Genomic DNA, 115,343 nt, shown 5'->3' on the forward strand with positions numbered 1-115,343 from the left:
TGCTGCAGGCTGGTGACCGTCAGGCTGGCCTGGATCCGCAGGGTGATAAGCGGATATTTCGCCCGAAAACGAGCCAGACGCGGTAATAACCAGTGGCATCCAAATGACGGCACCATCGCCAGCGTCAGCTCCTGCTTTCTCGGCTTCACCTGTACGAGTCGGGTGGCATCCGCAATATGGTTCAACGCCTCGCGTACCTGTAAGGCATAGAGCCGCCCTTCTTCGTTGATCTGCACTCCTCGCCCCTGACGGATAAAGAGCTTAACGCCCACCATCTCCTCCAGCGTTTTGATCTGCTGGCTGATAGCGGAATGGGTAACGTGGAGTTCTTTCGCCGCCAGCGTCACGCTGCCGAGACGGGCGACGGCTTCAAAGCTTCGCAAACTGGCAATGGGTGGAAAATCCGACATGAAAGCACTTCCTTATCTGCGCTGGATATACAGCGGCAACCTGACCATATGTCAGTAATACTAACCCTTACGGTAAGATACTGAAGATATTCGCTATGCAAATTGTATTGTAATGTCTGGTCATCCTCTTCAATGACGCGTTATTTCACAGAGACAGGAAAACGGGAACGATGATTAAGCTTGTTGGCATGATGGATTCACCTTATGTACGGCGCGTGGCGATCTCCCTTGAGCTTTATGGCGTTGAGTTTGAAAGCCAGCCGCTGTCAGTCTTTAGCACCTTCGACGCGTTCTCCCGGATCAACCCCGCGGTAAAAGCCCCGACGCTGGTTCTGGATAACGGAATACGGCTGATGGACTCCTCGCTGATACTGAATTATTTTGAGGCTCAGGCTGCCCCCGAGCGGAAACTCCTGCCCGTCGCGCCGGATGCGCTGACAAAGGATCTTCAGACGCTGGGCTTTATCCTCGCCGCCGCTGAAAAAGCGGTGCAAAATGTGTATGAACACAACCAGCGTCCGGCGGAAAAGCAGCACGCTTTATGGGTCGAACGCATTACAATTCAGCTGCTGGCGGCCTGCAGGGTATGGAATGCCTTACTGGAGACACGTCCGGCGACTGCAACTCCCGATCAGGTTGCCGTCACGAGCACGGTTGTCTGGACGTTTATTCAGTCGATGATCCCGCACGTCGTTAACGCAGCGGATTTTAGAGAGATTCAGGCGTTTGCCGAATCATTCGAATCACAGGCGGTCTTCAGAAAATACCCTTTCAGCTAAGTGATGAGCCCGGTAAGCACTCGCCACCGGGCAAGCCAACACTTAAATCTGATAATCAATCGCCACTTCTTCCGGCTCCATCACCTGGCGTTTAATCTCATCCACCGACAGCCCGGCATTGCACAGCTCGATAAAGCGCCACACATAGTTGCGCTGCAGCTGCCCGCGCTTCAGGCCAAGCCATACGGTATTGGCGTCAAATAAATGACGCGTATCAAGACGCACCAGGTTCCCGTCCTCGCGTTCTCCGCTGGACTGTTCCGCCACCAGGCCAATGCCCAGACCCAGCTCGACGTAGGTTTTAATCACATCAGAATCCTGCGCGCTCAGCACCACGTCCGGCGTTAGCCCTTTGCGGTTGAAGGCCTCGTCTATGCGCGAACGTCCGGTTATGCCCTGGCGGTATGTGATCAACGGCCATTTGGCAACGTCTTCCAGCGTCAGGGGAGAGACCTGATTCAGCGGATGATCGACCGGAAGTAATAAGCTGTGGTACCAGCGGAACCAGGGGAACGCCACCAGCAGCGGGTCGTTGCTCAGGCGTTCGCTGGCGATGCCAATATCCGCCCCACCGTTTTGCAGCAGCACTTCGATTTCCTGCGGTGTGCCCTGGATGAGCTCCAGACGGACGTCAGGGAAAAGTTCGCGGAACGCTTTGATCACCGGCGGCAGGCTGTAGCGCGCCTGGGTGTGGGTGGTGGCGATGGTGAGTACGCCTGAGGCGTCATTGGTGAAGAGATCCGCCAGACGACGCACGTTGCTGGCCTCGTTGAGGATCCGCTCTGCAATGGTGAGCAAAGCCTTACCCGGCTCCGTCATGCCGAGCAGCCGCTTGCCGCGACGGATAAAGATCTCTATACCCAGTTCCTCTTCCAGCTCGCGGATATGGCGGCTGACGCCGGACTGAGAGGTATAAAGCATATTGGCGACCTCGGTCAGGTTGTAGTCCCGCCTGGCCGCCTCACGGATAATTTTAAGTTGCTGGAAATTCACGATTCACTCCGGCGCATCTGACATAGCTCTATTGTTAGAGTCAGCCGAGCTGCAGAACAAATAATAAAAACCAGCATCTTATGCTTTTATGGAATATCAGCTCACGAGCTGGAGTTCACGGTTCTCAAGCGATGGCTTGCTGACCAGCGACATCAAAATCTCTTTTACCGCCTGCGCCTGTGGCGACAGCGAACCGCGTGCGGACATGTTCAGCGATAGCGGCAGGCTCATCGAAGGCGTGGTGATCCGCGCCATCCAGCCGTTTGCCGCACTGCACAGCGAGCGGGCTGCGGATTCCGGCAGAACGGTCACCCCCATGCCGCTGGCAATAGCTGCGGTCAGCGTGGAGATCGAGTCGATTTCGCCGATGATTTTGGCCGTCAGGCGGCGCAGGGAGAACGCTTCGTCCACGCGCACGCGCACGGCGCTGTAGTCGCGCGGCAGATAGAGGTTCATCTCTGCCACGGCGGCAAGGTCGACGCTCTGGCCCGGGCAGTCGCGGGTGCCCACGAGGTAGAGATCTTCTTTCAGCAGCGGCTGGCTGGTGATGCCGGCGACCGGGGAGCGATCGTAAAGGACCGCCATATCCAGCTGGCCGCTGAGCAGTTTGTCATTCAGTACGGAACCGCTGTTTTCATGCAGGTATACCAGCACTTCAGGCAGCTCAGCGCGAACGGCCTGCAGCAACGGCATGGTAATTGAGGACGCGGCCGTTCCCGGCGCCAGGCCGATAGAAACGTGCCCGCTCAGGGTCTGACCCACGTTATTCACCGCCAGCTGCGCCTGTTCACACTGGCGAAGAATGGTGCGCGCATGGGTATAGAGGATCTTACCGGCTTCCGTTGGCGTGACGCCGCGTTTGGTGCGGATCAACAATTGCTGATCCATCTCGCCTTCCAGAGTAGCCACCTGCTGGCTCAGCGCAGGCTGCGCGATATGCAGCACTTCTGCCGCTTGAGTCAGGCTGCCGATATCGACGATTTTTACGAAGTATTTCAGTCGTCTTAAGTTCATTTTGCCCCCTGTTCGAAATGCTGTGCCGGAACCGGCTGTCGTTGTTGAACAGGTTTTGCAATATGAATGCCACTTTTACCAGACGGTCTGAATTGGGCGCTAAGCGCCTGAAAATAAGGAAACCTAATCATGGAGGGGGGTTTTATTACCGAAACAGCAGTTTATGATCTGCCCCATTAGAGGTATACCCGCACCAAAGCGGTGCATTCCGCTGCCAAAAACATCACTTTGCCGATTTTGTCAGCAAACGATCGAAAGGCGGCGATCCACCCTTTGACAAGGTGAACGCAGGTCGATAATATGCGCCCCGTTCACACGATTCCTCTGTAGTTCAGTCGGTAGAACGGCGGACTGTTAATCCGTATGTCACTGGTTCGAGTCCAGTCAGAGGAGCCAAATTAAAAAAGCCTGCTTTTAAAGCAGGCTTTTTGCTTTTCTGCACAAGGTAAATGCAAAACGGCAACCTTGTTGCCGTTTTTAGTGTGTGCACCCTCTCCCGTGGGAGAGGGCACCAGCCCGCACAATCCCCTTACATGCCTACCTTAACCGGCATCCCTGACCGCCGTTCCAGTTCGGCTCCCGCCCCCTCGTTTATCAACTGCGTCCGCTGCGCGGCTGACATTGGCAGAGGCACTTTCCGGGTCGATTCAAACTCCGCGCGGTTACGTGATAATGGCTCGTGAACTTCCACCCAGCGGCTGCCGTCCGGCTCCGTGGTGACTTTAACGGGCCGATCGATAAGCTGCACGCGGGTTCCGACGGGAACATGATCGAAAAGGTATTTGATGTCGTTATTACGCAGGCGAATACAGCCCTGGCTCACCCGCAGCCCGATGCCAAAATTCGAGTTTGTGCCGTGAATGGCATAGAGCCTGCCGATATAAATGGCATACAGCCCCATCGGGTTATCCGGCCCGGCGGGCACGAATGCCGGGAGCGTTTTCCCTTCTGCCGCATAGGCACGGCGCGTATTCGGCGTCGGAGACCAGGTTGGCCCCACCTGCTTACGCTCAACGGCCGTCACCCAGTTACGCGGGGTTTCGCGCCCGGCCTGGCCGATGCCAATGGGCAGCACTTCAACGGTATTGCTGCCGGATGGATAATAGTAGAGGCGCATTTCCGCCACGTTAACGACAATCCCCTCGCGAACGGTGTCGGGCAAAATGAGCTGCTGGGGGATCACCAGCCGGGTACCGGATTTGGGTAAAAAAGGATCCACCCCCGGGTTCGCTTCCAGCATATTGCTTAGCCCCTGCCCGTATTTCGCGGCAAAGGCCTCAAGCGGTAATGTATTATGATCCGGCACGATAATGACCTGCGAACTCCCTACCAGACGGCTGCCCGCCGGCGGTAAAGGATAGCTCACCGCCTGCACGCTCTGACTGATAAGTAATGCAGCAAGACAGCCCAACGCCTCTTTACGACACATCTTCCCTTCCTCAGTCGCTTCGCTCTTTATTAAGCATAGCGTAGCCGTTTTGCATTACCCATCAGGAAATAAAATCAGTTTGCACAGGCCCCCTGTCGCGGTAGTCTCATAGATTCCGTTTATATGACGGGCGCAATGTGAGTGACCTTTTCTTATACCAATAATTAAAAATAAGTGCAGACAGGACAACTATGGACTCCACCCTCATCTCCGATCGTCCCAACGAGGAGACCCCTTCGCTCAATCGTGCCCGCCGCGCCGCACTCGGCAGCTTCGCGGGTGCCGTCGTCGACTGGTATGATTTTCTGCTTTACGGCATTACCGCCGCGCTGGTGTTCAACCGCGAGTTTTTTCCCCAGGTCAGCCCCGCGATGGGCACGCTCGCCGCGTTTGCCACCTTCGGCGTCGGCTTTCTGTTTCGCCCGCTGGGCGGGGTGATCTTCGGCCACTTCGGCGACCGTCTTGGCCGCAAGCGCATGCTGATGCTCACCGTCTGGATGATGGGGATCGCCACCGCGCTGATTGGCATACTCCCTTCTTTTTCCGCCATTGGCTGGTGGGCCCCAGTGTTGCTGGTGACATTACGCGCCATTCAGGGCTTCGCCGTGGGTGGCGAATGGGGCGGCGCGGCGCTGTTATCCGTTGAGAGCGCGCCAAAAAATAAGAAAGCGTTTTACAGCAGCGGCGTGCAGGTCGGGTACGGCGTAGGGCTGCTGCTTTCCACAGGGCTGGTATCGTTAATCAGCCAGCTCACCACCGACGAGCAGTTCCTGAGCTGGGGCTGGCGCATTCCGTTCATCTTCAGCATCGTGCTGGTTATCGCCGCACTGTGGATCCGTAACGGAATGGAGGAGTCGGCAGAGTTCGAAAAGCAGCAGGAAAAACCGGCCGTCAAAAAGCGGCTGCCGGTGATGGAAGCCCTGATTCGGCACCCAGGCGCTTTTCTGAAAATTATCGCCCTGCGCCTGTGCGAGCTGCTGACGATGTATATCGTCACCGCCTTTGCCCTGAACTACTCGACGCAGAATCTCGGCCTGCCGCGCGAGCTGTTCCTGAATATCGGCCTGCTGGTCGGCGGGATCAGCTGCCTGACGATACCCTGCTTCGCCTGGCTGGCGGACCGGTTTGGCCGCCGTCGCGTCTACATCACCGGCGCGCTGATTGGGTGCCTCAGCGCCTGGCCATTCTTTATGGCGCTGGAGGCGCAGTCGATCTTCTGGATTGTCTTCTTTGCTATCATGCTCGCGAACATCGCTCACGATATGGTGGTCTGCGTACAGCAGCCGATGTTTACCGAACTGTTCGGCGCCAGCTACCGCTACAGCGGCGCGGGCGTGGGTTACCAGGTCGCAAGCGTGGTCGGCGGCGGGTTTACGCCGTTTATTGCCGCCGCGCTGGTGACCTTCTCGGGCGGCAACTGGCACAGCGTGGCGATTTATCTGCTGGCCGGCTGCCTGCTGTCGGCGGCAACGGCGCTACTGATGAAAGAGACGAGCCACCGCTGATCTCACTTTTGTTTCACAGGCGTGTGACATACTATCGGGTAGAGTCGCACACCTGTGGAACAAGGAGACAGAGATGAATAATAAGGGCTCCAGCCTGACCCCGGCTCAGGCGCTGGAAAAACTCGACGCGCTGTACGAACAGTCCGTCAACGCGCTGCGCAGCGCCATCAGCGAATATATTGAAACAGGGAAACTTCCCGACGAAAAGGCCAGAACCGAGGGCCTTTTTGTTTATCCATCGCTCTCTGTGACCTGGGACGGCAGCGCCAGCACGACACCGAAAACCCGCGCCTACGCCCGTTTTACCCACTCCGGCTGCTACAGTACCACCGTTACCCGCCCGGCACTGTTCCGCCCGTACCTCGAAGAACAACTTACGCTGCTGTATCAGGATTACGGCGCGCACATTCACGTTGAACCCTCGCAGCATGAAATCCCTTATCCGTACGTGATAGACGGCTCGGCGCTAACGCTGGATCGCTCAATGAGCGCGGGGCTGACCCGCCACTTCCCGACGACGGAGCTTTCACAGATTGGCGATGAGACGGCCGATGGGATCTATCACCCGGCAGAATTTTCTCCCCTGTCGCACTTTGATGCCCGCCGGGTCGATTTCTCCCTGGCGCGACTGCGCCACTACACCGGCACGCCCGTCGAACATTTCCAGCCGTTCGTCCTCTTTACCAACTACACCCGCTACGTTGACGAGTTTGTCCGCTGGGGCTGCAGCCAGATCCTCGACCCGGAAAGCCCGTATATCGCGCTGTCCTGCGCGGGCGGGATCTGGATCACTGCGGAGACCGAAGCGCCAGAGCAAGCCATTTCCGACCTTGCGTGGAAAAAGCACCAGATGCCCGCCTGGCACCTGATCACCGCCGACGGTCAGGGCATCACGCTGATTAACATTGGCGTAGGCCCGTCAAATGCCAAGACCATCTGCGACCATCTGGCGGTGCTGCGTCCGGACGTGTGGCTGATGATCGGCCACTGCGGCGGCCTGCGTGAAAGCCAGCTGATTGGCGACTACGTGCTGGCCCACGCCTATCTGCGTGATGACCACGTGCTGGATGCGGTGCTGCCGCCGGATATCCCAATCCCGAGCATCGCCGAAGTGCAGCGTGCGCTGTATGACGCGACCAAAGAGGTCAGCGGCATGCCGGGTGAAGAAGTTAAGCAGCGCCTGCGCACCGGTACGGTCGTCACGACGGATGACCGGAACTGGGAGCTGCGTTACTCCGCCTCCGCGCTGCGGTTCAACCTGAGCCGCGCGGTGGCCATTGATATGGAGAGCGCCACCATCGCCGCACAGGGGTATCGCTTCCGCGTTCCCTACGGCACCCTGCTGTGCGTCTCCGATAAGCCGCTGCACGGCGAAATTAAGCTGCCGGGGCAGGCCAACCGCTTCTATGAGGGGGCTATCTCAGAGCATCTGCAGATTGGTATTCGCGCCATTGACCTGCTGCGGGCGGAAGGTGACAGGCTCCATTCCCGCAAGCTGCGCACCTTCAACGAGCCGCCGTTCCGCTAATAACGATAAGGAAAAACAATGTCCAGCACATCTCCGCTCTCTGCCCTGCGCCACTGGCTCGAGGCCAGCCATCTCGACGGGATGATCGTCCCGCGTGCGGATGCCTGGCAGAGCGAATACTGCGCGCCATACGACGAAAAGCTGGCCTGGCTGACGGGCTTTGACGGTTCGGCCGGCATGGCGCTGGTGCTGAAAAACAAAGCGCTGCTGTTCGTCGACGGGCGCTATCAGGTTCAGGCTCGCGTTCAGGTCAATACGGATGAGGTTGAGATCCACCACCTGCACAACGAGCCGCTGGCAGAATGGCTGGCGGAAAACGTGGAGGCCGGGACGCGCATCGGTTTTGATCCGCTGCTGATGACCAACTCGGAGTTTGAGCAACTGTCTGCCACGCCGTGCGAGCTGGTTCCTCTGAAGGCCTCGCCGTTTGACGCCCTATGGACTGACCGCCCTGCCGCACCGGCGGGGCTTATCCGGGAAATGCCGGTTGAACACAGCGGCGAACGCAGCGCGGACAAACGTCTGCGCGTCGCCGCCGTGCTGGCCGCAAACAATGCTGATTATCTCGCCGTTACGCTGCCGGATAACATTGCCTGGCTGCTGAACGTGCGTGGCGCGGATATCCCTTACAGCCCGGTACCGCTCTCCTTTGCTCTTCTGGGCCGTGACGGTCACGTTGAGTGGTTTGTTAACGACAATAAGCTCAGCGCCCTGCCTGAAGAGGTGCGCAATGCGTTTACCATTGCGCCGCAGGACGCTTTTATCGAACGCTGTCAGCAGATTGCTGCGGGCAAACGGGTGATGATTGATGCCGATTCCGCGCCGGTGGCTCTGCGCTTCGCCATTGAGCCACGGGGAGAAATTGTCTGGCGGACTGACCCCATCACCCTGATAAAGGCCACCAAAAACCCGGTTGAGCTCGCAGGTTATCGCGAGTGTCATCACCAGGACGGTGCCGCCTGGGTCAACTTCCTGGCCTGGCTGAGCCGTGAAGTGCCGCTGCGCGAGGCGGCAGGGAATCCGCTAACAGAGCTGGAGGTTCAGGCGCAGCAGCTTGCGTTCCGTCAACAGCAGCCTGGGTTCATCGAGCAGAGTTTTGCAACCATCTCCGCCTCTTCGAGCAATGCGGCGATGTGTCATTACCATTCGAGCGAGGCCAGCAATAAGCCCATCGGCCATAACCATTTTTACCTGAACGATTCTGGCGGCCAGTATGTGAATGGCACCACCGACGCCACGCGCACGCTGGCATGGGGTAAGGTCGATCCGCAGCAGCGACTGCACTACACCGCCGTGCTGAGAGGCTTCCTGTCGCTGATTACCCTGCAGTTCCCTTCCGGGACTCAGGGGCATCAGCTGGATGCGTTTGCGCGTCGCCCGCTGTGGGAGATGGGGCTGGATTACGATCACGGCACGGGACATGGCGTCGGTCATCAGCTTCTTATCCATGAGAACCCACATCGCATCGCCAAAAAGGTCAACCCGTGGCCGCTGGTGGCGGGCAATATCATGACGATTGAACCGGGCTACTATCTGGGCGACAGCCACGGTATTCGTATTGAAAACCAGGTGGAGATCGTGGAGAGCCGTCCGGGGTTCTGTAGATTTGCCTCGCTGACGCTGATCCCGATCGACTTAAGTCAGGTTGAGCTGCATTTGCTGAGCGAGCAGGAAAAGCAGTGGCTGGATGCGTATCACCAGCAGGTACGCGAGGCGCTGTCACCGCTGGTAAACAGCGATGCGCGTCCGTGGCTGATTGAGGCGACGGCGCCGATTAGTTTGTAATTTCGTGCGGTCTGGTGCCCTCACCCCAACCCTCTCCCACGGGAGAGGGTGCACACACTAAAAACGGCAACAAGGTTGCCGTTTTGCATTTACCTTGCGCAGAAAAGCAAAAAGCCTGCTTTAAAAGCAGGCTTTTCAAATTTGGCTCCTCTGACTGGACTCGAACCAGTGACATACGGATTAACAGTCCGCCGTTCTACCGACTGAACTACAGAGGAATCGTGTGAACGGGGCGCATATTATCGATGCCTCCCCGGGATGTCAAAGGCAGAATGCATATTTCCGATCGTTTGCCGAATTATTCTCCACTTCGCGCAATTGTCAGGCATTTTTTCGCGGATATTTCCACAGCCAGCGCCCGCTGACCATCCGCCAGTAGAACAGCGCGCCCCGCACGGCCCAGTCGAGGAACATCCCCAGCCAGACGCCGACCACTCCCCATCCGAGCATCACCCCGAGCGTATACCCCGCCACGACGCGACATCCCCACATGCCTAGCATCGACACCCACATCGCAAAGCGGGCGTCGCGCGCGCCCTTTAGCCCGGCGGGCAATACCCATGAGGCCGCCCAGATGGGCATAAAGGCCGCATTGAGCCAGATGAGGATCTTAACGACCTCTTTAACGTCGTCTTCGTGGGTATAGAACGAGGCCATCAGCCCGGCAAACGGGGCGGTTCCCCAGGCAATCACGGTCAGTCCAATGGTCGACAGCCAGAAGACGTGCCGCAGCTGTCGCTCCGCCTGGCCTATCTGCCCTTTCCCGAGCCGTTTCCCGGTGATGATGGTTGATGCAGAGCCCAGCGCGTTACCCGGCAGGTTAATCAGTGAGGCAATGGAGAAGGCGATGAAGTTACCGGCAATCACGTCGGTGCCCATGCCGGCGACAAACATCTGCGTCAGCAATTTCCCGCCGTTAAACAACACCGACTCAATGCTTGCAGGAATGCCGATCCCCATCACTTCCCAGATAATGGCGAAATTAAAGGGGCGAAAATAACTTTTCAGCGTCAGACGTAGCGAGGGAGTGATCCCCGCCATCAGCACCCCGATGATGGCAGCCGCACCGATATAGCGTGAAATGGTCAGCCCCAGTCCGGCGCCGACGAAACCCAGCCCGTCCCACGAGAACACACCGTAAATCAGCACGCTGCTGATAATGATATTCAGGATATTCATTCCGCCGTTGATCAGCAGCGGAATTTTGGTGTTGCCCGCCCCGCGCAGCGCACCGCTACCAATCAGCGCAATGGCCGCCGCCGGATAGCTGATGACGGTCATTTCCAGGTAGGTCAGCGCCAGGTCTTTAACCTCATTCGTGGCCTCCCCGGCGACAAAGTCGATAATCTCTTTGCCGAAATAGTGGATCACCGCCGCCAGAACAATTGAAAAAATGGTCATGATCATCAGCGACTGGCGGGCCGCCTCGCGTGCACGTTTGGGGTCCAGCTTGCCGAGGCTAAAGGCCACCACCACCGTCGTCCCAAGGTCAATGGCGGCAAAGAACGAAATCACCACCATGTTAAAGCTGTCCGCCAGCCCCACCCCGGCCATCGCCTCTTTCCCCAGCCAGCTCACCAGGAAGGTACTCAGGACTCCCATCAGCAAAACGCAGGTATTTTCCAGGAAGATAGGCACGGCAAGAGGGGTGATTTCACGCCAGAAGAGAACCCGATAGCTTTTACGTTTTGCATACCATGGCGTGCGCACGATCGCCTGGCGTAAGGAGGCAGTAACGTTCAAAATGGACCTTAGCGAGAAAAGTTGAAACTCCATTTCAAATGATGGGGGAGAAATGCTCATCCTGCAAAGTATTTTCCGGAAAAAGATGTGTGGATTTACAACAAACTGACGACAGAATCAGCAATCAGTCGATTTTCCCTAAGATCAGGTTTGACAAAACTTTTTTCGCCGCTAAGATAAGCCTCCACAACGATTCCTCTGTAGTTCAGTCGGTAGAACGGCGGACTGTTAATCCGTATGTCACTGGTTCGAGTCCAGTCAGAGGAGCCAAATTTAAAAAGCCTGCTTTTAAAGCAGGCTTTTTGCTTTGCGGATGAGGGAAAATGAACGCTCTGTTTGTCTACGGCACGCTGCGCCCGGGCCACTCAAATGCGCATATTCTTGAAAAGATTGGCGGCCAATGGCTGGCCGGTTCCGTATCCGGTACGTTTTACGAACGCGGCTGGGGCGCTGCGGCGGACTTCCCGGGGATCGTGCTCCACCCCGATGGTCCCCGCGTCGAAGGCTATCTGTTTATCTCTGATAGCCTTGCCGCACACTGGCCAATGCTGGATGAGTTTGAAGACGGCTACGATCGGGTTGAGGTCACGGTGACCACCTCTGAAGGCGAGCAGGTTCAAGCCTGGATTTACCAGCTACAGCCGCGTTCTGAACCATAAAAAAAGGCTCTCTGTCACCAGAGAGCCTTTTTCACTATTCGCTGCGATTACTCGCTTTTTGCTTCGCCGTTTTTGATTTCGCCCATCACTTTCAGCTTTTTAGAGATGTCACGACGCTCTTTGGACAGCTCAGCATTTTTGATGATGTAGTCATCAACACGGTCTTCATAGTCGCTCTTCATGCTGGCGATGATGCCCTGAATAGCTTCAACGCTCATGCCTGGCTTGATGTAGTCGCTAAGGTTGTCGAGCAGCAGAACACGTTTCTGGTTGTCACGGATCTTCTTCTCAACGTCCTGGATTTCACGCTGCAGTTTGTTTTTGCGGCGGAACAGGCGGACGAATTCCAGAACATCCTGGAACGAAGGCTTGGTAGTTTCCATTTTTACACCCCTGATAATGTGAGATTCGGATTCGTTAAGGCAACCGTTGTAACAATAACCTTACTGACAGCGGCTGCGAATGACAATGAGTATATCGTTTAAAGCTATCATAACCCCAATTGCTGCTGAATCGAAGCAGCAGCCGTCACATACGCCTTTTATTTGCGCAGCGCCCGGCAAATCAGGTGCGATAACAGCTCAAGCTGCCGCGCCAGTTCCATGCTCAGCCAGACGTAGCCATGAATAGGCGTTTCCGCCACGTTATCGCTCTGGCGTTCATTGATTAACTGCTTCAGCTCCGCGACGATCTCGTTCAGTCGCTCGCTGTTGGCCAGAATCGGCTGCGGGTTCCCTTCATAGAGCGCATGAGCGATGGTCAACAGTGTTTGCTGCGTCATCTGCTGGGTCTCTTTGAGGGTCTGCGCGTTAAGCATCAACAGATGACTTGGGCGCGTGGCCCAGTGGGCGTTGATTTGCAGCTCAAGCATGCAGACCAGATTGCGGCTTACCGTCTGGATGGCTTCAAAAATCGATTTCTGAATATGGGTTTCTTTGCTGGCAGGCGTGATCAGGCCGCGCATTTTGACCACATCGTTAAGGATAGTCTGCAGGTGCTTTTCCAGGCGCGGGCGCTCAACCAGATTAGGGGAAAAACCGGCCTGATAGACGCGGTTAAACGCGGTGACGTAGCTGGCCATCTGAATACGCCAGTGCAGAAAAGCACGCTGCGGCCAGATACCGGTGAAGAGCATCGCCAGCAGTGAACCCAGGATGACATCCCCGCTTCGCCACAGCGCCGTGGTCATATCCCCGGCGGGCGCACCGACCACCACCGCGAGCGTAATACCGATCAGCAGCGCCTGATACGGCTTTTTACCCAACGCCAGCCAGCCGCACAGGAACATGGCGGCACCGCACCATGCCAGCATCACCGGAAACGAGATAAGCTCCAGCTTGAGGGCGATAAGCCCCAGAGCCGAACCTAACACGGTCCCGCCAATGCGCTCCAGGGCGCGCGGAACAACGTTCCCCCAAAACGAGATGGGCCCCATCACCACCACCAGCGTGATCAGCGGCCACGTCCCTTCCGGAACATCCAATAAACGCACCAGTACAAACGTCAGCACGAAAGCCAGCGCGATGCGGCATCCATGCACCACGCGGTAGTGTTTGTACAACCGAATTTCAAAAGGGGTTAATGATTTGTCGGGACGCACACCCGCTCTCCAGCTACACGGCAAATCACAATTGTACTGTGTTTTCAGCCGGGCGGATCGCTCCCGGCTGAAAAACCCTTCACTTAGCAGGCTTAAACCGTTTTATGCTCTACCGCGATATACATTTCGATATCCCAGTAGCCGTCCGCATTGCCGTCATTGAGATAGCGCTCGAAGCAGGGTTTGAGCGCCATCTGGTACTTATTGTCCTGCAGCAGGGAATTGAAGAACTGATACCACGGCGTGGCGAAGTCGTAGTTTTCCACGCGCGCCGTCGCCACGGCATAATCCCCGGCCGCGATTTCCGTCATCATAACGCCTTCGCTGTTTTCCGGGATAACGAAATCATCCGGTACCGTAACGGCCGTATCACAGCGCAGTTTTTCTGGCGGGACTTCATCCGGGTTATCGTAGTAGACCGCCACCCACTCCAGCGGCTCAATGTGACGCCCGTCGACCCACATCACCAGCTGTTCAAAGCCCTGTTTTACCGTTTGTTCCCACGGTCCGACCAAATGAAAACCGGCAATCTTACGTTTCTGTTGCTGCTTAATGCTGTAGTCCATGCTGCCTCCGCTTATTACTGTATATTTATACACTATAAAACCGGATTACTATTATCAGCAAACGAGGAGTGTTTATTATGTGAGCAGACTCGCAACCCTGCCAGTCTGCTCATCTGCCGTTAGAGCGTGTGGTGCAGATAATCGCTCAGGCGAGAGAACAGGCCGCCTTTATCAACGGCTTCCAGCGTCACCAGCGGCCAGTGCGCCACCACTTTGTCGCGGTCGTAGAGCTGGATCTCCCCAACCCGCTGGTGCGCGGCAATCGGCGCTTCCAGCTCTTTTTTATCCAGTACGTATTTGGCTTTGATGTTGGGCACTTCCGCTTTCGGCAGGGCCAACCAGAAGTCCTGGTCGGTACCCAGTTTCACCTGCTCCTTATCGCCGTACCAGATACGCTCTGTCCCCACTTTTTTACCGCTATGCAGGATCTGCACCGTATCGAAATTCTGCTGACCCCAGTGCAGCAGTTTCCGGGCCTGGTCTTCGCGCCCTTTCGGGCTGTCCGCCCCCATCACTACCGCGATTAACCGGCGCTGGCCGTCAACGGCGGACGCAATCAGGTTAAAACCCGCCCCCGAGGTATGCCCTGTTTTCAGCCCGTCCACGTTCATGGTTTTATCCCACAGCAGGCCGTTACGGTTTTGCTGGGTGATCCCGTTCCAGGTCAGGCTCTTTTCGCTGTACATATGATAAAACTCGGGCTCACCGTGGATGATGGCGCGGGAGAGTACGGCCAGGTCATAGGCCGAGCTGTGCTGGCCCGGCGCATCCAGCCCGTGGACGGTTTCAAAATGCGTATCGCGCAGGTTCAGCTTCTGCACGTAGTCGTTCATCATCTTCACAAACTGCGGCTGACCGCCCGCCACGTGATCGGCCAGCGCCACGCAGGCGTCGTTGCCAGAGTCGACAATCAGGCCGCGGCTTAAGTCGCGCACGGAGACGCGATCGCCTTCTTTCAGGAACATCAGCGATGAACCGTCAAACACCGGGTTCCCTTTTGCCCAGGCATCGCGTCCTACGGTGACAATATCGTCCGGGGTAATGCGGTGGCTATCAATGGCCCGATCAACCACATACCCCGTCATCAGCTTGGTCAGGCTCGCCGGATTGCGTTGTTGATGTTCGTTGCCCGCCGTTAAGATCTGACCAGTCGTGTAATCCATCAGCACCCAGGAGCCAGCCTGAATGGCCGGAGGCTGCGGCGAAAAATCCAGTGGTTCGGCCGCAAAAGCAGATGAGACACTCGAAGCGAGTAAAGAAACAGCAATAAACAGACGGCGTTTCAACGGTATATCCTCAGGTCATTAAAAATCGATGACCTTTTTACGGGAGTTCTGATGTCGTTACCTGGCTTAATTGCAAAAAAATGTGACAGAACGCAGATTTTTCTCTGAAGCTGGCGCGCAAATCTGCAACGCGGAGGTGCTTTTTATTCGGTCTCGACCGCACGATCGTTTACCATAGTGACGTCATTTTTTAACAGGATGGTATTACTGGTGTCTGACTCTGCCGCTCGCCCGACTTTTTTATTTCATGACTATGAAACCTTTGGCACTCACCCGGCGCTGGACCGACCGGCGCAGTTTGCCGCCATCCGTACCGACGACGAATTTAACATCATTGGCGAGCCAGAGGTCTTTTACTGCAAGCCTGCGGATGACTACCTGCCGCAGCCCGGCGCGGTGATGGTCACCGGGATCACTCCTCAGGAAGCGCGGGAAAAAGGCGTTAACGAGGCAGAATTCGCCCGACGCATCCACGACCTGTTTACCGTCCCCAATACCTGCGTGGTCGGTTACAACAACATCCGCTTCGATGACGAAGTGACGCGCAATATCTTCTATCGTAACTTCTACGATCCCTATGCCTGGAGCTGGCAGAACCGCAATTCGCGCTGGGATTTGCTCGACATCATGCGCGCCTGCTACGCCCTGCGTCCCGAAGGCATTAACTGGCCGGAAAATGAGGAAGGGCTGACCAGCTTCCGGCTGGAACACCTGACCCGCGCCAACGGTATTGAGCACAGCAATGCCCACGACGCGATGGCGGACGTCTATGCCACCATTGCCATGGCGAAGCTGGTGAAAAGCGCGCAGCCACGACTGTTCGAGTATCTGCTGAGCCACCGCAGTAAACAGAAGTTGACCACGCTGATTGATGTGCCGCAGATGAAGCCACTGGTGCATATTTCCGGCATGTTTGGCGCCTGGCGCGGTAATACCAGCTGGGTCGCCCCGCTGGCCTGGCATCCGGACAACCGCAATGCGGTGATTATGGTGGATTTGGCCGGCGATATTTCGCCGCTGCTGGAGCTCGACAGCGATACCCTGCGCGAACGGCTGTACACGCCGAAGAATGAACTCGGCGATCTGCCTGCGGTGCCGGTCAAACTGGTGCATATCAATAAATGTCCGGTCCTGGCGCAGGCCAATACGCTGCGCCCGGAAGATGCAGACAGGCTGGGCATTAACCGGCAGCACTGCCTCGATAACCTGAAAGTGCTGCGCGAAAACCCGCAGGTGCGCGAGAAGGTGGTCGCCATTTTTGCCGAAGCCGAGCCGTTCGTACCGTCAGAAAACGTGGATGCCCAGCTCTATAATGGTTTCTTCAGCGATGCCGATCGCGCTGCAATGAATATCGTTCTGCAAACCGAGCCGCGTAACTTACCGGCGCTGGATATCACCTTCGCCGATAAACGCATTGAAAAGTTGATGTTTAATTACCGCGCGCGTAACTACCCGGGAACCCTGGATGAAGCAGAGCAGGAACGCTGGCTGCAGCACCGTCGCAACGTCTTTACGCCAGAGTATCTGCACAGCTACGCACAGGAGCTGGAAATGCTTTATGGCCAATATGAAGGGAATGCAGAGAAACAGGCGCTGCTGAAATCCCTGTTCCAGTACGCGCAAGAGATAGTTTGATCGATGGGTATAAAAAAGCCGGAGGCGATGTCTCCGGCTTTTTTTTTGCCCGGTGGCGCTTCGCTTACGCGGGCCTAAGGGAGTGTTGTTTTGTAGGCCGGGTAAGCGCTAGCGCCACCCGGCGAGTCATTACGCGACGTCTTCGTACTGCGGAACCGGGTTACGGAAGCTCTTCGTGACGCAGGCCAGGTAAACCAGGCCGATACCCGCCCAAATCAGGCCAAGCACCATCGAGCTCTCTTCCAGGTTAACCCACAGCGCACCTACGGTCAGGGCACCACACATCGGCAGGAACAGATACTGGAAGTGATCTTTCAGCGTCTTGTTACGCTTTTCACGGATCCAGAACTGAGAGATAACCGACAGGTTAACAAAGGTAAACGCCACAAGCGCACCGAAGTTAATCAGCGCCGTTGCCATCACCAGGTCAAAGTTAATCGCCAGAAGCGCGATCGCACCGACCAGGATAATGTTCATCGCCGGGGTACGCCATGTTGGATGCACGTAGCCGAAGAAGCTTTTCGGGAATACGCCATCGCGGCCCATTACGTACATCAGACGCGCAACGCCTGCATGCGCGGCCATACCGGACGCCAGTACGGTGATGGTGGAGAAGATCAGCGCGCCGACCTGGAACGCTTTACCCGCCACATAGAGCATGATTTCCGGCTGAGACGCATCCGGATCCTTGAAGCGAGAGATATCCGGGAAGTACAGCTGCAGGAAATAGGTCGAGAAAATAAAGATCAGACCGCCAATCAGCGCCGTCAGGAAGATGGCGCGCGGGATCACGCGCTCTGCATCTTTGGTTTCTTCAGACAGGTTGCTGATCCCGTCAAAACCGGTAAAGGAGAAGCACAGAATGGTTGCCCCGGTAATCATCGGGATCACATGCGCATCACCAGACCAGAACGGTTTGCTGCTCGCCAGCGTGCCAGCGCCTTCACCGTGGAACACGCCATAGATCACCATGCCAAGAATAACGGCAATCAGGACAACCTGAAGCACAACGATAACGGAGTTAAAGTTGGCAACGGACTTGATGCTGCGCAGGTTAAAGGCCGTCATAAAGGCCACCAGCGCCACGACGAACATCCAGGATGGAATCGACGGCACCAGCGCTTCAAAATAGATTTTTGCCAGCAGAATGTTGATCATCGGCGCGAACAGGTAGTCGAGCAGCGAAGACCAGCCCACCATAAAGCCAACCGTCGGGCTGATGGATTTCTGGGCATAGGTGTAGGCAGAACCGGCAGACGGATAGCGACGCACCAGCTTACCGTAGCTCAGCGCGGTAAAGAGGATCGCAATCAGCGCGAAGCCATAAGCCGTCGGCACATGACCGTCGGTGAGGCCCGATACGATACCGAATGTATCGAACAGCGTCATTGGTTGCATATAGGCCAGGCCCATCATAACAACCGGAATCAACGTAAGCGTTTTACGTAATTCCACGCGAGAGGTGTTTGGAGTTGCGTTATGCGACATAGTTATTCTCCTTTACGGTAATAACCGCCACGTAAGCGAAAAATTGCCCCATTTCTTTCTTCCTCAGCGACAACAACTGTCGGATTTTAGTAAATATCTATCCGGTACGAAGCCCGGCCTCTTGGTTTTTAGTTTCGTTTCGTACATGCAAAAAAAAATAACCGACGCCTTTTATATCGTCGATTATTCATTTGGTTGCAGCGGCGGCATTTTGCCCCACATCGGATACAAAAGGCAATACTTTGCAACGCAGCGGGTAATTTTCTTTTTCCTAACTGGCTGATTTCTCGACACTGCCCTGAGCATATACAGCGGCGATAGCACTATTTGCTAAAATTTCGTCCCGCCACCAGGCGCTGGCCAGCCCGGAGGTCTGTTCATTCCAGCCCACCCATACCGATTCATGGCTGTTTTGAGCAAGTACCTGTTTTTCAACAAGCGCACCGCTGTCAATGTACCGCTGTGCCAGATAGCGGGGTAAATAGCCGCAACCCAGGCCGCTGATTTGCAGCTCCAGCTTGGTTTTAAAGTCGAAAACGGTGATAGCCTCCTGCTCGTCAAGCAGCTGCGAGGAAACCGCACATTCCGGACGAGAGCTGTCCCCCACCACAATCGCGCGGTAGCCTTTAATCACGCGGCGGTTAAGCGGCTCAGGCTCCTGAGCCAGCGGATGATGGGGCGCCACGGCGAACACCTGCTCCAGCACGCCCAGACGCGCAAAACCAAACTCGCTCAACTGGGGAGGCTCGTGGAGTGCACCGACAAAAATATCCGCCCTACCCTGAGTTAAGGCATCCCAGGAGCCTCCCAGCACGCCGTTTATAAAAATGAGTCGGGTCACGCTGTGGTGTTGATAAAAGGCTTCAATCAGCGGCGTCAGGAGAGAAAAGGGAAAGGTATCATCCACGCCAATCACCAGCTCGTTTTCCCAGCCCTGGTGGAGTTTTACGGCCTGTTTTTCGAGTTCACGAACGGTATGGAGGACTTCGCGTCCCTTTTCCAGCAGCATTTGCCCGGTACGGGTAAACCGCGCGCGGTGCCCAGAGCGATCGAGGATCTGGATATTGAGATCGCTTTCCAGTTTTTGAACGGTATAGCTCAACGCAGATGGGGTTTTGTAGAGCTTTGCCGACGCAGCGGCAAAGCTCCCCTCTTTTTCCAGTGCATCCAGAATAATAAGAACATCCAGCAGCGGTTTCATGCTCGCCCCCTTCTGGTGTGCGATCGTCTCCGCTGCGGGACTTATTCCATGGGCATCACCAGCGGATCGGGATACTGATACTCAAACCCCAGCTCATGACAAATGCGATTGCCATCAACAATTTTGCCTTTACTGTCATCCTTTGCCTCACCAAAGACCGGCGGCGCCAGGCCCAGCTGACGTGCCATCAGCGGGTAAAACGTGCTGCGCGCCGGATGAGACGGTGCACATATATTATAGATGTGTCCACCTTTCGGAGCCTGTAAGAGTAGCTCAATCGCGGCAACAACATCGTCAAGATGCACAAGATTGACAACATGCTGGCCATCTGGCGCAGACTTCCCGGCGAAAAAGCGTCCCGGATGACGGCCAGGGCCCACCAGCCCCGCCAGACGTACGATATCAACCTGCGTGCCGGGAAGATTATGCAGCCAGTCTTCCAGCTCTTTCAGAACCTGACCGCTGGCCGTAACGGGACGGCGCTCGGAATTTTCTTTCACCACGCCCTCAACCTCACCATAGACCGAGGTCGAGCTGGTAAAAATGATGCGGGGAACATGGTGCGCCAGCGCGCTGTCGACAATCTCCTGCATCGCCTGCAGATAAAACGACTCGCCCGGGCCACTGCGCCGTGCGGGGAGAGTGATCACCAGCGCATCGACGTTCATCAGCGTGTCCAGGTCGTCAGCATCACACACCAGTTCCGGTTCAAGACGCAGTTCAACGCCATCAATACCGCACATGCGCGCTGCCTCTACCCCATCCGCCGTGGTTTTGCTCCCGGTCACCTGCCAGCCTTTCGCGGCTAATGACATCGCCAGCGGCATTCCCAGCCATCCTAAACCGACAATCGCGACCTTTTTCATGCGAATTCTCCTGACTCTCACTCGTCTTTTATAAGGCTACGCCAGCCCGGCAGAACACACAATTCATAGCATCAATATGAAATGAATTAATGATCAAAAAAAGCCCTTGCAATATGTCGTACAACTGGTTTACGTTAAAAGACATCAAATGAATAAGCATTCATCGAGAATTTATATGACACGCGTTCAATTTAAACACCACCATCATCACCATCATCCTGACTAGTCTTTCAGGCGATGTGTGCTGGAAGACGTTTGGATCTTCCAGTGGTGCATGAACGCATGAGAAAGCCCCCGGAAGATCTTCTTCCGGGGGCTTTTTTTTGGACCGAATTCAGACAGGTTAAAACAGGTTAACGAGGAATAAAGAATGTTAGATAACTCACGTTTACGCATAGCTATTCAAAAATCAGGCCGTTTGAGTGACGATTCACGCGAATTGCTGGCCCGCTGCGGGATTAAAATTAACCTGCACACCCAGCGCCTGATTGCTCTGGCTGAAAACATGCCCATCGACATTCTACGCGTGCGTGATGACGATATTCCCGGCCTGGTCATGGATGGCGTCGTTGACCTCGGCATCATCGGGGAAAACGTGCTGGAAGAAGAGCTGCTGACCCGCCGCGCGCAGGGCGAAGACCCACGTTACTTCACCCTGCGTCGTCTGGACTTCGGCGGCTGCCGCCTGTCGCTGGCGACGCCGGTTGATGAAGCCTGGGACGGTCCGGCCGCGCTGAACGGCAAACGTATCGCCACCTCCTACCCTCACCTGTTAAAGCGTTATCTGGATCAGAAAGGCGTGCAGTTTAAATCCTGTCTGCTGAACGGCTCTGTTGAAGTGGCCCCGCGTGCGGGTCTGGCGGATGCCATCTGTGACCTCGTCTCTACCGGCGCGACGCTGGAAGCGAACGGTCTGCGCGAAGTGGAAGTGATCTACCGCTCCAAAGCGTGCCTGATTCAGCGTGACGGCGAGATGGCCGACGCTAAGCAGCAGCTGATCGACAAACTGCTGACCCGTATTCAGGGCGTGATTCAGGCGCGTGAGTCCAAGTACATCATGATGCACGCCCCGACCGAGCGTCTGGATGAAGTGATTGCCCTGCTGCCTGGCGCCGAGCGTCCAACCATCCTGCCGCTGGCGGGCGATCAGCAGCGCGTGGCGATGCACATGGTGAGCAGCGAAACCCTGTTCTGGGAAACCATGGAAAAACTGAAGGCGCTGGGCGCAAGCTCCATCCTGGTGCTGCCGATTGAGAAGATGATGGAGTAATGGCCATGAGCTTTAACACAATCATCGACTGGAATACCTGTAGCGACGCACAGCAGCGCGAGCTGCTGATGCGCCCGGCAATTTCCGCCTCTGAAAGCATCTCGCGCACCGTTGCGGAGATCCTGGATAACGTCAAAGCCCGCGGCGATGACGCGCTGCGGGAATACAGCGCAAAGTTTGATAAGACGGAAGTTGGCGCATTACGGGTAACCGAGCAGGAAATCATTGATGCCAGCGATCGTCTGGGCGACGACATCAAGCAGGCGATGGCCGTTGCGGTGAAAAACATTGATACTTTCCACACCGCGCAAAAGCTGCAGACCGTAGATGTGGAAACTCTGCCCGGCGTACGTTGCCAGCAGGTAACCCGCCCGGTTGCCTCCGTCGGTCTCTATATTCCCGGCGGCTCTGCCCCGCTTTTCTCCACCGTACTGATGCTGGCGACTCCCGCACGCATTGCCGGGTGTCAGAAAGTGGTGCTTTGCTCGCCGCCACCGATTGCCGACGAGATCCTGTACGCGGCGAAGCTGTGCGGCGTGCAGGCGGTCTATAAAGTGGGCGGCGCGCAGGCGATTTCAGCCCTGGCGTTCGGCACAGAATCCATTCCCAAGGTCGACAAAATCTTTGGCCCGGGAAATGCGTACGTGACCGAAGCTAAGCGCCAGGTCAGCCAGCGTCTGGACGGTGCGGCCATCGATATGCCCGCCGGTCCGTCTGAAGTGCTGGTGATTGCCGACAGCGGCGCCACGCCGGACTTCGTGGCGTCCGACCTGCTTTCCCAGGCGGAACACGGCCCGGACTCGCAGGTCATCCTGCTTACGCCGGATGCCGATATGGCAAAACGCGTAGGCGAAGCCGTGGAGCGTCAGCTTGCCGACCTGCCCCGCGCCGACACGGCACGCCAGGCGTTAGCGGCCAGCCGCCTGATTGTGGCGCGCGACCTGGACCAGTGCATTGCCATTTCTAACCAGTACGGCCCGGAGCACCTGATTATTCAGACCCGCAACGCGCGCGATCTGGTCGACAGCATTACCAGCGCGGGCTCGGTGTTCCTCGGCGACTGGTCACCGGAGTCTGCGGGCGATTACGCCTCCGGCACCAACCACGTGCTGCCAACGTATGGCTATACCTCAACCTGTTCCAGCCTGGGCCTGGCGGATTTCCAGAAACGCATGACCGTGCAGGAACTCTCCCGCGAAGGGTTTGCCTCACTGGCGTCTACTATTGAAACCCTGGCCGCCGCCGAGCGCCTGACCGCCCACAAAAATGCCGTTACGCTGCGCGTTGCAGCCCTGAAGGAGCAAGCATGAACATTGAAGAATTAGCCCGCGAAAATGTCCGTCGCCTGACGCCCTATCAATCTGCGCGTCGTCTGGGCGGTAAAGGGGATGTCTGGCTGAACGCCAACGAATATCCAACGGCGGTGCAGTTTGAGCTGTCGCAGCAAACGCTGAACCGCTATCCGGAGTGTCAGCCAAAAGCGGTGATTGAAAACTACGCGCAGTACGCGGGCGTGAAGCCGGAGCAGGTGCTGGTCAGCCGCGGCGCGGATGAGGGCATTGAACTGCTGATCCGCGCCTTCTGCGAGCCGGGCAAAGATGCGGTGATGTACTGCCAGCCGACCTACGGCATGTACAGCGTCAGCGCGGAAACCTTCGGGGTGGCGTGCCGCAACGTACTTTCTCTGGAGAACTGGCAGCTGGATCTGCAGGGCATTGCCGACAATCTTGACGGCGTAAAGGTCGTGTTTGTCTGTAGCCCGAACAACCCCACCGGACAGATTATTAACCCACAGGATATCCGCACCCTGCTGGAGATGACGCGCGGTAAAGCCCTGGTTGTGGCCGACGAAGCCTACATCGAGTTCTGCCCGCAGGCGACGCTGGCAGGCTGGATTGAAGAGTATCCGCACCTGGTGGTGCTGCGTACGCTGTCGAAGGCTTTCGCCCTCGCAGGCCTGCGCTGCGGCTTTACGCTGGCCAATAAAGAGGTCATCGACCTGCTGCTGAAGGTGATCGCTCCGTACCCCCTCTCCACGCCGGTTGCCGACATTGCCGCACAGGCGCTGGCGCCGCAGGGCATCAACGCCATGCGTGAACGCGTGGCGCAAATTCTGGAAGAGCGTCAGTACCTGGTGACGGCCCTGAAAGATATCCCGTGCGTGGAGCAGGTGTTCGACTCGGAAACCAACTACATCCTGGTGCGCTTTACCGCTTCCAGCGCCGTATTTAAATCTTTATGGGATCAGGGCATTATCTTACGAGACCAGAATAAACAACCTTCTCTGAGCGGATGCCTGCGCATTACCGTAGGCACCCGTGCAGAGAGCCAGCGCGTGATTGACGCCCTGAAAGCGGAGAAAGTATGACCCAGAAGATCCTTTTCATCGATCGTGATGGCACCCTTATTTCGGAACCACCAGCTGATTTTCAGGTCGACCGATTCGACAAGCTGGCGTTCGAACCCGACGTGATCCCGGTGCTGCTTAAGCTGCAAAAAGCCGGATACAAGCTGGTGATGATCACCAACCAGGACGGTCTGGGTACCGAAAGCTTCCCGCAGGCAGACTTTGACGGCCCGCATAATTTAATGATGCAGGTGCTGACCTCTCAGGGCGTGGTGTTTGATGAAGTGCTGATTTGCCCGCACATGCCAGCCGACGAGTGCGACTGCCGTAAGCCAAAGGTGAAGCTTGTCGAGCGCTATCTGGCAGAGGATGTGCTGGATAAGGCCAACAGCTATGTCATCGGCGATCGCATCACTGATATTACGCTCGCGGAAAACATGGGCATCGTGGGGCTTCGCTACGACCGTAACAACCTTAACTGGGCGATGATTGGCGAACAGCTGACAAAACGTGACCGCTACTCGCACGTTGAACGTAACACCAAAGAGACGCAGATTGATGTGAAGGTCTGGCTGGACCGCGAAGGCGGCAGCAAGATCCACACTGGCGTGGGTTTCTTCGACCACATGCTGGACCAGATTGCCACCCACGGCGGTTTCCGCATGGAGATCACGGTAAAAGGCGATCTTTATATTGACGATCACCACACCGTGGAAGATACCGGCCTGGCGCTGGGTGAAGCCCTCAAGCTGGCGCTCGGTGATAAACGCGGCATCAACCGTTTTGGCTTTGTCCTGCCGATGGACGAGTGTCTGGCGCGCTGTGCGATGGATATCTCCGGTCGCCCGCACCTGGAATATAAAGCAGACTTCAATTACCAGCGCGTGGGCGATCTGAGCACCGAAATGGTGGAGCACTTCTTCCGTTCATTGTCCTACACCATGGGCCTGACGCTACACCTGAAGACCAAAGGCAAGAACGACCACCACCGCGTAGAGAGTCTGTTCAAGGCCTTCGGCCGAACGCTGCGCCAGGCAATCCGCGTGGAAGGCGATGCCCTGCCCTCATCAAAAGGAGTCCTGTAATGAACGTGGTGATTCTGGATACCGGATGCGCCAACCTGAACTCCGTAAAGTCGGCGATTGCGCGCCACGGCTACGAGCCGGTGGTCAGCCGTGACCCGGACGTGGTGCTGCGTGCAGACAAACTCTTTTTACCGGGCGTGGGAACCGCGCAGGCCGCGATGGATCAGATTCGCGAACGCGAGCTGGTCGATCTGATCAAAGCCTGTACCCAGCCGGTGCTGGGGATTTGCCTGGGCATGCAGATCCTGGGCCGCCGCAGCGAAGAGAGCAACGGCGTTGACCTGCTGGGCATTATCGACGAAGACGTGCCGAAAATGACCGATCACGGCCTGCCTCTGCCGCATATGGGCTGGAACCGCGTGTACGCCAAAGCGGGCGACAGGCTTTTTCGCGGCATTGAAGACGGTGCGTATTTTTACTTCGTGCACAGCTACGCCATGCCGGTGAACGTGAATACGATCGCCCAGTGCACCTACGGCGAGGCGTTTACCGCGGCCGTACAGAAAGACAATTTCTTCGGCGTGCAGTTTCACCCGGAGCGCTCTGGCGCCGCAGGCGCGCAGCTGCTGAAAAACTTCCTGGAGATGTGATGATTATTCCCGCTTTAGATTTAATTGACGGCACGGTTGTTCGTCTCCACCAGGGCGATTATGGCCAGCAGCGCGACTACGGAAACGACCCGCTGCCGCGTCTGCAGGATTATGCCGCCCAGGGTGCTCAGGTGCTGCATCTGGTGGATTTGACGGGCGCGAAAGACCCGGCGAAGCGACAGATCCCCCTGCTGAAAAATCTGGTCGCCGGTGTTGATGTGCCGGTACAGGTCGGCGGCGGCGTGCGTACGGAAGATGACGTTGCGGCGCTGCTGGACGCGGGCGTAGCACGCGTGGTGGTCGGTTCAACCGCCGTGAAAGAGCCTGAGATCGTAAAAGGCTGGTTCCGCCGCTTTGGCGCCGACGCGCTGGTACTGGCGCTGGACGTGCGCATTGATGAACAGGGTAATAAGCAGGTGGCAGTCAGCGGCTGGCAGGAAAACTCCGGCGTGACGCTGGAAGCGCTGGTCGAGATGTATCTCCCCGTTGGCCTGAAGCACGTGTTATGCACGGACATCTCTCGCGACGGCACGCTGGCGGGCTCCAACGTCTCGCTGTATGAAGAGGTCTGTGCGCGTTATCCGCAGGTAGCCTTCCAGTCTTCGGGCGGAATTGGTGATTTAAACGATATTGCCGCGCTGCGCGGAACGGGCGTACAGGGCGTGATTGTAGGCCGAGCCCTGCTGGAAGGTAAATTTACTGTGACGGAGGCGATTCAATGCTGGCAAAACGGATAATCCCTTGCCTGGACGTACGTGACGGCCAGGTCGTGAAAGGCGTGCAGTTCCGCAACCACGAGATCATTGGCGACATCGTTCCGCTGGCAAAACGCTATGCTGATGAAGGCGCAGACGAGCTGGTGTTCTACGATATTACCGCGTCCAGCGATGGCCGCGTAGTCGACAAAAGCTGGGTAGCTCGCGTGGCGGAAGTGATCGATATTCCGTTCTGCGTGGCGGGCGGGATTAAATCCGCTGACGATGCGGCCCAAATTCTCTCGTTTGGTGCCGACAAGATTTCCATCAATTCCCCTGCCCTGGCCGACCCGGAGCTGATCACCCGCCTTGCCGATCGTTTTGGCGTGCAGTGTATTGTGGTTGGGATCGACACCTGGTATGACGCCGCAACGGGCAAGTACCACGTCAATCAGTATACGGGAGATGAAAGCCGCACCCGCGTGACGCAGTGGGAAACGCTCGACTGGGTGCAGGAAGTGCAGAAGCGTGGCGCGGGCGAGATTGTCCTCAACATGATGAACCAGGATGGCGTGCGTAACGGGTATGATCTCGAGCAGCTGAAAAAAGTCCGTGCGGTTTGCCACGTTCCGCTGATCGCCTCCGGCGGCGCGGGCACCATGGAGCACTTCCTCGAAGCCTTCCGCGATGCCAACGTGGACGGTGCGCTGGCCGCGTCCGTGTTCCACAAACAGATTATTAATATTGGTGAGCTAAAAACGTACCTGGCCGACCAGGGCGTGGAGATCAGGGTATGTTAACAGAGCAACAACAGGCGCAGCTGGACTGGAAAAAAACGGACGGATTACTGCCGGTAGTTGTCCAGCATGCCGTCTCAGGCGAAGTGCTGATGCTGGGGTATATGAACCAGGACGCGCTGGAAAAAACGATCGACAGCGGCAAAGTGACGTTTTTCTCGCGCACGAAACAGCGTCTGTGGACCAAAGGGGAAACCTCGGGTCATTTCCTGAATGTGGTCAGCATAACGCCTGACTGCGATAACGACACCCTGCTGGTGCTGGTCAATCCGATCGGGCCGACCTGCCACAAGGGCACCAGCAGCTGCTTCGGTGAGACGAGCCACCAGTGGTTGTTCCTGTATCAACTGGAACAGCTGCTGGCAGAGCGTAAAACGGCGGATCCGGAGAGTTCTTATACCGCGAAGCTGTACGCCAGCGGAACCAAGCGTATCGCACAGAAGGTAGGAGAAGAAGGCGTTGAGACCGCGCTGGCCGCGACGGTGCATGACCGCGAGGAACTGACGAATGAAGCGTCTGATTTGATGTATCACCTGCTGGTGCTGCTGCAGGATCAGGAGCTGGATTTGACGGCGGTGATAGAGAATCTTCGTAAGCGTCACAAATAAAAAAACCGGGGTATATCCCCGGTTTTTTTTAATCTGCAAATCAGGCTTTTGGTTTGTAGTTGCGTAAGGCGTTACGGCCAAGCACGAAACCTGAACCGATAATACCACCCAGCAGCACGGCAAGAATCAGAACAACCGCTTTTTTCGGACTGTCACGATGTACTGGGAGTTCCGGCTTCATGACATACCGGTAAACGTGGATCGTGTCAGGGTTTACATTCAGATTCTGGATGTCCAACAGATTTCGCTTGGTCTGGTAATAGGCCGTTGGGAAGACCAGCGGACGAGAAGCCTCATTGTCAATCATCGATTTCAGCCCCTCGCTACCCAGCAGGAACAATGTTTCCTGAGTCACTTCTTGGGTTTGCTGGACCTGCGGCGAGGTTATTTTCGCTGCTTCAGCGTTCTTGAGTGCCTCAGCAATCTGTTTGATACGCAGATCTTTTTGCTCCTGAGCAACCTTCTCCTGGTTTTGCAGGGAGTCATTCAGGGTTTTTATCTGTTCCTTGATGTTGTCCTTAAGGTCAACGGCAAGTTCTTTCGCCGTTTGCTCATCGACCTGCTGGATATACTGCGCCAATTGCTTTTGTGCGGCTTCTGCGGATGTACTGGTATAGGAGACGCTTAATGGTAACGGCTGTCCTTTAACCGTGGGCTCAATGGTAAGTTTTTCAGGCACTGACTGATTTTCCAGCGCCTGCGACAACGCGGAGAATGAGGAGTTAAAACGACCAATAGCACGTGTTTGATTATCAAGCATTGAAGGTGCTGCGGTACCGTAGAGGATATTCAATGCATTAGAATAGCTGGCTATCTGAGCAGCATCAGGTTGTGCAATAATTGCACTTGACGTCCATTTTTCCTTTACAATAGATAAAAAACCAATAGCAAGGGCAATAAAAACAACAACAAAGACTGCTATCGTCCACTTTCCACGCCACAGTTGCAGTACTAAATCAAATAAATCAATTTGCTCAGGGTCATTGCTTCGGCTGACCTGGCTATTGTTGTTTTGTGTCATACAATCCCTAACAGATGAAAAAGGGCAAACATAATGTTGTTCGCATAGTTTATCTATTGCTGGCAATTTTTCTATAAGAATCCGATGAGTAATATCGGAAAGATCGGTTATGTAACTTACCTCCCTTCGCGGTATCATAGAGGCCATGTGATGCGCTATGGCATCTGTAAGAATATAGGCTATGAGGGAAGAGATGAAATTTCTGGTAACGGGTGCAGCTGGTTTTATCGGTGCAAATGTCAGTAAACGCCTCCTTGAGGCCGGTCATCAGGTTGTCGGTATTGATAACCTTAATGAATACTACGATGTCAACCTGAAGCTGGCACGCCTGGAACTGTTAAAATCTGAGAGTTTCACCTTTCACAAGCTGGACTTAGCTGACCGGGAAGGTATGGTCACGCTTTTCGCCAGTGAGAAGTTTGATCGTGTGATTCATCTTGCCGCGCAGGCTGGCGTACGCTACTCCCTTGAAAACCCACATGTGTATGCTGATGCCAACATTATTGGTCATCTCAACGTGCTGGAAGGCTGCCGCCATAACAACGTTCAGCATCTGCTTTATGCCTCATCCAGCTCCGTATATGGCCTCAACCGCAAGATGCCCTTCTCGACTGACGATTCCGTGGATCACCCGGTTTCGCTTTATGCCGCGACCAAAAAAGCCAATGAGCTGATGTCGCACACCTATTCGCATCTCTACAACCTGCCGACAACTGGGCTGCGCTTCTTTACCGTATACGGTCCGTGGGGACGCCCTGACATGGCACTGTTTAAGTTTACCAAGGCGATGATTGAAGGCAAAAGCATCGATGTCTATAACTACGGTAAGATGAAGCGCGACTTCACGTACATTGATGATATCGCTGAAGCCATTATTCGCCTTCAGGATGTTATTCCTCGGTCAGACCCAAACTGGACCGTTGAGGCCGGCTCACCTGCGACCAGCTCAGCGCCTTATCGGGTTTATAACATCGGCAACAGTTCACCAGTAGAGCTGATGGACTACATCACCGCTCTGGAAGAGGCCCTGGGTAAAAAAGCGGAAAAAAATATGATGCCACTCCAGGCCGGGGATGTTCTGGAAACCAGCGCCGATACCCAGCCACTTTATGACGCGATCGGATTTAAACCGCAAACCTCGGTTAAAGATGGGGTGAAGAACTTTGTAGACTGGTACAAACGTTTCTATAAAATTTGAATACATTCAATATGTCTACGCAAAAAGGAACTGCTATGTCTATTCCAGTAATTCACCAGACAGATCTTATCGTAGGTCGCTCTGTTAAACTTCGAAATGTAAAAATCGATGACGCAGCTTTCATTGTTGCGCTGAGAACGAATGAGAAAAAGGGTCGATTTATAAGCACGACCTCTGATGATACTAAGGCACAAGAAAAATGGATCGAAGGTTATCTGAAAAGTGAGGGTCAAGCCTACTTTATCATTACCGATCTCGAAGATATACCTTTTGGTACGGTAAGAATTTATGATCAGCAACAAGATTCTTTCTGCTGGGGATCATGGGTCATTCATGAGGATGCACCTTCACATTTCGCAATTGAGTCGGCGCTTTTAGTCTACTACTACGCGTTGAAATTAGGTTTTACCCGCGCCCACTTCGATGTCCGTAAAGGTAATCTTTCTGTCATTAGGTTCCACGAGCGTTTCGGTGCTGTTCGTCAAAAAGAAACAGAAGATGATATTCTTTTCACTATTTCGAAAGACAGTATTCAGGACTCAATGAATAAATTTAAGAAATACCTTCCTCAGCATATTTTAATTAAATAAAAGACATTTTCCTCAATTAACATCAAATATAAAAAAGGACAGACCATTACGGTCTGTCCTTTTAAAGAACATTTTTTATTAATCACTACCAAACAGATCGCGGGTATACACTTTATCCGCCACGTCAGCCAACTCTTCCGCCATGCGGTTTGAAATGATGACATCGGCTTCTTTCTTAAATGCGTCCAGATCGCGGATCACCCGTGAATTGAAGAACTGATCCTCCGGCATGGCTGGCTCATAGATAACAACCTCAACCCCTTTCGCCTTAATGCGCTTCATGATCCCCTGAATAGAAGAAGCGCGGAAGTTATCGGAGCCACTCTTCATGATCAGACGGTATACGCCGACGACTTTCGGTTGACGCGCAAGGATGGAATCGGAGATAAAATCTTTACGTGTACGGTTAGCATCAACAATCGCCGATATCAGGTTGTTTGGCACAGCCTGGTAGTTTGCCAGCAGTTGCTTGGTGTCTTTTGGCAGACAGTAGCCACCGTAGCCAAATGAAGGGTTGTTGTAGTGATTACCAATGCGCGGATCGAGACACACCCCTTCAATAATCTGACGGGTGTTCAGTCCAAGACTCTCTGCGTAACTGTCGAGCTCATTGAAATAAGCCACTCGCATTGCCAGATAGGTATTCGCGAAGAGCTTAATCGCCTCAGCTTCAGTGGAGTCGGTAAACAACACCTGAATATCTTTCTTAAGCGCCCCTTCCTGAAGCAGCGCGGCAAAGCGCTCAGCACGCTCAGAGCGTTCGCCAATAACAATACGCGAAGGATGCAGGTTATCGTAAAGTGCTCTCCCCTCGCGCAGGAACTCCGGCGAGAAGAAGATGTTATCAATCCCAAACTTCTCTTTGATGGATTTAGTGAAACCAACAGGAATCGTTGACTTAATGACCATCACCGCACGAGGGTTGATCGCGATAACGTCTTTGATCACCGCTTCGACGGTTGAGGTGTTGAAGTAGTTGGTTTTGGGATCGTAGTCAGTAGGCGTCGCAATGATGACGTAATCCGCATCGCGATATGCATCTTCTTTGTCAGTCGTGGCGCGGAAATTCAGCGGCTTATTGCTGAGATAGTCCTGGATTTCTTTATCGACAATCGGCGATTTTTTCTGATTGAGCATGTCCACTTTGGCCTGCACGATATCCAGTGCAACCACTTCGTGGTTTTGAGCAATCAGAATGCCGTTAGAGAGACCGACATACCCTGTTCCGGAAATTGTTATTTTCATTCGCTAATGACTTCTATGAGTTAATTGTACTGATGGTCACCTGACCATCGCGATAAACATAACTGTTGGGCTTTGTACCTCCTGGCAAACAGAACTGTCAAGGCAAACCAGGAGTAATCACTTCGAGTGGGATGAGATTCAGACTACTTCGAATATAAGGCAGCAGTTTTTGCATAAAAAAACCCGGAGACGAGCTCCGGGTTGCGATGACAGCGAGTGCGTTAACTCATTCCATCCACTCGGTATGGAATACGCCATCTTTATCAGTGCGCTTGTAGGTATGCGCGCCAAAGTAGTCACGCTGGGCCTGAATCAGGTTAGCAGGCAGAACGGCCGCACGGTAGCTGTCGTAGTAGGCTACTGCAGCAGAGAAGGTTGGAACCGGAATACCGTTCTGAACAGCGTAGGCAACCACGTCACGCAGCGCCTGCTGGTATTCGTCCGCAATCTTCTTGAAGTACGGTGCCAGAAGCAGATTGGCGATACCGGCATTTTCAGCATAGGCATCGGTGATTTTCTGCAGGAACTGGGCACGAATGATACAGCCCGCACGGAAGATCTTCGCAATCTCACCGTAATTCAGGTCCCAGTTGTTCTCGTCTGATGCCGCACGCAGCTGAGAGAAACCCTGCGCGTAAGAAACGATTTTACCCAGGTAAAGTGCACGACGCACTTTTTCAACGAATTCTGCTTTATCGCCTGCTGGTTTAGCCTGTGGGCCAGACAGCACTTTAGACGCCGCGACGCGCTGCTCTTTCAGGGAAGAAATGTAACGCGCGAAGACAGATTCGGTGATCAGAGACAGCGGTTCGCCCAGATCCAGAGAGCTCTGGCTGGTCCATTTACCGGTACCTTTGTTCGCTGCTTCATCCAGAATCACATCAACCAGGTATTTACCCTCTTCATCTTTTTTCGTGAAGATATCTTTGGTGATGTCAATCAGGTAGCTGTTAAGCTCGCCTTTGTTCCACTCGGTAAAGGTTTCAGCCAGCTCTTCGTTAGAGAGGTTCAGACCGCCTTTCAGCAGGGAATAAGCTTCAGCGATCAGCTGCATGTCGCCGTATTCGATACCGTTGTGCACCATTTTCACATAGTGACCTGCACCGTCCGCACCGATATAGGTTACGCAAGGCTCACCATCTTCAGCCACGGCTGCGATTTTGGTCAGGATAGGTGCAACCAGTTCGTATGCGTCTTTCTGGCCGCCAGGCATGATGGATGGGCCTTTCAGCGCGCCCTCTTCACCACCGGAAACACCGGTACCGATGAAGTTGAAGCCTTCTGCGGACAGTTCACGGTTACGACGAATGGTGTCCTGGAAGAAGGTGTTACCGCCATCAATGATGATGTCACCTTTTTCGAGGTAAGGCTTCAGGGAGTCAATCGCTGCATCGGTACCTGCGCCCGCTTTCACCATTAACAGGATACGACGAGGCGTTTCCAGAGACTCAACGAACTCTTTCACCGTATAGAAAGGAACCAGTTTCTTGCCTGGATTCTCGGCAATCACTTCTTCGGTCTTATCACGGGAGCGGTTGAAAACGGAGACGGTATAACCACGGCTTTCGATGTTGAGCGCCAGGTTGCGCCCCATCACTGCCATACCGACAACGCCGATCTGTTGCTTGGACATTACATACTCCTGTCAGGTGTGAATAGTTGTAATTTCTAAATATGAGATATGGTGATTATACAGTTAAGATGTGAGTTTGGGAACAAAGTATAGCGATGACACTAAACCCTTATTTTTTGTATCTGAATTTTAACCATCGATTTCGCAGTGCTTTATTAACAGGAACCTCGAATAATTTAAATATAATAACAGATCCTAAAACAGACAAAATAAATGCAGTTAAAGCCGTCAACATTATAGCTAAGATATCATCAGCATGATTGTCATTTGTTATTTTAAAAATAACCCTTATGACAATTAAATGAATCATATAAAAAGAGAATGATGCCTCTCCTAAAAGAACAAAACAACGATGCGATAATAATTTAGAAATGACCCCGCCGTCATAAGAAAAAACAAACACCATAAATGCCATTGCGGGTATAAATAGCAAATCATAGCGTAAATTCATATCAGAAATAAAATTAGTAGAAAGATACAACGTCAACCCTAACAAAATAACTGATAATATCTCCATGAAACTAAACATACTTTCAGACAATACAGGCATTTTTGAAACATGCATGCGACATAAAAGCATACCAATAATGAATCCATTAATTCTAAAGAAAGGGTTTATGTAGAACAGCCAGTGATCAGATACTAGGTCTTGTGGGTGAATCAAGAAATAAAATTGAAGCACTAGTATCATTGCTAACAAAATTAGTAAAAAACGAGTTTTTAACACTACTAAAAACACAAAGCCACAATAAAAGAAAAGTTCGCAAGAAAGACTCCAACTCACTGGATTAAATGAAAAATAAACATCTTCCAATGGAATAAATGCATGCAGCAAAAAAAAGTTAAAAATAAGAGCAATGATGTGCAAAAAGTCAAAATTAGAGAAATGGCTAAAAACAAAAAAAGAAAACAACAATGTTAACCAATGGACAGGAAATATCCTAACGACTCTAAAGAAAATAAAATCCTTAGAATCAAAATACCCATCCGCTTTATGTTTCCTGAAGCTATACGATATTATAAAACCGGACAATATGTAAAAAAAAGTAACTCCAGCATAGCCAGAAAAAAAATATCTTGCGAAAGATTTTATTATTGGATTGTCAACTGAATTAAGAACGCCTAGATGATGCAGAAATACGCCAACTGCTGCAAAAAAACGTAGTGATGTTAAACTAAAGATATGTTTATTTAACATTAAAAAATAACCTATGAATTTTCATTGCTTCCGCATGACTGAATATATTTTTCTAAATAGGGTTATTGGCAACAATCTTGGAAGAGAGCGCAACAACAAGATGCACGAAGCGGATAAACAATTTTGAAAACCAAGTTTATGTTTAAGTCTCGCCAGTATTAACTCGCTGTGGATATAAGACAAACCACGACGACGGTTTAACATAGCATTTCCAGTTCTTGCGTAGACTAATATATCAGCTATATTACCTACAGTTTTCCCTTTTGATAAAACTCTTAGCCATAAATTATAGTCCTCCATAAAATGGTGATGCATATAACCACCAACGCTCATAATTTCATCTTTTTTGAACATAACCGTCATATGATTAAAGGGGTTTTTTAAAACTGCATATTTCAAAATATCCACATGCGTTTCAGGTACTTTTCGAACGCCGGTAGAAATATTAATGTCGTTTTCAAATTCGCTGATTGCCCCTCCTAAAATACAAAGTTCAGGGGATTCACTAAACTTTCTTATCTGAAGCTCAAAGCGATTTGGCACACAAATATCATCGGTATCCATTCTCGCAATTAGAGCATGATTACAACTCTTCATTCCAATATTAAGCGCATTGCCTAAACCAACATTATTTGGTAGTGGAACAATATGTAGTGGTAAAATCTCCGCCCACTTATTTATGACGGAGTGTAATTGTTCGTTTATCGGCCCATCCAGCACTACAATAATTTCGTTAGCTTGATAGGTTTGATTAAAAAGACTTTCAAAGCATTGCTCCAAATTACCAGGGGTCTCTTTAGTATATAAGGACATTAGAACACTAAAATCGATCATTTCTTTATTAAATCCCTATAGCAAGCACGGTATTTTGATGCAACGACTGACATGTCATAATTTTGACTAACCATATTATATAAAGACGAAATCAATTCTTCATTGCAAGTATCCATGGAGTTAACTACTTTAACGAAATCTGAAACAGTACCATCAAAGAAACAGATATTGTCATTTTCCAGGAGTTCTCTATAAACTGGCAAATCACGACATATAATTGGAAGCTTAGCAATTATGGCTTCAAATAAACTTAGCCCAAAGGATTCACTTGAACTTGGCATTGCATAAATATCAAATGTCTTAAGATAAGGGAGTGGGTTTGCTCTAAACCCAGTAAATATGCAACGATCATAAACCTTCAAACTAATGGCTAGATCTATTAACTCTTTTTCCCTGGCACCACCGCCGACAAAAATAGCGGCATGATTCGGTAAAAAAGGTAGGGCATGGACGATGGTATCCAGATGCTTCCCTGATGTAATAATAGAAGTTGAACCAATAATTTTCAGATTTCGTTTTACTAAAGAGGCGGCGGCTTCAATATATTCATCTTCAAGAACTGAGCTTTCCTCAATTTTACTTTCAACTGCTAACACATCGATTCCACTGCTAACAATATAAACATCTCCATTTGAAAAAGAACTGTAATAATTTTTCGCTATCGATGTGAATACAAATTTATTAGGGATAAATGAGAGAACAAGCTTCCATAAAAAGACAGATATTCTTGCTTTCATTGGTTTATATCTTGAAAATATATCCTCTTTAAGAAAGTTATGCATTGTTGTTACAAATGCTGCTCTAACTCCAGAGCAGCGCAGCAATACAAGTAATAAATCAGGAAAAAAACCATGGCTGTGAACAATATCGAACCCACGAAATTTATTAATGGTACCTAAAGAAAAATCCACCCTATTTTTCTTTATCCCAACAAAATTGAGTTTGTTCTTTGTGTTTTCACGCAAATAAAATATTTCTACATAACAACCCTGTGCTGTAAGCAGTTTGCACAAAGCTTCCACTTGAATCCCAGGACCACTTTTTGCAAGGCTAGGTAATATCATTGCTATTTTCATAGGTATCATTACTTATCCGATATGAGCTCGCTTGTCACCAGAGCATTTTTGAAATAGGTTTCATATACTAATGAATCATAGTTGACATCATTTAATACAAACGGGATGAAATTAAATGTTAAGTTATCAAAGGAAATAGGAGCTATATCGTTTTTGAAATATGAAGCCATACTAAATAAGCTATAAAACAAAACCAACACAAACTTCAACACAACTTTCCTACCTATCTGAAAATATTTAAAGTAGTTATTAATCGCGACATCATAAAATAAAAATATAATAAAAAAAGTCGACATTCGTGACATGAAAGGTATAAAAATACCGACCAAGAAGACCAAGCCTCCAAAGAAAAGCTGTCTTTTTAAGAATACAACTGAATAATCTCCAGTATATTTTAGCTCTCCAATGTTTTTAAATTGATATAATAAGTAAATAATTGAGAAAATAAGAGAAGGCCCAACATGTAATGTTAAATCTGTGATTTCACGATAAACTTTAATCTTGAGAAAAATAACAGGCAGTAACTGCACACCTATATTCACCAGAGAGTCACTGGTCAGCAACAGCAAAAGAAAGGAGGCTATAGAGAGAGAAATAAATATAAAAGCTTTAGAATTCTTTATGCTCGCCAAAAGAAATGCACATCCGACAATAACTGCTGATGCATGAAATGCTATTGCAAGCAAAAGATAGAAATTAGACTTTTTTTTGTTTAAATTTAATCTAGTAGTTAATGCACATAGTGCTAATATTGCGGAAACAAACTGTCTTAACTGCTCTAAAATTAATGTATTACCAAAACAAATAATAAGCAATAGTAAAAAAAATGGTAAATTACAGTCTTTATTATCAAGGACAAACTTAGTAAGTATAGCAAATGACAACAGGAAAAACAGGAGCGTTGTGATGCCAAAGTTATAATGAGACAAGAATGACAAGCATGAATACAATAAATAAAATCCAGGCTCAAACCATGCAGTTCCTTCACGAGTGAAAAAGTTTACATAATAATTTACCCAATCTTCTCCATTAAGGTAAAAAGCGGTGTAAGCCACGCCCAATAAAAAAACCAAAGAATAAGCGACTATTCTTTTTAAAGAAGCCTTAAAGTTTGGCCAAAGTAATGACAAGAACAGAAGCGGCATACATTGCGATAAAATAAACATTATTTACATAACCTATTATATAAAGATATATACCATTGAAAAAGATCAATATATTTCAAGAACCTCAATCTTTTATTGGAATTAGCTATGATCTGAATTAAGTTATGAACATAAGGAGCTTTGTATCTTTTTCTTACTGAAACATTAAACTTTAATAAATCTTTTTTTAATAACTCGCTGATGCCCGAAGACGTTACCTGGTTTTGATGAATACGATACTTTACAGTTATTACTGAACAATATGAAATACATTCATTATTCGAAAATAATTTATACCAAAGAGGTAAATCTTCTAGCAAGTAATAACTTTCATCATACCCATGATACTTGTCAAATGTTTCTCTGGATATCATTACCCCTGGAGCAACATTTGAAAAACCAAGTAAGAAGAGCCAGTCTGAGTATTTAGAATTTTGTTCCGACTTATTCTTTATTAAATTCCATGTAAAGGAATATGGGAAAACTTCAGTTGAAACATTTTCTCCAAATGTTTCAAATCGGGAAAACACAATACCGGTATTACTTTTTCTTGAAGCCATTAGATCTTCAATTGCTGTAGCTTCTAACAGATCATCTGCACCTAAAAACTTAATCCAGCTACCAGATGAAGCCATCGCACCTCTATTACAATTAGCAGGTATCCCAGCTCGTAGTTCACTAGTGATCACTTTAAATTTAACTTGTGAATTATTTTTTTCATTCCATTGTTTACAACAATTGACAGTATTATCTGCCGAGTTATCATCAGAAACTATAATTTCAATGTTAGAATAAGTCTGTTTTAAACAACTATCTAGCGTTTCTTCAATAAAATCAGCAGAATTATATGTCACTATTACGATAGACACCATTTCTTCATGGTTTAACATTTCGAAATCCATATATAGCCTTAAGTACCATAAACTTGAAGAGAGACCAAGTTAGTAATTTTTTATTATGCTTAGTAATTTCTATTATATTTTTAAGCTTAACTTTCTGAATTAAACTGGAAACCGCCAGGTCCCATTCACTTTTATTATTTATTTTTTTTCGCCAGAGGGACCTTTTTATTGTTAAATTAGTAGCAACTCTGATCATATACAAATGAACGGCAGGAATTAACAAGCTTAATGATGGAGTATCGGTGATGATGTCTGCTAATCGTTGAGCTGTAAATGCCATTTTAAACAAATTTCTATTAACTCTTCTGGTTGTTGAAAGTGTGTTTTCTGCATAATAATACTTCCCTTCAGATAGAGTAATTTTTCGGGCATTTAACATAGCCATCCGAGCTATTAACTCATCATCATTGACATTATTAGCTAAACCTCCAGCAATATTTTTGATTGCATTATAGCCAGCCAGAATCGTCTCTTTCCGATATATACCAAACGCATGAATACCCCATAACGAAATTGTATTCTCGAATGCAGTATATCCAGAAATCGGCCAATTTTGAATTGTGTAGTTAAAACGTGTGGGCTCCTTTTGAGTAGAACACACATAATAATCAAATAAAGCCAGATCAATTTCTTTATTGTTCTCAAATTCGGCCAATGCTTTTTTTATAGAAAATTGATCAAGTTTGTCATCGCAATCACAAAAAACAATAAAATTACTTTCGGAGTTATTAATCCCTACAAGGCGCGCCTCTGCAGCACCTCCATTTTTTTTGCTAATAACCCTGATATTTTTATTATTACGTATAAAAGAGTCATTAGAGATGATCTCAAATGTTTTATCAGTAGAACCATCATCAATGAGTACGAACTGTATTTGAGGGTCATATATTTCACACAGCATGTTTAGAAAAGCATTAATATTTCGCTCTTCATTATATACTGGTGTTATGACTGAACATTTATATGGATATTCTTGACTCATGCTATATCACTAACCTTTTGTAGCCTCTTAATATGAGCAATATATATAAGTATAGAAACTATTAAATAACCTAAATAGGTTATACAGTATGCAATGCTTACCCCAGTAAATGAGAAATACTTTGTTAACCCCCACGTTAATAAGGGAAATAAGATTGAAAATGTGATCTCCAGTATAGCATTAATCTTAAAATATCCCTTAGCTAATAACACTGTTGCAAATAACCAACTTGTTATTCTGAAAACATCACCCAAATTCTGAAATAAGAACAATTGTTTTGCTGCAATAAATTCCGAACTGAATAATATCTTCAATATATATTCTTTACCCCAAAATATACTCATAGCAAACATGCAGGCAAAGGGAATAACAATGAGACTGCCTGTTTTTAAAACAGAAATATGTTCTTTAACTGTCTTGGCGGCTGCTGTTTTGGGGAAATAATATACAGTTAGTGCGGTTGTCAGGACTGCCAGGTAAGCTTCAGATAACTTCGATACAGACTGCCAATAGCCAGCATATTCTGCTGAAAAATCTTTGGTTAAAATAGTCCTCACTAGAATGAGAGATACAGGGCCGGTCAGTGCGCCAATTATGCCCATGAAAAAATAATTTCTCATTTCAGATATATGAGACGAGGTGGTTTTACCAACCCAGAAATGATATTTGAACCAATCGCATTTCATGACTACAAATACAAGCCATAGGCCTGCAATTGCATTATTCAATGCCGCAGCAATCAATGCTCCCTTTAACCCAAAAAGATATACCAATAACATCATAGAGATGGCAGAAAAAACAACAGCACATCCATTAGCAACAAAAAACCTATAATGGTCTCCAAGACCATTGAGCACACCCAAGAATATATTATTTATAACATTTAGCGGTACAACAATCAAAGCAAGTATGACTATCCAATAATAAGCTTTCGTTGAAAATAAAAGCATTGATATATTACTTGATAGAATGCACCCCAGGCAAATGATAAACAGGCATGCTACTACAGAGAGCTTTAAGGCAGCTCTCCAGTAGTATTTTGCACTTTCATAATCATTTTTATTTTCTGCGGAATATCTGTTTATCCCCTGAGAAACCTGAGAGGATACAAAACCATTTATGAACGTCACCAGATTTTGTAATTGCCCTAATCCCGCAATCCCCACTGGACCTGTATATATTGCAACAACTTTTGATATCGCGAAACCGCATAATAGTCGCAGAAGTGTCAATATTCCGCTAAAAATAGTTACTTTTGCAAAATTCAAATTTGCCATCCATTTATTTTTTGAATGACAAAGTCGACCTCATCATCGGTCATAACTGGCGAAATTGGCAAAGAGAGTACGGAATTATGCAACATTTCTGAGACAGGTAAGGATAAATGTGAAATTTCTGAGTAAGCCTTTTGATGATGAGGAGGTATCGGATAGTGTACAAGGGTTTGTATTCCCTGATCATTCAAATAGTTAACAAGACTATCCCTATTTACTGTTTTAATAACATATAAATGCCATACGTGTGAAACATCATTGTCAGGATGAACTGGAAGAGTAATATTTTTGTTAGTAATATTCTCTTGATATTTCTTAGCTATATCTCTTCTGCGTTTATTTTCATTATCTAAATTTGGTAATTTGACGCTTAAAAGCGCTGCCTGTAATTCATCCAGTCGACTATTTACCCCTTTATAGAGATTTTGATATTTTACATGTGAGCCATAATTACGAAGAGCTTTTAGTGTATCTGCTAAGCCATCATCATTCGTTGTGATCGCACCAGCATCACCCAGAGCACCTAAATTTTTCCCCGGGTAGAAACTAAACGCACCTGCATCCCCCCAACTGCCTGCCTTGATTTTAAACTGCTCAGCTCCTTGTGATTGCGCACAATCCTCAAGAACTAATATATTGTTTGCAGCAGCATATTCCTGTATTTCTTTCATCGGTGAAATCTGACCGTAAAGATGAACAGGAAGGATCACTTTTGTTTTTGTCGTAACAGCTGCTTTTATATTTTCTAGAGATAAGTTAAAAGTATTTACATCAGGTTCTACAAGTATTGGAGTTAAATTATTTTCAGATATTGCAAGAATAGAAGCAATATATGTATTAGATGGTACGATAACCTCGTCACCTTCTTGCAATTTACCCATTTCTTTCCAGGCGCGTAAAACCAACACCAGGGCTTCTAAGCCGTTCGCTACACCAATACAGTGTTTAACACCACAGTAATTAGCAAATTCAGACTCAAACTTTTGGAGATGATTTCCCATTACATACCATCCCGAATCTAACACAGATTCGAATGCACTCATTAACTCCGCATGATAAACCTGATTTATTTTTTGAAGATCAAGAAATTTAATCATTTAATAACACACCCTATAATTTGTACTGTATATCAAAAAGTAAATTTTTTTAATGTTGGCTTTTCACTAACCCTAGTCGTTTTAATTTTTGAGGTCAGTGATCGCTTTGAAAGAAGCATAGTCTCGAATATAATCACTTTCATCATAATAATCATCGGCCAGAACCATTAAGACACAATCGTCGCTGAAATCATACATTTCATGCCAAACCATGGGTTCGATTATTAATCCAACCGTCGGTGAATCCAAAAGCACATGCTCAACTTGTTTTCCATCATCAAGCAAGAACTTACAAGATCCCTTAACAGGAACAGCTATTTGCGTTAGTTTTTTATGGGCATGAAAGCCTCTTCTGACGCCTGGTGTCGTATCAAACATGTAGTAGACCCGCTTGATATCAAGCGGTATGTCTTTTTCTTGCTCAATAACTACCAATGCACCCCTGTCATCACCTTTTTTGTTTAGCTGAATCAAATTCATTGTATTTTAATGCCCTTTTACTAATTTTAATAAATACTGTCCATAATGGTTTTTTGCTAATTTAGAACCAATAGCCGTAAGGGTCTCATCATTTAACCATCCATTTCGCCAGGCAATCTCTTCTGGACAAGCTACCATCATACCCTGACGTTTTTGAACTGTTTCGACAAAACTTCCGGCCTCAATTAAACTATCATGGGTGCCGGTATCAAGCCATGCAAAACCGCGACCTAACAATTCGACATTTAAATTATTATTGTTAAGGTAAATTTCATTGACTGTTGTTATTTCTAACTCGCCTCTTGCCGACGGTTTTATATTTTTTGCAATATCAATGACGTTATTGTCATAAAAATAGAGTCCCGTCACCGCCCAATTAGACTTAGGCTGAGCTGGTTTTTCCTCTATACTTATTGCCTTGAAATCACTATTAAATTCAACCACACCGAACCGCTGTGGATCCATGACTTGGTAGCCGAAGACTGTTGCCCCACTTATTCTACTACTCGCCAGCTGTAATTTAGGTGTGAATCCTTGTCCGAAGAAAATATTATCGCCTAATACTAAACAGACTGGCTCTTGCCCAATAAAATTCTCACCTATAATGAAGGCCTGTGCCAAACCATCAGGATTTGGTTGAATAGCGTAACTCAAATTAATACCAAATTGACTGCCATCCCCCAAAAGTCTTACAAAACCGCTCTGATCTTCAGGTGTTGTTATTATAAGTATATCTTTGATACCTGCCAGCATTAAAACGGACAAGGGATAATAAATCATTGGTTTATCATAAACGGGAAGAAGTTGTTTAGATACTCCCAAAGTTACAGGATACAGCCTGGTACCAGAGCCACCAGCGAGAATTATACCCTTCATTCATTATCTCCATATTGTTTTGATAACCAAGATGTGTAAGCACCACTTTTCACATTATTGATCCACCCTTGATTATTGAGATACCATTCAACCGTTTTACGAATGCCACTGTAAAAAGTCTCTTGTGGTTTCCAGCCTAATTCTTCAGCTATTTTGTGCGCATCGATTGCATATCTTCTGTCATGGCCTGGGCGATCAGCTACATAACGGATCTGACTGCGGTAAGATGTCCCTTTAGGTACAATTTCATCCAACAGATCGCAAATCGTATGGACCACGTCCAGGTTCTGCTTCTCGTTATGGCCGCCAATGTTGTATGTTTCACCCGGTTTCCCTTGAGTGACAACGGTGTAGAGTGCACGCGCATGATCTTCTACATACAGCCAGTCACGGATTTGATCGCCTTTACCGTAAATTGGCAGAGCTTTACCTTCCAGCGCATTCAGAATAACCAACGGGATCAGTTTTTCCGGGAAATGGTACGGGCCGTAGTTATTCGAACAGTTGGTGACGATAGTCGGGAAACCGTAGGTACGAAGCCAGGCACGCACGAGATGGTCACTGGAGGCTTTCGACGCTGAATACGGGCTGCTTGGTGCATACGCGGTGGTTTCTGTGAAGAGTGGCAGCTCAGTTGATTCCGGATGTTCATCAGGATGCGGTAAATCACCATACACTTCGTCGGTAGAGATGTGATGGAAACGAAACGTTTTCTTCGCCTGCTCATCCAACGTAGACCAGTACGCTCGAGCGGCTTCCAGAAGCACATAGGTGCCGACGATATTGGTTTCGATAAACGCAGCCGGGCCGGTAATTGAACGATCGACGTGACTTTCAGCTGCCAGGTGCATCACCGCATCAGGCTTGTGTTTTGCGAAAATGCGATCCATAGCGTCTTTGTCGCAAATATCTGCATGTTCAAAGGCATAGCGGTCGCTTTCGCTGACTTCACTAAGCGACTCAAGATTACCGGCATAGGTCAGCTTATCCACATTGACGACGTCGTCCTGGGTATTTTTAATAATATGTCGTACAACTGCTGAGCCGATAAAGCCGGCACCGCCCGTCACAAGAATTTTCACGTTATCTGTTCCGTCTGTTGGAAATGTCTGGATACTGACGCTCTGAAACCTGACCATTTAGAAACGTTTCAGAAATTGAGCACGCTACCGCCCCTGGCTTAACAGCTACCAGTGTACTGAGCGGTGTTTGATTAAATGATTTTTCTTGTCTGGATACAGACAAAAACTGGCGTTAATTGTCGTCCTAAACGACCTTAGAAACAAGCACAAATCGCTACAAACCTGCTCAGGCTTGAATCAGATAACTCAATGTTATCATTAGTATTAATAACGAAAAACGGCAGTCATCATTATGGATATGCTTCAACACACCTTAATGATGACTGCCGCTGGTTCAAGCCGTGGCAGGAATATCAGTCGTTATTAGCCAGCAACTTTTCAATACGGCTTCTGAACTTCGCCCCTTCTTTCAGGTTACGCAGCCCATAATTTACAAACGCCTGCATATACCCCATTTTCTTACCGCAGTCATAGCTATCGCCGGTCATCAGCATGGCGTCCACGGACTGCTTCTTCGCTAACTCAGCAATCGCGTCGGTCAGTTGGATGCGGTCCCAGGCGCCTGGCTCGGTTTTTTCAAGTTCCGCCCATATATCTGCGTTCAGAACATAACGGCCAACCGCCATCAGGTCCGAATCAAGCGTCTGTGGCTGATCCGGTTTTTCAATGAACTCGACGATGCGGCTCACCTGCCCTTCCGTCTCAAGCGCTTCTTTCGTCTGAATTACGGAGTACTCAGAGAGATCGCCTTTCATGCGTTTAGCCAGGACCTGGCTACGCCCTGTTTCATTGAAACGTGCCACCATTGCCGCCAGGTTGTAACGTAGCGGATCGGCAGAAGCGTTATCAATGATGATGTCCGGCAGCACAACGATGAACGGGTTATCGCCCACCACTGGACGGGCACACAAAATCGAGTGGCCGAGACCCAGCGGCTGCGCCTGGCGCACGTTCATAATAGTCACGCCTGGAGGACAAATAGACTGAACTTCCGCTAGCAGCTGGCGTTTGACTCGCTGCTCCAGCAACGCTTCGAGTTCGTAAGAGGTGTCGAAGTGGTTTTCAACCGCGTTCTTAGACGAGTGGGTAACCAGGACGATTTCTTTGATCCCTGCAGCAACAATCTCATCGACAATGTACTGAATCATTGGCTTATCGACGATCGGCAGCATCTCTTTTGGAATGGCTTTTGTGGCTGGCAGCATATGCATGCCCAGACCTGCTACCGGAATGACTGCTTTCAAATTGATCATTATCTCTTCCACCTTAAAATGGTTGACGAAGTATAAACCGTGTCAGGAAAAATGCCTGATAAAGAAAGTCTACTGCGTCGAATGCAAATCACGTTTAGTTCAGAACGCTGATTACTTAAGTTCATTACGCTATAAGTGTGACCCAGAATCGTCAAAAACCCTATCAATAAAGAAGCCGTAGAGTCTGTTTCCGACAAATCCCAGATCAGCAGCCGCTATTCAGAAACGAACGTGATGTCATCTTTCTTCTCATGAACGAACTCATACTTCAACGTACGGTCCAGCCCTTGAGATAAGGTATAAGGCGCTTTAAAACCTGATGTGTGTACTTTCGTGGCATCAAATTGAGTGGTGGCACAGAATTTTTTGACACGAACGGAACTGATCGCATACTTTTTACCAGTCACTTTGCTAAGAATATCAAAACAAAAGCCACCAAGCATACCTAAAGGATAAGGGAGATGAACTGATGGGATTTTTTTGCTAAGGCTCTTTTCCACCTCAGCAACCAGCTGATTCATATTCAGATCGGGCTTATCGACATAATTGTATACATCGTAGCCAGGTTTGACGTTGCTCAATCGGAATTTGATAAACTCCACAATATTGCCGACATAAGCCATGGACTTGTAGTTAGTTCCGGCCCCCACCATTGCGAATTTGCCACCCGCAATTTGCTTAAGAAGATTGAAGACATTGCCACGATTGCGTTCACCAAAAATGACCGTTGGACGAACAATTGTCAGAGATCGCTCTTCTGGAGCTTTGTTGAACCATTCACGCAGCACCTCTTCCGCCTGCCACTTACTTTTACCATAGTGGTTAAAAGGATCGTGCGGGTGAGATTCGTCAGGATTGACTTTATTGAGACCATAAACAGCAACTGAGCTGGTAAAAATAATGTTCTTAACATTATTTTTTTCCATCGCTGCCAGTACATTACGTGTACCCTGAACGTTTACATCATAGTAGAGCGACGTTGGGCTGACATCATCACGATGCTCGGCGGCGAGCAATACCACCGTGTCGAAACCGGCAAGCGCCTGATCGAGTTGCTCCTGATTACGTACATCTCCGGAAACAGTAATCTCAGGGTAGAAATGGCTTTGCTGTTTGTCGAAGTTGGTGACATCAAACTCAGCCTTAGAAATCTCGATCAAACGAGTCCCAACGAAGCCGGACGCGCCAATAAACAAAACTTTATCGTTCATAAACCACTCAGTGCATTTGTGTTTGGCAAACCTCCGGTAATCTCTGCATTCCCTGAGGTATCGCTAATGATAAGACAGAACTGACGAAAATGTGGCACGGATTATAAACCCTAAAATCGCTGAGTTCAGTAACAAATTTTAGGGGTTACCGCGCACTCAATGAGATATGATGTCAAGACTTACTTCCTGAAGGAAGGAAGCGCAAAGTTCAGCCTTTCCACATTCACCACCTGCTGGTCGACACGGTCAATATCCACCGAGCTTTGCCCCTTCTCATTAACGGCTTTTATGTTCGCCAGCGACAGCAGCGTCTCGTCTTTCGCCATAAATTTACCCCGCACATCCTTGCGCAGGTCGAAGTTGATCTTCAGGGCGGGCCCTACAGCGGCTTCCTGCATCACATTGATGTTGCGTAAAAAAAGATGTTGCGGCTTGTTGTGCAGTTCAAGCGTAGCACGCTGCATATCCACGTTGGTTATCGCCACAAACGAGGTCGCGTTACCGGATGAAATCTGTATTCCACGCAATTTATAGGCAAGCTGGCGGTTATCGAGGCGAATATTGTTGAGCTTGAAGTTCTGCGGGATGGACAAATAATCGCCTTTTATCACCCCATAGCCAATTAACATTCCGGCACTGTTCACCATATCGACATTATCAATAATGAAATTATCACAGCCATAAATGGCCACCGTGGCGTTGTCTATTCCCGCCTTTTTACTGAAGTCGGGAGTAATATTTTTGGCCTTAATATTGCGGATAACAAAATGTTTGCCGTTTTCAACATGCACCAGCTGGCGACAGTTGCTGCCGGTAATGTTGGCCACCACGAAGTTCTTGACGGTTTGCTTCTCCGGATAGTCATTATCGTAGGTGCTGCCGGCGAGGCCAATGCCGATGCCCCAGTTGATCTTGCCGTTGGTGCAGTTGATGTTGTCGATGACATGATCGGAGATCAGGATATTGCGATCGTTGATGGCGACGTTCCACTCGATCGCATCGCCCTGCAGGTGACTAAATTTGCTGTTGGTGATGCGCGCTCCGTCCACCTGGTTATGGAAACCCTGACGCAGGATGGCGTAGTTGGCCTGGCTTACGCTGATGTTATCAATCAGCAAATTGCGCATCACGCTGGGTTTCTTGCCGCCGATGTAGATCTGCGTCACCGGGCCAAACCCGCTCATGGCCAGCCCTTTGATAACGCAGTCAGAGCCGCGAACGTCGAGCGTAATGTTCTCCGTGCGGCCCCCTCCTTCACCTATCACTTTGCTGCCTTCCTGAAGCACAAAGCGGCCGCGCCCGTTACCGGTTAACGCCCCGCGGATCAGCAGCGTTTTACCGTCGGGAATGAAAATACCCGTGTTGATGTTTTCGCAGGTGAGCCCGGCAGGGACCACAACCGTGTCGCCATCAGTAAACGCCTGCTTAAAGGCGGCGATCCAGTCGTTGTTATTGTACTGATTAACAGAGACCGTTTTTCCAGCAGCCGCTCGCGCAATGCGTGACGACAGCAGCGGCGTGGCCGCCAGAACGGACAGAGAAGAGACAAAGGTGCGTCGGGTAATCTTTTTCAGCATACATCCTCGGCGTTACAACGTTTGCAGCAGGCTCGCTAACTGGCGATTAATCACCTGCTGGTTAAAATCGGTTTCAACTTTTTGCCGTGCATTATGAAGCAAGGGCTCTAGCGTCTGCTGGTCGATGTCGCTGAAGGCAGCTAATCGGTCCGCAAGGGCTATCGCGTTATTCTCCGGCACCAGCCAGCCGGAATGGTCAGACTTAATCAGCTCCGGGATCCCGCTGTGCAGGGTCGATACCACAGGAATACCTACGGCCATCGCCTCCATCAGCGCCACCGGAATGCCTTCCATATCACCATCGGCACCCGTTACGGAGGGCAGCAGAAACACATCTGCCTCGTCGAGCATGGCCTTGACCTCGTGGCTCGGCTTGAAGCCGGGCATCTCTACGACATCTTCCAGCTGATACTGTTCGATAAGCGTGCGCAGACGACGCTCCCACGGCCCAATCCCGAGAATGCGGTAGTGGAAATCCACCCCGCGCGCTTTCAGCTGGCGGCAGGCTTCAATCGCCACATGCAGCCCTTTCTTCTCGGTCAGACGCGCGACGGAGATGATCTGCAGCGGTGTTCCCGGCACCTTTACAGGACGACGCGTGAAGCGCGTTAAATCCACGCCCATACGCGAAACGGCAATTTTCTCTCCCGGACAGCCCATGTTTTTCAGCCGTCCGGCCCACAGGTCGCTGATCGGCAGCATCATGTCGCCGCGTCGGAAAAGCTGCTGATACTCCGGGGTGTAGTGGTTAAGCACTTCACGGCTGGAGATGTCGATACCGTGGAAGATGGTCGCAATTTTACCGTCAATCACCCCCAGTTCACGCAGCTTCGCGGCGGTGACGCCCGCCGGGCCAAAGTGGGCGATAAACACGTCGGCACGATACGGCTGCGCCGTTTGCCCGCAGATGGCCGACAGGATCAGATTGCGTGACTCCGCCCCATAGCGGGAAACATTCAGCGCCCGCCACGTCGATGCGCGGTGGATCCCGCGTAAGGTCTGGCTGGCCCGGTGGCGCAGCTTGCTCAGCTTCCCGGACGGCTCATCCTGCAGCCAGCGGGTTTTCGCCTCCAGCCCATACTGGGTATACGCCGCATGGGTGTTTTGGGTATCGCCCTTTTGCAGGGCGATAATCTCCACGTCATATCCCATATCGATAAACGCGGTGATTTGGTTCAGAACAAACGTTTCGGACGACAGCGGAAATTTCAGTAAGAAGAAACCAACCTTCATTTCCCCTCCCGTACGCGATCGAGTACCGATTTCACCATCCCAATGCCCTTCTCGCGCTCGGCTTTCACCGCCACCGCCAGACGTTCATTGATCGCAGGCAGTTGGCCGAGCGTGTCCCCCACCATCGCACCGAGCGATCCGTCCAGCAGATGACGAATATCCACCGCCATTTCCGGCATACCGAGTTGCTGCATAATCCCGGCGGACTTGTGCTCATAGTTAATGGCAATGGCCGGCGTGCCGAAGTTCATGGAGATAATGGCGGAGTGCAGACGGGTGCCCACCGTCAGGTCGCAGGCGGAGAGCAGCTTGCCCATCTCCAGGTCGTTCAGTTCGTCCATCACCACGTGATAGCGGGACGGATCGTTCACAAGATTGCGCAGGTTCAGCGCCACCATACGGTCGTCTTTGTTGTAACTGTCGATACCGGTGCAGGTTGAGAGCGCCAGCACCTGGTAACCGCTGTCCAGCACGCGGTTCACCACGTCGGCGAAGGCTTTCTCATACGCCGCCTGCGTCGTGCCTAAACGTTTATCAAAGGGCGCCAGCTCGCGCAGGGTGATTGCGACGGTTTTCTGTTTCGCCGCCACGTCGAGCCAGTGCTGCACCGCGTAGCTCGCCTGGAAGCTGTCTTCCTGGTGATCCACCAGCCAGGCGGTGTCCACGCCGTGCTCAACTTTCGACGTGTCAATTTCGCTGCGCTTCATCATGTCGAGGCTGACCGACTCGCGCAGGATCAACGCATCGCAGTGGCCAAACACATAGTTCGCCAGCTGGTTAAACTGCGGATCCTGGAATGGCCCGACGCTGTGGCCAATCATAAACAGCGGTTTTTTCGCCATGAACGTGCACAGCGCATGCTCAAACTGCGGCACGCCGTAGAGATCGACGAAGAACGAACCGCCGACCTGGATAATGGCGTCATAGCCGGACAGCAGGCGAACAAAGTCGGTAAAGCCCTGCGCGATAGCGATGTTGCGCAGCTTGCCGGTATCGGTCACACGGGAAAGCAGCACCTGGTGCTGATAGCGACGACGCAGCACTTTCTTCACGCGGCCCATCACGCCCGCGGCGTTGTTATGCTGTTTCATCTGGCTGTAGAGCGGGTCGCCCATCACCGGGCGGTTCAGTAACCAGGATGAGCTGACCGGATAACGGCTCATCACGTCCACTTCGGTCTCAGGCTTAAGGGTGTTAATTGCATCCAGTAAACCGCGCAGGATGGCGCTGTCGCCACGGTTGCCGCAGGTGTGGTTGCCAAGAATTAATAATTTCATAATGGCCTCTTAAATAACTAGCCTGCGCGAAGCAGCGTTTTCATTTTTTCGTTACGGCAAAACTGGCGCTTCATCTCTACCACCAGCGCATTGCGAGAAAGTACGATCATCACGACGAAGGCCAGCGCCCCCGCGGCAACCTGCACCGCCAGCAGCGCGGCCAGCGGCAGATGGCCGCTGAGGATGATGCCCAGGCCGTAGCTCACCGCCAGGGTTGGCAATGAGAGATAGAACGGCAGCCACAGGCTCAGGATGTACTGACGGTAGCTGGAACCCAGCACCGGCTTGATCATGATGAAGTAGCTCAGAACGGTATTGACGATCTGCACCAGCAGGAAGCCCAGCGTCACGCCGATGGCGCCCGCCATATGCCCGCCGACGATAATCGCCGGAATAAACAGGAAGGTTTTGAACACGTTGAACTTAAAGCTGATGTCCACGCGCGCTTTTGCCATCAGCAGGGACCCAATTGGATTCCCCACGGAGCGCAGCAGCCCTACCACGCACAGCAGCTGCAGGATCGGAATGATACCGTTCCACTTTTCACCAAACACCAGCGGCACGAAGTTGCTGGACACCACCATCAGCCCCAGCAGCACCGGGAAGTTAATAATCCCCACCACGGAAAGCAGCTTGTAGAAGTTGACGCGCAGCTTCTCGGTGTCGTCCTGGATCTTGGCAAACGCCGGGAACAGGACGCGGGTGATAATAGGGTTCAGCTTCATCGGCGGCACCACCGCGACGTTGTAGGCCAGGTTGTAGCCCCCCGCCACGCTCGCGCCAAGAATACGCGCCAGCACCAGCGTCGACAGGTTGGTATTCACATAGTTGATGATGCTGTCCGCCGTCAGCCACGCGCCAAAGCGCAGGTTGGACGAGACGGACGCCAGCGAGAAATGCAGCCCCGGACGGTAGATCTTGCGGCCAAAGTAGCCGAACAGCAGCGTACGTACGGCAGAGTTAACCAGGTATCCCAGAATAGCGGTCATCGCCAGCGGCCAGAAATGGGCGCTCACCACGGTGAAGGTAAAGCCCGCCAGAACGGCGCTGGTCTCAATCATGCCGATCTTGTTGAACTCAAGCTCTTTCTGCATCAGCGCGCGGAACTGCTGTCCGTGCGGGATCACCACGAAAGCAAACGACAGCGTGCGCATCAGCGGAGCGAGATCCGGGTTGTGCAGCACGCTGGCGATGGTATCGCTCAGCAGGAACACCAGCACAAACACGAAAATCCCCAGCCCCACGTTCAGCCAGTAGAGCGTGGTCAGCTCCAGATGGCTAATCTCTTTGCGCTGGATAATCGAGTTGGCGATACCAAAATCAGACAGCGTATCGGCCAGCGCGATAATCACCAGCGAGACGGTCAGCAGGCCGAACTGGTGATTATCGATAATGCGCGCCAGCACGGTCATCTGCACCAGACCGAGGCCAATGATGACGATGGTCGCCATCGCTGACCACTTCGCCCCGCTGATGGTTTTTTCACGTAAGCTCATCTTAGTACGCCGCTTTGTTCACGAAACCTTTGAAGATGGTCAGAAAAACAATCTTGATATCGAACCAGATGCTCCATTCGCGGATGTACTCCAGATCGAATTCGATACGTTTTTCCATTTTTTCCAGCGTGTCGGTTTCGCCGCGCCAGCCGTTGATCTGCGCCCAACCGGTGATGCCCGGCTTCACCTTATGGCGCAGCATGTAGCCCTCAATCAGCGAGCGATACTGCTCGTTGTGCGCCACCGCGTGCGGACGCGGGCCAACAATCGACATGCCGCCGGTAAAGACGTTGATAAACTGCGGCAGTTCATCCAGCGAGGTGCGGCGCAGGAAGTTCCCCACGCGGGTCACGCGCGGATCGTTCTGCGTTGCCTGGGTCACCACTTTGTCGTTTTCCATCACCTTCATGGAGCGGAACTTCCACACCATAATCGGCTTGCCGTCCATACCGTAGCGGGTCTGGCGGAAGATAACCGGGCCGGGAGAGCTCAGCTTCACCGCCAGGGCAATGCAGCACAGAACAGGCGAAATCAGCAGCAGGATCAGTGAAGAGAGCACGATATCTTCCACGCGCTTCAGCACGCGGTTAATGCCCGACAGCGGCGTGTCGTATAGCGGTACCACCGGCACGCCGTTCACCTCTTCAATGCGGGAGTGAAGGATGTTGAAGGTAAACACGTCCGGGATCAGGATCACGGAGCAGGTGGTGTCCGCCAGCTCGCGCATCAGTTGCTTAATGCGGGATTCGTCTCTCATCTGCATGGCAATGTAGACGTTGTGAATTTTGCCGGCTTTCGCGTCTTCAATAAGCTGGTCGTAATTACCCGCCCAGTCCGCAGGCACGCCACCCGGCTTCGCGTCGTGATAGATCCCCACCACTTCAAAACCTAACCACGGCTCTTTGCGGAAGCTGTCGAGCAGTACCTTCCCGACCGGCAGATCGCCCGCCACGGCAACGAAGCGACGGTTATAACCCCGGTTACGCAGCCAGCCCGCACCAAAGCGGATCAGGGAGCGGCACACCACCATGCCGACGCTGGTTAACAGATACCAGCAGAGATAGGTGACGAGGCGATTGTCAAAATCATGGCTGAATGCCACCAGGCCTGCGCTGAAGATCAGGCTCAAGGTCCAGTTCTGCAGCAGCAGCATCAGTTCGGTGGTCATTTTGACGCCGCGCCACGAGCGGTAGAAATCGGTCATTCCGCCGATCATTTGAAACACGACCAGCGCAATCAGGGCCATCAGCAGATGCATATATAAGAACGGCAGCCCGCTGATCCGACACACCGCCCACAATCCACCGACCATGATGGTGATATCAGAAAAACGCTGCACCATAGAGATTAACGATGCATTCGTTCTCGCTCGTTCGCGTTTTTTTAGATTCGTCATCGTTGTTCCTGTATTCGGTTCCCCCTCCCACCGGGAGGGGCAATTATTACTGATTCAACAGCGCCAGAATGTCCTTCGTTCGGGCTTCCATCAGCGCGGTATCAGCACGGGACTCCACGTTCAGGCGCACCACCGGCTCGGTGTTGGACGAGCGCAGGTTAAAGCGCCACTGCGGGAACGCCATGCTGATGCCGTCCGTACGGTCAATTTCCAGCGCGTGGATCGCAAAGTGCTGCTCCACGCGGGCAATGGCCTCGGCCGGCTGCGCCAGCTTGCTGTTGATCTCCCCGCTCGCCGGGAACGCCGCCATGCGGTCACGCACCAGCTCGCCCAGCGTCTGCCCCTTCAGGCACAGCAGCTCGGTGACCAGCAGCCACGGGATCATCCCGCTGTCGCAGTAGGCAAAATCACGGAAGTAGTGGTGGGCGCTCATCTCGCCGCCGTAGATGGCGTCTTCTTCGCGCATGCGCTCTTTGATGAAGGCGTGGCCGGTTTTGGACATCACCGGCGTGCCGCCCGCCGCGGACACCACGTCGACGGTGTTCCAGGAAAGGCGCGGGTCATGAATGATTTTCGCGCCCGGGTTTTTCTCGAGGAACGCTTCCGCCAGCAGCCCGACAATGTAATACCCCTCGATGAACTGCCCTTTCTCGTCGAACAGGAAGCAGCGGTCAAAATCACCGTCAAAGGCGATGCCCATGTCCGCACCGTGCTCAATTACCGCGTTGCGGGTGTCGTCGCGGCACTCCGGCAGCAGCGGGTTAGGAATACCGTTCGGGAAGTTGCCGTCCGGGGTGTTGTGCACTTTCACGAAGGTCACTGGAACATTCAGCGCCTTAAAGCGCGCTTCAAGGGCATCGACAACCGGGCCGGCCGCGCCGTTACCGGAGTTGATCACCAGCTTCAGCGGCTTGAGGTTCGCCACGTTGATGTAGCCCAGCAGGTGGTCGATGTACTCTTTCTGCAGGTTGATTTTTTTGTAGCTGCCGCGCTTAGCCTCGTTCACCGGCGGGAAGTCGTTGGCTTCCGCCAGACGCTGCACGTCGCGCAGGCCGGTGTCGCCGCTGATAGGGCGTGCGCCCTTGCGCACCAGCTTCATGCCGTTGTAGTCCATCGGGTTGTGGCTGGCCGTCACTTCGATACCGCCGTCCACGCCCAGGTGGAAGGTGGCAAAGTAAATCTCTTCGGTGCCGGAAAGACCGATGTCCAGCACGTCCACGCCCGCGTCCTGCAGCCCTTTCGCCAGGGCCAGCTTCAGGGATTCGCTGGTCAGACGCACGTCGCCGCCCAGCACGATGGTCTGCGGTTTTAAATATTCGCCGTACGCGCGGCCAATGCGCCACGCAATGTCTTCATTCAGCTCTTCGCCCAGCTTGCCGCGAATATCGTAGGCTTTAAAACATGTTAATTTTTCCATGATGACCCCTTTTTCAGGCAACAGTCGGCCCTGACCACTAAATGGCCAAATTAATTTTTTTGTCATTCGTAGGCCCGGTAAGCGCAGCGCCACCGGGCATAATGCAGAGTGCTACACCCGCCCGTAGCGGTCCTGGAAGCGCACGATATCGTCCTCTTCCAGATACGAGCCGGAACGCACCTCAATTAAGTCGAGAGGAATTTTCCCCGGGTTCTCCAGACAGTGCGTCGCCCCCAGCGGAATATAAATGGACTCGTTTTCACCCAGCAGTTTGACTTCACCGTCGATAGTGACTTTGGCGGTACCCGCCACCACCACCCAGTGCTCGGCGCGGTGATGGTGCATCTGTACCGACAGCCCCTCGCCCGGCTTCACGGTGATGCGTTTCACCTGATAGCGGTCACCGGAATCAATGGAGTCATATTTCCCCCACGGACGGTACACTTCGCGGTGAATATGGTGCTCGTGGCGACCATCCGCCTTAATTTTCTCCACCACTTTTTTAACGTCCTGCACGGCGTTACGGTCGGCAATCAGCACGGCGTCTTTGGTCTGGACAACCACCAGATCTTTCACCCCGACCGTGGTGACCAGGCCGGACTCGGCGTAGACGTAGCTGTTTTCCGTTTTGTGGCTAATGACATCGCCGTGATGGACGTTACCCTCCGGGGTATGGGCGCTGATCTCCCACAGGGAGGACCAGGAGCCCACATCGCTCCAGCCCGCATCCATCGGCACCACAACGGCATCTGCCGTGCGCTCCATCACCGCGTAGTCAATGGACTCTTCCGGGCAGGCGAGGAACGCCTCTTCATCCACGCGGATGAAGTCGAGATCCGGGTCCACCACCGCCATCGCTTTCTCGCAGGCGTTCAGAATATCCGGGCGGTATTTGCGCAGCTCTTCCAGATAGCGTCCGGCGCGGAACAGGAACATCCCGCTGTTCCAGTAATACTCACCGCTGGCAACGTAGGCCTGCGCGGTTTCAAGATTCGGTTTTTCGACAAACTGCGCCACGTCAAACGCCACGCTGTCGCCTTCACCCAGCGCCACGCTGCCGCGACGGATGTAGCCGTAGCCGGTTTCCGGCAGATCCGGCACGATGCCGAAGGTCACCAGTTTGCCGCTTTCGGCGTAAGGAATGGCCGCACGCACCGCGTCGCGGAATGCGTCTTCCTGCTGGATAACGTGGTCTGCCGCCAGAACCAGCATCAGCGGGTCACAGTCCGGGCTGCTACGTTTTGCCGCCAGCGCCGCCAGGGCGATCGCAGGCGCGGTGTTACGACCGGCAGGCTCCAGAATGATGTTTTCAGTAAGTTTGTTCAGCTGGCGCAGCTGCTCGGCAACAATAAAGCGGTGCTGTTCGTTACAAATCACCACCGGGCTTTCACACTCAACGCCGTGCAGACGGTTTACCGTCGTCTGCAGCATGGTGAGATCCCCTTTCAGACAGAGGAACTGTTTTGGATAGAGCACGCGGGACAGCGGCCACAACCGGCTACCAGAGCCACCAGCCATCACAACCGGATACAAAGTGGTTTGACTCATGATTTATCCCCGTATATCTGCAATAAATTGGCTCAGCACGTTCTCTTTCTCGAGCGTGCGTTCGGCATATTCACGTGCCACCGTGTTCACTTTTGGCATGGCAAGTGCCTGCTCAATTCCGGTGACCAGCGCCGGGACCGATTCCGGCTCCACGCACACGGCAATGCCCGGATAGCTGTCACACAGCTGGCCTAATTCTGTTTCGGCTTCTGCCGTAATCACCGCGTTGCCGCCCACTGCCAGAATGTTGGTCAGCTTGGACGGCAGCACCGCATCCGCGGCACCGCGTTTTTGCACCACCAGATGGCAGTCACCCATCTTCAGCAGCGCAGGCAGTGCCTCGTAAGACTGAAGCGGGAAAAATTTCACGTTGGTCAGGCCGCGTTCGCCGACCATTTTTTCCAGCCGCGCTTTTCCACCACCCTGCCCGACAATCACAAACGTCCACGGATGTTGGTTCAGCAGTTGGGCCGCTTCAATCACACTCTCCAGCCCCTGCTTTTCGCCGATGTTGCCTGAGTAAAGAATGATTTTTTGATCTTCAGGCAAGCCAAGCTGCGCGCGCAGCGCCTGAGCGTCTTGCTCAGTCACGTCGCGAAAACGCGCCACTTCGGACCAGTTCGGGAAGAAGATCACCTTTTCCGCCGGGACGCCCTTCTCCTGCGCCTTGTTCATCATCGAGCGCGAAATCGTTGAGACGTAATCCACGTTGTGTAAGCCACTGCGCTCAAACGCGCTGGCGAGCTTAGCCACCTTGCCGCCCTTGCTTTTGCCTGCCATCCCCAGGCCCAGCATGGCGTCAACTTCATAATCCTGAATGTGCAGCAGGGTGCGCGCGCCGGAGAGTTTGCCCAGCAGGCGCATGCCCGGCGTGCAAAACAGCGTTGGCACCACGCCGATGATGCGATCCGGCTTCCAGCGGCGCTGCGCCATCAGCGGGAAGAAACTGCTCAGGGCAAAGCTGCCGAGATGAATCAACCGTTTCAGCGTCGAGGGCTGCTTAGGCACATACAGCGGGCAGCGCCAGACGGTCGCTGCACCCTCTTCGCGACGGTAGCGCCAGCTTGAGTAGCGCTCCCCGACTTTCCATTCCGGGTAGTACGGCGGCGCGGTAATGACCCGCACGTCATGTCCCTGGCTCGCCATCCACTCGACCATCTCGCCGGTGTATTTCCCGATGCCGGTTAGCTCCGGCGAGTAGTTGATTCCGTACACTAAAATTTTCATAAGCCCGGCACTCCGGACTGACGATCGGCCAGGAAATAGGCACGGCTGTTGTCGTGCACATTGTCGCTGGCCAGCAGCGCCTCTGGCGTCTGCCAGCGGTAGTCGTCATGCTGAGAATCAGGCAGACGCAGGTCTGCCTCACTCACCTTCAGGCGGAACCCCAGCACGATGTAGTGCGTGGAGAACCCGGTGCCCGAAAAGTTATCGTCATAGAAGTGCTGCCAGACCCCGTAAAACTGGCCCGCCGCCATCGGCAGCTGCAGGCCCAGTTCCGCCAGAGTGAGACGCTCAAACGCATCGCTCAACGTCTCATCCTTCTGCACGCGCCCGCCGGGCACGAACCAGAAGCCCTGTGCAGGACGGTTGGTTCGTTTCCCCAGCAAGAACTCGCCGCGTTCGTTCTCCACGATCAAATCAATTGAGATGAGCGGAGTGGAACGCACTACCGTGGCAAAATCTTCCTGACTTAAAAACATCGTTACCCCCGGAAGCGGTGCTGGTTTTCCAGGAACCACTGGTAGGTACTGGCCAGTCCCTGCTCCAGTGACACCTCGTGATACCAGCCCAGCTGATGCAGACGGGTCACGTCCAGCAGCTTGCGCGGCGTACCGTCCGGCTTGGTGGCGTCAAACACCACGCGACCTTTGTAACCCACTACCTGCGCGATGGTTTGCGCCAGCTCGCGAATGGTGCAGTCCACGCCGGTACCGACGTTGATATGCGACAGCATCGGCTCGGTGTTCTCCTGCCACACTTCGCGATCCAGCTCCATCACGTGAATGCTGGCGGCAGCCATGTCGTCCACGTGCAGGAATTCACGCATCGGCGTACCGCTGCCCCACACCACCACGTCCGGTGCGTTCTCGGCGGTCGCCTCGTGGAAGCGGCGCAGCAGCGCCGGGATCACGTGCGAGTTGCTCGGGTGGAAATTGTCGTGCGGTCCGTACAGGTTGGTCGGCATCACCGAACGATAGTCGCGGTTGTACTGACGGTTATAGGACTCGCACAGCTTGATCCCGGCAATCTTGGCAATCGCGTACGGCTCGTTGGTTGCTTCAAGCGTGCCCTGCAGCAGCTCGCTTTCGGCGATCGGCTGCTTCGCCATTTTCGGGTATATACAGGATGAGCCGAGGAACAGCAGCTTGTTCACGTTGTGCAGATGCGCCGCGTGAATGATGTTGCTCTCGATCATCATGTTCTCGTAGATGAAATCCGCCGGGTAAGTGTTGTTGGCAACAATGCCGCCCACCTTCGCCGCCGCCAGATACACCTGGTCAATGCGTTCGTTAGCAAAGAAGTCCTGTACCGCACGGCTGTCGAGCAGGTTCAGCTCGTCGCGGGTGCGGACAATCACTTCTACGTCACCGCGCTGCTCGAGCTGGCGCACAATCGCGGAACCCACCATTCCGCGATGACCGGCGACAAAAATACGTTGTTTTGTCATTCTCAGGACTCCAGCGCGATGGCAACCTCGTAGCCATGAGACTTGAGCAGGGAGTGTTTTTTCGCTGCTTCAAGATCTTTGGCAACCATCTCGGAAACCATCTCCTGCAGAGTGATTTCTGGTTTCCAGCCCAGCTTCTCGTGCGCTTTGGTTGGGTCGCCCAGCAGGGTTTCTACTTCAGCAGGACGGAAGTAGCGCGGGTCAACCTGCACAATCACGTCGCCTGGCTTCACGCCCGGTGCGTCGTGGCCGGTCACGGACACAACGATACCTTTCTCTTCCACGCCGGTACCTTCAAAGCGCAGTTTGATGCCCAACTGTGCCGCGGCCATTTCAACGAACTGACGTACGGAGTACTGCACGCCGGTCGCAATGACGAAGTCTTCTGGCTGTTCCTGCTGCAGCATCATCCACTGCATTTTCACGTAGTCTTTGGCATGGCCCCAGTCACGCAGGGAATCCATGTTGCCGAGGTGCAGGCAAGACTCCAGACCCTGCGCGATGTTGGCGATAGCGCGGGTGATTTTGCGGGTCACGAAGGTTTCGCCACGACGTGGAGATTCGTGGTTGAACAGGATGCCGTTACAGGCGTACATGCCGTAGGATTCACGGTAGTTCACGGTGATCCAGTAGGCGTACAGTTTTGCAACCGCATACGGAGAGCGCGGGTAGAACGGCGTGGTCTCTTTCTGTGGGATTTCCTGCACCAGACCGTACAGCTCAGAGGTGGATGCCTGGTAGAAGCGAGTTTTCTTCTCAAGGCCGAGGAAGCGGATCGCTTCCAGCAGACGCAGCGTACCCATGGCATCAACGTCAGCGGTGTATTCCGGGGACTCGAAGGAGACCGCTACGTGGCTCATCGCGCCCAGGTTGTACACTTCATCCGGCTGCACTTCCTGCAGGATACGGGTCAGGTTGGAGGTATCGGTCAGGTCGCCGTAGTGCAGGTGGAATTTCGGGTTCGCCGCGTGAGGATCCTGATAGATATGATCCACACGTTCGGTGTTGAAAGAAGACGCACGACGTTTAATACCGTGCACTTCATAACCTTTTTCCAGCAGGAACTCTGCCAGGTAAGAACCATCCTGCCCGGTAACGCCGGTGATGAGAGCGACTTTAGACATGTTTATATTCCTCTACTTATGAATTTAATCAGTTTCAACGCGTTCGCGTATCACCACTGCGGGGTTGCCACGGCAAACTTTATTTGCCGGTAGCGATTTAAAAACGCTGCTGCGGGCACCGACTACCGTGCCATCGCCAACAGAAACACCCGGTGCAACAAAAACATCCGTTGCCAGCCAGCATTTTTCGCCAATCACAATAGGCGAAGCGGTAATATCAAAATGCTGACTCATAAAATCGTGGCTGCCGGTGCACAAATAACATTTCTGTGAAACCACCGAATTTGCGCCAATCGTAATCTCGCCCAGGGTATATAACACCGCGTCATCCCCTACCCAGGCGTAATCCCCAAGCGTTAATTTCCACGGATAGGTAATTTTTACCGAAGGTCTGATGACTACGTTTTTTCCTATTTTTGCGCCAAACAGGCGCAATAAAAATGCTCGCCAGCGGTACAGTATTTGTGGAGACCAGGCAAATAAGGTGGCCTGAACGGCCCACCACAGCTGCACTTTAATACCGCCCGCGCCCCGAAAACCTTTCGGTACGGAGAAACCTTTCAGATCCTGCATTACGTTTCCTTATATTCAGGCTTTGTTATATAAGGCTTTCGTTTTACCCGTGGTGCGCACGCGTAATAAATAAGACAATTCCGCCCAGAATGCCGGCACGCGTAATATTTTACGCTGTACGTTTTTGGCATCCTGGCACAATTCCAGATTATTAGACGTTGACACGCCGCCCATTGAGAATTCAGATACCAGCCCTTTAATTCGACGGAACGGGTAACCTGATTTGTACAGGCTGGCAGCCAGTGCATAATCGGAAGACACTTTATACTGCAAATCGTAAGGCTGTTTTTTCAGACCTTTTACCGGGAAGAAAATAGCCTGATGGCTGGCCGGTAAGCTGTGATAGATATACCAGCCTGGCTTCGCGCTACGGCACACTTTATGTCCGTCGCCAAAATCGAGCAGTGCATCGCCAATATACATGGCATCCTCTTTCTGGCGCGCCAGCTGACGGGCAAACAGCGCCACGTCATCATGGAAAATGTCACCCGAATTCAGGAAGATGGCATAACGGCCTTGTGCCATGTTGATGCCTTTATTCATCGCATCGTAGATGCCTTTATCTTTCTCGCTGATGTAGCGTAAGTTGAACTCACCGTTGAGTTTTTCCAGAAACTCCGCCGTGCCATCGTTCGAGCCGCCGTCGACCACAATCCACTCAAAGGTGAGGCTTGGATCGCGCGCCAGGTTGCGCAGCGAGCGCCAGGTTTTTACCACCCCTTCGTAATTACGAAAAGCGACAGTAATGACGCTAAGAAACATAAATCACCTCATTTCGTCATACGTTCGTAATATTAAGCGCCTTGCGCAGAATAAACGGACAGACAATCAAGAAAGCATATTCCGGGCTAAATATTGACCCGGTAAAAAACAGCGACACCGGAGTAAAAAGATAAAGCTGAACGCGAAAGTTCTGGTTATCACCAAACGCGTTAATCATCATTTTGAAAACTTTAAACAGATACCACAGGGTCAACAGTACGGCGAACCACGAAAAATAAATAATTAACAGATACAGACCATTGTCTATGGTTTTACCGACATCCGCACCGTTAAAGATTCCGAATGATGCAACATATTCGTAAAGTGAGCCGAATCTTACTACCCCATCAATATGGGTTAATGAATAACCCACCATCACCAGTGGTCCAATGATGCGATAATAGGACGAAGACCCTTCCGTTCCCAAATCACCCAGACGTTCTGAGATGTACGGGAAGGCAAATATCACGCCTACCATAAATACCGTCAGAGAGATAATCGCCAGCGGCAGTTTTTTCTTAATCGCATCTTTGTTCAGGTACTGGAACGCCCACTCCAGCAGGTAAAACAGGATAAATGTCATTACCCCTGAGAACGATCCAGACAGAACAATTCCTGCAAGAATCATAGCATCGGTCTTAGGCGTTTTGATACCAAACTGTTTGATGCTGAGCCAAATTGAGATTAACGCCAGAGCGAAAAACGCCGGTTCAAAATAGAGGGCTGTAGTACGCTTCCCGCCAAACTTGATGAAGTTCAATACATAGCTGTTACTGTAAATGAGATATTTCGAAATTATCTCCATCAGGCTGCTGCCACCGGTCAGAATAATTTGCGCCATCTCCAGTGCGGCAAGCATAACAATTAACGCAACGGCAATATAAAAGAACCTAAGGATTTTCCGATAATTGTGTGGAGAAATAGTTTTAAACCGAATACTCCAGACCATACCGATAATAATGACGATATAAACAAACAGCATGGTTGACGTAACGTATTTACTGGCATCCAGCGACTGGCCAAAGATGTAGTTAAACAGCGTCAGGCCCGTGCCCAGCCCTAAGGCAATCATCAGCTTCTTCAGGTTGATTTTATCGACATACAGCAGAAGCAGAACGGGCAAGAAGGTCACGATGGTTATCGGGAAGCTTTCGCCGAGCTGGGCAATTTTGACGTTGACCAGCAGGTAGATCAGCGGCAGCAGCAGATAACTACAGACTCTGATAGAACGAGACATACTCCTCCAGCATCTGTTGTCCACTGTAGGCCTTGCGGCTGCGGTTGCGGAACGATTCCAGGTCAGTGCCAAAAACGATCTCAGCAATCTGCGCCTTCGGCAGCTGTACCAGGGGCAGGACCTCCTGCTCCGTGAAGGTTTTCCCGCCGGATTTTTCCAGCACTTCACGTGCCGCATCGCTGTGGGTGGCAATCACCGGCACGCCGATTGAGAGCGCTTCGCAGAGGATCAGCGGGTAGTTATCCACGCGGGAGCTGAACACCAGCGCGTCCATTTCATTCAGCGCGCTCATCAGCTTGCGCTTGTCGGTCTCAAACCCGTGGTTCACCACGTTGGCCCCTTCGAACGGTGAAAACTTGCCGAAGGTATGAAGCTCTATCTTGTCCCCCAGCGCCATCATGTCGCGCACCAGCTGCTGGTTGGTTTTACCGTCGTAGCGCAGGTCATGCGCTACGATAGCGATTTTCGGTTTGCCTGCGGTTTCCGCCACCGGGGTCAGCTCCGCAAGAATGGCTTCCGTCGCCACGTCGATGCCGTTGTTGATAATCTGACAGCGCCCTGCCCCGTACAGGCTGTTGAAGGCATCGGCCACGTGCTGGCTTGGAGAGATAAACGTACAGCCGAGCGAGAGCATGTCGCGGAACAGCTGACGCTTTCCGGCCACCAGCTGATGCGCGCGATCCACCTTCACCGGCGGATAGTTGCTTAACGTCGGGCACTTCTGGCAGTTATCTTTCCAGCCTTCGCAACCGTCGGTAAACGCGCAGCGCCCGGTTACGCTCCAGTGATCGTGCAGCGTCCAGACAAAGCGGGTGTCGGGCTTGTGGGCCTGCACCTTCTGACAAAACGCCACCACCTCTTCCAGATTCAGCCAGTAGCTGTGCAGCACGTGAAAATGCAGCACAACCGGGCCCGTGGTGCGGGTCACCGTGCGGTAAAGATTGTTCAGGTTGCCAAACAGATCGCGGTTAAACAGGCGGAACAGCGCGATGTTGGCAATCGAGGTCAGACGCGGCGTGTGCTTGTGCACCTGCGGGAAGTTATCGTGGCTGACGCTTTTCTTTCCGCCTTTGCCGTAGCCATAAATAAAACGCGACTGAAGTCCTTTTTGCAGCGCGCGCTGGTGCAGATCCAGGGCCACGCCTGCCGCTCCGCCTTCTGCGAGGCGTACGTTAAATTGCAGAATGTTCATTTAATCACCTTCACGCGGGCTTTTTCTCCCACCACCAGCGCGTTATCCGGAATGCTGTCCAACACCACGCTGCCAGCACCAATCGTGACGTTATTACCAATCGTGATGTCACCGATGATCACCACGTTAGCCCCCAGCTCGACGTTATTGCCGATGACCGGGCAGGCCAGGCTGTCAGGCCCACGGTTGCCAATGGTGACCGCATGACGAATGGTGAAATCATCCCCGGCGACCACGAACTTGTTGATCACCACCGCATAGCCGTGGTGGATGGTAAAGCGGCGGCCAATGGTGGCAGCGGCCTGGATTTCATAGCCAAAAAAGCATTCGGTGATGATGCGATACAGCACCAGCACGGGTGCCGCCCAGATGTTGTTCAGGACGTTTTTCTTACGCCACACCGAGCAAAAGTGCGCGATGCGGTACGCCAGAACCATGCAGCACGGACGCAGGCTCCAGCTGTTAGCGCGGCAATCTTCCAGAAACATTATTTCCCCCGAAGCCCGTCAGCCAGGCGCTTGCCGTTACGCACGGAAAGCAGCGTCAGCAGCGTGCGCCAGTTCATGCGCTTATTGCGGATCTGATAGAGGGTAAAGAGCTGATATTTACGGCTGGCACGGTCAAACTTGTCCTTGTGCTTGCGGTAAAAATGGAAGTAGCCGGAGAACTTTTTCGGCGAGGAGGTGATTTGCATCTCCCCGTGGTTGATGTGCAGGATCTGCGTGGCCTCTTCCACTTTCCACGGTTCACCGTATTCCACCACCATGCGCAGGAAGATATCGTAATCCTGCGCGGCCTTGAGTTCGGTATCGAACAGGCACTCTTTGAAACGCCACGCCCAGGTGAAGACCTGGTTACCAATAATGTTGCGCTTGTAGAACAGGCGGCGAGAATAAGGTGATTTCGGATACAGCGGCAGACTGGCGGGCTGCGAATAAACTTCGCCCTGGCAGACATAGTCGTTGGCATACAGGAAAGCGTGCGTAACCAGCTGTTCTTTATGCGACAGGAAGATAGACAGGCGGTTCGGCGTCCATTCGTCATCGTCGTCGATACCGGTCAGATACTGCCCTTTGGCCTGCATAATCGCCTGATTACGCACCGCACATGCGCCGGAGTTAATGGCGTTATGCGTATAGACCACCCGCGGGTCGTTGAGGTCAGTCACAAACTTTTGCAGCTGTTCATACGAGGAAGAGCAGTCATCAACGATGATCAGCTCCCAGTTATCGTAATCCTGACGTAACACCGACTTGATTGCGCGGATCGCCAGCTGCTGACGATTCCATGTCGGCATATAGATTGAAACTAAAGGGCGTTGTGTGGTCATTTTTTCCCCTCACCCCGGCCCTCTCCCCAAAGGGGAGAGGGTGAAAGGCAGCCAGTGGTTATCATTACGTTCGTCCCCCAAATCCAGCACCGAACAGTCCCCTCTCCCCTTTGGGGAGAGGGTTAGGGTGAGGGGTGTGGGGTGTGTTTTTTTATTTACTGTCAGACTTATATTCGTACTCGTAATACCCGTAATCCTGGTACCCGGTCGCGCGGCGGAAGATGGAGTTCAGGATCACCCCTTTCACCTCAATGCCGTTCTGCTCGAAGCGGCTCAGGCTGGTTTCCACCTCTTTCAGTGTGTTCACCGCGTAACGCGCTACCATCAGCGTGGTACCCGCATGGCGGCCAACAACGGCCGCGTCGGTCACGGCCAGAATTGGCGGCGTATCGATCAGCACCAGGTCGTAATTTTTGCTCGCCCACTCCACCAGCTCGGTGAAGCGTTCGCTCATCAGCAGCTCGGACGGGTTAGGCGGCACCTGACCGCGTGGGATCAGGTCAAATTTCGGCACCGTTGTTGGTTTCGCGCTCTGGCTAATGTCGCCTTTGCCGAGCAGGATTTCCGACAGGCCGTTAACGTTGTTGGTGCCCAGCAGTTCGTGGGTATAGCCCTTGCGCATATCGCAGTCGATCAGCAGCACGCGCTTGTTGGTCTGGCTGACCACCGCCGCCAGGTTGGCGCAGACGAAGGTTTTACCGATTGACGGGCTAACGCCGGTTAACATCAGGACGTTGTTTTTGGCCTGCATCATGGCGAAGTGCAGACTGGTACGCAGGCTACGGATCGCTTCGATAGCGAGGTCGGTCGGGTTACCCACCGCCAGCAGCTGGCTCTGTTTGTAACGCTTAACGCCCTTGATGGTTTTGACACTGTCACGGGATTTTTGCCACTCAGACAGCGGAATGCTGGCATAGACGTTGATACCGCTCTCTTCCAGCACCTGCGGGCTTTCGATACCGCGGTTGAACAGGGAACGCAACAGCACGCCCACGATGGAGAGCATCAGGCCGAGAATAATGCTGCCGAGAATGATCAGCGCTTTCTTCGGCTTCAGTACGCCAGGCTGGGTAATAGCCGGGTCGACGATGCGCACGTCACCCACGGTACTGGCTTCGGTGATTTTCAGCTCCTGCTGCTTGTTCAGCAGCTGCATGTAAACCTGCTGTCCGGACTCCACGTCGCGGGTCAGACGCACGATCTCCTGCTGCGTTTTCGGCATCGCGGTCACGCGGTCATTGAGCTTCGCTTTCTCTTCTTCCAGCGTACGGCGTTTCTCCAGCAGCGTGCGGTAGGCCGGGTGACGTTTGGTATAAAGCTTGGAAATCTCCGCCTCTTTGAAGGTCAGTTCGTTGAGCTGCGCATCAATGTTAACCATCGAATCGAGGACCGATTTCGCTTCCAGCGGCAGGTCAACGGAGTCTTTATCCTGACGGTAGGCGTTCAGCTTGTTCTCGGCATCATCCAGACGGCCGCGTACTTCCGGGAGCTGTTTCGCAAGAAAGGCCAGGCTTTTCGCCGCTTCCGCCGATTTACGCTCAACGTTCTGCTCAAGATAGTTGCGGGTAATGCTGTTCAGGATGTCGCGGATCTGATCCTTATCTTCACCGGTAAAGGTCATGCTCAGCACGCCGGTGTCCTTACCGTTTTCGGTGACGGTCAGGTTGTTCTGCAGATTGTTGATCATCCCCAGCGTGGAGAATTTGGTGACGGTGAATTCACCGCCCTCCTGGGCGTTGATCGCGCTGACCATCATGCTGACGCCGTCTTTGGTCAGCATCTGCCCTACTTCACCGCGCGCGCTAAAACCTGCGTCGCTGGTTAGCTGGTACTGTTTCGGACCAAGCACCGTCAGGGTAAACGTCTGATCGGCAGCCCCTTTCGGCAGCACGAAGTCAGTCACTTTCACCGTGTCGTTGCTTCGCCCCATCAGACGATCCCAGCCGGCACCAAAGACCGGGAAGGTATTTTTGGTGACGGAGATATCGAGCCCGAGGTCGTGAACCGTTTTACCCAGCACCAGACGTGACTGGATGAGCTGAATTTCGGCGTCGGATGCCGGCGGCTTGTTCGCCAGCGCGGAACCGATGTCCTGCACCAGCGAGTTGCCGGTATTCTGCTCGATCTGCACCAGCGCGTCGGCGCTGTAGATAGGGGTGGCGAACAGCGTGTAGACGACGGCCGCCGCGGCAAATACGGCGGTAATGCCAAGCACCCACCACTTTGCCTCTACAACAGTGCCGACCAGGCGCCCAATATCAATTTCATCACTGCCCGAAATCGGGGCGGCAGAAGGTCTTGTTTTTTCTGTCATTGTTATCCCTGCTGAACTTTCAGTGCCTGCGCCCACTGTTGGGCAGACTGGTCAAGTAAGGTGTAAACCGCCTCAAAGGCCTCATGGCTTTTGCGATACGGATCGGGGATTTCACGTTCATTGTCCCAGTGACCAAACAGCATCACCTTGCCGCGCATCTCCGGAGCGATATCGCACAGCGCATGAATATGGCGTTTTTCCATCGTCAGGATCAGGTCATACTCCCGGCACATGCGGCCAGTGACCTGGCGGGCCACGTGGCCGTCGAGAGAGAGGTGATGATCCCGCGCCACGCTCGTAGCGCGCTCATCGGCACCTTTACCGACTAGTGCACCCAGCCCTGCCGAATCAACGGTCAGTTCGGGCTGGTAGTGTTTCAACAACCGTTCAGCCGTGGGGGAACGGCAAATGTTCCCCACGCATACCACCAGAATTTTGTTAAACATCGCGGATTACCAGGTATGAATGTCGCGCGCCGTATCCGTCATGTAGCGAACGCCACTGATGGTTGGCAGCAACTGGTTGATCAGACGGTTCCAGCGGGCAACCGGCGCGGTGGTGACGTACACCACATCGTATGGCTGAAGACGGAACTCCGTCGCCATCACCAGAGAGGTCGCATCGGACATATCCAACTGGTAGATGTTGGCAATCTTGCCTTTCGCACTGCCCTCACCTTTAAGCGGACGGATCACGAAGATACCGGTCGCGTTAGAGGTCGTCAGATCGATACCTTCAGCATTGCCCAGCGCTTCGGTCAGGGTCATACCGCTGAAGTCCATTTTGAGGGTGCTCTGTTTCTTCACTTCACCCATCACGAAGACTTTCAGATCGTCATTGCGCGGTACGTAGAGAATGTCGCCCGGATAGAGCAGACGGTTCTGGGTCAGATCGCCGTTTTGCATCAGCGCCTGCAGCGAAATGCGCTGCTCCTTCCCATTGTGGGTGAGTACCACGTTGCGCCAGTCGGCGCCGTCGGTTAACCCGCCCGCGGCGTTAATGGCATCCAGTACGGTCAGAGGAACGTTGGTGATGGCCTGCTGGCCGGATTTGTTCACCTGGCCTGAGATATAGGCTTTTTGCGAGCGGAATGCGGCGATATTAACGTCCACCTGCGGATCGGCGATGTACTGCGCTAAGCGGCCGGTAATATCACTACGGATCTCGGCAAGCGTTTTCCCTGCAACATGGACTTTACCAATGTAGGGATAGAACATGGTGCCATCTGACTGCACCCAGTTACCGGTGTCGCTTGAGCTGCGGTACTGGCCCGCTGGCGTGGTCAGTTCCGGGTGGTCCCAGACGGTCACGTTGATCACGTCACCCGGCCCCACGCGGTACTGGTAGGACGCAATTTCCTGGTCCAGCGACATATTCGGCTGGGCAACATTCGGACGTGGACGTAATTGTTCGACCAGACGAGGCGTAAGTGGATAAACATTCACCATTTTGTCGAGATCAAAATCGGCATCCTGTTGCTTGATCACATCCTTACCCATTGTTGACATATTGCTGCCGGGAAAGACCGTGCAACCACTCATCAAGGTCACAGACACCAATAATGGCATCAATTTCATTTTGGATTTCATCATTGATTATTTATCACTTTGGCAGAGTAATTACCCTGTGCAATTTAAATAAGCTCGAGTCGTATTGGGTTTCAGCATGCAGTTAATCAAATAGAAATATAACTGGCATCAGTCCTAAAAAAAGCTTATTCATCCATTGGCTATTGACAGAATAATCGGGGCTGATTCACACGCTTTCAGGCACGCTACCGCCCTTGGCTTTCAGTTACCAATCCACTGACTAAACAATGTGTTATGGATAGACACCCTCTTGAGCAAGGTCTTCTGGAAATATATCAGCCGCTTGAGAAACCAGACGGATAATGAATAACCATCCCTGAAGACCGAACATTAATAGCAACACCGAGATTTAACATTTGATGCTGGGAGAATTGTTGCAGCTAACCTAATAGCAGGCAAGGAGACAACTGTCCTAATATCAGTTTTTAAGATTAATATTAAGAGCAAATTTTTGACCTTTTAGGAATTTCTTTATATTGACAAAAAGAGACTAAAAACCATTATCTGCGATATATCCTAAAATGCTTTCTTTGTAATTAAATATACGTATTTCGCTTATTTACACCCTGTTGAGAATGCTCTCTTTTTTACCCCTCGTATTAAGAGAAATCTCAGCCCGGCATTGCAATTTCCCCCAGCTTTATCCATGATCGAAGTGTGACATTCGTCATATAACAGAAGGTATTACTATTACTATGGAATGGATTGCCGATCCCTCAATCTGGGCCGGGCTGGTTACGCTGGTCGTCATCGAGTTAGTGCTCGGGATTGATAATCTGGTCTTTATCGCCATCCTCGCTGAAAAACTGCCCCCTTCCCAGCGCGACCGCGCGCGCGTGACGGGTCTGCTGCTGGCGATGGTGATGCGGTTACTGCTGCTGGCCTCTATCTCCTGGCTGGTCACGCTCACTCAGCCACTGTTCTCCATTCACGGTCTGAGTTTTAGCGCCCGCGATCTCATCATGCTCTTCGGCGGGTTGTTCCTGCTGTTCAAAGCCACCGTGGAACTCAACGAGCGGCTGGAAGGCAAAGACAGCGAGAACCCAACCCAGCGCCGCGGGGCGAAATTCTGGCCGGTGGTAGCGCAGATCGTGGTGCTGGATGCGGTCTTCTCCCTGGACTCGGTGATCACCGCCGTCGGGATGGTGGACCACCTTGCGGTGATGATGGCCGCGGTGATTATCGCCATCACCCTGATGGTGATGGCCAGCAAGGCGCTCACACGGTTTGTGAACAGTCACCCGACAATCGTCATCCTCTGTCTGAGCTTCCTGCTGATGATTGGCTTTAGCCTGGTGGCCGACGGTTTTGGCTTCCATATTCCGAAAGGCTACCTGTATGCCGCCATCGGGTTCTCCGTCATGATTGAAGCGCTTAACCAGCTGGCGATATTTAACCGCCGCCGCTTCCTGTCCGCGAATCAGACCCTGCGTCAGCGTACGGCCGACACGGTTATGCGCCTGTTAAGCGGTAAGAAAGAGGATGCGGAGCTGGACGCCGAATCCTCAGCCATGCTGGCCGACCACAGCGACGGGCTGATCTTTGATCCGCAGGAACGGCGGATGATCGAGCGGGTGCTCAATCTGAACCAGCGGACGGTCAGCAGCATCATGACCTCACGACATGACATTGAACATATCGACCTGACGGCACCGGAAGAGCACATTCGCGCCCTGCTGGATAAAAACCAGCACACCCGCGTGGTGGTGACCGGCGGTGAAGAGGAAGAGGAGCTGCTGGGCGTGGTGCACGTTATTGACCTGCTCCAGCAGCAGCTGCACGGCGAGCCGCTCAATCTCCGCATCCTGGTACGCCAGCCGCTGGTCTTCCCGGAGGGGCTACCGCTGCTCTCCGCCCTTGAGCAATTCCGTAACGCGCGCACGCACTTTGCCTTTGTGGTGGATGAGTTTGGTTCGGTGGAAGGACTGGTCACGCTCAGCGACGTAATGGAAACCATCGCCGGTAATCTGCCAAACGAGGTGGATGAGATTGATGCCCGCCACGACATTCAGAAAAACGCAGACGGTTCGTGGACGGCTAACGGCCATATGCCGCTGGAAGATCTGGTGCAATATGTCCCGCTGCCGCTGGATGAAAAGCGGGAATATCACACCATTGCCGGTCTGCTGATGGAGTATTTGCAGCGTATCCCGCAGCCGGGGGAAGAGGTTCAGGTGGGCGACTATCTGCTGAAAACCCTGCAGATTGAAAACCATCGCGTGCAGAAGGTTCAGCTCATTCCGCTGCGGGATGAGGAAGAACTGGATTTTGAGGTATAAAAAAGCCGGGTGGCGCTTCGCTTACCCGGCCTACGATGTTCGGTTTTTGTAGGCCGGGTAAGGCGGAGCCGCCCCCCGGCGCAACAGGCATCACAGCTTATCCAGCAGCTTTTTCACATCCTTGCCGTCCTGTGAATCTTTATTACGATCCGCCCAGCCGCTAAGCCGACGTTTCGCTTCATCCTGCAGATGCTTACGCAGGATCTGATCCACCTGCAGGCTGTAATTCAGGGCCTGCCATTTACCATATACGGTCAGCGGAACCGGCGTCTCTTTCAGGAAGTCGATGAGCTTGCTCTCACCCTGCCAGCCGGAAAGTACCCGCACGTTAAAGCGCGTGTCCGCCGTCTCTTTCACCAGATCCAGCTTACCGTCACCCGTCATTGATAACAGTGAAGAGGTGCCCTGCATTCCGTCGAGAGAAAGTTGTCCGTTGTCCAGCGTCAGGTCCGCGGTGAAGCTGTCGAGGCGCGTGGCGCTGTCATAGTTATCCTGCGCTTTCACATCGCTGCTGCGCTCAACCGCCTGCTGCACCAGCTGCTGGAAGTTAAGCCCTTCCATACGGGAGTTTTTCAGATCAAGATGCGCCTGCCCCTGCCACTCGCGGCGGAAAGCATCGGCATCAATTTTCGTGCCTGAGAAGTCACCCGCTAGCGTCAACTGCCCCGTCAGGGATATCGGGTAGTTAAACGCTTTCAGGATGGTACCTATCTCAACGTTGTCGAGACGCGGCTGGAATTCCGCGCTGGCAACGTCTTTACGGACATCCAGCGTGCCGGGCAGCGAGAGGTTCCCTGCGCCCATCTTACCGCTCAGTTCGGAGATCACCAGCAAACCGTTATGGTTAAACATCTGGCTGCTCACGTCGGTAAAATCAATACCGCGCCAGCGCAGGCTATTGGCTTTCAGCAGAATATCCGCCGTGAATCCGCGCAGGGCGTTATAGTCAGGTTGATCAAGATTAGACGAGATAACCGGACGCGATACCGGTGCCTGGCTTTGCCCCGTCTGCGTGGCATCGCTGTCGGTGGCGCTGGCTGGCAGCGGCGGCAGCAGGTTTTCCAGATTGAGCTTGTCAAACTGCAGATTCAGCACCCACTTCGGCTTCTCTTCGAGCGTAACGCTCGCCTGCCCCTTCAGGCTACTGTCATTTGCCTGCAGGTTGAGATTATCCAGCTCCAGCTGCTTTTGTTCTTCGCGCCAGACGGCCTGCAGCGTTCCCTGCCCGGTGATCCCCTGAGTGGGAAGATCGGCCCCCGTCAGCTGCCAGTCCAGTTGCTGAATGTCAGCGGTGAGCTGGTGCGGATAGTCTGAGGCATTGACGCTGGCATTCAGCGACAGGGTCAAATCACGCTGATCGCGATTCACGCGCCCGCTAAACGCCACCGACGCAAGATGGTGATCGTCCTGTTCCATCTGCAGGTTAATGTTGCGAACGGTCACCTGCTCCTGGTGCTCATGCTGGAAAACCAACACGCTATCGGCCACTTTCAGCTTGCCGATATCAAAGGACCAGCCTGTATCAGACGGCTCATCAGGCAGGGTATTTTCGCGCGGCGCAACCGGCGCATTTGCATCGCGCACGGCTTCGGATTGCGGGGTGAGCTGAATCACCGCGCCTTTCAGCATCACCTGTTTAACCTGCAGCTGATGGGAAATGAGCGGGAACAGCGCCACATCAAGGCGCATGTTGTCTGCAGAGACCAGCGGCTGGGACGCCCCCGGTGCCGTAAGCGACATGCGGCCAGAGAGAATGCTGAGCTGCGGCCAGACGTGCCAGCGCAGCGGCCCGTCAAGCTTCAGTTGATAACCACTGCGTGCCTCGACCTGCCGCACCATGTAAGCGCGGAAATCGTTGGGGTTAACCAGCAGAACCAACGCCGAAAGGCCGGCCACCAGCACCACCAGCAAAATCATCAGCGTTGTCAGAACTCTTCTCATGGCATCCTCAATGGGCTAACGATCAGTCTTTATCAATACGGCTGGCAACCGCGCCCTGCTGGTCGCGATATTTTGCGTCCTGCCGACGGTTATAAGGACGATCTGCCGGGCCTGACAGCGGTTCAAAACTCAACGCGCCGATCATCATCCCCGGGCGCAGCGCCAGCGGCAATTTACCGGCGTTGAAGAACTCCAGTACGATACGCCCCGACCAGCCTGGATCGATACGGTGCGCGGTCACGTGGACCATCAGTCCCAGTCGTGCCAGCGAAGAACGGCCATCAAGCCAGCCGACCAGGTCAGGAGGCAGGGTGACGGATTCAAAGGTCACCGCCAGGGCCAGTTCACCTGGGTGCAGATAAAAGGCTTCGCCCTCGTCGATAACGATTTCGTCACTCATCACGCGATCGAGCGCGGCGCTGACTTCGTCCTTCGGCCCGCTAAGGTCAATGAACGGTGCGGTATGGCCGCTAAAGGTGCGGAATTTATTACCTAACCGTACATCAACGGTCACGCCATTGATACGCTCAACAGGTGGACGTGGGGTAATAGACAAACGGCCTTCATCCAGCCAGGCTTCTATATCGCGATCACAAAGACGCATGGCACTTTCTCCTTTCATGCATCGTACCCTGAAGCGGTAAGCGCTCAGGGTAAAACCAGGTTATCTCTGAACGGTACACAATTCACGCGGCTTATTCAAAAAACTGGCTGATTTTCGCTTTTAAGATATCAATAGCAATGCGGTTTTTACCCCCGCGCGGCACGATGATATCGGCGTATTGTTTGGATGGCTCAATAAACTGCAGGAACATCGGGCGGACCGTTTTCTGGTATTGCGCCATAACGGAGTCCATCGAACGTCCACGTTCATTCACGTCGCGCTTGATGCGGCGCATCAGGCAGATATCCAGCGGGGTATCAACGAAAATCGAGAAGTTCATGGATTCACGCAGGCGGGCGTCGGTCAGCAGCAGGATGCCTTCAAGGATAATGACCTTTTTCGGCTCGATGCGGATCGTTTCCTGGGTGCGGGTGTGTTCTACGTAGCTGTAAACGGGCAGCTCAATCGCCTGGCCGCTCTTAAGCGCTTCTAAATGCTGGAACAGCAGGCTGTGATCCATCGCATTGGGGTGGTCATAGTTGGTTTTGACGCGTTCTTCCATCGACAGATGGGATTGATCTTTGTAATAGCTGTCTTCGGGAATGACGCCGATATGCTCATCACCTACTTGTTCACGCAGTTCGCGATAAAGCGTACTGGCAATTAGACTTTTACCTGAAGCCGATGCGCCGGCGATGCCTATAATGACGCACTGATGAGACTTATCAGTCATAAATTTAGCGACCTGATTAACCTGGATGTTAAGGAAGGACGACGCCGGAGCGTCAAACGCGGCAATTATAGGGATTTCGCGGGCGTGATACCAGTCGAATGCACAGGTTCTGCGAGACTGGCCGAAAAGTGACGTTTTATTCCCTGAGTGAAATTTAAATGAACGTTTTTTCAGCGTTTAATCGTTTTTTTTAACGGAGTAAGTATTTAATAAGTCTATGGTGTCAAATTCTGAGCGGTCACCATATGAATTGTAAATTGTTTGTACTAGCATAAACCAAATTATCAAATTCACGCGTTCGGACATCTTCCCTGACGGCATGACGTCTCTGGATAAAGCGGTAATGAATAAACAATACCAGCGGGTTTTGGTTACCACCCCACATCCTCTAATACGACTTGTCTGTCTGGGCCTGGTCACCTTTATCTTTACCTTATTTTCGCTGGAGCTCACCCGCTTCGGTACCCTGCTGGCCCCGCTCTGGTTCCCCACCGCCATTATGATGGTGGCGTTTTACCGCCATGCGGGGAAAATGTGGCCGGGAATCGCCCTGGCCTGTTCGTTCGGCAATGTTCTGGCCTCGTGGATGCTGTTTTCATGGGGGTCGGTCAGCTTCATCTACCCTTCTATCAACGTCATTGAGGCCGCTATCGGCGCGCTGTTTCTGCGCAAATGGCTCCCGTGGTACAACCCGCTGCAGAATCTGAACGACTGGATCCGCGTGGCCATCGGCAGCGCGCTGGTTCCGCCGCTGGTGGGCGGTATTCTGGTGTCTCTGCTGGCACCCGGCCCTGAACCCCTGCGCAATTTCTTCGTCTGGGTGTTGTCAGAAGCCATTGGCGCGCTGGCGCTGGTGCCGCTGGGCCTGCTGTTTAAACCCCATTATCTGCTGCGCCACCGTGACCCGAGATTGCTGCTGGAAACGCTGACCACGCTGGCCGTAACGTTAGCCCTCAGTTGGGCAGCCATCACCTGGCTGCCGTGGCCTTTCACCTGCGTGATTGTTCTGCTGATGTGGAGCGCCGTGCGCCTGCCACGGATGGAAGCGTTCATGGTGTTTCTGGTCACCGTAATGGTTGTGTCGCTGATGATTGCCCGTAACCCTCTGGCGCTGACCACGCAGCACGCCGGGCCGATGCTGAACGCCCCCTGGCTGCCGTTCCTGATGCTGCTCCTGCCCGCTAACGTGATGACCATGGTGATGTACGCCTTCCGCGCCGAGCGCAAACACATCACCGAAAGCGAGGAGCGCTTCCGCAATGCGATGGAGTATTCGGCCATCGGTATGGCGCTGGTCAGCATTGAGGGCAAATGGCTTCAGGCTAACAAGGCGCTGTGCAATTTCCTCGGCTACAGCCAGACTGAGCTCCAGTCGCTGACCTTCCAGCAGCTCACCTGGCCGGAAGATCTGCACACCGACCTGGAACAGCTTGAACAGCTGGTCAATGGCGATATCAATACCTATACCCTCGAGAAGCGCTATTACACCCGCGACGGGGAAGTGGTCTGGGCACTGCTGGCCGTCTCCGTCGTGCGTCATGCCGACGGCTCGCCGCTCTATTTTATCGCCCAGATTGAAGACATTAACGACCTGAAGCAGACCGAATGGGTCAATAAGCGCCTGATGGAGCGCATTACGCTTGCTAACGAAGCGGGCGGCATCGGCATCTGGGAGTGGGATCTGGAGCCAGACATTATCAGCTGGGACAAGCGGATGTTTGAGCTGTATGAAATCCCGCCGCACATCAAGCCCACCTGGCAGCTCTGGCATGACACGATGCTGCCGGAAGATCGCGCCCACGCAGAGAAGGTGCTGCGGGACTCTCTGATTTCCCGTCTGCCGTTTAAGCTGGAATTTCGCATTCGCGTGAAGGAAGGCGTGCGCCATATTCGCTCCCTGGCGAACCGGGTGCTTAATAAGCAGGGTGAGGTCGAACGGCTGCTCGGCATCAACATGGACATGACCGAGGTTAAGCAGCTCAACGAAGCCCTCTTCCAGGAAAAAGAGCGTCTGCACATCACCCTCGATTCTATCGGTGAAGCGGTACTGTGTACCGATATCAACATGAACGTCACCTTTATGAACCCGGTGGCAGAGAAAATGAGCGGCTGGCTGCAGACCGAGGCTATCGGCCAGCCGATCCTGAAGGTGTTGCACATCACCTTTGGTGAAAAAGGGCCGCTCATGGAGAATATTCACAGCGGCGATATGTCCCGTTCCGATATCGATCAGGACGTGGTGCTGAATTGCCGTACCGGTGGAAATTTCGATATTCATTACAGCATTACGCCGCTCAGCACGCTGGATGGGCAGAATATTGGCTCAGTTATCGTGATTCAGGACGTGACCGAGTCGCGCAAAATGCTGCGCCAGCTCAGCTATAGCGCCTCCCACGACGCCCTGACCCATCTGGCAAACCGGGTCAGCTTCGAAAATCATCTCAAACGCCTCCTGCAGACCGTTCGCGAAACGCGCCAGCGTCATGCCCTGGTCTTTATCGATCTCGATCGCTTCAAAGCCGTCAACGATACGGCAGGCCACGCGGCGGGCGATGCCCTGCTGCGGGAACTCTCTTCCCTGATGTTGACCATGCTCCGCTCCAGCGACGTGCTGGCGCGTCTGGGCGGGGACGAGTTCGGCTTACTGTTACCGGACTGCAATATTGAAAGCGCGCGCTATATTGCCGGTCGCCTGATCCACACGATCAATGACTATCACTTTATGTGGGAAGGCCGCCTGCACCGGATCGGCGCCAGCGCCGGCATCACGCTGATTGATGAAAATAACCATCAGGCGTCGGAGATCATGTCGCAAGCGGACATTGCCTGTTATGCCTCAAAAAACAGCGGGCGCGGCATGGTGACGGTTTATGAACCCCAGCAGGAGCGTGATCACCACACGCGCAGCATGATGTCGCTTGATGAACAGTGGCACATGATTAAAGACAATCACCTGATGATAATTGCCCGCAGCGTCGCCTCCCCGCGCATCCCGGAAAGCAGTAATTTCTGGCTGCTGTCGTTACGCCTGTGGACCAGTCAGGGCGAAGTCCAGGAAGAGCATGCTTTCCGCTCGGGCCTGGCGGAACCTGAGCTTTTGCACGCCCTCGACAGACGTATTTTTAGCGAATTTTTCCGGACCTATGCAGCCCAGATCGCCAGTAAAGGCATGGGTGTGGCACTGCCGCTTTCTGAGGCCGGTTTAGCCAGCGTGACGCTGGTCGATGAGCTTCTCGACCTGCTGGATAAAAGCCCCATGCCGGGTCGTTTGCTACATCTGGTTATCTCTGCCGATGTGGTGTGCAGCCCGGATAAAAACCTGCAGCGGAGTCTGCAAAAGCTTCGCCAGGCGGGCTGCCGCGTGATCTTCAGCCAGGTGGGACGCGATATGAACGTCTTTACCCACCTGACCGCGAATATGGCCGACTATCTGATGCTGGACGCTGAGGTGGTAAGCAACGTGTATGGCAATCTGATGGATGAGATGATGGTGACCATTGTGCAGGGCCACGCCCAGCGTCTGGGAATGAAAACCATCGCGGGCCCCTGTAACCAGCCCATCATGATGGATACGCTCTCCGGCATCGGCATTGATTTTATCTTTGGTGACACCATCGCCGAGCCGCAGCCGCTGGATCTACTGCTCAACACCAGCTATTTCGCCATCAACTGACGGCGCCCAGCCGTCGGTGTACCAGATGTGCAGCAGCGCGTAAGAGCGCCACGGCTGCCAGCGCTCGGCATAACGACGAATTTGCGCGGGCGTCATCCCGGCAAAGCGTTGTTTAATCAGGTAATCATCCGGAAGAAATACATCTTTCGCCTGCCAGCCGCGCAGGGCCAGATAATTTGCCGTCCAGCGCCCTATCCCCGGCCGCTGCTGTAGCGCCTTCATCCCCTCCTCTATGTTCGCGGGTGGGAAAAGCGGAAACGTCCCGTCGATGACCGACTGCGCCAGATGAATCAGCGACTCCGCGCGCTTTACCGGCATACCTAACGCTTTCAGCGCCAGAGGATCCGCTGCCGCCAGCGCCTGCGGCGTGGGGAAGCAGAGATAGCCCGGGCAATCGGCCACGGGTTCGCCGCATAACGCCACCACGCGCGACGCCAGCTTCGCCGCCATCGCAACGCTCACCAGCTGTCCGAGAATCGCCCGGACGCCCTGCTCGTACGCATCCATCGCTCCCGGCAAACGCAAGCCCGGCCGGGCAGCACCGAGAGTGCCCAGCGTATCCGCGATGTGCTGCGGATTGCAGGCAAGATCGAACAGGCGTTCGATGCGTTCAAGGCACGTCTGCGCAACCGGAATTAACCCCGGGCTGAGGGTCACGGTCAGCGTATGGGTGGCGATATCCGGCGTCACGCGGAAGATCCCCTGATGCCCTTCGCAGGCAAAACTGCGCTCGTAGTAGTCGTGCGTGACGGTTTCAATGCCCGTTACCGCACGCGCGCCAAGAAAGTCAAACATCCACTGCCAGTCATAAGGGGGAAGCCAGGTGAGGGTATACATCGTTACTCCTTTTTTAGTGTTATCAGCATAAACGGAAAGACCCTGTATTGCCTTGCTTTCATATTCCTGTTGTCGCCATGCAGACATTTCGTTAAAGTCTCGCCCCTTCTCACCGGCATGGGGATTCATCGTGTTTATTGGATTTGACTACGGTACGGCAAACTGCTCGGTTGCGATTATGCAAAACGGGCAGCCACGGCTCCTGAAAATGGAAAAAGAGAGCACGCTGCTGCCGTCTATGCTCTGCGCACCGACGCGTGAAGCGGTGAGCGAATGGCTGTTTCGTCACCATCAGGTTCCGGCCACGGCGGCGGAGACCCAGGCGCTGCTGCGCCGGGCGGTCAGCTTTAACCGCGAGGAAGACATCGACGTTACGCCGTCCAGCGTGCAGTTCGGTCTCTCTTCGCTCGGGCATTACATTGAAGACCCGGAAGAGGTCTACTTCGTTAAGTCACCAAAATCCTTCCTCGGTGCCAGCGGCCTGAAGCCACAGCAGGTCGCGCTGTTCGAAGACCTGGTGTGCGCGATGATGCTGCATATTCGTCATCAGGCGCAGACGCAGGTCTCCAATGCGATTACCCAGGCGGTGATTGGCCGTCCGATCAACTTCCAGGGGCTGGGCGGCGACGAGGCCAACCAGCAGGCGCAGGGGATCCTTGAGCGTGCGGCGCACCGCGCGGGCTTCCGCGACGTGGTGTTTCAGTATGAGCCGGTTGCCGCGGGGCTGGACTTTGAAGCCACACTGACTGAAGAAAAACGCGTATTAGTCGTGGACATCGGCGGGGGCACGACGGACTGCTCGCTGCTGCTAATGGGCCCGCAGTGGCATAACCGTCGCGATCGTGAAAACAGCCTGCTCGGGCATAGCGGCTGCCGCGTAGGCGGTAACGATCTTGATATCGCGCTGGCATTTAAGAGCCTGATGCCGCTGCTCGGCATGGGCGGCCAAACGGAAAAAGGCATCGCCCTGCCGATCCTGCCGTGGTGGAACGCGATTGCCATCAACGATGTGCCTGCGCAAAGTGATTTTTACAGCACCGCCAACGGCCGCTTCCTGAACGATCTGGTGCGTGATGCGCAGGACGGTGAAAAAGTCGCCCTGCTCTATAAAGTGTGGCGCCAGCGTCTGAGCTACCGCGTGGTGCGTACCGCGGAAGAGAGCAAAATCGCCCTGTCCGATCGCGCTGAACATGCGGTCTCCCTGCCGTTTATCAGCGACGAACTGGCAACCGCCATTTCGCAGGACGGGCTGGAGGCGGCGCTCGCGCAGCCGCTGCAGCGCATTCTGGAACAGGTGCAGCTGGCGCTGGAAAACGGCAAAGAGAAGCCGGACGTTATCTACCTGACCGGGGGTAGCGCCCGTTCGCCGCTGATTAAAAAAGCGCTGGCGGAACAGCTGCCGGGTATTCCGATTGCGGGTGGAGATGACTTTGGCTCCGTTACCGCAGGGCTGGCACGCTGGGCGCAGGTGATGTTTAGCTAGCGTTGTTGCGGTGCGGTCTGGTGCCCTCACCCCGGCCCTCTCCCACAGGGAGAGGGAGAAAACACCCAAAACGGCAACGGATGTTGCCGTTTTGCGTTTACCTCCATTCAGACCATTCCTGACAGTCTTCCATATTTCCTCCATTTTTCCGCTGTGTTGCCTGACTAAACTAGTATCATTCCCCGAAGTCTTCAGGATGAGAACGTATAACGATGAAAGGCAGTAATAAATCCCGCTGGGCAATCGCCGCTGGCATCATTGTGGTGGTCCTTGCCGCCGCCTGGTACTGGCACAGTCAATCCGCGAATTCCGCCGCACCCGCTGGTGCCACCAGCCAGGCTCAGCGCCCAACAGGCGGAGGGCGCCACGGCATGCGCGGCGGCGCGCTGGCGCCGGTCCAGGCGGCGACGGCGGTGAATAAAGCCGTTCCTCGCTATCTCACAGGTCTCGGGACCATTACCGCCGCCAACACCGCCACGGTGCGCAGCCGCGTCGACGGCCAGCTGATGGCTATTCACTTCCAGGAAGGACAGCAGGTTAAAGCGGGCGATCTGCTGGCCGAAATCGACCCGAGCCAGTTTAAGGTCGCCCTCGCCCAGGCGCAGGGGCAGCTCGCGAAAGACAACGCGACCCTCGCCAACGCCCGTCGCGATCTGGCCCGCTATCAGCAGCTGGTGAAAACCAACCTCGTGTCTCGTCAGGAGCTGGATACCCAGCAGTCGCTGGTCAGCGAAACGCAGGGCACCATCAAAGCCGACGAAGCCGCGGTAGCCAGCGCCCAGCTGCAGCTGGACTGGAGCCGCATCACCGCGCCGATTGACGGACGCGTGGGCCTGAAACAGGTCGATATCGGCAACCAAATCTCCAGCGGCGACACCACGGGCATCGTGGTGATCACCCAGACCCACCCGATTGATTTAGTCTTTACCCTGCCGGAAAGCGACATTGCGACGGTGGTGCAGGCGCAAAAAGCCGGTAAAGGCCTGGTGGTGGAAGCCTGGGACCGCACCAACAAGCAGAAGCTGAGCGAAGGCTCTCTGCTCAGCCTGGATAATCAGATCGACACCACCACCGGCACCATCAAGCTGAAGGCGCGCTTTAATAACCAGGACGATGCCCTCTTCCCGAACCAGTTTGTCAACGCGCGAATGCTGGTCGCCACCGAAGAAAACGCGGTGGTGATCCCCACCGCTGCGCTGCAGATGGGTAACGAAGGCAACTTCGTCTGGGTGCTTAACAGCGACAATAAGGTCAGCAAGCACCTGGTGAAAACCGGTATTCAGGACAGCCAGACGGTGGTTATCAGCGCTGGCCTTTCCGCAGGCGACCGCGTGGTTACCGACGGCATTGACCGTCTGACCGAAGGGGCCAAAGTGGAAGTGGTTGAACCTGCGAAACAGGGAGAGAAATCCTGATGCAGGTTATGCCCCCAGGCTCTACAGGTGGGCCGTCACGCCTGTTTATCCTCCGTCCAGTCGCCACCACGCTGCTGATGGTGGCGATCCTGCTCGCCGGGATTATCGGCTATCGCTTCCTGCCCGTGTCGGCGCTGCCGGAGGTGGATTACCCCACCATTCAGGTGGTGACGCTGTATCCCGGCGCCAGCCCGGACGTGGTGACGTCCGCCATTACCGCCCCGCTGGAGCGCCAGTTCGGCCAGATGTCGGGGCTAAAACAGATGTCCTCCCAGAGTTCAGGCGGGGCGTCCGTCGTGACGCTGCAGTTCCAGCTGTCGCTGTCGCTGGACGTCGCCGAGCAGGAGGTACAGGCCGCTATCAACGCCGCCACCAACCTGCTGCCGTCGGACCTGCCTAACCCGCCGGTCTACAGCAAGGTGAACCCGGCGGATCCGCCGATCATGACGCTTGCCGTCACCTCCTCCGCCATGCCGATGACCCAGGTCGAAGACATGGTCGAAACGCGCGTGGCGCAGAAAATTTCACAGGTCTCCGGCGTTGGCCTCGTCACCCTGGCGGGCGGCCAGCGCCCGGCAGTGCGCGTCAAGCTTAACGCGCAGGCCATCGCCGCGCTGGGGCTCACCAGCGAGACCATCCGCAGCGCCATCAGCAATGCCAACGTCAACTCGGCGAAGGGCTCGCTGGACGGCCCAACCCGCGCCGTCACGCTCTCGGCGAACGACCAGATGCAGTCCGCCGACGAATATCGTCAGCTGATTATCGCCTACCAGAACGGCGCGCCGGTGCGTCTGGGCGACGTGGCGACCGTAGAACAAGGCGCGGAAAACAGCTGGCTGGGAGCCTGGGCCAACAAGCAGCAGGCGATCGTGATGAACGTGCAGCGCCAGCCGGGTGCCAACATCATCGAAACCGCCGACAGCATCCGCACCATGCTGCCGCAGCTGATCGAAAGCCTGCCGAAATCGGTCAGCGTGAAGGTGCTTTCCGACCGTACCACCAACATTCGCGCGTCGGTCACCGACACCCAGTTCGAGCTGATGCTGGCGATTGCGCTGGTGGTGATGATCATTTATCTGTTCCTGCGCAACGTTCCGGCGACCATTATTCCCGCCGTCGCCGTACCGCTCTCGCTGGTCGGCACCTTTGCGGTGATGGTGTTCCTCGATTTTTCGATCAACAACCTGACGCTGATGGCGCTCACCATCGCCACCGGGTTCGTGGTGGATGACGCTATCGTCGTCATCGAGAACATCTCGCGCTATATCGAGAAAGGTGAAAAACCGCTGGCCGCCGCGCTGAAAGGCGCAGGAGAAATCGGCTTTACCATTATCTCGCTGACCTTCTCGCTGATTGCGGTGCTGATCCCGCTGCTGTTTATGGGCGATATTGTCGGGCGGCTGTTCCGCGAATTTGCCGTGACGCTGGCGGTCGCCATTCTGATCTCCGCCGTGGTGTCGCTGACCCTGACGCCGATGATGTGCGCCCGCATGCTGAGCCATGAGTCCCTGCGCAAGCAAAACCGCTTCTCGCGCGCCTCCGAGCGCATGTTCGAGCGCATTATTGCCGCCTACGGTCGCGTGCTGGCGAAAGTCCTCAACCACCCGTGGGCCACGCTCGGCGTGGCGCTCGGCACCCTGGCGCTCAGCGTGATGCTGTGGATTTTCATTCCGAAAGGCTTCTTCCCCATCCAGGACAACGGCATTATTCAGGGCACGCTTCAGGCCCCACAGTCGGTCTCTTTTGCCAATATGGCGCAGCGCCAGCAGCAGGTATCTGACATCATCATGAAGGATCCGGCGGTAGAGAGCCTGACCGCTTACGTCGGCGTGGACGGCACCAATCCGTCGCTGAACAGCGCGCGTCTGCAGATCAACCTCAAGCCGCTGGATGAGCGTGACGATCGCGTCAACGCCGTCATTGAGCGGCTGCAAAACGCCGTGGCCCGCGTGCCGGGCGTTGAGCTTTACCTGCAGCCGATTCAGGATTTGACCATCGATACCCAGGTCAGCCGCACGCAGTACCAGTTCACGCTGCAGGCCACCACGCTGGATGCCCTCAGCACCTGGGTGCCGCAGCTGGTGAATAAGCTTAACACCCTGCCGCAGCTCGCCGACGTCAGCAGCGACTGGCAGGACAAAGGGCTGGCGGCGTATGTGAACGTCAACCGCGACGCCGCCAGCCGTCTGGGCATCACCATGGCGGACGTGGATAACGCCCTGTACAACGCCTTCGGTCAGCGTCTGATCTCCACCATCTACACCCAAGCCAACCAGTATCGCGTGGTGCTGGAGCACGACACGGAAAACACGCCCGGCCTGTCGGGGCTGGACTCGGTGCGCCTGACCAGCAAAGACGGCGGCATTGTGCCGCTGAGCGCTATCGCCACGGTGGAAGAGCGCTATACCCCGCTGTCGATCAACCATCTGGATCAGTTCCCGTCCACCACCATTTCCTTCAACGTGCCGGACAATTATTCTCTTGGCGAAGCGGTGGAGGCCATTCAGGCGGCTGAAAAAGAGCTCAGCTTCCCGTCCGACATTCAGACCCAGTTCCAGGGCAGCACCCTGGCGTTCCAGGCTGCGCTGGGCAACACCATCTGGCTGATCGTCGCGGCAGTTGTGGCGATGTACATCGTGCTCGGCGTGCTGTACGAAAGCTTTATCCACCCGATCACCATCCTCTCTACCCTGCCGACGGCGGGCGTGGGGGCGCTGCTGGCATTAATGCTGGCGGGCAGCGAGCTGGACGTGATTGCCATCATCGGCATCATCCTGCTTATCGGGATCGTGAAGAAAAACGCCATCATGATGATCGACTTTGCCCTGGCCGCCGAGCGCGAGCAGGGCATGTCGCCGCGCGATGCGATTTTCCAGGCCTGCCTGCTGCGTTTTCGTCCGATCCTGATGACCACGCTGGCCGCCCTGCTGGGTGCGCTGCCGCTGATGCTGAGCACCGGCGTCGGCGCGGAGCTGCGTCGTCCGCTGGGTATCGGCATGGTCGGCGGTCTGCTGGTGAGCCAGGTGCTGACGCTGTTCACCACGCCGGTGATCTACCTGCTGTTTGACCGCCTGGCGCTGTGGACCAAAAGCCGCTTCCCGAAACGTGAAGAGGAGGCATAAGTGAAGTTTTTCGCCCTCTTCATTTATCGCCCGGTGGCGACGATCTTAATCTCGCTCGCCATTACCCTCTGCGGCGTGCTGGGCTTCCGGCTGCTGCCGGTGGCGCCCCTGCCGCAGGTGGATTTCCCGGTGATCATGGTCAGCGCCTCGCTGCCGGGCGCCTCGCCGGAAACCATGGCCTCGTCCGTTGCCACGCCGCTGGAGCGCTCGCTCGGGCGGATTGCGGGGATCAACGAGATGACCTCCAGCAGCTCGCTGGGCAGCACGCGCATTATTCTGGAGTTCAGCTTCGACCGGGATATCAACGGTGCGGCGCGCGACGTGCAGGCGGCCATCAACGCCGCACAAAGCCTGCTGCCGAGCGGGATGCCGAGCCGCCCAACATACCGCAAGGCCAACCCGTCCGACGCGCCGATCATGATCCTGACGCTGACCTCGGATACGTACTCGCAGGGGCAGCTTTACGACTTTGCGTCTACCCAGCTGGCGCAGACAATCTCACAAATTAACGGCGTCGGTGACGTGAGCGTCGGCGGGAGCTCCCTGCCCGCCGTGCGCGTGGGGTTAAACCCGCAGGCGCTATTCAACCAGGGCGTGTCGCTGGACGACGTGCGCTCCGCCATCAGCAACGCCAACGTGCGTAAACCGCAGGGGGCGATTGAGGACAACAGCCACCGCTGGCAGATCCACACTAACGACGAGCTGAAAACCGCCGCGGAATACCAGCCGCTCATCATCCACTATAACAACGGCGCCGCGGTGCGCTTAAGCGACGTGGCCAGCGTCACCGACTCGGTGCAGGACGTGCGCAACGCCGGGATGACCAACGCCAAGCCGGCGATTCTGCTGATGATCCGCAAGCTGCCGGAAGCGAACATTATCGAGACAGTGAACAGCATTCGCGCCCGTCTTCCGGACCTGCAGCAGACCATCCCGGCAGCAATCGATCTGCAAATTGCCCAGGATCGCTCCCCGACCATTCGCGCCTCGCTGGAAGAGGTGGAGCAAACGCTGGTGATCTCCGTCGCGCTGGTGATCCTGGTGGTCTTCCTGTTCCTGCGATCCGGCCGCGCGACGCTGATCCCGGCGGTGGCCGTGCCGGTATCGCTGATCGGTACCTTTGCCGCCATGTACCTGTGCGGCTTTAGCCTTAACAACCTGTCGCTGATGGCCCTGACGATTGCGACGGGCTTCGTGGTGGATGACGCTATCGTGGTGCTGGAGAACATTTCCCGCCATCTGGAAGCGGGCGTGAAGCCGCTGCAGGCTGCCCTGCAGGGCACGCGCGAGGTGGGCTTTACGGTGCTCTCCATGAGCCTGTCTCTGGTGGCGGTATTCCTGCCGCTGCTGCTGATGGGCGGGCTGCCGGGCCGGCTGCTGCGCGAGTTTGCCGTCACCCTCTCCGTCGCCATCGGCATTTCGCTGGTTATCTCCTTAACGCTGACGCCAATGATGTGCGGCTGGATGCTCAAGCGCAGCAAACCGCACTCGCAGCCGCGCCGCAAAGGCTTTGGACGTTTCCTGATGGCGATGCAGGAAGGCTACGGCAAATCGCTGAAGTGGGTGCTGAACCATACGCGGCTGGTTGGCCTGGTGCTGATCGGCACCATCGTGCTCAACGTCTGGATGTACATCACCATCCCGAAAACCTTCTTCCCGGAGCAGGACACCGGCGTGCTGATGGGCGGGATTCAGGCGGACCAGAGCATTTCGTTCCAGGCCATGCGCGGCAAGCTGCAGGACTTTATGAAGATCATTCGTGAAGACAAAGCCGTGGATAACGTGACCGGCTTTACCGGCGGGTCACGCGTTAACAGCGGGATGATGTTTATTACCCTGAAACCGCGCGGCGAGCGCAACGAAACCGCCCAGCAGGTGATTGACCGCCTGCGGGTGAAGCTCGCCAAAGAGCCGGGGGCCAACCTGTTTTTGATGGCCGTTCAGGATATCCGCGTCGGCGGCCGTCAGGCGAACGCCAGCTATCAGTACACGTTGCTCTCGGACGATTTAGCCGCCCTGCGCGAGTGGGAGCCGAAGATCCGCAAGGCGCTGGCCGCCCTGCCGGAGCTGGCGGACGTCAACTCCGATCAGCAGGACAACGGCGCCGAGATGGCCCTGACCTACGACCGTGAAACCATGTCGCGGCTGGGCATCAACGTTGAAGCCGCCAACAGCCTGCTGAACAACGCCTTCGGCCAGCGCGAGATCTCCACCATCTACCAGCCGATGAACCAGTACAAGGTTGTGATGGAAGTTGACCCTCGCTATACCCAGGACATCAGCGCCCTGGACAAGATGTTTGTGATTAACAACGACGGCAAGGCGATTCCGCTCTCCTATTTCGCCAGCTGGCAGCCTGCCAACGCGCCGCTGTCGGTGAACCATCAGGGGCTGTCGGCGGCGTCGACCATCTCGTTTAACCTGCCAGTTGGCTCATCACTTTCGGAGGCCAGCGACGCAATCAACCGCGCGATGACCCAGCTTGGCGTGCCGTCCACCGTGCGCGGCAGCTTTGCCGGGACCGCGCAGGTGTTCCAGGAGACGATGAACTCGCAGGTGATTTTGATTCTGGCCGCCATCGCAACGGTCTATATTGTGCTTGGCGTCCTGTATGAGAGCTATGTGCACCCGCTGACCATCCTCTCGACGCTGCCGTCGGCGGGCGTGGGGGCACTGCTGGCGCTGGAGCTGTTCGGCGCGCCGTTCAGCCTTATCGCGCTCATCGGGATCATGCTATTAATCGGCATCGTGAAGAAAAATGCCATCATGATGGTGGACTTCGCGCTGGATGCCCAGCGCAACGGCAACCTCTCGCCGGAAGAGGCGATCTTCCAGGCCTGCCTGCTGCGCTTTCGTCCGATTATGATGACCACCCTGGCGGCGCTGTTTGGCGCGCTGCCGCTGGTGATCTCGGGCGGTGACGGCTCAGAGCTGCGCCAGCCGCTGGGGATCACCATTGTCGGCGGCCTGGTGATGAGCCAGCTGCTGACGCTGTACACCACGCCGGTGGTCTATCTGTTCTTCGACCGCCTGCGGCTGCGCTTTTCGCGTAAAAACAGAACCACGGTGACTGAGTAGATGACAGATCTCCCCGCTAACGTTCGCTGGCAATTATGGATAGTCGCCTTCGGCTTTTTTATGCAGTCGCTGGATACGACCATCGTCAACACCGCCCTCCCCTCCATGGCGAAAAGCCTGGGGGAGAGCCCGCTGCATATGCACATGGTGATTGTCTCCTACGTGCTGACGGTTGCCGTGATGCTGCCCGCCAGCGGCTGGCTGGCCGATAAGGTCGGCGTGCGGAATATCTTCTTTACCGCCATCGTGCTGTTTACCACCGGCTCGCTGTTTTGCGCGCAGGCCAATACCCTCGACCAGCTGGTGATGGCGCGCGTTCTGCAGGGCATCGGCGGGGCGATGATGGTGCCCGTCGGGCGGTTAACGGTGATGAAGATTGTGCCGCGCGAGCAGTACATGGCGGCGATGACCTTTGTCACCCTGCCCGGTCAGGTGGGGCCGCTGCTGGGCCCGGCGCTGGGCGGCATGCTGGTGGAGTACGCCTCCTGGCACTGGATCTTCTTAATCAACCTCCCGGTAGGCATCATCGGCGCGATGGCCACCCTGACGCTGATGCCGAACTACAAAATGCAGACCCGGCGCTTTGATTTCTTCGGTTTTATCCTGTTGGCCGCCGGTATGGCCACGCTCACCCTGGCGCTCGACGGGCAAAAAGGACTGGGGATTTCGCCCCTGACGCTCGGGCTCCTGATCGCGCTCGGTGTTACCGCCATACTGTGGTATCTGTGGCACGCCAGAGGAAACGACAAGGCGCTGTTCAGCCTGGCGTTGTTTAAAAACCCCACTTACCGTCTGGGCCTGTCTGGCAGCTTCGCCGGACGCATCGGCAGCGGGATGCTGCCGTTTATGACGCCCATTTTTCTGCAAATTGGCATGGGTTTTTCGCCATTCCACGCGGGCCTGATGATGATTCCGATGGTGCTCGGCAGCATGGGAATGAAGCGCATTGTGGTGCAGGTGGTGAACCGCTTTGGCTATCGACACGTGCTGGTGGCGGCCACGCTGGGGCTGGCGCTGGCCAGCCTGCTGTTTATGGCCGTGGCGCTGATGGGCTGGTACTACCTCCTGCCGCTGGTGCTGTTCTGCCAGGGGATCATCAACTCCATGCGCTTCTCGTCGATGAATACCCTCACGCTAAAAGACCTGCCGGACGATCTGGCGAGCAGCGGCAACAGCCTGCTGTCGATGGTGATGCAGCTCTCCATGAGCGTGGGCGTGACTATCGCGGGGTTACTGCTCGGCATGTACGGTCAGCACCACCTCAGCGTCGACACGCCGGTGGCGCATCAGGTCTTTATGTATACCTACCTCAGCATGGCGATCATCATCGCCCTGCCCGCTTTCATCTTCGCCAGAGTGCCGGATGATACCAGCAAGAACGTCGTGATTAGGCGCGGCAAAAGGAGTGGCTCATGAAATTCTGGCGTCCGGGTATTACCGGCAAGCTCTTTGTAGCGATCTTCGCCACCTGTATTGTCCTGCTGATCACCATGCACTGGGCGGTGCGGGTCAGCTTCGAGCGCGGCTTTATTGATTACATCAAGCATGGCAATGAGCAGCGTTTGCAGGGACTGAGCGATGCGCTGAGTGAACAGTACGCCCAGCACGGCAACTGGCGTTTTCTGCGCAACAATGATCGCTTTATTTTCCAGATCCTGCGCTCGCTGGAGCACGATACTGGCGACGATCGTCCGGGCCCGGGCATGCCGCCGCACGGCTGGCGCACCCAGTTCTGGGTAATCGACCAGGATATGCGCCCCCTGGTTGGCCCGCGCGCGCCGATACCGCCGGACGGCACCCGGCGGGCGATTAAAGTCAATAACGCCACCGTTGGCTGGGTGATCGCCTCCCCGGTGGAGCGCCTGACGCGCAACACCGACATCAACTTTGACCGCCAGCAGCGTCGCACAAGCTGGCTGATTGTCGCGCTCTCCACGCTGCTCGCCGCGCTCGCCACCTTCCCGCTGGCGCGCGGTCTGCTCGCCCCGGTGAAACGCCTGGTGGAAGGCACGCACAAGCTCGCCGCCGGGGATTTCACCACCCGCGTCGATACCCGCAGCCAGGACGAACTGGGCAAGCTGGCGCAGGACTTTAACCAGCTCGCCAGCACGCTTGAGAAAAACCAGCAGATGCGCCGCGACTTTATGGCCGATATTTCACACGAGCTGCGTACGCCGCTGGCGGTGCTGCGCGGCGAGCTCGAGGCCATTCAGGACGGCGTGCGCCAGTTTACGCCCGAATCGGTGGCTTCCCTGCAGGCGGAGGTGGGCACGCTCACCAAGCTGGTGGACGATCTCCACCAGCTCTCTATGTCCGACGAAGGCGCACTGGCCTACCAGAAGGCGCCCGTAGACGTCATTAACGTGCTGGAGGTGGCGAGCGGCGCCTTCCGCGAACGCTTTGCCAGCCGCAACCTGAAAATCGACCTCTCCCTGCCGGACAGCGCGGTGGTGTTTGGCGACAAAGACCGGCTGATGCAGCTGTTCAACAACCTGCTGGAAAACAGCCTGCGCTATACCGATAGCGGCGGCGGGCTGCTGATTTCCGGCAGACAGGAAAACGGGCGCTTTGCCCTTACCTTCGCGGATTCCGCACCCGGCGTGCAGGACGCGCAGCTGGAAAAACTGTTTGAACGTTTTTACCGTACCGAAGGCTCCCGCAATCGCGCCAGCGGCGGATCCGGTCTGGGGCTGGCGATTTGCGTTAATATCGTCGAGGCGCATAATGGCACGATCCGCGCCGCCCATTCGCCTTTTGGCGGGGTTAGCATTACAGTAGAGTTACCTCTGGAACGGGATTTATCGAGAGAAGTATGACCGAGTTACCGATTGACGAAAACACGCCGCGCATTTTGATCGTCGAAGACGAACCCAAGCTGGGACAGCTGCTGATCGACTATTTACGCGCGGCCAGCTATGCCCCGTCACTGATAAGCCACGGCGACCAGGTGCTGCCGTACGTGCGCCAGACCCCACCTGACCTGATCCTGCTGGATCTGATGCTTCCCGGGACCGATGGCCTGACCCTGTGCCGGGAAATTCGCCGCTTCTCCGACGTCCCGATCGTCATGGTCACCGCCAAAATTGAAGAGATTGACCGCCTGCTGGGGCTCGAAATCGGCGCGGACGACTACATCTGCAAGCCCTACAGTCCGCGCGAGGTAGTCGCCCGCGTGAAAACCATTCTGCGCCGCTGCAGGCCGCAGCGCGAGCTTCAGGTGCTGGACGCCGAAAGCCCGCTGATTGTCGACGAAAGCCGCTTCCAGGCAAGTTGGCGCAGCAAGCTGCTGGACCTGACCCCTGCGGAGTTCCGCCTGCTGAAAACCCTCTCCCACGAGCCGGGAAAAGTCTTCTCCCGCGAACAGCTGCTGAACCACCTGTATGACGATTACCGCGTGGTGACCGACCGCACCATCGACAGCCATATCAAAAACCTGCGCCGCAAGCTGGAGGCGCTGGACGCCGAGCAGTCTTTTATCCGCGCGGTGTATGGCGTGGGGTATCGCTGGGAAGCGGATGCGTGCAGGATTGCGTGACCTTTCGACGAAGAAACCCGCCCTAAGGCGGGTTTTTCTTTTCTGGAATCAATTCAGGAATCAACCATACTCTTTTTACCGGTTCGCTTACTGATAACTGGTGCCTCTCATTTTACTTTCGATCAAGGAGTTCCTATGTCTGGTTGGTTCGAATTAAGTAAAAGCAGTGATGGTCAGTTCAGGTTTGTGCTGAAGGCTGGAAACGGAGAGATCGTTCTGACCAGCGAGCTTTACACCAGCAAAAGTGCCGCCGAAAACGGCATTGCCTCCGTACGCACGAACAGCCCCCTGGACGAGCGCTATGAGAAGAAAACGGCCTCTAACGGTAAGTTCCATTTCAATCTAAAGGCGGGCAACCATCAGGTGATTGGCAGCAGCCAGCTTTATGCAACGGAACAATCGTGTGATAAGGGCATCGCCTCGGTCAAAACTAACGGGTCTACCCAGACGGTAAAAGACAACACCTGACAGCACGACGCGCGCCGGGAGAGCGGTGACGCGACCCGGCGCTTTACCTCCCCGCCCCGCAGCGCTACAATGCCCGCCCTTAAAGTGGGGGATCTCCCCTTACCGCTGCACCTGGTGCCGCGGATCTGACCTGTCATCAGAACGAGAACAAACATGTTTAAACCGGAACTCCTTTCCCCGGCGGGAACGCTGCAAAATATGCGTTACGCTTTCGCCTATGGTGCCGATGCTGTCTACGCGGGCCAGCCTCGCTATTCGCTGCGCGTACGTAACAACGAATTCAACCACGAGAACCTGCAGCTCGGCATCAACGAAGCGCATGCCCTGGGCAAGAAATTCTACGTGGTGGTCAACATCGCGCCGCACAACGCCAAGCTGAAAACGTTCATTCGCGACCTGAAGCCGGTGGTGGATATGGGGCCGGACGCGCTGATCATGTCGGACCCGGGCTTAATCATGCTGGTTCGGGAGAATTTCCCGGAGATGGATATTCACCTCTCCGTACAGGCTAACGCCGTCAACTGGGCGACGGTGAAGTTCTGGAAGCAGATGGGGCTGACCCGCGTCATTCTGTCTCGCGAATTGTCCCTTGAAGAGATCGAAGAGATCCGCACCCAGGTGCCGGATATGGAAATCGAAATCTTCGTTCACGGCGCGCTGTGCATGGCCTACTCTGGCCGCTGCCTGCTCTCCGGCTATATCAACAAGCGCGACCCGAACCAGGGCACCTGCACCAACGCCTGCCGCTGGGAATACAACGTCCAGGAAGGCAAAGAAGATGACGTCGGCAACATCGTTCACAAGCACGAGCCGATCCCGGTGACCAACGTTGAGCCGACGCTGGGCATCGGCGCGCCAACCGACAGCGTGTTTATGATTGAAGAAGCCAAACGTCCGGGCGAGTACATGACAGCCTTTGAAGACGAGCACGGCACCTACATCATGAACTCGAAAGATCTGCGCGCCATCGCCCACGTCGAGCGTCTGACCCAGATGGGCGTGCACTCCCTGAAGATTGAAGGCCGCACCAAATCCTATTACTACTGCGCGCGTACCGCGCAGGTATACCGCAAAGCCATCGACGATGCGGCCGCCGGTAAACCGTTCGATACCAGCCTGCTGGAAACTCTGGAAGGCCTGGCGCACCGCGGCTATACCGAAGGCTTCCTGCGCCGTCATACCCACGACGACTACCAGAACTACGAGCACGGCTACTCCGTTTCCGAGCGCCAGCAGTTTGTCGGTGACTTCACCGGCGAGCGCAAAGGCGCGCTGGCGGCCGTCGCGGTAAAAAACAAGTTTACCAAAGGCGACAGCCTGGAGCTGATGACCCCGCAGGGCAACATGAACTTCACGCTGGAACATCTGGAAAACGGTAAAGGTGAAAAGATTGAGGTGGCACCGGGTGATGGTCATACCGTCTGGCTGCCGGTTCCGGAAGAGGTGGAGCTGAAGTTCGCCCTGCTGATGCGTAACTTCAACGGTGAAAGCACCCGAAACCCACACGGCAAATAGTCAATCAGGGAAATTTTTTCGCGCTGGGATAATTCTTAGAATCGGATCACATACCGCTTCGTTCAATACGGGTATTATCCCTCCGCTGAAAAACATAACCCATAAATGCTAGCTGTACCAGGAACCACCTCCTTAGCCTGCGTAATCTCCCTTACGCGGGCTTATTTTTTTGTACAATTCAGTCCACTTAGTCAGAATGAAATTGCACCGCCCCACCAAATGAAGGGTGTTGATTCGCGCCAGCGTCTGCTGGAATATCTTTTAGGAAAATCGGGCGGGTATATGATATCCATCACAATTTTCATTGGTTCTGGCAGGATGGCTCGTTATTCGGATCATTCCTAATTCCCGTCCATAACATGCCCTTTACTCTTGATTTCTTAGCGTTATACGATTTCACACGGACGGAGAGACAACATGACTTTTCCTGGTCAGATTTCAAAGGATATTCCGGATTACGAACTCGCCCGCAGTCTGGGTCTAGCCTCCGGGGGCGATATTAATTTCACCGCCCTTGCCAATCAGCTGGACTGTAGCCGTAACTTTAGCCAGGTTGGGATCATCTACTCAGACGGTGCGCGTCAGTGGTTAGTGAGACCCTCAAGACGGATTGCGACGCCAAACGAAAGCTCGGTGAGTCATGTCGTCATCACTAAAGTAAACGCCTCATCAAGTAATCCTCTCCAGGCAACGACGACGACGATTCAGTCACCTTCATTAGCGACTGAAATAGGTTCTACGGCGATTTCTTGCGGAGCTGCCATTCTCACTGTCGTACTTGCTGCAGGTGCAGGTATGGCCATTCCTCTCACCGCAGGTTCTTCCGGCGCTGTTGCCGCTGTGATTGTCGCTGGTGGTGTAGCAACAGGAATTCAGTGTGCAAACGGGCTTGGCCGCTTGTCACTTATTGCCATGAATCATAATGACTATGTTGTGTGGATGGATTCCCAGGAGTGGTATACCGCAACCAATACTGCTCTTGATGCGATTTCACTTGCCGGGGCTGCTGCGGGTCTAAAAAGCGCTGTATTAACCTACCGCCTACTTAATCGCTCAACGTCTGAAAGTTTACTCTCGTTATTACAAAAAATGAGCCGGGCAGACCGCACGCGGTTAACTGAGGAAATCATTCGTATCCGAAATCCCGGGATCTCTAATTCAGGGGTTAAAGCAGCGATGAAAGCTGGCGTTTACCCTAAACGTTACCCCTCGGAAGCGCTGCAGCTGCTCTTACAGCGAGAGCTGTTGAATGCTATTTCAAACTCCTCAGCATTTGTTGGCAGTGCTGTCTCGGGTACAATCCGTAATCCTCAGAATATTACACAATCTGGTAAATACGTTTTTGGTTTGATTCAGTCTTTTTCGTTTACAGGAAGTTATTGACCCGGACATGATAAATTACATCAAAAAGAGCCTTTCATTAAGTGCTGTGATAACAGGTGAAATGGCGACTGACGATTGCCAACGGCTTGAATCATTGAAAAATCGCTTAAAAGGTCAGTTCGGTGTTCCTGTGGGTGTACATATGACAGGTATTCCCTTAGCAATAAGTACCTTACTCACTATTTTTTGCTACGCTATGCTACAAGTTTCTGTCTGGATGTTGCTATTTCGCCTGCTCGGCTTACCTGAATTTAAGGTAATGATGGGAGTATTCCTTGCAGCAGTGGTGTATTGCATGATTGTAATGAGCACGATGTTTTTAACGGCCAGAGGTTCCTTAACGGGATATAAACTGCATATTTCTGTCATTACACTGACCGGCTTGATGAGCATCGTGTATTTTATCTGGACATGGATTTCACTTTTATTCGGCTCTGTAGAGAATTACACACCGCAAATAACCTCACTATTAGGATTGGGATTTTTCGGCCTGAATATCGTGTGGATGAATACGTCAGTCTTTTACCGTTCAATTGCGCTAACGCTACATAATCGGGTGTGGCGTAAACAGTTGAAAATTGAGAACAGGCAAATGGCAGGGCTCAAACGTTGACACCAAGCGTCAATTGAGGGACCAGCGTATAAAAGGTAAACGCCACGAAGGGGGATAAATCCCCTTTCCGCAGCCTTATTTTTTTCCTTTCATCCTGTTCTTACCCGCTTTTTTCCTCTCTGCTATACACTCTTACTAACGCTAAAAAAGGGAGCAGCGCGGATGGCAACCTATCAAGACAGTTTATTGATTCTCAATGGCAAAAGTGCGGGCAACGATCTGCTGCGTCAGGCAATTCAGGGTTTACGTGACGACGGCGCGCGCATCCACGTAAGGGTAACATGGGAAAAAGGCGACGCGGCACGCTATATCAATGAAGCCCTCGGGCTTGGCGTCAACACCATCATTTCTGGCGGTGGCGATGGCACCATCAATGAGATCGCGTCAGCGCTGATCGACCTGCCCCCGGCAAACCGCCCGGTGATGGGTATTTTACCGCTCGGCACCGCCAATGATTTTGCCACCAGCGCCGGGATCCCCGAGGAGTTAGAGAAGGCGCTCCAGCTGGCGATCCTCGGCAAGGCCACCGCTGTGGATATTGCGCAGGTGAATGATAAAACCTGTTTTATCAATATGGCGACGGGCGGGTTTGGCACGCGCATCACCAGCGAAACGCCGGAAAAGCTAAAGGCGGCGCTGGGCGGCGTGTCGTATCTCATCCACGGCCTGATGCGCATGGACACCCTCAAGCCTGACCGCTGCGAAATTCGCGGCGAGGATTTTCAGTGGCAGGGTGACGCGCTGGTGATTGGCATTGGCAATGGTCGCCAGGCAGGCGGCGGGCAGCAGCTCTGCCCGGAGGCGCTGATCAATGACGGCCAGCTACAGCTGCGTATTTTTACGGGCGACGGCCTGCTGCCCGCGCTGTTTACCACGCTGACGCAGCCGGAAGAGAGTCCGAATATCATTGACGGTAAATCCGCATGGTTTGAGGTGAATGCGCCGCACGGGATGACGTTTAACCTCGATGGAGAGCCGCTGAGCGGAACACAGTTCCGCATTGAGGTGTTGCCCGGCGCGCTGCAGTGTCGGCTGCCGCCGGACTGCGTGCTTTTGCGCTGATGTTTCACACGGTGCGCGATGATGCCCTCACCCCACCCCCCTCTCCCACAGGGAGAGGGAGATGGAGGCGTCAGGCAATCGTGACTTTACTGTCCAGATAGACGTCCTGTACCGCATTGATCAGCTTCACGCCGTCGGCCATCGATTTCTTAAACGCCTTACGGCCAAGGATCAGCCCCATGCCGCCCGCGCGTTTGTTAATAACCGCCGTACGTACCGCGTCTGACAGGTCAGTATCGCCGCCCGCCGCGCCGCCGGAGTTAATCAGCCCCGCACGGCCCATGTAGCAGTTCGCCAGCTGGTAGCGCACCAGATCGATCGGGTTATCGCTGGTCAGCTTGCTGTATACGCGGTCATCGGTATAGCCAAAGTTCACCGCTTTATAGCCGCCGTTATTCTCGGCCATTTTCTGCTTCACAATATCTGCGCCGATGGTCGCCGCCAGGTGGTTCGCCTGCCCGGTCAGGTCGGCCGACACGTGGTAATCCACGCCGTCTTTCTTGAACGCATTGTTGCGCAGATACGCCCACAGTACGGTGACCATGCCCAGCTCGTGCGCGCGTTCAAACGCCGCGGAGATCTCTTCAATCTGACGACGAGACTGCTCAGAACCGAAATAGATGGTCGCCCCTACCGCCACCGCCCCCATATTGAACGCCTGCTCGACGCTGGCGTAGAGGGTCTGGTCATATTCGGTAGGGTAGCTCAGAGTTTCGTTGTGGTTGAGCTTCACAAGGAACGGAATGCGGTGGGCATAGCGACGCGAAACCGAAGCCAGCACGCCGTAGGTGGAGGCTACACAGTTACAGCCCGCTTCAATCGCCAGCTCAACAATGTTCTTCGGATCGAAGTAGAGCGGATTCGCCGCGAATGAGGCGCCCGCCGAGTGCTCAACGCCCTGATCTACCGGCAGAATAGAGAGATACCCGGTGCCGCCGAGCCGCCCGGTGTTGTAGAGCGTCTGCATATTTCGCAGGACCGCAGGCGGACGGTTGTTATCGATCATCACGCGATCAACGTAGTCATGACCAGGCAGATACAGCTGGTCGGCTGGAATGGTCATACAACGATGCTGTAAAAGGCTGTCGGCGTCTTTGCCAAGCAACTGCGCAATATCAGTCATGTGATACTCCCGTAAGTCCGACGTCGTGTCGGTGTGTGTTTATCCAGTCCCATCTTTTATGGGCAGACTAAGCCTGGTACCGACTTAACAGATTTTCCACCCTTTGCATTTTTTTTCAGCACAATCTGCTGGCTCGATTCGTGTACAACAAAACTGTTACATTGATCAAACAATCGCCGCAAAGGTATTTAAAAGGTATTATTAAGTGGTATGTTAAAGGCGTACCCTCTCTGACATGCAGGATTAAAAAATGAAAACGAAAGTCCAACTGTCATTCATGATGTTTGTTGAATGGTTTATCTGGGGCGCGTGGTTTGTGCCGCTGTGGCTGTGGCTAAGCAAAAGCGGTTTTACCGCCGGGGAAATAGGCTGGTCTTACGCCTGTACCGCCATTGCCGCTATCCTCTCACCGATTCTGGTCGGCTCGCTGACGGACCGCTTCTTCGCCGCACAGAAAGTGCTGGCGGTACTGATGTTCGCCGGCGCCATTCTGATGTACTTCGCCGCACAGCAAACCCAGTTCAGCACCTTCTTCCCGCTGCTGCTGGTTTACTCCCTGACCTATATGCCGACCATCGCGCTGACCAACAGCATTGCCTTCGCGAACGTAGATGACGTCGAGGCCGATTTCCCGCGCATCCGCGTGATGGGCACCATCGGCTGGATCGCCTCCGGGCTGGCGTGCGGATTCCTGCCGCAGATGCTGGGCTACAGCGATATTTCCGATACCAATATTCCGCTGCTGATGACCGCAGCCAGCTCAGCCCTGCTCGGCGTGTTTGCCCTGTTCCTGCCGAACACCCCGCCAAAGAGCACCGGCAAGCTGGACTTCAAGGTGATGCTGGGGCTGGACGCGCTGATCCTGCTGCGCGACAAAAACTTCCTGCTGTTCTTCTTCTGCTCGTTCCTGTTCGCCATGCCGCTGGCCTTCTACTACATCTTCGCTAACGGCTATCTCACCGAAGTGGGGATGAAAAACGCCACCGGCTGGATGACGCTCGGCCAGTTCTCCGAAATCTTCTTTATGCTGGCGCTGCCGTTCTTTACCAAACGCTTTGGTATTAAGAAGGTCTTACTGCTGGGTCTGATCACGGCCGCTATCCGCTACGGATTCTTCGTTTACGGCGGTGCAGAACAGTACCTTACCTACGCCCTGCTGTTCCTCGGCATTCTGCTGCACGGCGTGAGCTACGACTTCTACTACGTTACCGCGTATATCTACGTGGATAAAAAAGCGCCGGTGCACATGCGCACCGCCGCGCAGGGCCTGATTACGCTGTGCTGCCAGGGCTTTGGTAGCCTGCTGGGTTATCGCCTGGGCGGCGTGATGATGGAAAAAATGTTCGCATACAAAGAGCCGGTGAATGGGCTGACCTTCAACTGGGCCGGAATGTGGGCGTTTGGTGCAATCATGATTGCCGTGATTGCCGTGCTGTTTATGCTGTTTTTCCGCGAATCGGATAAAGAGATCACCGCAATTGAGGTGGTTGATGGCGATGCCGCGCTGACACAAGGGGAAGTTAAATGAAACAAGAACGTGTTCTCGGGGCCCTTTACGGGCAGGCGTTAGGGGATGCGATGGGCATGCCGTCGGAGCTGTGGCCGAGAAAGCGCGTCAAAGCGCACTTCGGCTGGATCGACCGCTTTTTACCCGGCCCGGCAGAGAATAATGCGGCCTGCTATTTCAAACAGGCAGAGTTCACCGACGATACCTCAATGGCGCTGTGCCTGGCGGACGCGATCGTCGAGTGCGACGGGGAGATTAACCCGGACATTATCGGCAAGCATATTCTGCGCTGGGCGCTCGACTTCGACGCGTTCAATAAGAACGTGCTCGGCCCGACCTCCAAAATCGCGCTTAACGCGATTCGCGACGGGAAACCGGTTAGCGAACTGGAAAACAACGGCGTGACCAACGGGGCGGCGATGCGCGCCTCCCCGCTGGGCTGCCTGCTTCCGGCCACGCGTCTGGAACACTTTGTTGAGCAGGTGGCGCAGGCCTCCAGCCCGACCCATAAATCCGATCTCGCCATTGCCGGCGCGGTGGTGATTGCCTGGGCGGTTTCCCGTGCCATCGACGGCGAAAGCTGGCAGAACATCGTCGATGCCCTGCCGGGTATTGCCCGCTATGCGCAGGAGGCGAAAACCACCACCTTCAGCGCGTCGCTGGCGGCGCGTATTGAGCTGGCCCTTAAGACCGTGCGGGAAGCCAACGGTATTGAGTCCGCCAGCGAGCAGGTGTACCAGCTCGTGGGGGCCGGAACCAGCACCATTGAGTCCGTTCCGGCAGCTATTGCGATGGTCGAACTGGCGGGAACCGACCCAAACCGCTGCGCCATTTTATGCGCCAATCTGGGCGGCGATACCGACACCATTGGCGCGATGGCGACGGCCATCTGCGGTGCGCTCCACGGCGTGCAGGCGATTGACCCGGCGCTCAAAGCCGAACTCGACGCCGCCAACCGGCTCGATTTCGGCCACTATTGCGAGAAACTGCTGCACTTCAGGGAGCAAAGGGAGGGCGTATGAATGCATTTGCCCAACGTCTCGACAATCTGCACGCCACGCGCCCGGTGACGGTGCTGGGCGCAGCGGTGATTGACGTCATCGCCGACGCCTACGCCCTGCCCTGGCGCGGGTGCGATATCGAGCTCAAACAGCAGGGGGTGAATATCGGCGGCTGCGCGCTGAACATTGCCATCGCCCTGAAACGGCTCGGCATTACGGCGCAAAACGCCCTGCCCGTCGGCCACGGCGTGTGGGCGGACATCATTCGCAACGCCATGGCGAAGCAGGATCTGCACAGCGCCATTGAGGCCGAAACCGGCGATAACGGCTGGTGCCTCGCGCTGGTGGAGCCAGACGGCGAGCGCACCTTTATGTCCTTTAGCGGCGTGGAGAACCAGTGGCAGCAGCGCTGGCTTGATGTGCTTAATATCCCGTCGAACAGCCTGGTCTATTTGTCCGGCTATCAGCTGGCCTCGCCCAGCGGCGAGCTGCTGACACGCTGGCTGGAGGGGTTACCGGACGTGACGGTCTTTATCGATTTCGGTCCCCGCATCGCGGATATTCCCGACGCGCTGATGGCGCGGATTATGGCCTGCAGGCCGATTGTGTCGCTTAATCGTCAGGAAGCAGAGATCGCAGCCGAGCGACTGGGTGTCGCGGCTGAAGATCTGGGTGCGGAGTGGCCGCTGCGTTTCGGTGCCGCGCTGATTGTGCGGCATGATAAAGACGGCGCCGCGTGGTATGACGGTAAGACCTCGGGCGTTGTTCCGGCGTTCCCGGCGACGGTTGTGGACACCATTGGCGCTGGCGACAGCCACGCGGGCGGCACGCTTGCCGGGCTGGCGGCGGGATGGTCACTGGCAGACGCCGTTCTGCTGGGGAATGCCGTGGCGTCCTGGGTAGTCAGCCACCGAGGCGGAGACTGCGCCCCGACTCGCGACGAATTACTCCTCGCACACAAAGACGTATAGATCGCTGCGACAGTAGCTGATGCTGTACTCAATCGGCCGGTGCTGCTGGTCAAGCGCGACCTGCTTGATCACCAGCACCGGTATTTTTTCGTCCATCTTAATGTGCGCCTGAAACTCGCTGTCCGGCATACGGGCGCTGACCCGTGAACGGGTGCGCTGCGGGAAAATATTCTGACTGCGGAAGTAGTCGTACAGCGAAATACCAATCGCATCCGGATCGGGAATGAGCCCAACCGGCACCCAGGACTCTTCAATCGACACCGCATCGTCATCCACATAGCGAATGCGCTTGAGCAAAAAGACCTCGCTGTCCGGAAGAATCGACAGGTGGTTTGCCACCTCTTCCGGGCACTTCACCACCCGCTTGTTGACCCATAGCGTATTGGGCTTTTGACCGCGAAGCACCACCTGCTGGGAAAAGCCGCGCGCCTCTTTAAGCGAATATTCAAAGATGTTGTTGATTTGCGTGCCATAGCCACGGGAACGCGTCACCACGCCCTCTTCCTCCAGCGCCTGCATCGCTTTTCGCACGGTAATGCGCGACACCCCGGTTAACTGGCTCAGATCGCGCTCGCCGGGCAAAATATTCCCGTGCTCCAGCATGCCGCTGCGCACCGCGTTTTTTACCGTTTCGGCAAACTTCAGGTACAGCGGCGTGTTATCGGGCGCGGCGATCCGTTCATTCAGTTGAGCGATTAACCGGGTATGCGCTTGTTCCATCTCTGTTTTCTCAGGCGTGGTGTTTTCTGCCAGTATACTGGCTTACCACCATGCATGAAAATGATGAACCGGCCCAATACCGTGACCGACTTCCAGAGTATCGGCTTTTGCCAGCGCCGCCGATAGCCAGGATTTCGCTTCGCGCACCGTTTCGGCCCAGCCTTCATGCCGGGGACGCAGCGCCGCCAGCGCGGCCGAGAGCGTACAGCCTGTGCCGTGGGTATTTTTGGTGTGCACGCGCGGCGCGGTAAAGCGCACTTCGCCGTCGCGGGTGAAGAGCCAGTCCGGGCTTTCCGCGTCATCCAGATGCCCACCCTTCATCAGCACCGCCCCGCAGCCCATCGCCAGCAGCGCGTTCCCCTGCGCTTTCATCTCGCGTTCCGTTTGCGCGTGCGATGTGCCCAACAGCGCGGCGGCTTCCGGCAGATTGGGCGTGATGAGCGCCACCTGTGGCAGCAGCTTTTTGCGCAGCGTTTCCACGGCAGAGGCGGAGAGCAGCGGATCGCCGCTTTTCGCCAGCATCACCGTATCCAGCACCACGTTTTGTACCTGATAGCGTTTAAGCCGCTCGGCCACCGCTTCAACGATATCCGTTTCGGCCAGCATGCCGATTTTGGTGGTATCGATGCGCACGTCGCTGAACACTGAATCCAGCTGCGCGGCAACAAAATCCGGCTCGATACGGTAGACCGACTGCACGCCGCGCGTGTTTTGCGCCACCAGCGCGGTGATGACCGAGCAGCCGTACGCGCCAAGGGCTGAGAAAGTTTTCAGGTCAGCCTGGATACCCGCGCCGCCGCTGGGATCGGTGCCGGCAATGGTCAGGGCGTTAATTCGCTTCATGCCTGTTCCTCCAGCGTGTAGAGCGCATCCAGGAACGCGCTGGCAAAACTGCCCGGGCCACGCGACTGCACAACCGCGACCGTTCCGGCTCGTTTCATCCATCCGCAGGCGGCAGCGATGTTATCCAGCCGGTCACCCGGCAGCGAGCAGCTCGCCGCCACAACGGCAGAAAGCGCGCACCCGGTGCCCACCACGCGCGTCATCAGCGGGTCACCGCCCGTAACCGTTCGGGTACGTTGCCCGTCCGTGATGTAGTCCACCTCGCCGGTGACCACCACAATCGTATTGATCTGCCGGGCCAGCGCCTGGGCAGCAGGCACCGCGCTGGCGGCGGTATCGGTCGTATCGACGCCGCGCCCGCCGGCGCTAATCCCGGCAAGAGCAAGGATTTCAGAGGCATTGCCGCGAATGGCCGCCGGTTTCAGGGCAAGAATTTGATGGCAAAAACGGGTGCGGAACGCGATCGCGCCAACGGCAACCGGGTCCAGCGTCCAGGGTTTGCCTGCCGCCACCGCGCTTTCTATTGCCCGACGCATCGACTGGGCGCGCGGCGCGGTCAGCGTGCCAACGTTAACCAGCAGCGCATCGGCTATCGCGGCAAACTGCTCGGCCTCTTCGGCCTCGATCACCATCGCCGGTGATGCGCCAAGCGCCAGCAAAACGTTGGCCGTAAAGGTCTGTACAACATCGTTGGTCATACAATGGGTCAGTGGAGAACGGGTTCGGAAGTGGTGTAAAACGTGTAAATCGAGCAGGTCAGGCTGCATGGGTTCGCTCCTGCCTTGCGTGAAGAAGCGATACCGGGAAGGCATCTGACTTCCCTACGCTGGCATTATCCAGATCAGGTAATACGGGTATTTCTCAGCCTTCAACGAAGAAGGGCACCCCGAGTCATTTGGTAAGCATTAGCTTACTTTTTGCCAGATTAGGGGAAGTTGCTTGCTCAAGCAAGCACACTCTTTCGGATAATGATTCTTCACGCAAGGCAGGAGCGAAAGACTTCGAATACTCAGAAAGAACAACGACACCCAATTACTCTCTGTCTTTTTAATTAAACGACTAAAAGATCCTTCACAGAAAAGAAAATAATTAACATTTTAATAGATGGTATTGAGCAGTAGCTAATGAATTCCCTTCTCTTTCCCTTATATAATTCACTGGTATCCGACTGTCTCAATGTATAGCCTGCACACATAACCTTTATCATTTAGCCAACAGCACTTTGATTTTAAGTGCTTTTTCATAAAAACAGCTTCCCCTTTGTACTTGCACGCAGTACGATTAATCAACATGTTACCTGAAACTAAAGGGTTACTGATGGATACAGTTGAAGAATTAAATGGAACATATTTCTATCGTGGCGTATGCAATATCACTGCAGGAGAGTTATTTTTTTGGATTTTACTGGATAGAGTTAATGATCAATTTGGCGGAATTAAAGATGTTATTTCAATGAGCTGTATTATTCTGGGTCTGCCATTATTAAAAACAAGAGGTAAACCTTACGGAACCACAGCGGGTACGTCAATAGCATCAAAATACCTTCGCCACCTTCTTAACACTGAATTACCTGTAAGACTTCCAACTCTTACAGAAGCGAGCATAACAACACTTAAGCCTAAATATGTTACTAACCTGGGCGCTTTTGTGGGGCGTGGATTACCTGTTGTTGGTTGGGCTATAGTAGCGAGCGATATTAGTCAAATCGTTTATAAAACCGTTCGTGACTACAACACAATCGCACACGAGAAAGATCGCATATGGTAACAGATCAGGAAGTTTTAGAGCTATTCCGTAAAGAGTTACCTGTGTCAGGTACATTCACAGGAAAGCTGATACCGTTAGAGCTTGATGATATTCTTCAAGATTATGCAGACGATGATGATTTAATTTATTGCATTAATAAATACGACAGATTTTTTAATGTTGACATGTCAGCAATGAATTATCAGAAATATTATCCGTGGTTTAGAACGTGGTTCTTTAGAAGATGGTTTACTGATAAACCAGTAAAGCAAATCTCAAAACCTCTTACTGTAAGGATGTTTGCAGAATCGGCTAAAGCAGGAAGATGGTTATACGACTAACAGCAAGGAGCGTTAAAAATGGCTGTACCAGTACATTTGATTTTAAAAGATGATGGTGGATCTCAGATCATGGGGTCTTGTGACGTTCATGGACGTGATGGAAGCATAGAACTACGTAGCTTACAGCATAGCGTGATCATTCCTACAGACAATTTAACAGGTAAAGTGACAGGAAGCCGACAACATTGCTCATTCAATTTCACTAAAGAGATTGATAGTTCATCACCCTATCTGTTTAAAGCAGTTGCAACGGGGCAAACTCTTAAAAGCGCTGAGTTTAATTTCTATCGTATCAACTACAGCGGGCAAGAGGAAATTTACTACACCATTACACTAGAAAATGTGAAAGTAGTTAGCTTTAGCCCTGTGATGCATGATACCCGAACGGCTACGGGTACAGGCCATATGGAAGATGTGTCTTTAGCTTATGAAAAGATCACTCACCTTTATAAAGATGGCAATATCTTGCATTCCGATGCCTGGAATGAAAAGAGACAAGCTTAGCATAACCCACTCTAAATATGGGGCTATCATGCCCCCTCTTCTAAACTCTCCATTTCGTATAACAACCTTCTTACTTAGATATAGCAATTCAAGCCAGATACAACTTCGTATAAGTTTTCAACACATTTATTTTTAGTGAGTAACTACAGAGAAAATCTTTAGTTGAATACCCACTTTCATTCAAAACACAAAAAGGATTCAAAAGCAAAGAATGTAGGAAAATCTATAAATTTGAATTAACTGTTTTACACATTTAGCATGATTTTATAGTTAAATGCTTAAGCATACCTTATGCATTGAAATTTTCTCATGTTCTGAGATCCAGAACGTCATAAATCTTATCTAATTGTATTTATTAAGATAATACCTTTCATATTACAGCAGACCTGTTTAGCGATAAATGCTATCCATGATCTAGATCAATAATCAAAATTACACATTCATAGATAGTTACTGCACGTTGCGAAATAAGTTATCAAACTTAAATTTTGAGACTCACCAAGGTTTAATCCAGATATAACAGGAGGTTATATCTTCCTGCCCGGATAGCACCCTTACTTTAATTTTTTCTTGCATTGATGAGAGCTTTCAAATGAAGTCTTTAAATAAATCAGCTATCGCTGTTTTTATGTTTAGTGTTGTGTCTACTGGTGTAGCTGAAGCTTCTTTAACTGGTGCTGATCTTGCTGCTGCCAACTCTTACTTTAATTCACATCCAGACATTGTAAAATATGCCCCGTGGATTCGTGACAATGTAATAGCAAGCAACACATTGAATGATGCTAATAACACACTCGTAAGCAATAGCTATTATGATCAGGCGCAAGGTAAATTAATCTATGTAACACAGATTGGAGGGATCACTCCACCTGTATCTATGAGCACGTTAACCCCTTCTAAACCTGCACAAGTAAATTTAGCTGCTAATATACCCGTAGTAGTTTCTGGTAACACTGCTGTAACTAATACTAAAACAACTTTAAATGAGCCTGGTTTGATTGCAGCACCAGCTAACACTACAAATGCTAACAGTATTATAACTACTCCAACTAAGCAGTCTTTGATTGTTGAACCACCAAAGCCAATAATTAAAACTCCTCCTTTGGTTCAGAAGGTTCCTGTAGCTACGCCTGTTGCTATTCCTATAGTTAAACAACAAATTCCTACACCTATTAATCAGGGTGTACCTTCTCCATTACCACATAGCATACCTAACAAAGTACCTCCTTTGTTGACCAATAGCACCCCTAATAAAATTCCTGTCCCTATGGCTTACAACGTTCCGACGAAAGCCCCTGTACCGTTAGCTAATAACATCCCCGTTAAAGAGCCTACGCCATTACCATATAACGTACCACCCAAAATGTTGGTAAATAACACTCCTACTCCTTTGGTAGCCCCTCAAGCTATTTTACCAGTACAGAAAACTCCGGTTGTTCCACCACAGCCACAGGCTTACAACGTTCCGGTTAAACAACCAACAATTCAACCTTATAATGTGCCACCTAAAATAAGTCTCCCTATTCAGCAGATTCCTAACAAACAACCTATACCAGTTGCACAGCCTTACAATGTTCCGAGCAAAATCCCAACAGTACAAACTAACTTAATGTACACTCCAACTATACCGCCAAAAGCTATTATTCAGGCTCCTGTACAACAGATAATTAGCCGTAATGATCCTATCGGGGTTCAGGGCGGGGTTCAGAAATTAACAATCACTGTAGTAGATAGCCAAACTCCGGTAGCTACAACAATTCCTGCTCCAAATACGGCTAACACATCTTTAACCTCTGCGATTAATGCAAACGCTAAAGCTGATGCAAACACAAACGCACTTACTACTAAAGTAGATTCAAATACATTCAAAGCAGATCAGGATAGACAAGATCAAGCCCTGCAAGATGCTTCTGACAAAGCGACTCAGGCAATAAATACGGGCGCTTATGCGCAATCTTTAGCTGTTGATGCACAAACAGTAGCCGCTGCTAATAAAGCTGCTGTCGCTAACGTTCAGTCGCGTCAACAAGCACAAGAAACCACTATTCAGAATCACAGCGCACAACTGAAGAACCATGAAGAACGTATTACAGCGTTAGAAAATGAAAGTAATAACAACTTCCAGAACCTTAAGGATGATGTAGATAACAACCGTAAACGTGCTGCTGTTGGTGTTGCTTCTGTGGCCGCTATGAGCAACATCCCGCAGGTAACAGACTCTCAGACTTTCGCTATCGGTGCTGGTGCTGGCGGTTATGACTCTCAAGGTGCTGTTGCTATAGGAATCTCTGCTCGTGTTACCGATCACATCGTAACTAAAGCTTCTGTTGGTGCGGGTTCCTTCGGCGGCGCTACTTACGGGGCTGGTGTAGCTTTCGGTTTCTAAATAAAGTTTTTAACCCACGCCTCTTCGTTAGAGGCTTTTATTAAGAGTTTTAAATAACAAGCCAGTTAACCAACGATATCACTACAAACTCACCCTATGACTTATGGCTAACTGGCTTAATTTGATTATTCTGATGATAGCGAACATGACAAAATATATTTTATTCTCCACTATAGTGGCATTAGCATTAGTGGCCACAGGTTTCTTTATGGGGCTAATGTATGTTGAATGGGTGAGATTATGAAAGAAGCTATTCTTATAGATACACGCTTAACGATTCTCTTTATTTAAATAACGGTGTAGGACATATGAACAAGTTGATGATAGTAGCTTTGTCTGTTTCTGCGTTAGCGGGTTGTACTTCACAGGCTCAACGCATGGCAGATTGTGAAGCTCAAGGTATTAGCCGTGATGCTTGTTACATTGCAGAACAAAACAGGCAGGCAACGATAAACGCTTCAGCTGAAAAGCAAGCAATGGAAAATGCGCAAGCGCTCTATCCAGTACAGAAAGCACAATCTGCGCATGGTTTACCTAAAGGCTGTACACAAGTGATGGATGCTGCGGGGCAATGCAATACAAAAGCACCTAAAGTGAATAACATCACTAAGGAAGCTGATCATGTAATGAATAAACCTATCTCTGATAGTGCTGAATATCTTCTTGCTAATGGCTGGAAGCCTAATAATGGGGTATGGAAGAAACAAGGCTATACGCTTTTGCTGACTGTTGAAAATGAAAAAATCGTTAATTCGCAGCTTAAAAAATGAGATTCCCCTGACTTAAAAGGGGCTAAACAACAAATTATATTTGATTCGTGATTGTCAGTCTTTAGTGTATTGCTAAAGCCGCCCTTAACAGATGGGCGTTTTTTTCAATTATTCTTGAGGATTATATGATGATTGATGCAAATGAAGCAGTAAAAGAAGGGTTCGCTAAAATAAATCAGGCGACTGCGGTCGCCTTTTTTATTTGCCGGTCTCACTCCATGCAAAGGGTCAGAAATGTCATAAGCCCTTTTATTCTAATTGCCATGCCCCGCCATGAATAAGCGACGCTCCCCCCGCCCAGGCAAACAACGCCAGCTCGCGGCCGTCTGCATCAGGATAAATACGGCTGCTGAGGCACGCTTCCCCCTCATTAATAAACACCTCCACAGACGAGCTATCAAAGAAAAGGCGCAGGTTCAGCATGTCGTTCAGGTTAAGCGCGACGCTTCGGGTACCGCACAGGCCATACTGCGGATAGTGACGCTCCAGCACCAGGCGCTGCATCTGGACATCAACATAGATGCGTAGCCCGTCGCCGAGACGAATGCCGTATTGCTCCGCGCTGCTGTTCGCGCAATCCCATTGCAGAGTGACCTCCATCGCATCGCAGTGTTCCACCAGCGTCATCTGCTGGTTATTAAGCGTAGTTATCGGCCAGGGGAACCACGCCCCGCGCAGGGTTTCAACTTCTCTGGCTGGATGCATTTGCAGATGATTATCCGCACTCAGCGTCAGCTCGCGAGGTAAGGAGAGCATGCCTGCCCAGCCATCCTCCTGTTCCGGCAGAGGTGATTCCCACATGTCCAGCCAGCCGATAACAATGCGGCGGCCGTCGGGCGTCAGGAAACTTTGCGGCGCATAGAAATCATGCCCGTAATCCATCTCTACAAATTCACCTTCACGCACAAAGGGCTGGCCGGGCTGCCATTCACCTACCAGATACCCGCTCTGGAAAAGATTACGGTTTTTGAATCCGTCCGCCGCCAGCCCCTGAGGAGAGAACATCAGCACGCGTTTACCATTAAGGGTGAAAAAGTCCGGACATTCCCACATATAACCCATCTCTTTTTCAGCCACCGCGAGCACGCCCCTGTCCTGCCACTCTCGCAGATCGGCAGACAGGTACGCACGCACCTGGCCCGTATCACCCTCTCGCGCGCCAACGACCATGTACCACCACTCCCCTTCACGCCATACTTTCGGATCGCGGAAGTGATGCAGTCCAGGCGGTGTGTCAATGACGGTCCCGTGCCGCACAAAGTGGATGCCGTCACGGCTGGTTGCCAGGCACTGAACCTGGTAGAGATTAGCCTCATCGCCGGGATCGCCGTGGAATTTGTGGCCGGTGTAGATCAGCGCCAGCGTGTCGCCATCCACCACGGCTGAGCCAGAAAAACAGCCGTCCTTGTCGTCTGGTCCTTCCGGAGCCAGCGCAACCGGGAGATGCTCCCAGTGAACTAAATCTTTGCTGCGCGCATGGCCCCAGTGCATCGGACCCCATTGGGTCGAATACGGATGGTGCTGATAAAAGGCGTGATACCAGCCATCAAACCAGACCAGGCCATTCGGGTCGTTCATCCAGCCAGCACGCGCAGCGAGGTGGTAACGGGGATACCAGCGCAGGTTGAGCCCTTCGCGTCTGGACTGAATTTCCTGTTCTGCTTTCGTAATGGAATACGTCATTTCTCTACTCTTTGATCAGATGGTGGAAGGTTGCGGCATAAGCGGGTCAGAAGAGGACTTACCCGAGCGCAACAGGAAGATGGAGATAAACGTGGTGCTGAAGACCAGTAGCCCCATGATGAGATAGGACTGGGCAAAGCCGTATTTCTCATAGCTGTAACCTGCCAGCGGCGACAGCACCGAGGCAATCACCGAGCTTGTACAGGCAAAGCCCACCAGATAGAGGGTGGAAGAGAGTCGTTTATCAAAATGCAGGCTGTTGTATTTGAAGATGGAGACCAGCAAAACGGGCAGCTCAACCGCGTGCAATAGCTTGGTAATGGAGATCAATACCGGCCCCTCAACCAGACCCGATGCCACCATACGCATCGCCATCACCATTCCGGCGAAAATCAGGCCGTTTTTCGCACCGAGGCGATTCACCAGCCACGGGGCGCAAAACATGCCCGCCGCCTCCAGGAAGACCTGGAAGGAGTTGAGATAGCCATACATTGCGTTTCCTTCCTGCAGCGTCGGGAACTGTGAGGAGAAATAGACCGGGAACTGCTGGTCATAGACGCCATAAATACAGGTGCCGATAACAAAAAATACCAGCGCCCAGAAGCGCGGCAGCGTCAGCAGGCGCAATGCATCCTCCAGCGTGACCTTACCGCCGGACACCGCCTCCTGCATGGCGTGCGGCGCGGAAGAGACCCGGAGGCGTGCCAGCAACACAAAAAACACCAGCCCGGCGCAGCTCGCCACCGCGAAGTTCAGCTTCGGATTAATGTTGAACAGGAGTCCTGCAAAAAAAGTTGCCACTGCCCAGCCCAGCGATCCCCACATCCTCGCCTTGCCAAACTCAAACTGGCTCTGGCGAGCCACGCGCTCGGTATAGGACTCCAGGACCCCTATTCCGCCGTTAAACGTCAGCCCGATATAAACCCCGCCGAAAATACTGCCGAGTAACACGTTAATTTGCAGCAGATAACCAAACAGCAGGAAGGCCGGACCGGAAAGAATGAGCAGACAGGTCAGAAACCAGAGCAGGTTTTTTCGCAGGCCGAGCTTGTCCTGAATGAAGCCGTAGCAGATTTGCGCGCACAGCGCGGAGACGGACAGCACGGCATAGATAATGCCGGTATCCCCCGCTTTTAGGCCCACTTCCTGATGAAGCCAGATGGAGAGTAGCGAGCCGGAAGATGACCAGGTGACAAAAAAGAAAAAGAGTAGTGCGCTTAATAAAGGGTAGCTGTGAGAGTGATGCGTTTTCATCATGACATTCTCATGTTGGAGTAATGACGCAATGGTAACGTTAACATAATTTCTTTCTCATGCTGTTTGGTGAAGATTTAAGATGTTAATCACGAAAGTTAACGTTAACATTAAGAGAATGAGATCGCGATCAAACATTCATCACGGAGGTAAGCCTGACCAGGCATGTGCATCAGCCTTCCTTTTACATCAGCGACTTAGTTGTATACCCTTTCACACAGAGCATTAACGGAGTAAGAAAATGGCTTCCCTGAAGGACGTCGCAAAGCTGGCTAACGTATCGCTGATGACGGTCTCACGTGCGCTGAACAGCCCGGAGCGCCTTAAGCCGGAAACGCTGGCGCGCGTTCAGCTGGCTATCGAGCAGACCAGCTACGTGCCCGATCTTTCCGCCAAGAAAATTCGCGGCGCGCATGCCTCGCCGAAAACCATAGGCGTACTGGCGCTCGATACGGTGACGACGCCTTTCTCGGTGGAGATCACGCTGTCGATTGAAGAGACGGCCAGAATGCACGGCTGGAACAGCTTCGTGATGAATATGTTTACCGATGACAACCCGGACGCCATTGTCGACCTTCTCCTTTCTCATCGGCCTGACGGAATTATCTACACCACCATGGGGTTACGTCAGGTTCCTCTCCCGGCCAAACTCCTCACCCTTCCCTGCGTGCTGGCCAACTGCGAAAGTGACGGCGAAAAGGTCGCCAGCTATATTCCCGATGATGAACAGGGGCAATATACCGCCGTGCGGGCGTTACTCGCGGAGGGTTATCGACGCCCTCTCTGCCTGCATTTGCCTAAGGGGCATCTGGCCACAACCCGACGTCGTCAGGGGCTGGAACGTGCATGCCGTGAAGTGGGGCTCGATCCGGACGGCCTGGCGCACAGCTATATGGCACTCGGCGATGAGCACTATCGCGACATTCCGTCAGTATTGCTGGCGCACATGCAGAATGGCATTCCCCGGTTCGACGCGGTTATCTGCGGCAACGATCGTATCGCGTTTATGGTCTATCAGACGCTACTGGGGCAAGGGCTTCGCATACCGGAAGATATCGCCGTTATCGGCTATGACAATATGGTGGGCATTGGGGAGCTGTTCCTGCCTCCTCTCACGACGGTTCAACTGCCACACTATGAAATTGGTCGCCTGAGCGCCCTGCATATTATTAATGGTGAAGAACATCAGGAAACCACGCGCGTAGAAAGTCCTTTTTTACCGCGTGATTCCGTTGCGCATGCAACGTAACCGCCGTTTTTTGCCCAAGACGCAGAAACAGGAAGCGTCCCCCTCCTTTTATGCCGTTCGATGGCACGATTTGTCACACTCTTTTCTGTGACTTTACACACCGGGTAAACGGCCTGTAACGCGCTGTTTTTATTTGGCATAAAATGCAATTTTCATTTTAAAAATGGGGATATTTCCTCGTTACAGCCCCGTGTCACAAAACAGTAAACAAATTAACCATTGAGCCCCGTGGCAAAAGGCTCTATATTGGCGGCGTTTTTTTCAGGCCCCCATCTGTTTTTTAACTTTTTATTCAATCGTGGCTCATAACGAAGCGGCGGTTGTAGGAGTGATATGATGACGGATAAAGTCCGTATTGACACCGTAGATGCCCACAAAAGCAACGAAACCTATCTGGCCCGTCAGGCCGAGTTTGAATCTAACGTCAGGAGTTATCCGCGCAAACTGCCTTTAGCCATCACTAAAGCAGAAGGCGTGTGGATCACCGATGCAGATAATAAAGAATACCTTGACTGTTTAGCAGGCGCAGGGACCCTTGCGCTTGGCCATAACCATCCTGATGTGCTGAAAAGCATCCAAAATGTCATTACCAGCGGCTTGCCGTTACATACACTGGATCTGACGACGCCTCTGAAAGACGCGTTTTCTGAATACCTGCTCTCTCTGCTGCCTGGTCAGGGCAAAGAGTACTGCCTGCAGTTCACCGGTCCATCCGGTGCTGACGCCGTTGAAGCGGCGCTGAAGCTCGCGAAAAAAGTGACCGGTCGTAGCGGTATCATCAGCTTCTCTGGTGGTTACCACGGTATGACCCACGGCGCGCTGTCCGTGACCGGCAACCTGTCTCCGAAAGAAGCGGTTGACGGTATGATGCCAGAAGTGCAGTTCATGCCTTACCCGCACGAATACCGTTGCCCGCTGGGTATCGGTGGTGAAGCGGGCGTGAAAGCGCTGACGTACTACTTCGATAACCTGATCAACGACGTTGAAAGCGGCGTGCGTAAGCCTGCTGCGGTGATCCTGGAAGCGGTTCAGGGCGAAGGCGGCGTGAACCCGGCTCCGGCTGAGTGGCTGCAGCGCATCCGTAAAGTGACTCAGGAACACGGCATTCTGCTGATCCTCGACGAAGTTCAGGCTGGCTTTGCCCGTACCGGTAAATTCTTCGCCTTCGAACACGCTGGCATTGAGCCAGACATCATCGTGATGTCTAAAGCAGTGGGTGGCGGTCTGCCGCTGGCCGTACTCGGTATCAAAAAGCAGTTCGATGCGTGGGCGCCAGGTCACCACACCGGTACCTTCCGCGGCAACCAGCTGGCGATGGCAACCGGTCTGACGACGCTGAAAATCCTGAAAGACCAGAACATCGCAGGCAAAGTGGCTGCACAGGGCGAATGGCTGAAAGGCCAGCTGAAAGAGATGGCGAAACGCTATCCGGTCATCGGCCACGTGCGCGGTCTGGGCATGATGATCGGTATTGAGATCGTTAAGCCTAACGAAGCCGCTGACCACATGGGCTGCTTCCCGGGCGACGGCGAGCTGTCTGCACTGATTCAGAAGAAGTGCTTCGAAGCCGGTCTGATTCTGGAGCGCGGTGGCCGTAACGGTATCGTTCTGCGTCTGCTGCCGTCTCTGCTGATCAGTGACGAAGAGCTGAAAATCTTCCTGGATAAATTTGAGCAGGCACTGCTTGCTGCGGGCGTTCGCCCGGCGTAACCGGAGTTGTTGATTACGATGTCTGATTCAAACCCAATTTTGTTCTCCTCTGCGCAGAGCATTGAAGCTTACCAGCAGGCGA

The 115,343-nt window shown here is 53.4% G+C and carries 101 protein-coding genes, 3 tRNA genes, 1 riboswitch and 1 other annotated feature (2 of these 106 only partly in view); of the genes, 44 read left to right on the forward strand and 60 right to left on the reverse strand.

The features are described 5' to 3' along the window. Nucleotides 1-410, reverse strand: partial view of a transcriptional regulator GcvA gene (gcvA, locus tag OTG14_RS10660; protein WP_267215042.1) — the start only. The gene continues 502 nt to the left of window position 1, outside the view; only the first 410 of its 912 coding nucleotides appear in the window; it begins with the start codon at nucleotides 408-410; its stop codon lies beyond the left edge, outside the window. Between the two features lie 170 nt (nucleotides 411-580). On the opposite strand from gcvA, the gene OTG14_RS10665 reads away from it, so the two are divergent. Next, complete coding sequence (locus OTG14_RS10665; RefSeq protein ID WP_267215043.1) at nucleotides 581-1,189, forward strand: glutathione S-transferase family protein; 609 nt, start codon at nucleotides 581-583, stop codon at nucleotides 1,187-1,189. A 42-nt stretch (nucleotides 1,190-1,231) separates the two neighbouring features. Here OTG14_RS10665 and cbl read toward each other — a convergent pair whose 3' ends face one another. Together cbl and nac are read right to left on the reverse strand one after the other, a co-directional pair. Next, nucleotides 1,232-2,182: an HTH-type transcriptional regulator Cbl gene (gene cbl / locus OTG14_RS10670; RefSeq protein ID WP_023336219.1), complete on the reverse strand. Its 951-nt coding sequence runs from the start codon at nucleotides 2,180-2,182 to the stop codon at nucleotides 1,232-1,234. A 96-nt stretch (nucleotides 2,183-2,278) separates the two neighbouring features. Further along, a complete protein-coding gene (gene nac / locus OTG14_RS10675) occupies nucleotides 2,279-3,196 on the reverse strand; it encodes a nitrogen assimilation transcriptional regulator NAC (protein ID WP_024908060.1) in 918 nt (305 codons plus the stop codon). Between the two features lie 320 nt (nucleotides 3,197-3,516). On the opposite strand from nac, the gene OTG14_RS10680 reads away from it, so the two are divergent. Continuing rightward, a tRNA-Asn gene (locus OTG14_RS10680) sits at nucleotides 3,517-3,592 on the forward strand. Between the two features lie 133 nt (nucleotides 3,593-3,725). On the opposite strand, the gene ldtA is transcribed toward OTG14_RS10680, so the two are convergent. Beyond that, nucleotides 3,726-4,625: a L,D-transpeptidase gene (gene ldtA, locus OTG14_RS10685; protein WP_267215044.1), complete on the reverse strand. Its 900-nt coding sequence runs from the start codon at nucleotides 4,623-4,625 to the stop codon at nucleotides 3,726-3,728. 191 nt (nucleotides 4,626-4,816) lie between these two features. Here ldtA and shiA point away from each other — a divergent pair, with 191 nt between their 5' ends. From shiA to OTG14_RS10700, 3 genes are all read left to right on the forward strand, one after another. Beyond that, entirely contained in the window at nucleotides 4,817-6,130 is a 1,314-nt protein-coding gene (gene shiA / locus OTG14_RS10690) for a shikimate transporter (RefSeq protein WP_267215045.1), read from the forward strand. A gap of 73 nt (nucleotides 6,131-6,203) precedes the next feature. Then, nucleotides 6,204-7,658: an AMP nucleosidase gene (locus OTG14_RS10695; RefSeq protein WP_045908120.1), complete on the forward strand. Its 1,455-nt coding sequence runs from the start codon at nucleotides 6,204-6,206 to the stop codon at nucleotides 7,656-7,658. 18 nt (nucleotides 7,659-7,676) lie between these two features. Continuing rightward, the gene (locus tag OTG14_RS10700) at nucleotides 7,677-9,443 is read left to right on the forward strand and encodes an aminopeptidase P family protein (protein ID WP_267215046.1); all 1,767 of its coding nucleotides are present in this window, start codon (nucleotides 7,677-7,679) and stop codon (nucleotides 9,441-9,443) included. 142 nt (nucleotides 9,444-9,585) lie between these two features. Here the strand turns inward: OTG14_RS10700 and OTG14_RS10705 are convergent. Both OTG14_RS10705 and emmdR read right to left on the reverse strand, forming a co-directional pair. Further along, a tRNA-Asn gene (locus OTG14_RS10705) sits at nucleotides 9,586-9,661 on the reverse strand. A gap of 103 nt (nucleotides 9,662-9,764) precedes the next feature. Continuing rightward, nucleotides 9,765-11,219 (reverse strand): multidrug efflux MATE transporter EmmdR, encoded by a 1,455-nt coding sequence (gene emmdR, locus OTG14_RS10710; RefSeq protein WP_139210916.1) that lies wholly within the window; start codon nucleotides 11,217-11,219, stop codon nucleotides 9,765-9,767. A gap of 161 nt (nucleotides 11,220-11,380) precedes the next feature. Between emmdR and OTG14_RS10715 the strand changes: the two genes are divergently transcribed. Further along, a tRNA-Asn gene (locus OTG14_RS10715) sits at nucleotides 11,381-11,456 on the forward strand. Between the two features lie 53 nt (nucleotides 11,457-11,509). Then, a complete protein-coding gene (locus tag OTG14_RS10720; RefSeq protein WP_267215047.1) occupies nucleotides 11,510-11,845 on the forward strand; it encodes a gamma-glutamylcyclotransferase family protein in 336 nt (111 codons plus the stop codon). Nucleotides 11,846-11,892: 47 nt separating this feature from the next. Here OTG14_RS10720 and OTG14_RS10725 read toward each other — a convergent pair whose 3' ends face one another. The 4 genes from OTG14_RS10725 to dacD all read right to left on the reverse strand — a co-directional run bounded on the left by OTG14_RS10725 (nucleotide 11,893) and on the right by dacD (nucleotide 15,297). Beyond that, the gene (locus OTG14_RS10725) at nucleotides 11,893-12,228 is read right to left on the reverse strand and encodes a DUF496 family protein (protein WP_008499467.1); all 336 of its coding nucleotides are present in this window, start codon (nucleotides 12,226-12,228) and stop codon (nucleotides 11,893-11,895) included. A 158-nt stretch (nucleotides 12,229-12,386) separates the two neighbouring features. Next, nucleotides 12,387-13,445 (reverse strand): FUSC family protein, encoded by a 1,059-nt coding sequence (locus OTG14_RS10730; RefSeq protein ID WP_024908067.1) that lies wholly within the window; start codon nucleotides 13,443-13,445, stop codon nucleotides 12,387-12,389. Nucleotides 13,446-13,537: 92 nt separating this feature from the next. Further along, a complete protein-coding gene (sbmC, locus tag OTG14_RS10735; protein ID WP_024908068.1) occupies nucleotides 13,538-14,011 on the reverse strand; it encodes a DNA gyrase inhibitor SbmC in 474 nt (157 codons plus the stop codon). Between the two features lie 119 nt (nucleotides 14,012-14,130). Beyond that, complete coding sequence (gene dacD, locus OTG14_RS10740; protein WP_032646438.1) at nucleotides 14,131-15,297, reverse strand: serine-type D-Ala-D-Ala carboxypeptidase DacD; 1,167 nt, start codon at nucleotides 15,295-15,297, stop codon at nucleotides 14,131-14,133. 198 nt (nucleotides 15,298-15,495) lie between these two features. On the opposite strand from dacD, the gene sbcB reads away from it, so the two are divergent. Next, nucleotides 15,496-16,932: an exodeoxyribonuclease I gene (sbcB, locus tag OTG14_RS10745; RefSeq protein ID WP_425340243.1), complete on the forward strand. Its 1,437-nt coding sequence runs from the start codon at nucleotides 15,496-15,498 to the stop codon at nucleotides 16,930-16,932. Between the two features lie 129 nt (nucleotides 16,933-17,061). Here the strand turns inward: sbcB and plaP are convergent, their stop codons facing one another. The 4 genes from plaP to OTG14_RS10765 all read right to left on the reverse strand — a co-directional run bounded on the left by plaP (nucleotide 17,062) and on the right by OTG14_RS10765 (nucleotide 20,487). Beyond that, entirely contained in the window at nucleotides 17,062-18,420 is a 1,359-nt protein-coding gene (gene plaP / locus OTG14_RS10750) for a putrescine/proton symporter PlaP (RefSeq protein ID WP_008499462.1), read from the reverse strand. Next, entirely contained in the window at nucleotides 18,410-18,472 is a 63-nt protein-coding gene (gene yoeI, locus OTG14_RS10755) for a membrane protein YoeI (protein WP_099458931.1), read from the reverse strand. Before yoeI ends, plaP begins: the two co-directional genes overlap by 11 nt. A 219-nt stretch (nucleotides 18,473-18,691) precedes the next feature. Then, nucleotides 18,692-19,621 carry a LysR substrate-binding domain-containing protein gene (locus tag OTG14_RS10760; RefSeq protein WP_024908071.1) on the reverse strand — a complete coding sequence of 310 codons (930 nt, stop codon included), beginning with the start codon at nucleotides 19,619-19,621 and terminating at the stop codon, nucleotides 18,692-18,694. 41 nt (nucleotides 19,622-19,662) lie between these two features. Next, nucleotides 19,663-20,487, reverse strand: a complete 825-nt coding sequence (locus tag OTG14_RS10765; RefSeq protein WP_032646443.1) for an SDR family oxidoreductase — start codon at nucleotides 20,485-20,487, stop codon at nucleotides 19,663-19,665. Nucleotides 20,488-20,662: 175 nt separating this feature from the next. Here OTG14_RS10765 and hisL point away from each other — a divergent pair, with 175 nt between their 5' ends. The 9 genes from hisL to hisIE all read left to right on the forward strand — a co-directional run bounded on the left by hisL (nucleotide 20,663) and on the right by hisIE (nucleotide 27,879). Next, entirely contained in the window at nucleotides 20,663-20,713 is a 51-nt protein-coding gene (gene hisL, locus OTG14_RS10770) for a his operon leader peptide (protein ID WP_001364200.1), read from the forward strand. Next, nucleotides 20,689-20,812: a sequence feature (His leader region), on the forward strand. It overlaps the preceding gene by 25 nt. A gap of 45 nt (nucleotides 20,813-20,857) precedes the next feature. After that, complete coding sequence (gene hisG, locus OTG14_RS10775; protein ID WP_000886595.1) at nucleotides 20,858-21,757, forward strand: ATP phosphoribosyltransferase; 900 nt, start codon at nucleotides 20,858-20,860, stop codon at nucleotides 21,755-21,757. Nucleotides 21,758-21,762: 5 nt separating this feature from the next. Further along, nucleotides 21,763-23,067, forward strand: coding sequence for a histidinol dehydrogenase (hisD, locus tag OTG14_RS10780; protein WP_267215048.1), 1,305 nt, complete (start codon nucleotides 21,763-21,765; stop codon nucleotides 23,065-23,067). Beyond that, entirely contained in the window at nucleotides 23,064-24,125 is a 1,062-nt protein-coding gene (hisC, locus tag OTG14_RS10785; protein ID WP_267215049.1) for a histidinol-phosphate transaminase, read from the forward strand. The genes hisD and hisC overlap by 4 nt, the downstream gene beginning before the upstream one ends. Next, nucleotides 24,122-25,189 carry a bifunctional histidinol-phosphatase/imidazoleglycerol-phosphate dehydratase HisB gene (gene hisB / locus OTG14_RS10790; protein ID WP_267215050.1) on the forward strand — a complete coding sequence of 356 codons (1,068 nt, stop codon included), beginning with the start codon at nucleotides 24,122-24,124 and terminating at the stop codon, nucleotides 25,187-25,189. The genes hisC and hisB overlap by 4 nt, the downstream gene beginning before the upstream one ends. After that, nucleotides 25,189-25,779 carry an imidazole glycerol phosphate synthase subunit HisH gene (hisH, locus tag OTG14_RS10795; protein ID WP_032646447.1) on the forward strand — a complete coding sequence of 197 codons (591 nt, stop codon included), beginning with the start codon at nucleotides 25,189-25,191 and terminating at the stop codon, nucleotides 25,777-25,779. The genes hisB and hisH overlap by 1 nt, the downstream gene beginning before the upstream one ends. Continuing rightward, nucleotides 25,779-26,516, forward strand: a complete 738-nt coding sequence (gene hisA / locus OTG14_RS10800; protein ID WP_257260741.1) for a 1-(5-phosphoribosyl)-5-[(5-phosphoribosylamino)methylideneamino]imidazole-4-carboxamide isomerase — start codon at nucleotides 25,779-25,781, stop codon at nucleotides 26,514-26,516. The genes hisH and hisA overlap by 1 nt, the downstream gene beginning before the upstream one ends. Continuing rightward, a complete protein-coding gene (gene hisF, locus OTG14_RS10805; protein ID WP_048029350.1) occupies nucleotides 26,498-27,274 on the forward strand; it encodes an imidazole glycerol phosphate synthase subunit HisF in 777 nt (258 codons plus the stop codon). The genes hisA and hisF overlap by 19 nt, the downstream gene beginning before the upstream one ends. Further along, on the forward strand, nucleotides 27,268-27,879 hold the full coding sequence (hisIE, locus tag OTG14_RS10810; RefSeq protein WP_061714813.1) for a bifunctional phosphoribosyl-AMP cyclohydrolase/phosphoribosyl-ATP diphosphatase HisIE: 612 nt from the start codon (nucleotides 27,268-27,270) through the stop codon (nucleotides 27,877-27,879). The genes hisF and hisIE overlap by 7 nt, the downstream gene beginning before the upstream one ends. 40 nt (nucleotides 27,880-27,919) lie before the next feature. Here hisIE and wzzB read toward each other — a convergent pair whose 3' ends face one another. After that, nucleotides 27,920-28,900, reverse strand: a complete 981-nt coding sequence (gene wzzB / locus OTG14_RS10815) for an LPS O-antigen chain length determinant protein WzzB (RefSeq protein ID WP_061714812.1) — start codon at nucleotides 28,898-28,900, stop codon at nucleotides 27,920-27,922. A 193-nt stretch (nucleotides 28,901-29,093) separates the two neighbouring features. Here wzzB and OTG14_RS10820 point away from each other — a divergent pair, with 193 nt between their 5' ends. Next, nucleotides 29,094-30,098 carry an NAD-dependent epimerase gene (locus OTG14_RS10820; protein ID WP_090419638.1) on the forward strand — a complete coding sequence of 335 codons (1,005 nt, stop codon included), beginning with the start codon at nucleotides 29,094-29,096 and terminating at the stop codon, nucleotides 30,096-30,098. Between the two features lie 35 nt (nucleotides 30,099-30,133). Then, nucleotides 30,134-30,688, forward strand: a complete 555-nt coding sequence (locus OTG14_RS10825; RefSeq protein ID WP_061714810.1) for a GNAT family N-acetyltransferase — start codon at nucleotides 30,134-30,136, stop codon at nucleotides 30,686-30,688. A 78-nt stretch (nucleotides 30,689-30,766) separates the two neighbouring features. Here the strand turns inward: OTG14_RS10825 and ugd are convergent, their stop codons facing one another. The 35 genes from ugd to OTG14_RS11000 all read right to left on the reverse strand — a co-directional run bounded on the left by ugd (nucleotide 30,767) and on the right by OTG14_RS11000 (nucleotide 69,715). Then, nucleotides 30,767-31,933: a UDP-glucose 6-dehydrogenase gene (gene ugd / locus OTG14_RS10830; RefSeq protein ID WP_061714809.1), complete on the reverse strand. Its 1,167-nt coding sequence runs from the start codon at nucleotides 31,931-31,933 to the stop codon at nucleotides 30,767-30,769. Between the two features lie 226 nt (nucleotides 31,934-32,159). Beyond that, the gene (gene gndA, locus OTG14_RS10835; RefSeq protein WP_267215051.1) at nucleotides 32,160-33,566 is read right to left on the reverse strand and encodes an NADP-dependent phosphogluconate dehydrogenase; all 1,407 of its coding nucleotides are present in this window, start codon (nucleotides 33,564-33,566) and stop codon (nucleotides 32,160-32,162) included. 109 nt (nucleotides 33,567-33,675) lie between these two features. Next, nucleotides 33,676-34,764, reverse strand: coding sequence for an acyltransferase family protein (locus OTG14_RS10840; RefSeq protein ID WP_267215052.1), 1,089 nt, complete (start codon nucleotides 34,762-34,764; stop codon nucleotides 33,676-33,678). 21 nt (nucleotides 34,765-34,785) lie between these two features. Then, nucleotides 34,786-35,598 carry a glycosyltransferase gene (locus tag OTG14_RS10845; RefSeq protein WP_267215053.1) on the reverse strand — a complete coding sequence of 271 codons (813 nt, stop codon included), beginning with the start codon at nucleotides 35,596-35,598 and terminating at the stop codon, nucleotides 34,786-34,788. Beyond that, nucleotides 35,595-36,674: a glycosyltransferase family 4 protein gene (locus OTG14_RS10850; protein WP_196761049.1), complete on the reverse strand. Its 1,080-nt coding sequence runs from the start codon at nucleotides 36,672-36,674 to the stop codon at nucleotides 35,595-35,597. Before OTG14_RS10850 ends, OTG14_RS10845 begins: the two co-directional genes overlap by 4 nt. An 8-nt stretch (nucleotides 36,675-36,682) precedes the next feature. After that, nucleotides 36,683-37,840, reverse strand: coding sequence for an EpsG family protein (locus OTG14_RS10855; RefSeq protein WP_073961499.1), 1,158 nt, complete (start codon nucleotides 37,838-37,840; stop codon nucleotides 36,683-36,685). After that, nucleotides 37,840-38,709, reverse strand: coding sequence for a glycosyltransferase (locus OTG14_RS10860; RefSeq protein WP_073961498.1), 870 nt, complete (start codon nucleotides 38,707-38,709; stop codon nucleotides 37,840-37,842). Before OTG14_RS10860 ends, OTG14_RS10855 begins: the two co-directional genes overlap by 1 nt. Further along, nucleotides 38,696-39,703, reverse strand: a complete 1,008-nt coding sequence (locus OTG14_RS10865; RefSeq protein WP_090419629.1) for a glycosyltransferase family A protein — start codon at nucleotides 39,701-39,703, stop codon at nucleotides 38,696-38,698. The genes OTG14_RS10860 and OTG14_RS10865 overlap by 14 nt, the downstream gene beginning before the upstream one ends. Further along, entirely contained in the window at nucleotides 39,700-40,980 is a 1,281-nt protein-coding gene (locus OTG14_RS10870) for an O-antigen translocase (RefSeq protein WP_073961496.1), read from the reverse strand. The genes OTG14_RS10865 and OTG14_RS10870 overlap by 4 nt, the downstream gene beginning before the upstream one ends. Continuing rightward, entirely contained in the window at nucleotides 40,968-42,074 is a 1,107-nt protein-coding gene (locus tag OTG14_RS10875) for a DegT/DnrJ/EryC1/StrS family aminotransferase (protein ID WP_090419626.1), read from the reverse strand. The genes OTG14_RS10870 and OTG14_RS10875 overlap by 13 nt, the downstream gene beginning before the upstream one ends. Nucleotides 42,075-42,155: 81 nt before the next feature. After that, nucleotides 42,156-42,554, reverse strand: a complete 399-nt coding sequence (locus tag OTG14_RS10880; protein ID WP_061714802.1) for a sugar 3,4-ketoisomerase — start codon at nucleotides 42,552-42,554, stop codon at nucleotides 42,156-42,158. A gap of 6 nt (nucleotides 42,555-42,560) precedes the next feature. Next, a complete protein-coding gene (rfbA, locus tag OTG14_RS10885) occupies nucleotides 42,561-43,430 on the reverse strand; it encodes a glucose-1-phosphate thymidylyltransferase RfbA (protein WP_061714801.1) in 870 nt (289 codons plus the stop codon). Further along, nucleotides 43,427-44,512 carry a dTDP-glucose 4,6-dehydratase gene (rfbB, locus tag OTG14_RS10890; protein WP_061714800.1) on the reverse strand — a complete coding sequence of 362 codons (1,086 nt, stop codon included), beginning with the start codon at nucleotides 44,510-44,512 and terminating at the stop codon, nucleotides 43,427-43,429. The genes rfbA and rfbB overlap by 4 nt, the downstream gene beginning before the upstream one ends. 353 nt (nucleotides 44,513-44,865) lie before the next feature. Beyond that, nucleotides 44,866-45,765 (reverse strand): GalU regulator GalF, encoded by a 900-nt coding sequence (gene galF / locus OTG14_RS10895; RefSeq protein ID WP_046092891.1) that lies wholly within the window; start codon nucleotides 45,763-45,765, stop codon nucleotides 44,866-44,868. Nucleotides 45,766-45,980: 215 nt separating this feature from the next. Then, on the reverse strand, nucleotides 45,981-46,976 hold the full coding sequence (locus OTG14_RS10900; protein WP_061714799.1) for an NAD-dependent epimerase/dehydratase family protein: 996 nt from the start codon (nucleotides 46,974-46,976) through the stop codon (nucleotides 45,981-45,983). Between the two features lie 179 nt (nucleotides 46,977-47,155). Continuing rightward, nucleotides 47,156-48,553, reverse strand: coding sequence for a colanic acid biosynthesis protein WcaM (wcaM, locus tag OTG14_RS10905; RefSeq protein WP_267215054.1), 1,398 nt, complete (start codon nucleotides 48,551-48,553; stop codon nucleotides 47,156-47,158). Between the two features lie 12 nt (nucleotides 48,554-48,565). After that, nucleotides 48,566-49,786, reverse strand: coding sequence for a colanic acid biosynthesis glycosyltransferase WcaL (gene wcaL / locus OTG14_RS10910; protein WP_267215055.1), 1,221 nt, complete (start codon nucleotides 49,784-49,786; stop codon nucleotides 48,566-48,568). After that, complete coding sequence (gene wcaK, locus OTG14_RS10915; RefSeq protein WP_267215056.1) at nucleotides 49,783-51,063, reverse strand: colanic acid biosynthesis pyruvyl transferase WcaK; 1,281 nt, start codon at nucleotides 51,061-51,063, stop codon at nucleotides 49,783-49,785. The genes wcaL and wcaK overlap by 4 nt, the downstream gene beginning before the upstream one ends. 17 nt (nucleotides 51,064-51,080) lie before the next feature. After that, complete coding sequence (gene wzxC / locus OTG14_RS10920; protein WP_024908096.1) at nucleotides 51,081-52,559, reverse strand: colanic acid undecaprenyl disphosphate flippase WzxC; 1,479 nt, start codon at nucleotides 52,557-52,559, stop codon at nucleotides 51,081-51,083. Nucleotide 52,560: 1 nt separating this feature from the next. After that, on the reverse strand, nucleotides 52,561-53,955 hold the full coding sequence (wcaJ, locus tag OTG14_RS10925) for an undecaprenyl-phosphate glucose phosphotransferase (protein WP_032646472.1): 1,395 nt from the start codon (nucleotides 53,953-53,955) through the stop codon (nucleotides 52,561-52,563). Nucleotides 53,956-54,001: 46 nt separating this feature from the next. Continuing rightward, nucleotides 54,002-55,372 carry a colanic acid biosynthesis phosphomannomutase CpsG gene (gene cpsG, locus OTG14_RS10930; protein WP_029742028.1) on the reverse strand — a complete coding sequence of 457 codons (1,371 nt, stop codon included), beginning with the start codon at nucleotides 55,370-55,372 and terminating at the stop codon, nucleotides 54,002-54,004. Between the two features lie 111 nt (nucleotides 55,373-55,483). Further along, nucleotides 55,484-56,920, reverse strand: a complete 1,437-nt coding sequence (gene cpsB, locus OTG14_RS10935) for a mannose-1-phosphate guanyltransferase (RefSeq protein WP_267215057.1) — start codon at nucleotides 56,918-56,920, stop codon at nucleotides 55,484-55,486. Between the two features lie 3 nt (nucleotides 56,921-56,923). Continuing rightward, the gene (wcaI, locus tag OTG14_RS10940) at nucleotides 56,924-58,147 is read right to left on the reverse strand and encodes a colanic acid biosynthesis fucosyltransferase WcaI (protein WP_024908100.1); all 1,224 of its coding nucleotides are present in this window, start codon (nucleotides 58,145-58,147) and stop codon (nucleotides 56,924-56,926) included. Then, nucleotides 58,144-58,623 carry a GDP-mannose mannosyl hydrolase gene (locus OTG14_RS10945; protein WP_163330198.1) on the reverse strand — a complete coding sequence of 160 codons (480 nt, stop codon included), beginning with the start codon at nucleotides 58,621-58,623 and terminating at the stop codon, nucleotides 58,144-58,146. The genes wcaI and OTG14_RS10945 overlap by 4 nt, the downstream gene beginning before the upstream one ends. A gap of 2 nt (nucleotides 58,624-58,625) precedes the next feature. Next, a complete protein-coding gene (gene fcl / locus OTG14_RS10950) occupies nucleotides 58,626-59,591 on the reverse strand; it encodes a GDP-L-fucose synthase (RefSeq protein WP_024908102.1) in 966 nt (321 codons plus the stop codon). 2 nt (nucleotides 59,592-59,593) lie between these two features. Further along, nucleotides 59,594-60,715 carry a GDP-mannose 4,6-dehydratase gene (gmd, locus tag OTG14_RS10955; RefSeq protein WP_014884502.1) on the reverse strand — a complete coding sequence of 374 codons (1,122 nt, stop codon included), beginning with the start codon at nucleotides 60,713-60,715 and terminating at the stop codon, nucleotides 59,594-59,596. Nucleotides 60,716-60,739: 24 nt separating this feature from the next. Continuing rightward, complete coding sequence (wcaF, locus tag OTG14_RS10960) at nucleotides 60,740-61,288, reverse strand: colanic acid biosynthesis acetyltransferase WcaF (protein WP_048224018.1); 549 nt, start codon at nucleotides 61,286-61,288, stop codon at nucleotides 60,740-60,742. A 15-nt stretch (nucleotides 61,289-61,303) separates the two neighbouring features. Beyond that, on the reverse strand, nucleotides 61,304-62,050 hold the full coding sequence (wcaE, locus tag OTG14_RS10965) for a colanic acid biosynthesis glycosyltransferase WcaE (protein ID WP_024908104.1): 747 nt from the start codon (nucleotides 62,048-62,050) through the stop codon (nucleotides 61,304-61,306). A gap of 16 nt (nucleotides 62,051-62,066) precedes the next feature. Then, complete coding sequence (gene wcaD / locus OTG14_RS10970; protein WP_024908105.1) at nucleotides 62,067-63,287, reverse strand: colanic acid polymerase WcaD; 1,221 nt, start codon at nucleotides 63,285-63,287, stop codon at nucleotides 62,067-62,069. Then, entirely contained in the window at nucleotides 63,262-64,479 is a 1,218-nt protein-coding gene (gene wcaC, locus OTG14_RS10975) for a colanic acid biosynthesis glycosyltransferase WcaC (protein ID WP_048992951.1), read from the reverse strand. The genes wcaD and wcaC overlap by 26 nt, the downstream gene beginning before the upstream one ends. Next, entirely contained in the window at nucleotides 64,476-64,967 is a 492-nt protein-coding gene (wcaB, locus tag OTG14_RS10980) for a colanic acid biosynthesis acetyltransferase WcaB (RefSeq protein ID WP_023312402.1), read from the reverse strand. Before wcaB ends, wcaC begins: the two co-directional genes overlap by 4 nt. Beyond that, a complete protein-coding gene (wcaA, locus tag OTG14_RS10985; protein WP_023312403.1) occupies nucleotides 64,967-65,809 on the reverse strand; it encodes a colanic acid biosynthesis glycosyltransferase WcaA in 843 nt (280 codons plus the stop codon). The genes wcaB and wcaA overlap by 1 nt, the downstream gene beginning before the upstream one ends. Nucleotides 65,810-65,960: 151 nt before the next feature. Next, complete coding sequence (wzc, locus tag OTG14_RS10990) at nucleotides 65,961-68,123, reverse strand: tyrosine-protein kinase Wzc (RefSeq protein WP_024908108.1); 2,163 nt, start codon at nucleotides 68,121-68,123, stop codon at nucleotides 65,961-65,963. A 2-nt stretch (nucleotides 68,124-68,125) separates the two neighbouring features. Beyond that, nucleotides 68,126-68,569 (reverse strand): low molecular weight protein-tyrosine-phosphatase Wzb, encoded by a 444-nt coding sequence (gene wzb, locus OTG14_RS10995; protein WP_023312405.1) that lies wholly within the window; start codon nucleotides 68,567-68,569, stop codon nucleotides 68,126-68,128. Between the two features lie 6 nt (nucleotides 68,570-68,575). After that, complete coding sequence (locus OTG14_RS11000; protein WP_014170829.1) at nucleotides 68,576-69,715, reverse strand: polysaccharide export protein; 1,140 nt, start codon at nucleotides 69,713-69,715, stop codon at nucleotides 68,576-68,578. 692 nt (nucleotides 69,716-70,407) lie between these two features. Between OTG14_RS11000 and OTG14_RS11005 the strand changes: the two genes are divergently transcribed. Beyond that, entirely contained in the window at nucleotides 70,408-71,991 is a 1,584-nt protein-coding gene (locus tag OTG14_RS11005) for a TerC family protein (protein WP_061714793.1), read from the forward strand. A 90-nt stretch (nucleotides 71,992-72,081) separates the two neighbouring features. On the opposite strand, the gene asmA is transcribed toward OTG14_RS11005, so the two are convergent. The 3 genes from asmA to udk all read right to left on the reverse strand — a co-directional run bounded on the left by asmA (nucleotide 72,082) and on the right by udk (nucleotide 75,269). Continuing rightward, the gene (gene asmA, locus OTG14_RS11010; protein ID WP_267215058.1) at nucleotides 72,082-73,932 is read right to left on the reverse strand and encodes an outer membrane assembly protein AsmA; all 1,851 of its coding nucleotides are present in this window, start codon (nucleotides 73,930-73,932) and stop codon (nucleotides 72,082-72,084) included. Between the two features lie 22 nt (nucleotides 73,933-73,954). Then, nucleotides 73,955-74,536, reverse strand: a complete 582-nt coding sequence (gene dcd, locus OTG14_RS11015; RefSeq protein ID WP_023312408.1) for a dCTP deaminase — start codon at nucleotides 74,534-74,536, stop codon at nucleotides 73,955-73,957. 91 nt (nucleotides 74,537-74,627) lie between these two features. Then, nucleotides 74,628-75,269 (reverse strand): uridine kinase, encoded by a 642-nt coding sequence (gene udk / locus OTG14_RS11020; protein ID WP_008500855.1) that lies wholly within the window; start codon nucleotides 75,267-75,269, stop codon nucleotides 74,628-74,630. 343 nt (nucleotides 75,270-75,612) lie between these two features. Between udk and OTG14_RS11025 the strand changes: the two genes are divergently transcribed. Further along, a complete protein-coding gene (locus OTG14_RS11025) occupies nucleotides 75,613-78,942 on the forward strand; it encodes a diguanylate cyclase (RefSeq protein ID WP_048992960.1) in 3,330 nt (1,109 codons plus the stop codon). On the opposite strand, the gene alkA is transcribed toward OTG14_RS11025, so the two are convergent. Further along, on the reverse strand, nucleotides 78,907-79,779 hold the full coding sequence (alkA, locus tag OTG14_RS11030; protein ID WP_267215059.1) for a DNA-3-methyladenine glycosylase 2: 873 nt from the start codon (nucleotides 79,777-79,779) through the stop codon (nucleotides 78,907-78,909). The two genes, OTG14_RS11025 and alkA, sit on opposite strands and share 36 nt — an antisense overlap. A gap of 130 nt (nucleotides 79,780-79,909) precedes the next feature. Here alkA and yegD point away from each other — a divergent pair, with 130 nt between their 5' ends. The 12 genes from yegD (at nucleotide 79,910) to yegS (ending at nucleotide 97,453) form a co-directional block, all read left to right on the forward strand. Further along, the gene (gene yegD / locus OTG14_RS11035) at nucleotides 79,910-81,262 is read left to right on the forward strand and encodes a molecular chaperone (RefSeq protein ID WP_048992955.1); all 1,353 of its coding nucleotides are present in this window, start codon (nucleotides 79,910-79,912) and stop codon (nucleotides 81,260-81,262) included. Nucleotides 81,263-81,474: 212 nt separating this feature from the next. Further along, entirely contained in the window at nucleotides 81,475-82,677 is a 1,203-nt protein-coding gene (locus OTG14_RS11040) for an MdtA/MuxA family multidrug efflux RND transporter periplasmic adaptor subunit (protein WP_090419606.1), read from the forward strand. After that, nucleotides 82,677-85,799, forward strand: coding sequence for an MdtB/MuxB family multidrug efflux RND transporter permease subunit (locus OTG14_RS11045; protein ID WP_267215060.1), 3,123 nt, complete (start codon nucleotides 82,677-82,679; stop codon nucleotides 85,797-85,799). The genes OTG14_RS11040 and OTG14_RS11045 overlap by 1 nt, the downstream gene beginning before the upstream one ends. Continuing rightward, nucleotides 85,800-88,877, forward strand: coding sequence for a multidrug efflux RND transporter permease subunit MdtC (gene mdtC / locus OTG14_RS11050; protein WP_090419599.1), 3,078 nt, complete (start codon nucleotides 85,800-85,802; stop codon nucleotides 88,875-88,877). Beyond that, nucleotides 88,878-90,293, forward strand: coding sequence for an MFS transporter (mdtD, locus tag OTG14_RS11055; protein WP_267215061.1), 1,416 nt, complete (start codon nucleotides 88,878-88,880; stop codon nucleotides 90,291-90,293). It abuts the gene before it with no gap. Continuing rightward, nucleotides 90,290-91,693 carry an envelope stress sensor histidine kinase BaeS gene (baeS, locus tag OTG14_RS11060; protein WP_039025016.1) on the forward strand — a complete coding sequence of 468 codons (1,404 nt, stop codon included), beginning with the start codon at nucleotides 90,290-90,292 and terminating at the stop codon, nucleotides 91,691-91,693. Before mdtD ends, baeS begins: the two co-directional genes overlap by 4 nt. Continuing rightward, nucleotides 91,690-92,412, forward strand: a complete 723-nt coding sequence (gene baeR, locus OTG14_RS11065) for an envelope stress response regulator BaeR (RefSeq protein WP_024908120.1) — start codon at nucleotides 91,690-91,692, stop codon at nucleotides 92,410-92,412. Before baeS ends, baeR begins: the two co-directional genes overlap by 4 nt. 135 nt (nucleotides 92,413-92,547) lie before the next feature. Next, nucleotides 92,548-92,880: a YegP family protein gene (locus tag OTG14_RS11070; protein WP_267215062.1), complete on the forward strand. Its 333-nt coding sequence runs from the start codon at nucleotides 92,548-92,550 to the stop codon at nucleotides 92,878-92,880. Between the two features lie 153 nt (nucleotides 92,881-93,033). After that, nucleotides 93,034-94,395: a prephenate-dependent tRNA uridine(34) hydroxylase TrhP gene (trhP, locus tag OTG14_RS11075; RefSeq protein WP_267215063.1), complete on the forward strand. Its 1,362-nt coding sequence runs from the start codon at nucleotides 93,034-93,036 to the stop codon at nucleotides 94,393-94,395. Nucleotides 94,396-94,812: 417 nt separating this feature from the next. Next, complete coding sequence (gene ssp4 / locus OTG14_RS11080) at nucleotides 94,813-95,778, forward strand: Ssp4 family T6SS effector (protein WP_267215064.1); 966 nt, start codon at nucleotides 94,813-94,815, stop codon at nucleotides 95,776-95,778. A 61-nt stretch (nucleotides 95,779-95,839) separates the two neighbouring features. Beyond that, the gene (locus OTG14_RS11085) at nucleotides 95,840-96,391 is read left to right on the forward strand and encodes a hypothetical protein (RefSeq protein ID WP_232473026.1); all 552 of its coding nucleotides are present in this window, start codon (nucleotides 95,840-95,842) and stop codon (nucleotides 96,389-96,391) included. 162 nt (nucleotides 96,392-96,553) lie between these two features. Then, on the forward strand, nucleotides 96,554-97,453 hold the full coding sequence (yegS, locus tag OTG14_RS11090; RefSeq protein ID WP_032646512.1) for a lipid kinase YegS: 900 nt from the start codon (nucleotides 96,554-96,556) through the stop codon (nucleotides 97,451-97,453). A 70-nt stretch (nucleotides 97,454-97,523) separates the two neighbouring features. On the opposite strand, the gene fbaB is transcribed toward yegS, so the two are convergent. After that, nucleotides 97,524-98,576 carry a class I fructose-bisphosphate aldolase gene (gene fbaB / locus OTG14_RS11095; RefSeq protein WP_023312424.1) on the reverse strand — a complete coding sequence of 351 codons (1,053 nt, stop codon included), beginning with the start codon at nucleotides 98,574-98,576 and terminating at the stop codon, nucleotides 97,524-97,526. A 250-nt stretch (nucleotides 98,577-98,826) separates the two neighbouring features. On the opposite strand from fbaB, the gene OTG14_RS11100 reads away from it, so the two are divergent. From OTG14_RS11100 to OTG14_RS11110, 3 genes are read left to right on the forward strand one after another with little or no spacing between them, the layout of a single operon-like run. Then, the gene (locus tag OTG14_RS11100; RefSeq protein WP_267215065.1) at nucleotides 98,827-100,104 is read left to right on the forward strand and encodes a nucleoside permease; all 1,278 of its coding nucleotides are present in this window, start codon (nucleotides 98,827-98,829) and stop codon (nucleotides 100,102-100,104) included. Beyond that, nucleotides 100,101-101,105 carry an ADP-ribosylglycohydrolase family protein gene (locus OTG14_RS11105; RefSeq protein WP_048992469.1) on the forward strand — a complete coding sequence of 335 codons (1,005 nt, stop codon included), beginning with the start codon at nucleotides 100,101-100,103 and terminating at the stop codon, nucleotides 101,103-101,105. Before OTG14_RS11100 ends, OTG14_RS11105 begins: the two co-directional genes overlap by 4 nt. Continuing rightward, nucleotides 101,102-102,055: a PfkB family carbohydrate kinase gene (locus OTG14_RS11110; RefSeq protein WP_048992472.1), complete on the forward strand. Its 954-nt coding sequence runs from the start codon at nucleotides 101,102-101,104 to the stop codon at nucleotides 102,053-102,055. Before OTG14_RS11105 ends, OTG14_RS11110 begins: the two co-directional genes overlap by 4 nt. Here the strand turns inward: OTG14_RS11110 and OTG14_RS11115 are convergent. Genes OTG14_RS11115 through thiM form a run of 3 tightly spaced genes read right to left on the reverse strand, consistent with a single transcriptional unit; the run spans nucleotide 102,029 to nucleotide 104,385 of the window. After that, nucleotides 102,029-102,775, reverse strand: coding sequence for a GntR family transcriptional regulator (locus OTG14_RS11115; protein ID WP_208763074.1), 747 nt, complete (start codon nucleotides 102,773-102,775; stop codon nucleotides 102,029-102,031). The genes OTG14_RS11110 and OTG14_RS11115 overlap by 27 nt on opposite strands. Nucleotides 102,776-102,817: 42 nt before the next feature. Then, nucleotides 102,818-103,618, reverse strand: a complete 801-nt coding sequence (gene thiD / locus OTG14_RS11120; RefSeq protein ID WP_208763075.1) for a bifunctional hydroxymethylpyrimidine kinase/phosphomethylpyrimidine kinase — start codon at nucleotides 103,616-103,618, stop codon at nucleotides 102,818-102,820. Next, nucleotides 103,615-104,385: a hydroxyethylthiazole kinase gene (gene thiM, locus OTG14_RS11125; protein WP_208763076.1), complete on the reverse strand. Its 771-nt coding sequence runs from the start codon at nucleotides 104,383-104,385 to the stop codon at nucleotides 103,615-103,617. The genes thiD and thiM overlap by 4 nt, the downstream gene beginning before the upstream one ends. Before the next feature lie 34 nt (nucleotides 104,386-104,419). Beyond that, nucleotides 104,420-104,517, reverse strand: a riboswitch (TPP riboswitch). Between the two features lie 418 nt (nucleotides 104,518-104,935). Between thiM and OTG14_RS11130 the strand changes: the two genes are divergently transcribed. The 5 genes from OTG14_RS11130 to OTG14_RS11150 all read left to right on the forward strand — a co-directional run bounded on the left by OTG14_RS11130 (nucleotide 104,936) and on the right by OTG14_RS11150 (nucleotide 109,365). Beyond that, the gene (locus OTG14_RS11130) at nucleotides 104,936-105,385 is read left to right on the forward strand and encodes an STM2901 family protein (protein WP_208763077.1); all 450 of its coding nucleotides are present in this window, start codon (nucleotides 104,936-104,938) and stop codon (nucleotides 105,383-105,385) included. After that, a complete protein-coding gene (locus OTG14_RS11135; protein ID WP_032646524.1) occupies nucleotides 105,379-105,705 on the forward strand; it encodes a DUF1493 family protein in 327 nt (108 codons plus the stop codon). The genes OTG14_RS11130 and OTG14_RS11135 overlap by 7 nt, the downstream gene beginning before the upstream one ends. Nucleotides 105,706-105,723: 18 nt before the next feature. Next, entirely contained in the window at nucleotides 105,724-106,209 is a 486-nt protein-coding gene (locus tag OTG14_RS11140) for an Hcp family type VI secretion system effector (RefSeq protein WP_032641704.1), read from the forward strand. Nucleotides 106,210-106,801: 592 nt separating this feature from the next. After that, nucleotides 106,802-108,595, forward strand: coding sequence for a YadA C-terminal domain-containing protein (locus tag OTG14_RS11145; protein ID WP_208763078.1), 1,794 nt, complete (start codon nucleotides 106,802-106,804; stop codon nucleotides 108,593-108,595). Nucleotides 108,596-108,903: 308 nt separating this feature from the next. After that, nucleotides 108,904-109,365, forward strand: coding sequence for a hypothetical protein (locus OTG14_RS11150; protein ID WP_244319925.1), 462 nt, complete (start codon nucleotides 108,904-108,906; stop codon nucleotides 109,363-109,365). A gap of 249 nt (nucleotides 109,366-109,614) precedes the next feature. On the opposite strand, the gene OTG14_RS11155 is transcribed toward OTG14_RS11150, so the two are convergent. Next, nucleotides 109,615-111,048: a glycoside hydrolase family 32 protein gene (locus OTG14_RS11155; RefSeq protein ID WP_208763079.1), complete on the reverse strand. Its 1,434-nt coding sequence runs from the start codon at nucleotides 111,046-111,048 to the stop codon at nucleotides 109,615-109,617. Nucleotides 111,049-111,063: 15 nt separating this feature from the next. Next, nucleotides 111,064-112,305 carry an MFS transporter gene (locus OTG14_RS11160; RefSeq protein ID WP_208763080.1) on the reverse strand — a complete coding sequence of 414 codons (1,242 nt, stop codon included), beginning with the start codon at nucleotides 112,303-112,305 and terminating at the stop codon, nucleotides 111,064-111,066. Between the two features lie 238 nt (nucleotides 112,306-112,543). Between OTG14_RS11160 and OTG14_RS11165 the strand changes: the two genes are divergently transcribed. The 3 genes from OTG14_RS11165 to OTG14_RS11175 all read left to right on the forward strand — a co-directional run. Then, nucleotides 112,544-113,551: a LacI family DNA-binding transcriptional regulator gene (locus OTG14_RS11165; RefSeq protein ID WP_208763081.1), complete on the forward strand. Its 1,008-nt coding sequence runs from the start codon at nucleotides 112,544-112,546 to the stop codon at nucleotides 113,549-113,551. 333 nt (nucleotides 113,552-113,884) lie between these two features. After that, on the forward strand, nucleotides 113,885-115,261 hold the full coding sequence (locus tag OTG14_RS11170; protein WP_024908137.1) for a diaminobutyrate--2-oxoglutarate transaminase: 1,377 nt from the start codon (nucleotides 113,885-113,887) through the stop codon (nucleotides 115,259-115,261). A gap of 18 nt (nucleotides 115,262-115,279) precedes the next feature. Then, nucleotides 115,280-115,343 carry the 5' end (the start) of a pyridoxal phosphate-dependent decarboxylase family protein gene (locus OTG14_RS11175; protein ID WP_024908138.1) on the forward strand. It continues 1,403 nt past the right edge of the window, so the window shows 64 of its 1,467 coding nt (coding positions 1-64); its start codon is at nucleotides 115,280-115,282; its stop codon lies beyond the right edge, outside the window.

The sequence above is a fragment of the Enterobacter pseudoroggenkampii genome (assembly GCF_026420145.1).
Taxonomy (GTDB): Bacteria; Pseudomonadota; Gammaproteobacteria; order Enterobacterales; family Enterobacteriaceae; genus Enterobacter; species Enterobacter pseudoroggenkampii.

What these genes read in the sequence shown, in the direction of transcription:
- OTG14_RS10665 (WP_267215043.1), top strand. Translation starts at nt 581, where the DNA reads ATGATTAAGCTTGTTGGCATGATGGATTCACCTTATGTACGGCGCGTG.
- nac (WP_024908060.1), bottom strand. Translation starts at nt 3,196, where the DNA reads ATGAACTTAAGACGACTGAAATACTTCGTAAAAATCGTCGATATCGGC.
- ldtA (WP_267215044.1), bottom strand. Translation starts at nt 4,625, where the DNA reads ATGTGTCGTAAAGAGGCGTTGGGCTGTCTTGCTGCATTACTTATCAGT.
- shiA (WP_267215045.1), top strand. Translation starts at nt 4,817, where the DNA reads ATGGACTCCACCCTCATCTCCGATCGTCCCAACGAGGAGACCCCTTCG.
- OTG14_RS10695 (WP_045908120.1), top strand. Translation starts at nt 6,204, where the DNA reads ATGAATAATAAGGGCTCCAGCCTGACCCCGGCTCAGGCGCTGGAAAAA.
- OTG14_RS10700 (WP_267215046.1), top strand. Translation starts at nt 7,677, where the DNA reads ATGTCCAGCACATCTCCGCTCTCTGCCCTGCGCCACTGGCTCGAGGCC.
- emmdR (WP_139210916.1), bottom strand. Translation starts at nt 11,219, where the DNA reads ATGGAGTTTCAACTTTTCTCGCTAAGGTCCATTTTGAACGTTACTGCC.
- OTG14_RS10720 (WP_267215047.1), top strand. Translation starts at nt 11,510, where the DNA reads ATGAACGCTCTGTTTGTCTACGGCACGCTGCGCCCGGGCCACTCAAAT.
- OTG14_RS10725 (WP_008499467.1), bottom strand. Translation starts at nt 12,228, where the DNA reads ATGGAAACTACCAAGCCTTCGTTCCAGGATGTTCTGGAATTCGTCCGC.
- sbmC (WP_024908068.1), bottom strand. Translation starts at nt 14,011, where the DNA reads ATGGACTACAGCATTAAGCAGCAACAGAAACGTAAGATTGCCGGTTTT.
- sbcB (WP_425340243.1), top strand. Translation starts at nt 15,496, where the DNA reads ATGGTATTACTGGTGTCTGACTCTGCCGCTCGCCCGACTTTTTTATTT.
- plaP (WP_008499462.1), bottom strand. Translation starts at nt 18,420, where the DNA reads ATGTCGCATAACGCAACTCCAAACACCTCTCGCGTGGAATTACGTAAA.
- OTG14_RS10760 (WP_024908071.1), bottom strand. Translation starts at nt 19,621, where the DNA reads ATGAAACCGCTGCTGGATGTTCTTATTATTCTGGATGCACTGGAAAAA.
- OTG14_RS10765 (WP_032646443.1), bottom strand. Translation starts at nt 20,487, where the DNA reads ATGAAAAAGGTCGCGATTGTCGGTTTAGGATGGCTGGGAATGCCGCTG.
- hisG (WP_000886595.1), top strand. Translation starts at nt 20,858, where the DNA reads ATGTTAGATAACTCACGTTTACGCATAGCTATTCAAAAATCAGGCCGT.
- hisD (WP_267215048.1), top strand. Translation starts at nt 21,763, where the DNA reads ATGAGCTTTAACACAATCATCGACTGGAATACCTGTAGCGACGCACAG.
- hisC (WP_267215049.1), top strand. Translation starts at nt 23,064, where the DNA reads ATGAACATTGAAGAATTAGCCCGCGAAAATGTCCGTCGCCTGACGCCC.
- hisB (WP_267215050.1), top strand. Translation starts at nt 24,122, where the DNA reads ATGACCCAGAAGATCCTTTTCATCGATCGTGATGGCACCCTTATTTCG.
- hisH (WP_032646447.1), top strand. Translation starts at nt 25,189, where the DNA reads ATGAACGTGGTGATTCTGGATACCGGATGCGCCAACCTGAACTCCGTA.
- hisA (WP_257260741.1), top strand. Translation starts at nt 25,779, where the DNA reads ATGATTATTCCCGCTTTAGATTTAATTGACGGCACGGTTGTTCGTCTC.
- hisF (WP_048029350.1), top strand. Translation starts at nt 26,498, where the DNA reads ATGCTGGCAAAACGGATAATCCCTTGCCTGGACGTACGTGACGGCCAG.
- hisIE (WP_061714813.1), top strand. Translation starts at nt 27,268, where the DNA reads ATGTTAACAGAGCAACAACAGGCGCAGCTGGACTGGAAAAAAACGGAC.
- wzzB (WP_061714812.1), bottom strand. Translation starts at nt 28,900, where the DNA reads ATGACACAAAACAACAATAGCCAGGTCAGCCGAAGCAATGACCCTGAG.
- OTG14_RS10820 (WP_090419638.1), top strand. Translation starts at nt 29,094, where the DNA reads ATGAAATTTCTGGTAACGGGTGCAGCTGGTTTTATCGGTGCAAATGTC.
- OTG14_RS10825 (WP_061714810.1), top strand. Translation starts at nt 30,134, where the DNA reads ATGTCTATTCCAGTAATTCACCAGACAGATCTTATCGTAGGTCGCTCT.
- ugd (WP_061714809.1), bottom strand. Translation starts at nt 31,933, where the DNA reads ATGAAAATAACAATTTCCGGAACAGGGTATGTCGGTCTCTCTAACGGC.
- gndA (WP_267215051.1), bottom strand. Translation starts at nt 33,566, where the DNA reads ATGTCCAAGCAACAGATCGGCGTTGTCGGTATGGCAGTGATGGGGCGC.
- OTG14_RS10840 (WP_267215052.1), bottom strand. Translation starts at nt 34,764, where the DNA reads ATGTTAAATAAACATATCTTTAGTTTAACATCACTACGTTTTTTTGCA.
- OTG14_RS10845 (WP_267215053.1), bottom strand. Translation starts at nt 35,598, where the DNA reads ATGATCGATTTTAGTGTTCTAATGTCCTTATATACTAAAGAGACCCCT.
- OTG14_RS10850 (WP_196761049.1), bottom strand. Translation starts at nt 36,674, where the DNA reads ATGAAAATAGCAATGATATTACCTAGCCTTGCAAAAAGTGGTCCTGGG.
- OTG14_RS10855 (WP_073961499.1), bottom strand. Translation starts at nt 37,840, where the DNA reads ATGTTTATTTTATCGCAATGTATGCCGCTTCTGTTCTTGTCATTACTT.
- OTG14_RS10860 (WP_073961498.1), bottom strand. Translation starts at nt 38,709, where the DNA reads ATGTTAAACCATGAAGAAATGGTGTCTATCGTAATAGTGACATATAAT.
- OTG14_RS10865 (WP_090419629.1), bottom strand. Translation starts at nt 39,703, where the DNA reads ATGAGTCAAGAATATCCATATAAATGTTCAGTCATAACACCAGTATAT.
- OTG14_RS10870 (WP_073961496.1), bottom strand. Translation starts at nt 40,980, where the DNA reads ATGGCAAATTTGAATTTTGCAAAAGTAACTATTTTTAGCGGAATATTG.
- OTG14_RS10875 (WP_090419626.1), bottom strand. Translation starts at nt 42,074, where the DNA reads ATGATTAAATTTCTTGATCTTCAAAAAATAAATCAGGTTTATCATGCG.
- OTG14_RS10880 (WP_061714802.1), bottom strand. Translation starts at nt 42,554, where the DNA reads ATGAATTTGATTCAGCTAAACAAAAAAGGTGATGACAGGGGTGCATTG.
- rfbA (WP_061714801.1), bottom strand. Translation starts at nt 43,430, where the DNA reads ATGAAGGGTATAATTCTCGCTGGTGGCTCTGGTACCAGGCTGTATCCT.
- galF (WP_046092891.1), bottom strand. Translation starts at nt 45,765, where the DNA reads ATGATCAATTTGAAAGCAGTCATTCCGGTAGCAGGTCTGGGCATGCAT.
- OTG14_RS10900 (WP_061714799.1), bottom strand. Translation starts at nt 46,976, where the DNA reads ATGAACGATAAAGTTTTGTTTATTGGCGCGTCCGGCTTCGTTGGGACT.
- wcaM (WP_267215054.1), bottom strand. Translation starts at nt 48,553, where the DNA reads ATGCTGAAAAAGATTACCCGACGCACCTTTGTCTCTTCTCTGTCCGTT.
- wcaL (WP_267215055.1), bottom strand. Translation starts at nt 49,786, where the DNA reads ATGAAGGTTGGTTTCTTCTTACTGAAATTTCCGCTGTCGTCCGAAACG.
- wcaK (WP_267215056.1), bottom strand. Translation starts at nt 51,063, where the DNA reads ATGAAATTATTAATTCTTGGCAACCACACCTGCGGCAACCGTGGCGAC.
- wzxC (WP_024908096.1), bottom strand. Translation starts at nt 52,559, where the DNA reads ATGAGCTTACGTGAAAAAACCATCAGCGGGGCGAAGTGGTCAGCGATG.
- wcaJ (WP_032646472.1), bottom strand. Translation starts at nt 53,955, where the DNA reads ATGACGAATCTAAAAAAACGCGAACGAGCGAGAACGAATGCATCGTTA.
- cpsG (WP_029742028.1), bottom strand. Translation starts at nt 55,372, where the DNA reads ATGGAAAAATTAACATGTTTTAAAGCCTACGATATTCGCGGCAAGCTG.
- cpsB (WP_267215057.1), bottom strand. Translation starts at nt 56,920, where the DNA reads ATGAGTCAAACCACTTTGTATCCGGTTGTGATGGCTGGTGGCTCTGGT.
- wcaI (WP_024908100.1), bottom strand. Translation starts at nt 58,147, where the DNA reads ATGAAAATTTTAGTGTACGGAATCAACTACTCGCCGGAGCTAACCGGC.
- OTG14_RS10945 (WP_163330198.1), bottom strand. Translation starts at nt 58,623, where the DNA reads ATGTTTTTAAGTCAGGAAGATTTTGCCACGGTAGTGCGTTCCACTCCG.
- fcl (WP_024908102.1), bottom strand. Translation starts at nt 59,591, where the DNA reads ATGACAAAACAACGTATTTTTGTCGCCGGTCATCGCGGAATGGTGGGT.
- gmd (WP_014884502.1), bottom strand. Translation starts at nt 60,715, where the DNA reads ATGTCTAAAGTCGCTCTCATCACCGGCGTTACCGGGCAGGATGGTTCT.
- wcaF (WP_048224018.1), bottom strand. Translation starts at nt 61,288, where the DNA reads ATGCAGGATCTGAAAGGTTTCTCCGTACCGAAAGGTTTTCGGGGCGCG.
- wcaE (WP_024908104.1), bottom strand. Translation starts at nt 62,050, where the DNA reads ATGTTTCTTAGCGTCATTACTGTCGCTTTTCGTAATTACGAAGGGGTG.
- wcaD (WP_024908105.1), bottom strand. Translation starts at nt 63,287, where the DNA reads ATGTCTCGTTCTATCAGAGTCTGTAGTTATCTGCTGCTGCCGCTGATC.
- wcaC (WP_048992951.1), bottom strand. Translation starts at nt 64,479, where the DNA reads ATGAACATTCTGCAATTTAACGTACGCCTCGCAGAAGGCGGAGCGGCA.
- wcaB (WP_023312402.1), bottom strand. Translation starts at nt 64,967, where the DNA reads ATGTTTCTGGAAGATTGCCGCGCTAACAGCTGGAGCCTGCGTCCGTGC.
- wcaA (WP_023312403.1), bottom strand. Translation starts at nt 65,809, where the DNA reads ATGACCACACAACGCCCTTTAGTTTCAATCTATATGCCGACATGGAAT.
- wzc (WP_024908108.1), bottom strand. Translation starts at nt 68,123, where the DNA reads ATGACAGAAAAAACAAGACCTTCTGCCGCCCCGATTTCGGGCAGTGAT.
- wzb (WP_023312405.1), bottom strand. Translation starts at nt 68,569, where the DNA reads ATGTTTAACAAAATTCTGGTGGTATGCGTGGGGAACATTTGCCGTTCC.
- OTG14_RS11000 (WP_014170829.1), bottom strand. Translation starts at nt 69,715, where the DNA reads ATGATGAAATCCAAAATGAAATTGATGCCATTATTGGTGTCTGTGACC.
- OTG14_RS11005 (WP_061714793.1), top strand. Translation starts at nt 70,408, where the DNA reads ATGGAATGGATTGCCGATCCCTCAATCTGGGCCGGGCTGGTTACGCTG.
- asmA (WP_267215058.1), bottom strand. Translation starts at nt 73,932, where the DNA reads ATGAGAAGAGTTCTGACAACGCTGATGATTTTGCTGGTGGTGCTGGTG.
- dcd (WP_023312408.1), bottom strand. Translation starts at nt 74,536, where the DNA reads ATGCGTCTTTGTGATCGCGATATAGAAGCCTGGCTGGATGAAGGCCGT.
- udk (WP_008500855.1), bottom strand. Translation starts at nt 75,269, where the DNA reads ATGACTGATAAGTCTCATCAGTGCGTCATTATAGGCATCGCCGGCGCA.
- OTG14_RS11025 (WP_048992960.1), top strand. Translation starts at nt 75,613, where the DNA reads ATGAATAAACAATACCAGCGGGTTTTGGTTACCACCCCACATCCTCTA.
- alkA (WP_267215059.1), bottom strand. Translation starts at nt 79,779, where the DNA reads ATGTATACCCTCACCTGGCTTCCCCCTTATGACTGGCAGTGGATGTTT.
- OTG14_RS11040 (WP_090419606.1), top strand. Translation starts at nt 81,475, where the DNA reads ATGAAAGGCAGTAATAAATCCCGCTGGGCAATCGCCGCTGGCATCATT.
- OTG14_RS11045 (WP_267215060.1), top strand. Translation starts at nt 82,677, where the DNA reads ATGCAGGTTATGCCCCCAGGCTCTACAGGTGGGCCGTCACGCCTGTTT.
- mdtD (WP_267215061.1), top strand. Translation starts at nt 88,878, where the DNA reads ATGACAGATCTCCCCGCTAACGTTCGCTGGCAATTATGGATAGTCGCC.
- baeS (WP_039025016.1), top strand. Translation starts at nt 90,290, where the DNA reads ATGAAATTCTGGCGTCCGGGTATTACCGGCAAGCTCTTTGTAGCGATC.
- baeR (WP_024908120.1), top strand. Translation starts at nt 91,690, where the DNA reads ATGACCGAGTTACCGATTGACGAAAACACGCCGCGCATTTTGATCGTC.
- OTG14_RS11070 (WP_267215062.1), top strand. Translation starts at nt 92,548, where the DNA reads ATGTCTGGTTGGTTCGAATTAAGTAAAAGCAGTGATGGTCAGTTCAGG.
- trhP (WP_267215063.1), top strand. Translation starts at nt 93,034, where the DNA reads ATGTTTAAACCGGAACTCCTTTCCCCGGCGGGAACGCTGCAAAATATG.
- ssp4 (WP_267215064.1), top strand. Translation starts at nt 94,813, where the DNA reads ATGACTTTTCCTGGTCAGATTTCAAAGGATATTCCGGATTACGAACTC.
- OTG14_RS11085 (WP_232473026.1), top strand. Translation starts at nt 95,840, where the DNA reads ATGGCGACTGACGATTGCCAACGGCTTGAATCATTGAAAAATCGCTTA.
- yegS (WP_032646512.1), top strand. Translation starts at nt 96,554, where the DNA reads ATGGCAACCTATCAAGACAGTTTATTGATTCTCAATGGCAAAAGTGCG.
- fbaB (WP_023312424.1), bottom strand. Translation starts at nt 98,576, where the DNA reads ATGACTGATATTGCGCAGTTGCTTGGCAAAGACGCCGACAGCCTTTTA.
- OTG14_RS11100 (WP_267215065.1), top strand. Translation starts at nt 98,827, where the DNA reads ATGAAAACGAAAGTCCAACTGTCATTCATGATGTTTGTTGAATGGTTT.
- OTG14_RS11105 (WP_048992469.1), top strand. Translation starts at nt 100,101, where the DNA reads ATGAAACAAGAACGTGTTCTCGGGGCCCTTTACGGGCAGGCGTTAGGG.
- OTG14_RS11110 (WP_048992472.1), top strand. Translation starts at nt 101,102, where the DNA reads ATGAATGCATTTGCCCAACGTCTCGACAATCTGCACGCCACGCGCCCG.
- OTG14_RS11115 (WP_208763074.1), bottom strand. Translation starts at nt 102,775, where the DNA reads ATGGAACAAGCGCATACCCGGTTAATCGCTCAACTGAATGAACGGATC.
- thiD (WP_208763075.1), bottom strand. Translation starts at nt 103,618, where the DNA reads ATGAAGCGAATTAACGCCCTGACCATTGCCGGCACCGATCCCAGCGGC.
- thiM (WP_208763076.1), bottom strand. Translation starts at nt 104,385, where the DNA reads ATGCAGCCTGACCTGCTCGATTTACACGTTTTACACCACTTCCGAACC.
- OTG14_RS11130 (WP_208763077.1), top strand. Translation starts at nt 104,936, where the DNA reads ATGGATACAGTTGAAGAATTAAATGGAACATATTTCTATCGTGGCGTA.
- OTG14_RS11135 (WP_032646524.1), top strand. Translation starts at nt 105,379, where the DNA reads ATGGTAACAGATCAGGAAGTTTTAGAGCTATTCCGTAAAGAGTTACCT.
- OTG14_RS11140 (WP_032641704.1), top strand. Translation starts at nt 105,724, where the DNA reads ATGGCTGTACCAGTACATTTGATTTTAAAAGATGATGGTGGATCTCAG.
- OTG14_RS11145 (WP_208763078.1), top strand. Translation starts at nt 106,802, where the DNA reads ATGAAGTCTTTAAATAAATCAGCTATCGCTGTTTTTATGTTTAGTGTT.
- OTG14_RS11150 (WP_244319925.1), top strand. Translation starts at nt 108,904, where the DNA reads ATGAACAAGTTGATGATAGTAGCTTTGTCTGTTTCTGCGTTAGCGGGT.
- OTG14_RS11155 (WP_208763079.1), bottom strand. Translation starts at nt 111,048, where the DNA reads ATGACGTATTCCATTACGAAAGCAGAACAGGAAATTCAGTCCAGACGC.
- OTG14_RS11160 (WP_208763080.1), bottom strand. Translation starts at nt 112,305, where the DNA reads ATGATGAAAACGCATCACTCTCACAGCTACCCTTTATTAAGCGCACTA.
- OTG14_RS11165 (WP_208763081.1), top strand. Translation starts at nt 112,544, where the DNA reads ATGGCTTCCCTGAAGGACGTCGCAAAGCTGGCTAACGTATCGCTGATG.
- OTG14_RS11170 (WP_024908137.1), top strand. Translation starts at nt 113,885, where the DNA reads ATGATGACGGATAAAGTCCGTATTGACACCGTAGATGCCCACAAAAGC.